At 59.7% G+C, this 115,343-nt stretch carries 98 protein-coding genes, 1 tRNA gene and 3 pseudogenes (2 of these 102 cut by a window edge); 54 read left to right on the plus strand and 48 right to left on the minus strand.

The genetic code is table 11. The features are described 5' to 3' along the window. Positions 1-902, plus strand: the 3' portion of a protein-coding gene (gene dgcA / locus C1M53_RS28370; RefSeq protein WP_129415414.1) for an N-acetyl-D-Glu racemase DgcA. 79 nt of this gene lie to the left of the window's left edge; only the last 902 of its 981 coding nucleotides appear in the window; the start codon falls outside the window, past its left edge; the stop codon is at positions 900-902. On the opposite strand, the gene C1M53_RS28375 is transcribed toward dgcA, so the two are convergent. Both C1M53_RS28375 and C1M53_RS28380 read right to left on the minus strand, forming a co-directional pair. Continuing rightward, on the minus strand, positions 873-2,087 hold the full coding sequence (locus C1M53_RS28375) for an MFS transporter (RefSeq protein ID WP_129415415.1): 1,215 nt from the start codon (positions 2,085-2,087) through the stop codon (positions 873-875). The two genes, dgcA and C1M53_RS28375, sit on opposite strands and share 30 nt — an antisense overlap. A 147-nt stretch (positions 2,088-2,234) precedes the next feature. Beyond that, complete coding sequence (locus C1M53_RS28380) at positions 2,235-3,071, minus strand: UDP-2,3-diacylglucosamine diphosphatase (RefSeq protein WP_129415416.1); 837 nt, start codon at positions 3,069-3,071, stop codon at positions 2,235-2,237. 113 nt (positions 3,072-3,184) lie between these two features. Between C1M53_RS28380 and C1M53_RS28385 the strand changes: the two genes are divergently transcribed. From C1M53_RS28385 to C1M53_RS28395, 3 genes are all read left to right on the plus strand, one after another. Further along, positions 3,185-3,964 (plus strand): SDR family oxidoreductase, encoded by a 780-nt coding sequence (locus tag C1M53_RS28385; RefSeq protein ID WP_129415417.1) that lies wholly within the window; start codon positions 3,185-3,187, stop codon positions 3,962-3,964. A 158-nt stretch (positions 3,965-4,122) separates the two neighbouring features. Beyond that, complete coding sequence (locus C1M53_RS28390; protein WP_129415418.1) at positions 4,123-6,453, plus strand: NADP-dependent malic enzyme; 2,331 nt, start codon at positions 4,123-4,125, stop codon at positions 6,451-6,453. Positions 6,454-6,653: 200 nt separating this feature from the next. After that, positions 6,654-7,628, plus strand: coding sequence for a DUF2865 domain-containing protein (locus tag C1M53_RS28395; protein ID WP_245488337.1), 975 nt, complete (start codon positions 6,654-6,656; stop codon positions 7,626-7,628). Here C1M53_RS28395 and gltX read toward each other — a convergent pair. From gltX to C1M53_RS28420, 5 genes and pseudogenes are all read right to left on the minus strand, one after another. After that, positions 7,546-8,919: a glutamate--tRNA ligase gene (gltX, locus tag C1M53_RS28400; RefSeq protein ID WP_129415420.1), complete on the minus strand. Its 1,374-nt coding sequence runs from the start codon at positions 8,917-8,919 to the stop codon at positions 7,546-7,548. The two genes, C1M53_RS28395 and gltX, sit on opposite strands and share 83 nt — an antisense overlap. 148 nt (positions 8,920-9,067) lie before the next feature. Continuing rightward, positions 9,068-10,869: pseudogene (locus C1M53_RS28405) on the minus strand (ABC transporter ATP-binding protein). 365 nt (positions 10,870-11,234) lie between these two features. Beyond that, a complete protein-coding gene (locus C1M53_RS28410) occupies positions 11,235-11,639 on the minus strand; it encodes a GNAT family N-acetyltransferase (RefSeq protein WP_129415421.1) in 405 nt (134 codons plus the stop codon). A 2-nt stretch (positions 11,640-11,641) separates the two neighbouring features. Then, positions 11,642-13,318: an NAD+ synthase gene (locus tag C1M53_RS28415; protein WP_129415422.1), complete on the minus strand. Its 1,677-nt coding sequence runs from the start codon at positions 13,316-13,318 to the stop codon at positions 11,642-11,644. A 127-nt stretch (positions 13,319-13,445) separates the two neighbouring features. After that, on the minus strand, positions 13,446-14,159 hold the full coding sequence (locus C1M53_RS28420; protein ID WP_129415423.1) for a DNA-3-methyladenine glycosylase I: 714 nt from the start codon (positions 14,157-14,159) through the stop codon (positions 13,446-13,448). A 98-nt stretch (positions 14,160-14,257) separates the two neighbouring features. Between C1M53_RS28420 and C1M53_RS28425 the strand changes: the two genes are divergently transcribed. Continuing rightward, positions 14,258-14,836, plus strand: a complete 579-nt coding sequence (locus C1M53_RS28425) for a DUF1003 domain-containing protein (RefSeq protein WP_129415424.1) — start codon at positions 14,258-14,260, stop codon at positions 14,834-14,836. Then, on the plus strand, positions 14,833-15,453 hold the full coding sequence (locus C1M53_RS28430; protein WP_129415425.1) for a DedA family protein: 621 nt from the start codon (positions 14,833-14,835) through the stop codon (positions 15,451-15,453). The genes C1M53_RS28425 and C1M53_RS28430 overlap by 4 nt, the downstream gene beginning before the upstream one ends. On the opposite strand, the gene C1M53_RS28435 is transcribed toward C1M53_RS28430, so the two are convergent. Next, the gene (locus C1M53_RS28435) at positions 15,435-15,794 is read right to left on the minus strand and encodes a diacylglycerol kinase (protein WP_129415426.1); all 360 of its coding nucleotides are present in this window, start codon (positions 15,792-15,794) and stop codon (positions 15,435-15,437) included. The genes C1M53_RS28430 and C1M53_RS28435 overlap by 19 nt on opposite strands. Positions 15,795-16,157: 363 nt before the next feature. On the opposite strand from C1M53_RS28435, the gene C1M53_RS28440 reads away from it, so the two are divergent. The 3 genes from C1M53_RS28440 (at position 16,158) to C1M53_RS28450 (ending at position 18,492) form a co-directional block, all read left to right on the plus strand. Beyond that, entirely contained in the window at positions 16,158-17,228 is a 1,071-nt protein-coding gene (locus C1M53_RS28440; RefSeq protein WP_129415427.1) for a GGDEF domain-containing protein, read from the plus strand. Between the two features lie 150 nt (positions 17,229-17,378). Beyond that, entirely contained in the window at positions 17,379-17,759 is a 381-nt protein-coding gene (locus C1M53_RS28445) for an MbcA/ParS/Xre antitoxin family protein (protein ID WP_129415428.1), read from the plus strand. Next, complete coding sequence (locus C1M53_RS28450) at positions 17,719-18,492, plus strand: RES family NAD+ phosphorylase (protein WP_129415429.1); 774 nt, start codon at positions 17,719-17,721, stop codon at positions 18,490-18,492. Before C1M53_RS28445 ends, C1M53_RS28450 begins: the two co-directional genes overlap by 41 nt. Here C1M53_RS28450 and C1M53_RS28455 read toward each other — a convergent pair. Beyond that, a complete protein-coding gene (locus C1M53_RS28455) occupies positions 18,466-19,449 on the minus strand; it encodes a LysR substrate-binding domain-containing protein (protein ID WP_129415430.1) in 984 nt (327 codons plus the stop codon). The two genes, C1M53_RS28450 and C1M53_RS28455, sit on opposite strands and share 27 nt — an antisense overlap. A gap of 26 nt (positions 19,450-19,475) precedes the next feature. On the opposite strand from C1M53_RS28455, the gene C1M53_RS28460 reads away from it, so the two are divergent. Continuing rightward, positions 19,476-19,769: a hypothetical protein gene (locus C1M53_RS28460; protein WP_129415431.1), complete on the plus strand. Its 294-nt coding sequence runs from the start codon at positions 19,476-19,478 to the stop codon at positions 19,767-19,769. Positions 19,770-19,822: 53 nt separating this feature from the next. On the opposite strand, the gene C1M53_RS28465 is transcribed toward C1M53_RS28460, so the two are convergent. After that, a complete protein-coding gene (locus tag C1M53_RS28465; protein WP_129415432.1) occupies positions 19,823-21,196 on the minus strand; it encodes a 3-deoxy-7-phosphoheptulonate synthase class II in 1,374 nt (457 codons plus the stop codon). A gap of 432 nt (positions 21,197-21,628) precedes the next feature. Between C1M53_RS28465 and C1M53_RS28470 the strand changes: the two genes are divergently transcribed. The 14 genes and pseudogenes from C1M53_RS28470 (at position 21,629) to C1M53_RS28535 (ending at position 36,668) form a co-directional block, all read left to right on the plus strand. After that, complete coding sequence (locus C1M53_RS28470; RefSeq protein ID WP_165358266.1) at positions 21,629-23,539, plus strand: ABC transporter ATP-binding protein/permease; 1,911 nt, start codon at positions 21,629-21,631, stop codon at positions 23,537-23,539. 266 nt (positions 23,540-23,805) lie between these two features. Beyond that, a pseudogene (locus C1M53_RS28475) lies at positions 23,806-24,670 on the plus strand (esterase). Between the two features lie 91 nt (positions 24,671-24,761). Beyond that, positions 24,762-25,460, plus strand: coding sequence for a ribose-5-phosphate isomerase RpiA (gene rpiA, locus C1M53_RS28480; RefSeq protein WP_129415434.1), 699 nt, complete (start codon positions 24,762-24,764; stop codon positions 25,458-25,460). Positions 25,461-25,480: 20 nt separating this feature from the next. Continuing rightward, positions 25,481-26,092 carry a DUF2059 domain-containing protein gene (locus C1M53_RS28485; RefSeq protein ID WP_129415435.1) on the plus strand — a complete coding sequence of 204 codons (612 nt, stop codon included), beginning with the start codon at positions 25,481-25,483 and terminating at the stop codon, positions 26,090-26,092. Positions 26,093-26,203: 111 nt separating this feature from the next. After that, positions 26,204-27,595: a glutathione-disulfide reductase gene (gene gor, locus C1M53_RS28490; RefSeq protein ID WP_129415436.1), complete on the plus strand. Its 1,392-nt coding sequence runs from the start codon at positions 26,204-26,206 to the stop codon at positions 27,593-27,595. Between the two features lie 176 nt (positions 27,596-27,771). After that, positions 27,772-28,905: a transporter substrate-binding protein gene (locus C1M53_RS28495; RefSeq protein WP_129415437.1), complete on the plus strand. Its 1,134-nt coding sequence runs from the start codon at positions 27,772-27,774 to the stop codon at positions 28,903-28,905. Beyond that, positions 28,902-29,507, plus strand: a complete 606-nt coding sequence (locus C1M53_RS28500; RefSeq protein ID WP_129415438.1) for an ANTAR domain-containing protein — start codon at positions 28,902-28,904, stop codon at positions 29,505-29,507. The genes C1M53_RS28495 and C1M53_RS28500 overlap by 4 nt, the downstream gene beginning before the upstream one ends. Continuing rightward, complete coding sequence (locus tag C1M53_RS28505) at positions 29,485-30,393, plus strand: ABC transporter permease (protein ID WP_129415439.1); 909 nt, start codon at positions 29,485-29,487, stop codon at positions 30,391-30,393. Before C1M53_RS28500 ends, C1M53_RS28505 begins: the two co-directional genes overlap by 23 nt. Next, positions 30,390-31,310 carry an ABC transporter permease gene (locus tag C1M53_RS28510; protein ID WP_129415440.1) on the plus strand — a complete coding sequence of 307 codons (921 nt, stop codon included), beginning with the start codon at positions 30,390-30,392 and terminating at the stop codon, positions 31,308-31,310. Before C1M53_RS28505 ends, C1M53_RS28510 begins: the two co-directional genes overlap by 4 nt. 35 nt (positions 31,311-31,345) lie before the next feature. Continuing rightward, entirely contained in the window at positions 31,346-32,989 is a 1,644-nt protein-coding gene (locus C1M53_RS28515; protein ID WP_129415441.1) for an ABC transporter substrate-binding protein, read from the plus strand. Next, complete coding sequence (locus tag C1M53_RS28520) at positions 32,979-33,923, plus strand: acetamidase/formamidase family protein (RefSeq protein ID WP_129415442.1); 945 nt, start codon at positions 32,979-32,981, stop codon at positions 33,921-33,923. Before C1M53_RS28515 ends, C1M53_RS28520 begins: the two co-directional genes overlap by 11 nt. A 14-nt stretch (positions 33,924-33,937) precedes the next feature. Then, positions 33,938-35,725 (plus strand): ABC transporter ATP-binding protein, encoded by a 1,788-nt coding sequence (locus tag C1M53_RS28525; protein WP_129416402.1) that lies wholly within the window; start codon positions 33,938-33,940, stop codon positions 35,723-35,725. Between the two features lie 75 nt (positions 35,726-35,800). Further along, positions 35,801-36,481 (plus strand): phosphoglycolate phosphatase, encoded by a 681-nt coding sequence (locus tag C1M53_RS28530; protein WP_129415443.1) that lies wholly within the window; start codon positions 35,801-35,803, stop codon positions 36,479-36,481. A 112-nt stretch (positions 36,482-36,593) separates the two neighbouring features. Then, a tRNA-Val gene (locus C1M53_RS28535) sits at positions 36,594-36,668 on the plus strand. A 111-nt stretch (positions 36,669-36,779) separates the two neighbouring features. Here C1M53_RS28535 and C1M53_RS28540 read toward each other — a convergent pair. Next, a complete protein-coding gene (locus tag C1M53_RS28540) occupies positions 36,780-37,181 on the minus strand; it encodes a hypothetical protein (RefSeq protein ID WP_207213048.1) in 402 nt (133 codons plus the stop codon). 108 nt (positions 37,182-37,289) lie between these two features. After that, complete coding sequence (locus tag C1M53_RS28545; protein WP_129415444.1) at positions 37,290-38,960, minus strand: hypothetical protein; 1,671 nt, start codon at positions 38,958-38,960, stop codon at positions 37,290-37,292. Positions 38,961-39,553: 593 nt separating this feature from the next. Here C1M53_RS28545 and C1M53_RS28550 point away from each other — a divergent pair. Both C1M53_RS28550 and C1M53_RS28600 read left to right on the plus strand, forming a co-directional pair. Then, positions 39,554-41,464 carry an acyltransferase family protein gene (locus C1M53_RS28550; RefSeq protein ID WP_129415445.1) on the plus strand — a complete coding sequence of 637 codons (1,911 nt, stop codon included), beginning with the start codon at positions 39,554-39,556 and terminating at the stop codon, positions 41,462-41,464. Positions 41,465-54,098: 12,634 nt separating this feature from the next. Next, positions 54,099-55,262 (plus strand): glycosyltransferase, encoded by a 1,164-nt coding sequence (locus C1M53_RS28600; protein ID WP_165358268.1) that lies wholly within the window; start codon positions 54,099-54,101, stop codon positions 55,260-55,262. Positions 55,263-55,329: 67 nt separating this feature from the next. Here the strand turns inward: C1M53_RS28600 and C1M53_RS28605 are convergent, their stop codons facing one another. The 3 genes from C1M53_RS28605 to C1M53_RS28615 all read right to left on the minus strand — a co-directional run bounded on the left by C1M53_RS28605 (position 55,330) and on the right by C1M53_RS28615 (position 58,577). Next, positions 55,330-55,602, minus strand: coding sequence for a hypothetical protein (locus C1M53_RS28605; protein ID WP_129415456.1), 273 nt, complete (start codon positions 55,600-55,602; stop codon positions 55,330-55,332). Positions 55,603-55,714: 112 nt separating this feature from the next. Further along, positions 55,715-57,610, minus strand: a complete 1,896-nt coding sequence (locus tag C1M53_RS28610; protein ID WP_129415457.1) for a murein L,D-transpeptidase — start codon at positions 57,608-57,610, stop codon at positions 55,715-55,717. A 220-nt stretch (positions 57,611-57,830) separates the two neighbouring features. Then, a complete protein-coding gene (locus tag C1M53_RS28615) occupies positions 57,831-58,577 on the minus strand; it encodes a 3-oxoacyl-ACP reductase family protein (protein WP_129415458.1) in 747 nt (248 codons plus the stop codon). 101 nt (positions 58,578-58,678) lie between these two features. Between C1M53_RS28615 and C1M53_RS28620 the strand changes: the two genes are divergently transcribed. Further along, entirely contained in the window at positions 58,679-59,311 is a 633-nt protein-coding gene (locus C1M53_RS28620; RefSeq protein WP_129415459.1) for a TetR/AcrR family transcriptional regulator, read from the plus strand. A gap of 68 nt (positions 59,312-59,379) precedes the next feature. After that, positions 59,380-59,775 (plus strand): rhodanese-like domain-containing protein, encoded by a 396-nt coding sequence (locus C1M53_RS28625; protein WP_129415460.1) that lies wholly within the window; start codon positions 59,380-59,382, stop codon positions 59,773-59,775. Positions 59,776-59,790: 15 nt separating this feature from the next. Here C1M53_RS28625 and C1M53_RS28630 read toward each other — a convergent pair whose 3' ends face one another. Continuing rightward, complete coding sequence (locus tag C1M53_RS28630; protein ID WP_129415461.1) at positions 59,791-60,702, minus strand: alpha/beta fold hydrolase; 912 nt, start codon at positions 60,700-60,702, stop codon at positions 59,791-59,793. Positions 60,703-60,750: 48 nt separating this feature from the next. Here C1M53_RS28630 and C1M53_RS28635 point away from each other — a divergent pair, with 48 nt between their 5' ends. Continuing rightward, a complete protein-coding gene (locus tag C1M53_RS28635; protein ID WP_129415462.1) occupies positions 60,751-61,203 on the plus strand; it encodes a MarR family transcriptional regulator in 453 nt (150 codons plus the stop codon). A 45-nt stretch (positions 61,204-61,248) separates the two neighbouring features. Here C1M53_RS28635 and C1M53_RS28640 read toward each other — a convergent pair whose 3' ends face one another. The 3 genes from C1M53_RS28640 to C1M53_RS28650 form a co-directional block, all read right to left on the minus strand. After that, the gene (locus tag C1M53_RS28640; protein ID WP_129415463.1) at positions 61,249-61,860 is read right to left on the minus strand and encodes a pyridoxamine 5'-phosphate oxidase family protein; all 612 of its coding nucleotides are present in this window, start codon (positions 61,858-61,860) and stop codon (positions 61,249-61,251) included. Between the two features lie 62 nt (positions 61,861-61,922). Continuing rightward, entirely contained in the window at positions 61,923-62,276 is a 354-nt protein-coding gene (locus C1M53_RS28645) for a DUF971 domain-containing protein (protein ID WP_129415464.1), read from the minus strand. A gap of 91 nt (positions 62,277-62,367) precedes the next feature. Continuing rightward, positions 62,368-62,853, minus strand: a complete 486-nt coding sequence (locus tag C1M53_RS28650) for an Lrp/AsnC family transcriptional regulator (RefSeq protein WP_207213049.1) — start codon at positions 62,851-62,853, stop codon at positions 62,368-62,370. A gap of 105 nt (positions 62,854-62,958) precedes the next feature. Between C1M53_RS28650 and rhtA the strand changes: the two genes are divergently transcribed. The 11 genes from rhtA (at position 62,959) to C1M53_RS28705 (ending at position 72,205) form a co-directional block, all read left to right on the plus strand. Further along, on the plus strand, positions 62,959-63,861 hold the full coding sequence (gene rhtA, locus C1M53_RS28655; protein ID WP_129415465.1) for a threonine/homoserine exporter RhtA: 903 nt from the start codon (positions 62,959-62,961) through the stop codon (positions 63,859-63,861). A 263-nt stretch (positions 63,862-64,124) separates the two neighbouring features. After that, a complete protein-coding gene (moaA, locus tag C1M53_RS28660; RefSeq protein ID WP_245488339.1) occupies positions 64,125-65,132 on the plus strand; it encodes a GTP 3',8-cyclase MoaA in 1,008 nt (335 codons plus the stop codon). 240 nt (positions 65,133-65,372) lie between these two features. Beyond that, positions 65,373-66,293 carry a DMT family transporter gene (locus C1M53_RS28665; protein ID WP_129415466.1) on the plus strand — a complete coding sequence of 307 codons (921 nt, stop codon included), beginning with the start codon at positions 65,373-65,375 and terminating at the stop codon, positions 66,291-66,293. 36 nt (positions 66,294-66,329) lie between these two features. After that, positions 66,330-66,962, plus strand: a complete 633-nt coding sequence (gene mobA, locus C1M53_RS28670; protein ID WP_129415467.1) for a molybdenum cofactor guanylyltransferase MobA — start codon at positions 66,330-66,332, stop codon at positions 66,960-66,962. Continuing rightward, positions 66,959-67,468, plus strand: coding sequence for a molybdopterin-guanine dinucleotide biosynthesis protein B (gene mobB, locus C1M53_RS28675; protein WP_129415468.1), 510 nt, complete (start codon positions 66,959-66,961; stop codon positions 67,466-67,468). The genes mobA and mobB overlap by 4 nt, the downstream gene beginning before the upstream one ends. Before the next feature lie 201 nt (positions 67,469-67,669). Further along, positions 67,670-68,455: an ABC transporter substrate-binding protein gene (locus C1M53_RS28680; RefSeq protein WP_129415469.1), complete on the plus strand. Its 786-nt coding sequence runs from the start codon at positions 67,670-67,672 to the stop codon at positions 68,453-68,455. Positions 68,456-68,562: 107 nt separating this feature from the next. Further along, positions 68,563-69,276: an ABC transporter permease gene (locus tag C1M53_RS28685; protein WP_129415470.1), complete on the plus strand. Its 714-nt coding sequence runs from the start codon at positions 68,563-68,565 to the stop codon at positions 69,274-69,276. Then, positions 69,273-70,097 carry an ABC transporter permease gene (locus C1M53_RS28690; protein WP_129415471.1) on the plus strand — a complete coding sequence of 275 codons (825 nt, stop codon included), beginning with the start codon at positions 69,273-69,275 and terminating at the stop codon, positions 70,095-70,097. Before C1M53_RS28685 ends, C1M53_RS28690 begins: the two co-directional genes overlap by 4 nt. Positions 70,098-70,192: 95 nt before the next feature. Continuing rightward, entirely contained in the window at positions 70,193-71,062 is an 870-nt protein-coding gene (locus C1M53_RS28695; protein WP_129415472.1) for an NAD(P)-dependent oxidoreductase, read from the plus strand. Between the two features lies 1 nt (position 71,063). Next, positions 71,064-71,495, plus strand: a complete 432-nt coding sequence (locus tag C1M53_RS28700; RefSeq protein ID WP_129415473.1) for a cell envelope integrity protein TolA — start codon at positions 71,064-71,066, stop codon at positions 71,493-71,495. A gap of 5 nt (positions 71,496-71,500) precedes the next feature. Further along, positions 71,501-72,205 (plus strand): DNA alkylation repair protein, encoded by a 705-nt coding sequence (locus tag C1M53_RS28705; RefSeq protein WP_129415474.1) that lies wholly within the window; start codon positions 71,501-71,503, stop codon positions 72,203-72,205. Positions 72,206-72,220: 15 nt separating this feature from the next. Here the strand turns inward: C1M53_RS28705 and C1M53_RS28710 are convergent, their stop codons facing one another. From C1M53_RS28710 to C1M53_RS28725, 4 genes are all read right to left on the minus strand, one after another. Then, the gene (locus C1M53_RS28710) at positions 72,221-72,712 is read right to left on the minus strand and encodes an Lrp/AsnC family transcriptional regulator (protein WP_054313024.1); all 492 of its coding nucleotides are present in this window, start codon (positions 72,710-72,712) and stop codon (positions 72,221-72,223) included. A 108-nt stretch (positions 72,713-72,820) separates the two neighbouring features. Then, entirely contained in the window at positions 72,821-73,438 is a 618-nt protein-coding gene (locus tag C1M53_RS28715; protein ID WP_129415475.1) for a uracil-DNA glycosylase family protein, read from the minus strand. A 5-nt stretch (positions 73,439-73,443) separates the two neighbouring features. Continuing rightward, positions 73,444-74,055: a glutathione S-transferase gene (locus tag C1M53_RS28720; protein ID WP_129415476.1), complete on the minus strand. Its 612-nt coding sequence runs from the start codon at positions 74,053-74,055 to the stop codon at positions 73,444-73,446. Positions 74,056-74,097: 42 nt separating this feature from the next. Beyond that, entirely contained in the window at positions 74,098-74,718 is a 621-nt protein-coding gene (locus C1M53_RS28725; RefSeq protein WP_129415477.1) for a thermonuclease family protein, read from the minus strand. 73 nt (positions 74,719-74,791) lie between these two features. Between C1M53_RS28725 and C1M53_RS28730 the strand changes: the two are divergent. Further along, positions 74,792-76,314: pseudogene (locus C1M53_RS28730) on the plus strand (HAMP domain-containing sensor histidine kinase). Between the two features lie 6 nt (positions 76,315-76,320). Here C1M53_RS28730 and C1M53_RS28735 read toward each other — a convergent pair. Continuing rightward, positions 76,321-77,316, minus strand: a complete 996-nt coding sequence (locus C1M53_RS28735; RefSeq protein ID WP_129415478.1) for a nicotinate-nucleotide--dimethylbenzimidazole phosphoribosyltransferase — start codon at positions 77,314-77,316, stop codon at positions 76,321-76,323. A 203-nt stretch (positions 77,317-77,519) separates the two neighbouring features. Between C1M53_RS28735 and C1M53_RS28740 the strand changes: the two genes are divergently transcribed. The 5 genes from C1M53_RS28740 (at position 77,520) to C1M53_RS28760 (ending at position 81,830) form a co-directional block, all read left to right on the plus strand. Beyond that, the gene (locus C1M53_RS28740; protein ID WP_129415479.1) at positions 77,520-77,753 is read left to right on the plus strand and encodes a DUF1289 domain-containing protein; all 234 of its coding nucleotides are present in this window, start codon (positions 77,520-77,522) and stop codon (positions 77,751-77,753) included. A gap of 5 nt (positions 77,754-77,758) precedes the next feature. Beyond that, the gene (locus C1M53_RS28745) at positions 77,759-78,463 is read left to right on the plus strand and encodes a TIGR02281 family clan AA aspartic protease (RefSeq protein WP_129415480.1); all 705 of its coding nucleotides are present in this window, start codon (positions 77,759-77,761) and stop codon (positions 78,461-78,463) included. A 104-nt stretch (positions 78,464-78,567) separates the two neighbouring features. Then, positions 78,568-79,587 (plus strand): tRNA dihydrouridine(20/20a) synthase DusA, encoded by a 1,020-nt coding sequence (gene dusA / locus C1M53_RS28750; RefSeq protein ID WP_348630061.1) that lies wholly within the window; start codon positions 78,568-78,570, stop codon positions 79,585-79,587. Positions 79,588-79,769: 182 nt separating this feature from the next. After that, the gene (locus C1M53_RS28755; RefSeq protein WP_129415481.1) at positions 79,770-80,324 is read left to right on the plus strand and encodes a heme NO-binding domain-containing protein; all 555 of its coding nucleotides are present in this window, start codon (positions 79,770-79,772) and stop codon (positions 80,322-80,324) included. Between the two features lie 165 nt (positions 80,325-80,489). Beyond that, positions 80,490-81,830, plus strand: a complete 1,341-nt coding sequence (locus C1M53_RS28760; protein ID WP_165358270.1) for an EAL domain-containing protein — start codon at positions 80,490-80,492, stop codon at positions 81,828-81,830. A gap of 58 nt (positions 81,831-81,888) precedes the next feature. Here the strand turns inward: C1M53_RS28760 and msuE are convergent, their stop codons facing one another. From msuE to C1M53_RS28810, 10 genes are all read right to left on the minus strand, one after another. Next, entirely contained in the window at positions 81,889-82,449 is a 561-nt protein-coding gene (gene msuE / locus C1M53_RS28765) for an FMN reductase (protein WP_129415483.1), read from the minus strand. A gap of 27 nt (positions 82,450-82,476) precedes the next feature. Continuing rightward, on the minus strand, positions 82,477-83,628 hold the full coding sequence (ssuD, locus tag C1M53_RS28770; protein ID WP_129415484.1) for an FMNH2-dependent alkanesulfonate monooxygenase: 1,152 nt from the start codon (positions 83,626-83,628) through the stop codon (positions 82,477-82,479). Between the two features lie 34 nt (positions 83,629-83,662). Further along, on the minus strand, positions 83,663-84,523 hold the full coding sequence (locus C1M53_RS28775) for an ABC transporter permease subunit (protein WP_129415485.1): 861 nt from the start codon (positions 84,521-84,523) through the stop codon (positions 83,663-83,665). Further along, a complete protein-coding gene (locus C1M53_RS28780) occupies positions 84,520-85,308 on the minus strand; it encodes an ABC transporter ATP-binding protein (RefSeq protein ID WP_129415486.1) in 789 nt (262 codons plus the stop codon). The genes C1M53_RS28775 and C1M53_RS28780 overlap by 4 nt, the downstream gene beginning before the upstream one ends. A gap of 55 nt (positions 85,309-85,363) precedes the next feature. Further along, a complete protein-coding gene (locus C1M53_RS28785; RefSeq protein WP_129415487.1) occupies positions 85,364-86,374 on the minus strand; it encodes an ABC transporter substrate-binding protein in 1,011 nt (336 codons plus the stop codon). 223 nt (positions 86,375-86,597) lie between these two features. After that, positions 86,598-87,350 carry an SDR family NAD(P)-dependent oxidoreductase gene (locus C1M53_RS28790; RefSeq protein ID WP_129416406.1) on the minus strand — a complete coding sequence of 251 codons (753 nt, stop codon included), beginning with the start codon at positions 87,348-87,350 and terminating at the stop codon, positions 86,598-86,600. A gap of 41 nt (positions 87,351-87,391) precedes the next feature. Next, a complete protein-coding gene (locus C1M53_RS28795) occupies positions 87,392-88,165 on the minus strand; it encodes an SDR family oxidoreductase (protein ID WP_129415488.1) in 774 nt (257 codons plus the stop codon). Positions 88,166-88,211: 46 nt separating this feature from the next. After that, positions 88,212-89,042, minus strand: coding sequence for a carbohydrate ABC transporter permease (locus C1M53_RS28800; protein WP_129415489.1), 831 nt, complete (start codon positions 89,040-89,042; stop codon positions 88,212-88,214). Next, a complete protein-coding gene (locus C1M53_RS28805; protein WP_129415490.1) occupies positions 89,039-89,926 on the minus strand; it encodes a sugar ABC transporter permease in 888 nt (295 codons plus the stop codon). Before C1M53_RS28805 ends, C1M53_RS28800 begins: the two co-directional genes overlap by 4 nt. Before the next feature lie 26 nt (positions 89,927-89,952). Next, positions 89,953-91,221: a sugar ABC transporter substrate-binding protein gene (locus tag C1M53_RS28810; protein ID WP_129415491.1), complete on the minus strand. Its 1,269-nt coding sequence runs from the start codon at positions 91,219-91,221 to the stop codon at positions 89,953-89,955. Positions 91,222-91,527: 306 nt separating this feature from the next. On the opposite strand from C1M53_RS28810, the gene C1M53_RS28815 reads away from it, so the two are divergent. After that, positions 91,528-92,481: a helix-turn-helix domain-containing protein gene (locus C1M53_RS28815; RefSeq protein ID WP_165358272.1), complete on the plus strand. Its 954-nt coding sequence runs from the start codon at positions 91,528-91,530 to the stop codon at positions 92,479-92,481. Between the two features lie 54 nt (positions 92,482-92,535). Here the strand turns inward: C1M53_RS28815 and ugpC are convergent, their stop codons facing one another. The 3 genes from ugpC to C1M53_RS28830 form a co-directional block, all read right to left on the minus strand. Beyond that, positions 92,536-93,618 (minus strand): sn-glycerol-3-phosphate ABC transporter ATP-binding protein UgpC, encoded by a 1,083-nt coding sequence (gene ugpC / locus C1M53_RS28820; RefSeq protein WP_129415493.1) that lies wholly within the window; start codon positions 93,616-93,618, stop codon positions 92,536-92,538. 113 nt (positions 93,619-93,731) lie between these two features. Continuing rightward, positions 93,732-95,051: an alpha-glucosidase/alpha-galactosidase gene (locus C1M53_RS28825; RefSeq protein WP_129415494.1), complete on the minus strand. Its 1,320-nt coding sequence runs from the start codon at positions 95,049-95,051 to the stop codon at positions 93,732-93,734. A 155-nt stretch (positions 95,052-95,206) separates the two neighbouring features. Continuing rightward, positions 95,207-96,226, minus strand: coding sequence for a hypothetical protein (locus C1M53_RS28830; protein ID WP_165358273.1), 1,020 nt, complete (start codon positions 96,224-96,226; stop codon positions 95,207-95,209). A gap of 594 nt (positions 96,227-96,820) precedes the next feature. On the opposite strand from C1M53_RS28830, the gene C1M53_RS28840 reads away from it, so the two are divergent. Together C1M53_RS28840 and C1M53_RS28845 are read left to right on the plus strand one after the other, a co-directional pair. After that, positions 96,821-97,588 (plus strand): copper homeostasis protein CutC, encoded by a 768-nt coding sequence (locus tag C1M53_RS28840; protein WP_129415497.1) that lies wholly within the window; start codon positions 96,821-96,823, stop codon positions 97,586-97,588. Further along, positions 97,585-98,073: a GNAT family N-acetyltransferase gene (locus C1M53_RS28845; protein WP_129415498.1), complete on the plus strand. Its 489-nt coding sequence runs from the start codon at positions 97,585-97,587 to the stop codon at positions 98,071-98,073. The genes C1M53_RS28840 and C1M53_RS28845 overlap by 4 nt, the downstream gene beginning before the upstream one ends. A gap of 175 nt (positions 98,074-98,248) precedes the next feature. Here the strand turns inward: C1M53_RS28845 and C1M53_RS28855 are convergent, their stop codons facing one another. The 6 genes from C1M53_RS28855 to C1M53_RS28880 all read right to left on the minus strand — a co-directional run bounded on the left by C1M53_RS28855 (position 98,249) and on the right by C1M53_RS28880 (position 105,023). Beyond that, a complete protein-coding gene (locus tag C1M53_RS28855; RefSeq protein ID WP_129415500.1) occupies positions 98,249-99,625 on the minus strand; it encodes an OFA family MFS transporter in 1,377 nt (458 codons plus the stop codon). 126 nt (positions 99,626-99,751) lie between these two features. Further along, the gene (locus C1M53_RS28860) at positions 99,752-100,174 is read right to left on the minus strand and encodes a GNAT family N-acetyltransferase (RefSeq protein ID WP_129415501.1); all 423 of its coding nucleotides are present in this window, start codon (positions 100,172-100,174) and stop codon (positions 99,752-99,754) included. A gap of 137 nt (positions 100,175-100,311) precedes the next feature. Next, positions 100,312-100,962 carry a class I SAM-dependent methyltransferase gene (locus C1M53_RS28865; RefSeq protein ID WP_129415502.1) on the minus strand — a complete coding sequence of 217 codons (651 nt, stop codon included), beginning with the start codon at positions 100,960-100,962 and terminating at the stop codon, positions 100,312-100,314. 179 nt (positions 100,963-101,141) lie between these two features. Continuing rightward, complete coding sequence (locus tag C1M53_RS28870; protein ID WP_129415503.1) at positions 101,142-101,951, minus strand: xanthine dehydrogenase family protein subunit M; 810 nt, start codon at positions 101,949-101,951, stop codon at positions 101,142-101,144. Between the two features lie 104 nt (positions 101,952-102,055). After that, positions 102,056-104,398 (minus strand): xanthine dehydrogenase family protein molybdopterin-binding subunit, encoded by a 2,343-nt coding sequence (locus tag C1M53_RS28875; protein ID WP_129415504.1) that lies wholly within the window; start codon positions 104,396-104,398, stop codon positions 102,056-102,058. A gap of 124 nt (positions 104,399-104,522) precedes the next feature. Beyond that, positions 104,523-105,023 (minus strand): (2Fe-2S)-binding protein, encoded by a 501-nt coding sequence (locus tag C1M53_RS28880; protein ID WP_129415505.1) that lies wholly within the window; start codon positions 105,021-105,023, stop codon positions 104,523-104,525. A 212-nt stretch (positions 105,024-105,235) separates the two neighbouring features. On the opposite strand from C1M53_RS28880, the gene C1M53_RS28885 reads away from it, so the two are divergent. Then, positions 105,236-106,450, plus strand: coding sequence for an FIST signal transduction protein (locus C1M53_RS28885; protein WP_129415506.1), 1,215 nt, complete (start codon positions 105,236-105,238; stop codon positions 106,448-106,450). A 5-nt stretch (positions 106,451-106,455) separates the two neighbouring features. Further along, entirely contained in the window at positions 106,456-107,790 is a 1,335-nt protein-coding gene (locus tag C1M53_RS28890; protein ID WP_129415507.1) for a hybrid sensor histidine kinase/response regulator, read from the plus strand. A 59-nt stretch (positions 107,791-107,849) separates the two neighbouring features. Here C1M53_RS28890 and C1M53_RS28895 read toward each other — a convergent pair whose 3' ends face one another. After that, positions 107,850-108,533, minus strand: coding sequence for a response regulator transcription factor (locus C1M53_RS28895; RefSeq protein WP_129416407.1), 684 nt, complete (start codon positions 108,531-108,533; stop codon positions 107,850-107,852). A gap of 225 nt (positions 108,534-108,758) precedes the next feature. Between C1M53_RS28895 and C1M53_RS28900 the strand changes: the two genes are divergently transcribed. From C1M53_RS28900 to C1M53_RS28910, 3 genes are read left to right on the plus strand one after another with little or no spacing between them, the layout of a single operon-like run. After that, positions 108,759-109,460 (plus strand): fumarylacetoacetate hydrolase family protein, encoded by a 702-nt coding sequence (locus tag C1M53_RS28900; RefSeq protein ID WP_129415508.1) that lies wholly within the window; start codon positions 108,759-108,761, stop codon positions 109,458-109,460. Further along, complete coding sequence (maiA, locus tag C1M53_RS28905) at positions 109,457-110,110, plus strand: maleylacetoacetate isomerase (protein WP_129415509.1); 654 nt, start codon at positions 109,457-109,459, stop codon at positions 110,108-110,110. Before C1M53_RS28900 ends, maiA begins: the two co-directional genes overlap by 4 nt. A gap of 43 nt (positions 110,111-110,153) precedes the next feature. After that, on the plus strand, positions 110,154-111,194 hold the full coding sequence (locus C1M53_RS28910; RefSeq protein WP_129415510.1) for a zinc-dependent alcohol dehydrogenase family protein: 1,041 nt from the start codon (positions 110,154-110,156) through the stop codon (positions 111,192-111,194). Positions 111,195-111,212: 18 nt separating this feature from the next. Here the strand turns inward: C1M53_RS28910 and phaZ are convergent, their stop codons facing one another. From phaZ to C1M53_RS28930, 4 genes are all read right to left on the minus strand, one after another. After that, positions 111,213-112,043: a poly(3-hydroxyalkanoate) depolymerase gene (phaZ, locus tag C1M53_RS28915; RefSeq protein ID WP_245488340.1), complete on the minus strand. Its 831-nt coding sequence runs from the start codon at positions 112,041-112,043 to the stop codon at positions 111,213-111,215. Positions 112,044-112,083: 40 nt separating this feature from the next. Beyond that, complete coding sequence (locus C1M53_RS28920; protein ID WP_129415511.1) at positions 112,084-113,835, minus strand: alpha/beta fold hydrolase; 1,752 nt, start codon at positions 113,833-113,835, stop codon at positions 112,084-112,086. Positions 113,836-113,838: 3 nt separating this feature from the next. After that, positions 113,839-114,324 (minus strand): MaoC family dehydratase, encoded by a 486-nt coding sequence (locus tag C1M53_RS28925; protein WP_129415512.1) that lies wholly within the window; start codon positions 114,322-114,324, stop codon positions 113,839-113,841. Positions 114,325-114,391: 67 nt separating this feature from the next. After that, positions 114,392-115,343, minus strand: partial view of a long-chain-fatty-acid--CoA ligase gene (locus C1M53_RS28930; protein WP_129415513.1) — the 3' portion only. It continues 746 nt past the right edge of the window; only the last 952 of its 1,698 coding nucleotides appear in the window; its start codon lies off the right edge, out of view; the stop codon is at positions 114,392-114,394.

The raw sequence follows: 115,343 nt of genomic DNA on the forward strand, positions 1-115,343 counted from the left end.
AAGCCGAGGTCATTACCTGCACCATCCGCGACGGCAATCACACCGGACGCGGCGAATGCGTACCCTATAGGCGTTATGGCGAAACCAACGAAGGCGTCATGGCAGCGATCGAAGCGATGCGCGCCGCGCTGGAGTCCGGCCTGGACCGCACCCGGTTACAAACCGCGATGTCAGCCGGAGCGGCCCGCAATGCGGTCGACTGTGCCTTGTGGGATCTCGAAGCCAAGATCACAGGGACGACGGTTGCCCGGATGCTTCGAATCTCCCCCGTAGCACTCGAAACCGCATACACCCTGTCGCTTGCAGAGCCCGAGGCGATGGCTGCGCAAGCCCGCGCCAACGCGGCTCGGCCGCTGCTCAAGGTCAAGCTCGGCGGTGAGAATGATGCCACGCGTATTCGTGCCGTTCGAGACGCAGCCCCCGGGAGCAGGCTGATCCTGGATGCCAATGAAGGCTGGACCGATGACAATGTCGCGGAGAACATCGCTGCCGCGGCGGCTCTTGGTGTCGCGCTGATCGAACAGCCTTTGCCCGCCGGTCGTGACGGCAAGCTGAGGCACATTTCCCGTCCAATTCCGATCTGTGCCGACGAGAGCGTGCATGCTGCCGAGGACATCGAGGCGCTGGTCGGCCTCTATGACGCCGTGAACATCAAGCTCGACAAGGCCGGCGGCCTGACCGAGGCGATCAAGCTGCGCGACCGTGCCCGGGAGGCTGGTCTTGGTGTCATGGTCGGCTGCATGGTGGGCACGTCGCTTGCCATGGCGCCGGCGATACTCCTGGCGCAAGGCGCCGACTATGTCGACCTCGACGGCCCCCTGTTGCTGTCACGCGATCGGGAACCTGGCCTTGCCTATCAAGGGTCGCTGGTTTCACCGCCTGATGGTGCGTTGTGGGGCTGAGCGCGCCGCCAGCAGGATGAGCGCGAGGCCCAGCGCCGCCACCGGCACCATGGCATAGAACCCATCAACCCCGAAGCTCTGGTAAAGCGGGCCGGAAGCCAGCGTGACAGCGGCCATGGCGAAGCCGTTGGCAAAAAAAGCAATCCCCTGAGCAGCGCCGGTGCGTTCCTCAGCAACTGTTTCGCCGATCATCTTCTGCAGGCCGATCAACACCAGCGCGGTCGAAATGGCGTGCAGCGCCTGCAGGCCGAAGAAGCCAGCCACGCCGAGACCGAGAGGCCAGATCAGCGGAAATGCGATCCATCGCACGATGGCGCCGCCGGCGGCCAACATCATCACGCGAACGACCGGAACGTGGCTGAACAGCCGGTTGAAGGCCATGAACATGCCGACTTCGCAAACCACGCCGAAGGCCCACAGAAAACCCACGACGGAATCGCTTATTCCCAACGATTTCCAGTAGATGGAAGAAAATCCGTAGAGAAAGCCATGGCTGCCGACAAGGACACCGGCGCCGGTGGCAAAATAAAGGAAGTAGCGATTGCGCAAGCTGGGCACCGCCTGCTGAAGGTCGGTCGCAGAGAGCGGCGAGGCGCGTCTCGGCCTTCCCATGCGGGGAGCCATCAAGCCGATGGCGACGATCGCCAGGAACGACACGAACAACATGATCGGCACCGCGCCTGCCCCGGTCGAGGTCAGGATGAAACCGCCAACGAGATTGGCACAGAGATAGGAAATCGATCCCCAGATTCGCATGCGCGGATAATTGGCGCCGAAGCGGCGCACGCCCGATAGCGCCAGCGAATCGGCAATCGGCGAGTGCGGTGTCCAGACAACGGCCAGAACCAGTGAAACCGCCAGCACGGTAAGATAGCCCGGCGGCAGGAAGTAACCTGCAGAAACGATCACCGAGGCGACAGCGAGCGCCAGATAGACGTGTACACGGTCATTCGCCTTGTCGGCCAGGGAGGTGAACAGTGGGGTCGTCGCCACACGCAGGAACATGGGTGCGGACAGAATGACGGCAATCTTTTCCGGGCTGAAACCGTGTGCCTCCAGCCAGAGCGGGAAATAAGGCAGGTAGATGCCGCTCGGCACCAGAACGGTGAAGAAAACCAGCGCCATGCGCAGTTCATAGTTGCGCGGCTTGATCTGCTGTTCAGGCGAAAGCGGTGGCAGGGACATCAAAAAAGGCAATCGGCAACTGCTGCCGGCAAAATGGCCGGTCAACAGCCCTGCTCTATCATGCCTGCCAGTCGCCAGAAACTGGTTGGCCTAATCGATTTATGTCAAATATTACAGGGCACGGAGACTTGCGGGCCTCGGCAATCGTCAAGCCGCTTCCGCCGCCCGGACCTTGGTCGGCAAGACATCAAATGTCACCGGCACCAGTACCGGTTCCGCCGATGGCGCTTCGGGCATGACATGCGCCCAATGCAGGATCTCGAAACGGCCATCGAAATGCTCGACCACGGCCGTGCAGCTTTCCACCCAGTCGCCGGTGTTGATGTACTGGACGCTGTCGACGGTTTCGATTGCTGCGTGGTGGATGTGCCCGCAGATCACACCATCGACCTCCGACCGTCGCGCTTCTTCGGTAAGCACATTCTGAAAGGAGCCGATGAAGTTCACGGCTTTCTTCACCTTGACCTTGGCCCAGGACGAGAACGACCAATACGGCATGCCGAAGACCTTGCGGAAGCGGCTGACACCGCGATTGATCAGCATGGCCGCGTCATAGGCATAGTCACCGAAATAAGCGAGCCAGCGCGCATTGTGCACGACCGTATCGAACTGGTCGCCATGGATGACCAGCATGCGGCGGCCATCGGCCGTTTCATGGATGGCGCGGTCGGCCACCACGATGCCGCCAAAATGCACGCCCTGGAACTGGCGGGCGAACTCGTCGTGATTGCCGGCGATATAGGTGATTGAACTGCCTTTGCGTGCCTTGCGCAGCAGTTTCTGTACCACGTCGTTGTGGGCCTGGGGCCAATGCCAGCTGCGACGCAGCCGCCACCCGTCCACGATGTCGCCGACAAGGAAGATCGTATCGGCATCGTGATGACGCAGGAAGTCGATCAGAAACTCGGCCTTGGCCGCCTTCGATCCCAGATGCACATCCGAGATGAAGATGGAGCGGAACATGCGTGGTTTGGCGCTGGACATCGCGATCTCACCTTTCGCGCTGGCTATGCCTCGATTCATGCAACAACCGTATGACGGTTGCGATTAGGCCAGTCCTTTCGCTAGCCTTGCGCAACCAATCGGAGGTTTCGGACATGGATCTCGGCATTCGCGGCAAGAAGGCGATCGTTTGCGCATCGAGCAAGGGACTGGGGCGCGGGTGCGCGATGGCGCTGGCCGAAGCCGGGTGCGATCTCGTGGTCAATGGCCGCGATCCCGTGCTCCTGGCGAAAACCGCGGCGGAAATCCGCGAACGGTTCGGCGTTCGCGTCGTCGAAGTGGTCGGCGATGTGTCGAAACCCGAGATCCAGAAGGCCTTGATCGCTGCCTGTCCGGATCCGGACATCCTGGTCAACAACAATGGCGGGCCACCCTATCGCGACTTCCGCGAACTGGATCGCGAAAAGATCCTGGAAGGCGTCACCAACAACATGGTCACGCCAATCGAGCTGGTGAAGGCCGTCATTGACGGCATGGCGGCCCGCGGCTTCGGGCGCATCGTCAACATCACTTCGCTCTCGGTCTATGTCCCGATTCCCGGTCTCGATCTGTCTTCCGGCGCAAGGGCTGGACTGACGTCCTTTCTTGCCGGCGTTGCCCGCACGGTCATCGACCGCAATGTCACCATCAACAACATGCTGCCCGGCAAGCTGGATACCGACCGCCTGCGCGGGCCACACGAACCTGGCTCGATCGAGACGGCGGACGCCGCCAAGGAGCGCAGGGCGCGTCTTGCCGCCGACATCCCTGCCAAGCGACTGGGAACGCCGGACGAGTTCGGCCAGATTTGCGCTTTCCTGTGCTCGGTCCATGCGGGATATCTGACCGGGCAGAACATTCCGGTCGATGGCGGGCTTTACGTCAGCGCCTTCTAGCCAGGGAAAGTTGCGGGCCTGCTCGCAATTTCTGCCGACAATGCTTTGATATACTTTTGTTTTTCGTCGGCTTGAAAAACGCGGAGATGCGTTACATCGCGTCTCGAAAAAACATCGGCACATGCTAAAAGGGGTGACGCAACAGGAGGCTGGGAAGCATGGCAGGCGACAAGAGCAAGACGGCACGTTCGGATCTGGATGAGGCCGCGCTCTTCTTCCACAAACATCCCATCCCCGGAAAGCTTGAGATCCAGGCGACCAAGCCGCTTGGCAACCAGCGCGACCTTGCGCTCGCCTATTCTCCGGGTGTCGCTGCGCCATGCCTTGCCATCAAGGATGATCCGGCGACTGCCGCCGACTACACGGCGCGTGCCAATCTGGTCGCCGTGATCTCGAACGGCTCGGCCGTGCTCGGCCTTGGCAATATCGGCCCACTGGCCTCCAAGCCGGTCATGGAGGGCAAAGCGGTCCTATTCAAGAAATTCGCCGGCATCGACGTCTTCGACATCGAAATCGAGGCACCTGAGATCAACCGCATGGTCGAGACGGTCGCGGCACTGGAGCCGACCTTCGGTGGCATCAATCTGGAGGATATCAAGGCACCCGAATGCTTCGAAGTCGAGGAGCAGTTGAAGGCCCGCATGGGCATTCCGGTATTCCACGATGATCAGCACGGCACCGCCATTATCGTCGCAGCTGCCGTGCTTAACGGGCTGGAGCTGGCCGGGAAGAAGATCGAGGACGTCAAGATCGTGACGTCGGGAGCCGGCGCGGCGGCGCTTGCCTGCCTCAACCTGCTCGTTTCGCTCGGTGCCAGCATCGAGAATATCTGGGTCACCGACCGTTTTGGCGTTGCCTACAAAGGCCGCGCCGAGGAGATGGATCGCTGGAAGGATCCGTACGTCAAGGACACCGAAGCGCGGACGCTGGCCGATGTCATTCCGGGTGCCGATGTTTTCCTCGGCCTGTCTGCCGCCGGTGTGCTCAAGCCCGAACTGCTTCAGGGAATGGCCGAGAAACCGCTGATCCTGGCACTGGCCAATCCAACGCCCGAAATCATGCCGGAAGTCGCGCGGGCTGCCCGCCCAGACGCCATGATCTGTACCGGACGCTCGGATTTCCCGAACCAGGTCAACAACGTCATCTGTTTTCCCTACATCTTCCGCGGCGCGCTGGATTGCGGCGCAAGCGCCATCAATGAAGAAATGAAGATGGCTGCGGTGCGCGCGATCGCAGCACTTGCACGCGAGGAGCCTTCGGACGTCGCAGCGCGCGCCTATTCCGGCGAAACGCCGATCTTTGGGCCGGATTTCCTGATCCCATCACCATTCGATCCGCGTCTCATCCTGCGCATCGCGCCAGCGGTGGCAAAGGCAGCCTGCGATACTGGCGTCGCCACACGTCCGATCGCGGATATGGCCGTGTATCTCGACAAGCTGAACCGCTTCGTCTTCCGCTCCGGCCTTGTCATGAAGCCGGTGTTTTCGACCGCCCGAAGCTCAAGCGCCAAGCGTGTCATCTATGCCGATGGCGAGGACGAGCGGGTGCTGCGGGCAGCCCAGGTGGTACTCGAGGAAGGTATCGCCGAGCCGATCCTGATCGGCCGTCCGCATGTGATCGAGGTTCGTCTCAAACGCTATGGCCTGCGCATCAAGCCCGGCGTCGACTTCGGTCTGATCAATCCCGAGGAAGACCCGCGCTACCGCCATTATGTCGACCTCCTGATCGAGCTGGGCGGCCGACGCGGCGTCACCCCGGAGGCTGCCCGCACCATGGTGCGCACCGACAATACGGTGATTGCTGCCCTTGCGGTGAAACGCGGTGATGCGGATGCCATGATCTGCGGTCTCGAAGGTCGTTTCGCACGTCATCTGCGCAACGTCACGTTGATCATCGGACCACGCCCAGGCATCACCGATCATGACCTTTCAACGCTTTCGATGCTGATTTCGCAGCGCGGCGTCCTGTTCCTCACCGACACCTATGTCTCGATCGATCCAAGCGCCGAAGAGATTGCCGAGATGACCATCCTGGCCGCCGAGGAAATCCGCCGCTTCGGCATCGAGCCGAAGGCGGCACTGCTCTCGCTGTCGGATTTCGGCTCGCGCGATGCGCCAAGCGCTCTGAAGATGCGCAAGGCTGCCGAAATCCTGGCGCGTATCGCGCCGGAACTGGAATGCGACGGTGAAATGCATGCGGATTCGGCTTTGTCCGAGCACCTGCGTCAGCGCGTCTATCCACACTCGCGGCTGAAGGGCGAAGCCAACCTGCTGGTATTTCCCAGCCTCGATGCCGCCAACATCACATTGACGGCACTTCGGACAATGCTGGATGCGCTGCATGTCGGCCCGATCCTGCTCGGCACCGATATGCCGGCACACATCCTGACGCCTTCGGTGACCTCGCGCGGCGTCGTCAACATGACCGCATTGGCCGTCGTCGAGGCATCACACAAGGCACAGGCGGCGCTTCATGCGCCGCGTGGCTGACCGGCTCAAGAGAAGCTTAACCGGCCCGCCTTATTTTCATTGCCCGACACAGGCGGGCAATGCGGGTGATGACCGGGGCGAATCGAAGACAGGCGCTTGCATGGACGCTGCTTTGCGTCATCGCGCTGGTCTTTTGTTCCCAGACAAGCGCCGAGGCGGCCTCTCGTGTCTGCCGTCAGCTGCGAGCGGAGCTCGCTTCCGTGCAAAAAGGCGGAGGTGCCGGCCAGCAGCGCCGTTATGACGGTGCCATCGCCCGCCAGAACAATGAACTGGCCAAGGCACGCGCCCAGGCGCGCGACGCCGGCTGCGGTTTTTCGTTGTTCGGAGGCAGTGTCAGCCAATGCGCGGCGCTCAACACGGCTATCGACCGGATGAACGCCAATCTCGACAAGCTGCAGCGCAAGCGTGCGCAAATGGGAAATGGCTCACCGCGTCGCGATCGAAGCCGCCTGCTGGCGGCGCTTGAAAGCAACGACTGCGACGGCAAGGCGGTGGAACAAAAGCGCGTTCAGGCAGACGAACCGGACGGTGGGCAGGAAGCCGAACCAGAAGAGGCAGCGCTCGGTGCAGCCTTCGTCCCGTCGCCATCCGGCCAATTCCGCACCATGTGTGTGCGCACCTGCGATGGCTACTTCTTCCCGATGTCGAATGCCGCCACTGTCAGCGACTTCCAGCGCGACCAGAACCGTTGCAACGCGGGCTGCCCCGGCACGGAAATGCAGGTTTTCTATTCGCGTGGCATGACAGGCGACCCCGCGGCGATGACGTCGTCACGAACCGGACGCCCCTATTCTGAACTTCCGTCGGCTTTTCTCTACAAGCGTCCCGATCAACCGCTGCCGCAAGGTTGCGGCTGCAACGCAGCGCAGAATTTCAAGATCATCGCCGGCAACCCGCCGATCGCGCAGCCCGAAGCCAATGCCGGTTCCGGCAGCCGCTTCCTGCCGACACCGACAGACAAGCCAGATCCCGCCGATGATCCCGAGACGCTCGCCAATGCGGCGGGAGGGTTCGACACCGCGATCATGAAACAGATGGTGAAGAAACCCGACGTCTCTCCGGTTTCGGTTTTGCCACCGGAACAGCGCAAGATCAGGGTCGTCGGGCCAACGTTCCTTCCCGACCCAGAAGCGGCAATAGATCTGCAAGCTCCGGCCCTGAAACAAGTCCGGTAAGCGCCAGTCTGAGCGGCAGGAACAACGCCTTGCCCTTGCGTCCGCTTGCATCCTTGACCCGAGCGGTCCAGTCCTTCCACACCGTTGCCGTCCAGGGCTCTTCCGGCAAGAGATCGAACGCTTCGCGCACGAACTGCAGCTCTTCGGGTTCGAATTCAGGTTTGTCGAGCGGACCGTCCTGAACGATACGCCACCAGGAAACCGCATCACTCAAACGGTCGAGATTGCCGCGCACGATGTTCCAGAACTGTTCAGCCTGATCGCCGGATACGCCAAGCACCGCAAGGCGGTCACGCGCGTCTGCGAAGGAAAGCGTATGCATCAGACCACGGTTCAGCACGACCAACTCTTCCGGGTCGAACTTGGCGGCGGATTTGGATGTCGCGGCAGGGTCGAAATGGGCTGCCAGTTCGCTCATGTTCTGCATCGGCTGGACATTTTCCGAGGTGCCGATCAGGACGGCGAGGGAAGCGACCGCCATCGGCTCGATACCGTCTGAACGCAGCCCTTCGATCGAGAGCGAGCCGGTGCGTTTCGAAAGCCCCTCACCCGTTGTCGTGGTCAAGAGATTGTGGTGGCCAAATACCGGCACCTCAGCTCCCAATGCCTTGAACAAGGCAATCTGCACACCGGTATTGGTGACATGATCATCGCCACGGATGACATGGCTGACGCCCATCTCGATGTCGTCGACCACTGACGGCAGCGTGTAGAGATAAGTACCATCCTCGCGCACCAGAACCGGATCCGACACGGAGGCCAGATCGACGGTCTCCTCGCCACGAACGAGGTCGTTCCAATGGATATCCGTGCGCTCCGGCTCCTGTGGATCCCCCTTGAAGTTCGGCAACAGGAAACGCCAGTGCGGACGACGACCGTCGGCCTCGAGATCGGCGAGCTGCTTGGGGGTCAAGGTCAGTGCCTCCCGTCCATAGACGGGCGGCAAGCCACGTGTACGCCGGATCTTGCGCCGCAGGTCCAGTTCCTCGGGCGTTTCAAAGCAGGGATAAAGCACCCCGGCCTGCTTCAGTCGCTCAACAGCGGCATCATAGATGTGCACGCGCCGCGACTGATAGTCTGTGGCATCCGGGAAGATGCCCAGCCAATGCAGATCATAGAGGATGGAATCGGCGTATTCCTGTTTCGAGCGCACCGTATCGGTATCGTCAAAACGCTGAATGAAGCGGCCCTTGTGCTTTTGCGCAAACAGCCAGTTGAAAAGCGCGGTGCGCGCGTTGCCGATATGGATGCGGCCGGTGGGAGATGGGGCAAAACGGACGGTAACTGTCATGAACGGGGCGTAGCGGATGAGTTGGACCTTGGCAAGGCGGGCCTTAAAACCTCGATCCGTCGGAAATATGGTCAATTCCGATCAAGCAAAAAAAGCAACGGACCGCCTCTTTCGAAGCGGCCCGCTTTATTTGCAAAGGACTGCCGGATCAGACCAGGCCCTTGGTCAATTCAAGCGCCTGTCGCTCGAACAGCCGGCGGTAGATGCCACCGCTCAGCCGGATAAGCTCTTCATGCGAGCCTTCTTCGACGATCTTGCCCCGATCAAAGACCAGCAGGCGGTCCAGTGCCCTCACGGTGGAGAGCCGATGTGCGATGACCAGCGTGGTGCGCCCGACCATCAGCCTTTCCATTGCCTGCTGGATCAGGACCTCCGATTCCGAATCGAGACTTGAGGTCGCCTCGTCGAGGATCAGGATCGGTGCATCCGCCAGGAATGCACGGGCGATCGCCACACGCTGACGCTCACCACCTGAAAGCTTCACACCGCGTTCGCCGACCAGCGTGCCGTAGCCCTTCGGCAGCCGGGTGATGAAGTCATGCGCACTGGCAAGGCGTGCCGCTTCCTCAATCTCCGCCTGGGTGGCTTCGGGCCTGGCATAGGCGATGTTTTCAGCAAGCGAGCGATGGAACAGGATCGGTTCCTGCTGAACGATAGCGATCTGCTGGCGCAGCGACGATTGCGTGACCTGCGAGATGTCTTCGCCATCAATAACGATGCGGCCGCCGCTGATGTCGTAGAGCCTCTGGATCAGCTTGACGAAGGTCGTCTTGCCCGACCCCGAATGGCCGACGAGGCCAACACGCTCACCTGGCTCGATCGCCACCGAGAAGTCGCGGTAAAGCGGCTCGCGATGGTTGCCATAGTGGAAGGTGACGTGGTCGAACACGATGCCGCCGTCAGAGATATGGGCCGGCTCGGCTCCCGGCGCATCCTCTATACCGAGCGGCTGCGCCTGAAAGTCGACCAGTTCCTCCATGTCGTTGATCGAGCGCTGAAGGTTGCGAATATGCATGCCGATGTCGCGCAGATATCCCTGCAGCACGAAGAAGGATGTCAGCACAAAGGCGACATCGCCGGCGGTTGCCTGCCCTCGCAGCCACAACAACAGAACGACACCAATCACCGCAGCGCGCAGGATCAGCAACATCACGCCCTGCGTGGTGCCGTTGACCGTGCCCCGGTTCCAGGTGCGCCCCGTCCGGTGATGCCACTTGGTGACCACCTCGGCCAGCCGCTGCTCTTCGCGTGTCTCCGCGCCGAAGCCTTTCACAACCGCATTGCAGCTGACCGCATCCGCAAGCGAGCCGCCAAGCCGCGTGTCCCATGAATTGGCGAGCCTTGCAGCGGGTGCGACATAGGCGAGCGACAGGATTGCCGTGACGGCGATGAAAACAAGCGAGCCGATCGCAACGACAAGACCCATCATTGGCCAGTACCAGCCGAGCAGCACAGTCGAGCCTACAAGCATGACGACGGAGGGAAACAACGCGACAAGGATCGTGTCGTTCAACAGGTCGAGCGCCCACATGCCGCGGGTGACTTTGCGGACTGTTGAGCCGGCAAACGAATTGGGTGCCAGTCGGTCGAGAAGCGCTGGACGCGATGGAAAGCATCGGCGCAGATATCCGACATCATCTTCAGCGTCAGCTCCACGATGCCGTAGAAACCGAAATTGCGGAAAATAACCGAGGACAATGCCAGTCCGATCAATGCCGCGAATGCAGTGACGGCGGCATTCCATGCCTCGTCACTTGATGCGGCACCCGATGCCACGGCGTCGACGAGACGGCCGGAATAGAGCGGTGTGAGCACATCGGCCATCGTCGAAAGCAAAATCATCAGCATGATGAACAGCACCCTGAACGGCTGGCGCCGCCAGTGCGCCAGGGTGAAGCCAAGAACGCTGCCGAATGCGCCAGCGCGCAAATCGATCTTGAAACGAGTCATGATGTTTGCAGGCACAATCGTGCCTGATCCCAAAAAAAGCGAAGAAAACACCGCGTTGAGGGCCCGTGGCCGTCGTGTATGCGGATGCGAAAATGGATCTGACCGACCCGAAAGGGTGGCGGTCGAGGCATTCCAAAGCCTATTCTGCGATGGCATGTTCCCGCAGGAACAGCCTCGAAGACCTAGGCCTCGTTACCTCGTATCGATTTTTCAAATGCCATCATTCGTATCCTCCCGGTCAGGGAATCGCGGATGGAGACTTATAGGAGAGGCGTTTTACCGCGCCAACCCCGCGGCTGTCACAAAACTGCCTTGGCACAACCGGTGAGGCTATGCTGCAACACTCGCATCACGGGCGGCAGCAATCAGCGGCGCCTGAAATGCATCGTCTTGCCATCGCTGGCAACCTCGAAACCGAAACCGGTATAGAGCGAATGCGCGTCCGCGGTACGCAGGCTCCAGCCTCCCACGGCGGCAAGATCCGGATGGTCGAGCAGCGCCTGGATCAGCTTCTTGCCAATGCCGGCACCGCGGCGATCCGGCCATACGATGACATCGCACAGATAGGCGAAACAGGCATAGTCGGTGATCACGCGGGCAAATCCCACCTGCTCGCCGTCCATGAAAGCCGCAACACAGAGTGAGTTGTCGAAGGCGCGGCGGTGGATGTCGTCGCTGCGCTGCGCGCCCCAGTAGCTCTGCTTGATCGCCTCGGATGTCGCAGCGAAATCGATACGCCCAGGGTCGAAGGAAATCTCGACTTCCGCCACGATCAAGCCCGATCGCGAAAACGATTGGTGATCGGATAGCGGCGATCGCGGCCAAAGTTCTTCTTGGTGATCTTCACGCCTGGAGCGGCCTGACGACGCTTGTATTCGGCAATGTAGAGAAGGTGCTCGATGCGCTCGACGGTAGCGCGATCGTGACCGCGCTTGACGATATCATCGACCCCCATCTCATTCTCGACAAGGCACTCCAGGATGTCATCGAGAACCGGATAGGGCGGCAGCGAATCCTGGTCGGTCTGGTTCGGGCGCAGTTCAGCCGACGGTGCCTTGTCGATGATGTTCTTCGGAATGACCTCCCCTGAAGGGCCCAACGCGCCCGGCGGCACATGCGTGTTACGCCAGCGCGAGAGCGCGTAGACCTGCATCTTGTAGAGGTCCTTGATCGGGTTGAAGCCACCGTTCATGTCACCGTAAAGCGTGGCATAGCCAACCGACATTTCCGACTTGTTGCCGGTGGTGACGACCATCGAGCCGAACTTGTTGGAGATCGCCATCAGTATGGTGCCGCGGGCACGGCTCTGCAGGTTCTCTTCGGTGATACCTTCCTTCGTGCCCTCGAAGAGTTGCGTCAACGCATGCGAGAATCCTTCGACCGGCTCGAAGATCGGCACGATGTCATAGCGGCAGCCAAGCGCACGCGCACAGTCCTCGGCGTCCTTCAGGGAATCCTTGGAAGTGTAGCGGTAGGGCATCATCACCGCACGCAGCCTTTCCTCGCCCAAAGCATCGACGGCAAGGGCGGCGCAGATCGCCGAATCAATGCCGCCGGAAAGGCCCAGAACCACATTCTTGAAGCCGTTCTTGTTGACGTAGTCGCGCAGCCCCAGCATGCAGGCGCGATAGTCGGCCTCTTCCTTTTCGGGAATTTTCGACATCGGCCCTTCGGCACACACCCAGCCGTCGGCGGTACGCTTCCATTCAGTAACGGCAAGTGTCTCTTCGAACTGGCTCATCTGGAAGGCGAGCGTCTTGTCCGCGTTGAAGGCAAAGCTCGCGCCATCGAAGACGAGCTCATCCTGCCCGCCGACCTGGTTGGCGAACAGAAGCGGAAGACCACTCTCGATGATCTGTCGCAACGCCACCTGGTGGCGCACGTCGAGCTTGCCGCGATAGTAAGGCGAGCCGTTCGGTACAAGGAGCAGCTCCGCTCCGCTCTCGGCCAGCGTTTCGCATACGCCGAGGTCATTCCAGATCTCCTCACAGATCGGGATGCCGATCCTAATTCCACGGAAGTTGGTTGGACCGGAAATCGACCCCTCCGAGAAAACACGCTTCTCGTCAAACTCGCCATAGTTAGGCAGGTCAACCTTGTCGCGGGTAGAGAGAATCTTGCCGCCGTCGAGTACGGCCACTGAATTGTGCTTGCCCTTCTCGCCCTGCCGCGGAAATCCGATGATGATGCCAGGGCCACCATCTGCGGTGTCGCGCGCCAAGCCTTCAATGGCCTTCAGACAGGCTTCGAGAAAGGCCGGTTTCAGCACCAGATCCTCCGGCGGGTAGCCGGAAATGAAGAGCTCCGTGAACAGGACAAGGTCTGCGCCCTGGCGGGCAGCATCCGCCCTCGCCTCGCGCGCCTTGGCGAGATTGCCGGCGATGTCACCGACGGTCGGATTCAACTGGGCAACGGCAATGCGAAGCGTGTCGGGAGCGGTCTTGGTCATGAAAAGGGTTTAGCGTGGCAACCTTGCGCCTGCAACGGACAAGGCTGGAGACTGCTTGTACCAATGCTCAATGTGAGCATAATTCCATTTCACCATGTTCCTGTGCGGACGCTGCCGGCTTCGCATGTCATTCACCGGTGTATTCGCGAATGGTCTCCGGAGCGTGGTTCTCGCCGATCGACATCGACAGGATGCGCGAAATGTGTTTGCGCGGCAGGCTGGTTTCAGTCGCCCAGACGTTGATCTGCGCCTGGATCTTGTCGAGATCGCGTTTGGAGGTGGGGCTTTCGGCGATATCAAGGCCGGCATCGCGCAGTGCCGCCGACATATCCCTCGAGATGATGAAACTATCCCACTCCAGCCAGCGCAACAGATATTGGCCGGTGTTGCCACCGAGCCGGCTGCCGTGCCTGGCGAAATAGGCGGTCAACCCGACCTGGTCATCCGCCGGCCAGGCCGCCAGGAATTTGCCGAAAGAACCGTTTTCCCCGGAAACTCGCTCGACGAAGGCAGCGTTGTCCCGCACAGAGCGGATTTTCTGTGGATTGCGCACGATACGTTTGTCGGAAGCGAGCTCGTGCCAGAAATCATCGGGCTGGAAGAGCAGCCGTTTCGGTTCGAAGCCGAGAAAGGCTTCCTCGAAACCCGGCCATTTCTGCTCGATGACGCTCCAGACGAAGCCGGCAGCAAAAACGCGCTCGGCCATCGTCGAAAGCACACGATCGTCAGGCACCTTTGCAAGTGCGGCATTGTCGGGCGCCGCCCCCAGCAGCGACACGAGAACCGCATCGCCACCCTTGCGCTTTGCGGCGCGGGCGCGAATCTGCTGAAAATCGAGCATGTCTCGCCCTTCCCGGGTTGCGGCTTGGGCCGCGATGAAATGTTCGCGCTATCTTCTATAGATCGCCGGTCCGCGCAAGCACCGGCAAGGAGGAGCAGATGCAACACAGAACCATGGCGGAACTGGCCAGCCGCTGGTTGTCGCGCAACGCCGATGCCCTGACCGACAGCGAACGTCGCGTGCTGCAGAGCGCAATCGATCGCAAGGCGGTGTCCTTCCACTCCGGGGATTCCGACCAACAGGGCGCCACGACCGGCGCACGCGTTGCCGATGCGGTGGCCAGGATCGGCGGCTCATGGGGCTTCATCATCTCCTTCATGGTGTTTCTGGTCGCCTGGACATTGCTCAACAGCGTCGTTCTGGTCAGCGGAGCGTTTGATCCCTACCCCTACATCTTCCTCAACCTGGTGCTGTCGATGCTGGCTGCCATCCAGGCGCCGGTCATCATGATGTCGCAGAACCGGCAAGCCGAACGCGATCGTACCGCTGCCGCGCACGACTATGAGGTTAACCTCAAGGCCGAAATCGAAATCATGGCGTTGCACGAAAAGCTGGACGAGTTACGGCACAGCCAGATCATGGCAATGCGCGAAGACATCAAGCACCTCGCCGATCACATGCTGCAACTCGAACAAAGGCTGGCGGCGCGTGCCCGCCCGACGCGTTCGCGCAAATGACGGAAACCCTTCATCGATTCATCGAACAGTATGGATTGCTGGCCGTTTTCCTGGGTTGCATGGCGGAGGGCGAAACCGTTGCCATGCTCGGGGGCTTCTTTGCCCATCAGCACGTCTTCGCAGTCTGGCAGATGCTGCTGGCCGTCTTTGCCGGCGCGTTTGCCGGTGACGCAGCCTTCTTCGCGCTTGGGAGAAGTTTCGCCCAGACTAGACTTGTGCAGCGTGTCAGCCGCAAGCCCGGTTTCGATCGCGCCCGTCAGCTCGTCACCGACCACCCGAACATCTACGTGCTGTCAAACCGTTATGTCTACGGCATGCGCATCCTGGGTGGTGTGGTTGCCGGTCTTTCCGGAATCACGACGGCGCGGTTCCTTGTCTTGAACGCCATTTCAGCCGCGGTCTGGGCGACGCTGTTCTGCGGTTTCGGCTATCTCTTCGGTGTTGGCGCGGAACAAATCGTCGGCCGCGCCCTGCTCCACCACGAACGCCTGCTGGTCGCGTTCGCGATCGGCGTCATCGTCATGACGGCTGCAATCACTGTTGCCCGCCACCTGCTTCGTCGTGAAAAAGCCCGTGAAAACCGGACCGGCCAAGCAAATCAGATCGGCGCGCCGTAAAGGCGCTCGACAATGGCGAACAGCCAGATGCCCGCAGCAAGGACAATGGAGATCAGCACGGCAAGAGAGCCGCAGTCCTTGGCGAGCTGGATATCGATGTTGAATTCGCGGCTGATGGCATCACAGGTCGCCTCGATACCGGTGTTCAGGACCTCCACCATGATGAGGACGAGAACCGCACCGATCAACAGCGCATAGCCGCTCCAGCTTGTCGCGACGAACCAGCCGAGCGGAATGGCCAGCACAAGCAGCATCAATTCCTGCTGGAAGGCCGCTTCGCTTTGCGCGAGCCGGCGGAATGCGCGAACGGAGTTGTGGAAGGCGTCGATCAGCCGCTTCATGAAATCTGTCCCTTTCCGACGATCGGCCTGTTCGATTGCGCCTTACGATGGAGTGGCGTGCTTATCCGATATCCTCCGTTCATCCGCAACCAAGATTGCCGAATCCGGTTCTTCTACGCCCCGAATGAAAGCCGACAAAAATATCTTTGCCTGCTCTTGCACAACAAGCACAGCCTCAAGTAGAAAAATGCGCCGGAAAATCGGCAGGTTAAGAAAACTTTAGCGCTAGCACATCTAAGGTCTTGCGAGCGAAAGTCGTTGGCGGAACGTCTTTCGTGTGGATTCGACTTCGAAATGAGTTCTGCAACCGGCAGCTTAGAGACCTTTGTCTCGCGTCGGTTCCGATGGGGGAATTGGGTCCAAATGCAGCCGGCAGCCGTCACGCCTGAGCGGAGTTCCGATATTGCGACCACTGTCGTGGCGACGATGCGGCAACTCGGCGTCATTGCGATGCCTCGCAATTACGAGATTTTCTATGAAGCGCTGGCTGGAACAAATCCGGAGCTCAGCCTCGCCGTGCTCGACCTCAGCAAGCGGCCAACACAGGATGATCTGGACCGGATCGGGCGCAGGTTCTTCGCTCAAAACCACAAGCACGGCATCGTCGACCATGTGCGTGATGTTCTGGCACGTGAACTGGAAGATATTGCCTCGCTACTGCGCAACGAGCGCAGCCATATCGAGAAATATGGCAAGATACTCGACGAGACTTCCGATGGACTTGCCAACCGCAGCGTGATTTCCAAGGAACTGCTGGAAAAGATCGTCGGCGCGGTTTCGACGGCAACCGCCTCGACCATCGATCACGGCAAGCAGGTTGCGAGCACGTTGGGCGACAAGACGGCCGAGCTTGAAAGCGTCAAGTCGAAGCTTGAGGAATACAAGCGCCTTGCCGACACCGATCCCTTGACCCAGGTTTGGAACCGCCGTGCTTTCGATGCCGAGATCGCGCGTATCTACAACAGCAACAAGGGCATCCTGTTCAATGCACTGATCCTGGCCGACATCGACCGCTTCAAGGAAATCAACGACCGCTACGGCCACCCGGTGGGCGACAAGATCCTCAAGGACATCGCCGACGTGTTCCAGACCAGTGTCTCCACCGGCATGTTCGTTGCCCGAACAGGAGGTGAGGAATTCGCCCTCATCATCGAAGGCGCCAGCGAGGAAGCAACTTTCGACATTGCCGAACGCATCCGCATCCTGATCGAGCAGACACCCTTCGTCAGCAGTCAGAGTGGCGCCAGCTACGGTACGGTGACGATCTCGATGGGCATCTGCATGGCTTCAGAGGCCATCGGACCTGAAGATCTCTATTCCAAGGCCGACCGTGCTCTTTACCGCTCCAAGGTCGAGGGCCGCAATCGCGTCACGCGCCATTCAGTCATGGGCGGACGTGCAAGCAAGAACTGGCTGATCTACAAGAAAGACTAGATTTCTGGTTGGTGGCGGAACTGCGTTGCGTAGCCACAGCAAAACGTCACCATTTTTGTTCTTGTTTTGTTCTTGTTTTGTTCTGTTTTTCATCAAAAACCTTTCATGATGAACTTTTCTGCCTTATATTTGCAGCAGAAAGGAAGAATCATGTCTACCAGGACTGCAGCAGCCCCCCGCGCGGAAGAAAGCGCCGTCATCACCAAGGCAACGCTACGGGCCGCGGAACGGCTGGACGTTACCGCGCGAGCCTTGTCCATGATCATCGGCGTTTCCGAGGCGACGGTTTCGCGCATGCGCAAGAGCGAGTTCCTGCTCGACAGAGGTTCAAAGCCATTCGAACTGGCAGTCCTGTTCATACGCCTGTTTCGATCGCTCGACGCCATCACCGGCGGTGACGAGACCGTGGCGCGCGCATGGCTGCGCAACGCCAACACGGCGCTGGATGGCAAGCCGCTGGAGAAAATCCTGACCGTTACCGGACTCGTCGATGTCATTGGCTATCTGGACGCCCGCCGCGCTCTCGTCTGAGGCAATCGGCCTCGACGGGACGTGCTGGCGCATGGTGGAGGCGCAACACCATGTCTCCACGCTGAAACTCGTCGATACGCTGGATGAACAGACGCTGCTGGAACAACTGATAGAAGACACCAAGCCGCATATTCCGCTCGAATGCCGGCATCTGCACTATCTGCTCGCCACCCCGTTCCGCTACGGCTCCGTCTATCCTTACGGCTCGCGGTTCCGTCGCGCCGGACGGACGCTCGGCGTCTACTATGCGGCTGCAACCATCGCCACCGCAGTCGCGGAAATGTCGTTCTACCGGCTGCTGTTCTTTGCGGAGTCACCCGACACGCCATGGCCACGGGACGCCGCCGAGTACACTGCGTTTTCAGCCGCATACCGCACCGACAGGGCGCTTGATCTCACCAGGCCGCCACTGGACAGCAACAAAGGCGCATGGACGCACCCAACCGACTACGTGGCCACTCAAGCTCTTGCGGATACCGCGCGCGAAACAGGTCTGAAAGCCATCCGCTATCAGTCCGTACGGGATCCGGACGGCAAGAATCTCGCTTTGTTGACCTGTACGATCTTCAACAACCCGCAACCGATGGAATGGCAGACTTGGCGTGTGCGCCTCAGTGCGTCCGGCGTGCAGGCTTTGTGTGAATTTCCGCCGCGCCGCATCGGTTTCGAGCGTACCGCCTTTGCCGGCGATCCGCGGCTTGCAGCATTAAACTGGGATCGTGGCAAAGGCTGAGCGCGTCGCCTCTGCTTCGGCGATGACCCATTCGCGGAAAAGCCTGATCTTTCGCGACTGCCGGCGCGACTTTGGATAGACCAGACTGTAGCTGCGGTCGTCACGCCCGATATGCTGGAAGGGCCGTATCAGCCGGCCGCTGCTCAATTCGTCGGCGAAAAAAATCGGCATCACCATGGCGACACCCTGCCCCCGCAAGGTCAATCCGACGTCAATGCTCTGAACGCCGATCACCAGATCCATGCGGCTGTCGTCGCTGCCGTTCTCGACACCGGCGCCGGTGAGCCAATGCGCCCACCAGCTAAGCGCTCCAAACCTGCGAACTTTCAGAAGATCAGCGGGTTGCGTGATGGCATGCCGCTCGCGATAGTCAGCCGTGCAGACCGGCGCATACTCCATCGGAAACAGCGAGAAGACCTCATGTTCCGGCAGCACGCTGTCGCTGCCCCGGATCATCACATCGATGTCTTCCCTGGCAAAATCCATGCTGTCATTCGACGTATGCAACTTGATCCGGACCTCCGGATTTGCAGCCTGGAAAGACGACAGACGCGGTACGAGCCAGGTCGAGGCGACTGTCGGCAATGTCGATATGATCAGATGCAGATCAGGCTTCCTCGCCACTTCGACAAAGGCGGAGCCCAGCAAATCCAACGCCTCGGTGACCTTTGGCGACAGCTTCCGGCCTGCCGCCGTCAAGGTCACCTGCCTTGGCTCACGCACAAAAAGCGGAACGCCAATGCGGTCTTCCAACAGCTTTATCTGATAGCTGACTGCCGCCTGCGTCATGCCGAGCTCCTCAGCGGCGCGCGTGAAGCTTTGATATCTTGCGGCGGCCTCAAAGGCCCGAATGGCGGCAATAGGCGGCAGCTTCATGCGCATACATAAGCATTCTTTATGGCAGATAGCGATATTTCGCTTTGTCAGGCTGACCGTTACCCACCATCTTGCTCTCACACGAATTGCCGAATCCTGAGGCGAAGATGAAAGCGCTGTTGAGAAGACTTACCGCTGTGCTGGGCCTTTCTCGCTTCCGTGTCGTTGGCGTGCGCCGCTTCGACAACTCCGGTTCGTTCGACGGAATGAATGACGCTCAGCTGCGCGACATCGGACTGTGGCGCACCGACGAGCATAGCTATCTGCGACTGCGTGAGCCCGCGGCCCTCGAGATCCTGTTTCCAGGTACAGGTGGAACTCCGGTTGGCGAGGACGGCAATACCCGTTCCGGCCCAACGAAACCGCGCCCGGGGATCAAAACGCGAACATTGACGGATTGATCGCAACAAAAAGGCGCCGAAACCGGCGCCTTTTTCTTCCAAAACAGTCTGGTTTACTCGGCGGCCTGCGTATGCGGCTGGCGGACGTGGCTCTTCTTGAGCAATTCCGATACGAGGAAAGCCAATTCGATCGACTGGTCGGCATTGAGGCGCGGATCGCAATGGGTGTGATAGCGATCCTGCAGATCCTCCGCCGTGATGGCCCGGGCGCCGCCGGTGCATTCGGTGACGTTCTTGCCCGTCATCTCGATGTGGATGCCGCCCGCGTGCGTGCCTTCCGCCTGATGGACTTCGAAGAAGGTCTGCACCTCTTTCAAAATGCGTTCGAACGGCCGCGTCTTGTAGCCGGCGGCGGTCACGGTGTTGCCGTGCATCGGGTCGCACGACCACACCACGCTGCGGCCGGCATTCTTCACCGCGCGCACCAGCTTCGGAAGATGGTCGGCAGCCTTGTCGGCACCGAAGCGCGCGATCAGCGTAAGCCGGCCAGGCTCGTTTTCGGGGTTCAGCAGGTCGATCAACTCCAGGAGACCATCCGGCGTCAGCGACGGACCGCATTTCAGGCCGAGCGGATTCTTGATGCCGCGGCAATATTCAATATGCGCATGATCCGGCTGACGGGTACGATCGCCGATCCAGATCATATGCCCCGAGGTGGCGTACCAGTCGCCTGAGGTGGAGTCGACGCGGGTCAGCGCCTCCTCGTAACCGAGCAGCAGCGCCTCATGGCTGGTGTAGAAATCCGTCTCGCGCAGCGCGAAATTGGTTTCGGAAGTAATGCCCACCGCCCGCATGAAATCCATGGTTTCGGTGATACGGTTGGCGAGCGCCTCGTATTTCTCAGCTTGCGGACTGTCGGCGACGAAACCGAGCATCCAGCGATGAACGTTTTCCAGGCTGGCGTAGCCACCCTGGGCGAAGGCACGCAGAAGGTTGAGCGTCGCCGCCGATTGGCGATAAGCCATTTCCTGGCGGGCAGGATCAGGCACGCGCGACTTTTCGTCGAATTCAATGCCGTTGATGATGTCGCCGCGATAGCTCGGCAGCGTGATCTCACCCTTGGTTTCATTGTCAGACGAACGCGGCTTGGCGAATTGACCGGCGACACGGCCGATCTTCACCACGGGTTGCGATCCTGCAAAGGTAAGCACAACCGCCATCTGCAGGAACACGCGGAAGAAGTCGCGGATGTTGTCCGCGCCATGTTCCGCAAAGCTCTCGGCGCAGTCACCACCCTGCAGCAGGAAAGCCTCGCCATTGGCTACGGCCGCCAGCTGCTTCTTCAGCTTGCGGGCTTCACCGGCGAAAACCAGTGGCGGGAAGCTGGCAAGACGCGCCTCGGTCTCCTTCAGCGCTAGAAGGTCCGGATAGGCAGGGACCTGCTGGATTGGCTTCGCTCTCCAGGAATTCGGGGACCACTTCGTCATTTGTCGCACCCAACGCGCTTTTCGCGGCTCGGCACTATCGCCCAAGCCCTACGCTCCCCAACAGGGAGATGCGGCTCCATACAGGAAGCCGGTTTCCTATTCTAGCCCGGATTTGGCAGGGACGCGAACGACTTATGCGTGCCTCTGGAGGCCTACGCCGTTTGTGCTGAAGACGCAAAACTTGCTGGCCCGACAAGACCTTACCCTTGCGTCACTGTGGCGGATCAGCCACGCGGGTGAAGCCAGTCACAGACCGTTGCTAACCATTTAGTGAGAATGTTAACGGAAAATGATCAATTGGTGTTACTCTGTGTAACAAAACTAGAGAGGTTTGGGCGGGAAGTGATTCGGGTCGATAGACCGAGCCATTCAATGCTGGAACGGCGGCGCCACGATACGGCTACACCGCCAACCCGGACGCCGGTTTCTTCGATGCGCGGTTTCTGGGGCCTTATGCGGGCATACTGGTTCTCGGACCGGTGGCGAGAAGCGTGGGCACTGGCTGCCATCATCGCTCTGCTGACGGCACTTTCCAGCAAGACCGGCGTCTGGTTCGCGATTGCCTCCGGCGAGTTGGTCAACTCCATCGCCTTTTTCCACGATGCTGCAAACACAACACCCCTCACCTCGCTGCTGAGCAATGCCGGCTGGCTCGTTCTGCTTGTCATCATCAAGGATGTCGGCATCACCGGCACCCGCACATTGGTTTCGGCAACACTGCATCGCAAATGGCGCGGCTGGCTCAACGGCCGCTTCAATGATGCGCTGCTGGATTCCAACCACACGCATTTCCATGCCCAGAACGGGGGCAACGGCACCGCGCCCGACAACATCGACCAGCGCGTCCAGGAATCGATCAAGGACATGACCGGCGGCGCCATCGGGCTCGCCATGGGCGTGCTGGCGGTAGCCACCTCACTGTTCTTTGTCGGACAAAAGCTGATTGCAGACTCCACCGAAGTCGCGGGATTGGAATTCCTCGGCGACTATGGCAGCGCCGTGCTGGCGCTGGCGGCGGTCGCAGCCTACGTCCCGATCAATACCTGGATCGCCATGAAGCTCGGCGGCATGCTCGAACGGCTGTCCGTCAGGATGCAACAAGCCGAGGGCAGCTATCGCGGTGAATTGACGACTTTGTTGCGTCGCTCCTTCCATGTCGCAGCCGCGCGGGGCGAGGAAGTTCAGAAGGCCATGCACGGTCGCCTCTATGAAGATATAGACAAGACATGGGGCCGCCTGAACCGGGTCAATGCCGGCTATTCATCCTTCGAACTGGTCTACAATTTCATTGGCGCTCGTATCGTCGCCTACGGGCCAGGTCTCATCCCGTTCATCCACAACAAGATCGACCTCAAGGGCTACATAACCGGTGCCGAGCTGGTCAATTCACTGATCAGCCAGTGTTCGTGGTTCATCCACGTGATGCCGGCGATCGCAGCGCTCAGAGCCAACAGCCGTCGCGTCATCGAACTGGCCGACGCCATCGAAAACGTCCAGCAACCGGCCGACTTCTATCGCCAGTCAGGTCATTCGGACTTCCGCTACACCTATCAAAATCCGGTATTCGGCCTGACCATTCAGCATCTCGAATTGATGCAGAAAGGCGCCGATTCAACTCCGTTCGTGACAACCGAACGGCTTCGCTTCCGGCGCGGTGAATGGACTTTCCTCAAAGGTGAATCCGGTAGCGGCAAAACCTCTCTGATCAAGGCTATCAATGGGTTGTGGCCTTATGGGCGCGGCACGGTCGTCTTCCCGGAAGGCGTGAAAACATTCTACGCAGCGCAGGAAGTGAAACTGCCGCCAGTATCGCTGAAGGAGCTGGTCTGCCTGCCGGATTCACCCGATGATCATTCCGATACCAAAGCGGCGGCCGCGCTGCATCGTGCCGGCCTCGGAGAATTCATCGAATATCTGTCCGAAGCGACACGCGACAATCATAGCTGGGACCAGGTCCTTTCCGGGGGCCAGAAGCAGAAGTTGATCGTTGCGCGAATTCTCCTGCAGCAACCGGGGCTCCTTTTCCTGGATGAGGCGACTGCAGCACTCGATCCCCAGGGCAAGGTGGCGTTCCATCAGGTGATCAAGGACAATTGCCCCGATGTCATCGTCATCAGCGTGATGCACGAGGCGATCCCGCCACGTTCGGCAAGTGGCGAGGAGTTCTACAACAGCGTGCTCAGTATCGCCGATGGTGTCGCCACGAAGAAACCGTTGGTGCCGACATTGCCGCGCGAGATCACCACCATCCTGGCCAATCCACCTGCACGGCCGAGCGCCAAGGCACCGCGGCTGGAGGATGGCTGGGCACGCATCACACGCATGCGGCTCAGGCAAAAGTAACGGATTCGTCGCTCTCATTCGCCTGGAGCCCCCCGCCACATGCCGCTCGATGAGTTGGCGTCGGCGCAATCTGGTCGTGCCATCCAATGCGATGTGCGAAGACAACTCGCCCATCTCCACCTTGACTTTGACGTTTACGTCAATGGTAGGCTTCGGTCTGATCATGGGAGGCAGGATTGATGACATCTCCCCAAGCGCAGTCCATCCCACCCGGCCCCCTTCAACGGGACAAGGAACCAATCGGCCGGGAAGTGCGTCGACGCGATATCCGCTTTGACGCCGACGATGGCTTTCCTCTTACCGGCACGCTGTTCGAAGGCGACGGACAGCAGCCGCTCGTGTTGATCTCTTCGGCGACCGCAGTGCCACGCGGCTTCTATGCGGCCTTTGCGACCGCGGCCGTGAAGGCCGGCGCGCGCGGCGCGCTCATTTATGATTATCGCGGCACTGGCGATTCAATAACTCCCAGAGCCTGGTCGAAACGCATCGGCATGGCAGACTGGGGACTGCTTGACATGCCGGCGGCAACCAGGGCGCTCAATGCGATTGCCCCGGAACATCCCATGGTCGGCGTGGGCCAATCCTATGGCGGCCAGGCGCTGGGTTTGAGTGGCATTTCGAACCGCTTCACCCGCTACGGCATGATCGCCGTCATGTCAGGCTATCACCGCGGTCTAGACGACAAATGGGCAGGACCACGCATGTTCCTGCTTGGCGTGCCGCTCTCCTATCTCTTCCGTAGCATGCCGAAATGGATGCGCCTCGGCGAACCAATCCCGGCAACGGTTTTCCGCGACTGGGCTCGATGGTGCTCGATGCCTGATTATTTCTTCGACGATCCCGATCTCAAGGAGACATCGCGTTTCGCCGACGTGCACACGCCTATCCTGTCGCTGCGCATGACCGACGATCGGAGGGGGAACGGAACGCGCCGTGGTCTCGCTGATGAAGCACTACAATCGAGCTTCGGTCGAAAGACGCTGGATTTCGCCGAAAGACGCTGGTGGTCCGATCGGTCATCTCGGCTTTTTCCGATCACGCTTCGCAGTCACTTTATGGCCGCCATTTCTGGCCTGGCTGCTCGACGGTGAGGCCTTCACCGCCGGCAACCTGCCGCCGCAAGTGGCGTAGAAACCGGCCAGCTCATCCGCATACCCTTTGACCGTGCGGACAAAAATGCTAGGAGCCCCGCAACGAAGGCGCGGGGAAGCGAATTCCGACCATGGATGCCAGGCAACTAAAGATCGAATCCGCTCGGGCAGCCCTCGCCCATGTCACGGATGGCATGAGGCTCGGCATCGGCACCGGCTCGACGGCAGAGGAATTCGTTCGGCTGCTGGCTGAAAAGGTCGGCACCGGTCTTTCGGTCATCGGCGTGCCGACTTCGGAACGCACGGCTGCATTGTGCACGGAACTCGGCGTGCCACTGACGACCCTCGAAGAGACGCCTGAACTCGACCTCACCATTGATGGCGCCGACGAAATCGATCCGGAGCTCACACTGGTCAAGGGTGGCGGGGGTGCCCTGCTCCGCGAAAAGATCGTGGCCGCGGCTTCGCAACGCATGATCGTCATTGCCGACCGCTCCAAGCTCGTGGACACGCTCGGTCGTTTTCCATTGCCCATCGAGGTCAACCGCTTCGGCCTGCGCGCGACCGAGATCGCCGTTGCCTCGGCTGCGCGCGAACTCGGCCTTTCCGGGCCGATCACATTGAGGATGACGGCGGGCCAGCCTTTTGTTACAGACGGCGGTCATTTCATCCTCGATGCATCTTTTGGCCGCATTCCGAATACAAGAGCGCTATCGAATGCCCTCCATGCCATCCCCGGTGTGGTCGAGCACGGTCTTTTCATCGGGCTGGCGTCCGCGGCAGTCGTTGCAGGTGCCAATGGCATCGAAACTGTCCACGCACCCCGATAAACCAGGGAGTCTTTTCGATCATGATGTTGAATAACCGCGTCCGTCGCCTTTCCGTGATGCTGGCAACTGCCGCAGTCGTGGCCTTCGCTGCTCCCGTTTCCGCCCAGGAAATCTCCGAATCGCACCTCAAGGCGGCCCGCGCGGCGGTCTCGGCAATCCACGCGACAGACGCATTCGACAACATCCTGCCGCAGGCGGCTGCAGCGCTCGAAGCCCAGCTGATCCAGAAGAACCCCGACCTGCAGGAGCTGATCAGCCAGACGATCAACGCCAAGGCGCTTGCGCTGGCGTCGCGCCGCTCCGATCTGGAGAAGGAAGCAGCGACCGCTTATGCCAAGGTGTTCTCCGAACAGGACCTCAACAACATCGCGACATTCTACCAGTCCGAGACCGGCAAGAAGCTGCTCGACAGCGGCCCGATCGTGACCCGCGAACTCGTGAAAGCCGCTGAAATCTGGCAGAATGGGGTCGCTCGGGACCTCGCCCAGCAGGTCGGCGAAGCACTGCAGTCCGCCGCAGGCGCGAAGGTTCCTGCCCCGACCGAAGGCGCCGCTCCGGCTGAGGGCGCTGCGCCCGCCGACGGCGCAGCTCCAGCCGAGGGTGCCGCACCTGCAGATGGCAGCGCCAACTGACCACCGCATCTCGGTGTTACTGGATCAAAAGCCCGGCCATGGCCGGGCTTTTCTTTTGACGATTCGACGCCTACCTCTCACCTGCGTTGCACAAAGGAACAGGATTTCGTCATGAGCGCTTACGACTACGACCTTTTCGTTATCGGCGGCGGCTCAGGTGGCGTGCGGGCAGCACGCGTGTCGGCAGCACTCGGCAAGAGGGTCGGCGTCGCCGAGGAATATCGCTTCGGCGGCACCTGTGTGATCCGCGGCTGCGTGCCGAAGAAGCTCTTCGTCTATGCGTCGCAATTTCCAGAGCATTTCGAGGATGCTGCCGGGTATGGCTGGACCGTGCCGCAGGCAAGTTTCGACTGGCAGACGTTGATTGCCAACAAGGACCGCGAGATCGCGCGGCTGGAGGGGCTTTATGCCAAGGGCGTGCAGGGTGCCGGCGGAGAGACCTTTCAGAGCCGCGCCGTTCTCATCGACCGTCACACCATCCGCCTGGCGGCGGAAGACAGGACCGTCACCGCCGACCAGATCCTGATCGCCACGGGTGGCCGCCCCGCTGCGCATCCGGCCTTGCCAGGCCATGAACACTGCATCACCTCCAACGAGGCGTTTCATCTGGCCGAACTGCCGAAGGCGATCGCCATCGAGGGTGGCGGCTACATCGCCGTCGAATTCGCCAATATCTTCCACGGACTCGGCGTGGAAACGACGCTCATCTACCGCGGCACCGAAATCCTCAGCCGCTTCGACATGGATCTGCGCCGCGCCTTGCATGAAACCATGGAGAAGAAAGGTATCCGCATCCTCTGCCGCACGGTCTCGGAAGAAGTGACGCGCCGCCCGAACGGAAGACTCGACGTGAGAGTGACGGGAGGTGACATCCTGACGGTTGATCAGATGATGCTTGCCATCGGCCGCCAGCCCAACACGGAAAAGCTCGGCCTCGAAGCCGCAGGTGTGGAGCTGTCAGCGGCAGGCGCCGTCATTGTCGACCAGTATTCCCGCACAAATGTCGACAACATCTGGGCGGTGGGCGATGTCACCAACCGTGTACAGCTGACGCCGGTCGCCATCCATGAGGCCATGTGTTTCGTGGAGACGGCATTCAAGAACAACCCGACCTCCCCGGATCACGACACCATTGCCACTGCAGTGTTCTCGCAGCCGGAAATCGGTACCGTCGGCCTTTCGGAGGATGATGCTGCCAAGCGTTTCGCGGAGCTTGAGGTTTATCGCGCCGCCTTCCGGCCGATGCGCCACACGCTTTCCGGACGCGACGAGAAGATGCTGATGAAACTCGTGGTCGATGCGGCGAGCCGCAAGGTGGTTGGCGCGCATATACTCGGACCCGATGCCGGCGAGATGGCTCAGCTTCTGGGCATCCCGATCAAGGCGGGCCTCACCAAGGATGATTTCGACCGCACCATGGCCGTGCATCCGACAGCCGCGGAAGAGCTGGTCACCATGTACAAACCAACCTACCGCGTCAAAAACGGCGAACGGATCGATTAGTGCCCGCCATCGAACCCGACGAGGCAGAAAAACCAGGCTCCTGCTCTTGACTGCCGAGCAGCACCGGATAGTTTAAGGACAAAATACCGGCCTCGTGAGCCGGACGGCAAGCGTGCCTCGTATGCCTCGCCCGACGGCGATGGCTGCGGGGCATTTTGTTTTGGGGGACATTGCTGGTGAAGCGCCGCATCGAGATCGGCATCCTGTATTCCCGATCCGGGAACTACCGCCTTGTCTCGGAGTCCTGTCATCGCGGTGCCATGCAGGCTATCGCAGCAGTCAACGCCGATCCCTTTTCCCCGATCGAATTCGTCCCCGTCGAGCGCGACCCGCAAGGCAATGCCGACCGCTATGCGACACTGGCCGAGGACATTCTGCGCAACTCAAGCGCCCGCCACATCATCGGCGGCGTCACGTCCTGGAGTCGCAAGGAGATCATTCCGGCGCTCGAGAAAGCTGGCGGGATGCTCTGGTATGCCTGCCCGTATGAGGGGTTCGAGGCCAACGAGCACGTCGTCTACATGCATGCATGCCCCAACCAGCATCTGGTACCGCTGCTTGGACACGTCGTCCCCATTTACGGTGCCAATGGCTTCCTGACCGGCTCCAACTACATCTGGGGCTGGGAAACCAATCGCGTCGCCCGCGACCTGATTGCCGATGCCGGTGGCCGCGTGCTTGGCGAACGCTATCTGCCGCTTGGGGAAACCGACGTCTCACGGGTGATCGACGAGATCCGCGCGACCCGTCCGAACTTCATCCTGAACAACCTGATCGGCCCCTCTTCCTACGCTTTCTTCAAGGCCTATGCGGAGCTGGCCCAGCAGGACGATCACTTCACGCCACCGCACTGCCCGATCGTCTCCTGCAATCTGACCGAATGCGAGCTGCCGGCCATCGGCGCCGCCGGCGACGGTCACCTTTCTGCCGGACCGTATTTCCACGACACTTCCGTCAAGGAAGTCTGGCTGGTTGGCCAAGCTGAAAAGGATGAGCCGCGCCCTTCATCTTTCCAGGCTTCCGCCTTCGCTTCCGTGAAAATTCTCGCTTCCATTCTCGCTGCCGAGAGCGACGCCAGCCCGAGCGAACTGTCCGCTGCCTTTGCAAGCAACAGCTTCAACACACCGTTCGGAACGATCCGCATCGATCCGCAGACACAGCACGCGACACTGCCCGTCGAGATCGGCCGTATCGCAGGTGACGGTTTTGAAAAAGTTAGCGTTACCAAGGCGGTAGATCCTGATCCTTACCTGTCGCGCTATGACCGCACCAAGGTATTCGGCCGTCGCAAGCTGAAGGTGGTGTCATGAAGCGCGCCGCCCGCATCCCCATCCTCGGCGGCGCGAAGGCTTTCGTGCTGCATCGTCAGCATGCCAACCTCACGGCCATTATGCGCCAGCTTTCGGCAATCGGCCTTTCAGTGACAGGCTGCTGGCCGGAACTACCGCCTGAGGCACTTGGTGCGGACTTCGTCTTCTTCGACGTGGACCTCGGCTTCGACGAGCAGTTTCCCTGGCCGCCAGGCGAAGCGCCGATGCCGATCATCGCACTGATCGGTTCGGAAGCACCTGGCCGGATCGAATGGGCGCTGTCGCACAATGCCGACGCCCAGCTCCTGAAACCGGTCGGCAACTCCGGCGTCTATTCCGCGCTGTTGATCGCCCGCCAGAGCTTCGCCGCACGTCGGCAGCTGGCCGACGAGATCGCAACGCTGCAGGCGCGCGTTGCCGAACGCCAGACCATCGTGCGCGCGGTGGCGGCCCTGTCCAGCCAGGGCATCGATGACGAGCGCGCCTATGCACAGCTGCGCTCGCTGGCCATGAGCTGGCAGGTGAACCTCGAAGAAGCTGCCCGCCGGGTTGTCGCCATGACCAAAAAGGAGGGCGACATTGACCAATCCCATCGTGCCTGACGCCCCAATCGCTGGGCGCCTGCCGGCACGACGCCGGCCAGGCGTGTTCGGCCGCCTGCTGAAACGCCCCCTCGCCGTCATCGGGCTCGCCATCATCGCCTTGACTGTTCTCGGCGCAATCTTTGCGCCCTGGCTCACGGCTTATGATCCCAACGAACAGCTGTTTGACGGATTGACGCTTGAGGGCGCGCCGCTGCCGCCCAATGCCGCCTTCTGGCTCGGGACGGATCTGCTCGGGCGTGATCTTTTGACCCGGATCCTGTACGGCGCGCGTACCTCGCTCATCATCGGTGTCGTCGCCAATGGTGCGGCCCTGCTCATCGGCACACTGGTTGGCGTCACTGCCGGCTATTTCCGTGGCTGGATCGGTGGCGCGCTGATGCGGTTCACCGACCTGATGATGGCCTTTCCGGCATTGCTGCTGGCCATCTGCCTGGCAGCTGTCTTCCAGCCAAGCCTGTGGATCGTCGCCATGGTCATCGCGCTGGTGAACTGGGTGCAGACTGCTCGCGTCGTATTCACGGAGACCAGTTCACTGGCCGAGCGCGAGTTCATCGACGCCGAGCGCACCATCGGCGCGAGCACGCCTCGCATTCTGTTTCGCCATATTCTGCCGCATCTTCTCCCCACCATCATCGTATGGGGGACACTCGGCATTTCGACCACTGTGTTGCTGGAAGCCACCCTTTCCTATCTGGGCATCGGCGTGCAGCCTCCGACGGCCTCCTGGGGCAACATTATCTTCGAGAACCAGACCTATTTCCAGGCAGCACCCTGGCTGGTCTTTTTCCCTGGTTCGGCCATCCTTGCCCTGGCGCTTGCCTTCAATCTGGTCGGCGATGCGCTGCGCGACATTCTCGACCCGACGCAGAGAGGCCGAGCATGATCGCCTATCTTACACGCCGCCTGATCCAGGCAGCGCTGATCCTTCTCGGCGTGTCTATCATCACCTTCGCCCTGCTCTACCTGTTGCCGGCTGATCCGGTGCGCCAGATTGCCGGCCGCAGCGCGACGCCGCAGACAGTCGAAAGCATTCGCCAGCAACTCGGTCTCGATCAACCCTTTGTCGTGCAGTACTGGCGTTATCTCACCAATCTGCTCTCGGGTGACCTTGGCCGCTCCTACATCCAGCGATCCGAAGTCACCGAGCTGATCGTCTCGCGCCTGCCAGCAAGCCTCATCCTGATGGTGGGGGCGATCCTGTGCGAGCTGGCGATCGGGCTGACCATGGGATTGATCGCAGCCGCAAAACGCGGCAGTGCCACCGACCAGACCCTGATGGTCGGCTCCTTCATCGGTGTCTCGGCGCCGCAATTCGTTGTCGGCTTGCTGCTGCTCTATGTCTTTGCCGTTCAGCTCGGCTGGTTCCCGATCGGCGGCTACGGCACATGGCGACATGCGGTCCTGCCCTCGCTGACGCTCGGCATCCTCGGCGCTGGCTGGTATTCACGCATGATGCGCTCATCGATGATCGACGTGCTGCGCCAGGACTATATCCGTACCGCCCGTGCGAAGGGGCTCGCGCGCCGCGCCCTCCTGTTTCGCCATGCCCTGCCCAACGCCATCCTGCCGGTCATTGCCATGATCGGCATCGATATCGGCCTGTTCATGAGCGGCATCGTGGTGGTGGAAAGCGTGTTCGGGTGGCCCGGCATCGGCCAGCTCGCCTGGCAGGCGATCCAGCGTGTCGACATCCCGATCATCATGGGTGTGACGCTGGTGTCAGCCTGCGCCATCGTGCTCGGCAACCTGCTCGCCGACATCGTCGCCCCGTTCATCGATCCGCGCATCAAGCTGCGCTGACCAAGGCAACCACAACAAAGGGAAGGGAACAGAACATGAAGAAACTTCTGGCTTCAACCGTAGCGGCATCGGCGCTGGCGCTGATGCTTGGCCTTGCCCCTGCATCGGCTGAAGAAAAGCTCGATCCGAATGCAAAGCAAGGCGGCGCCATCACCATCACCTACAAGGATGACGTCGCAACACTCGATCCGGCAATCGGTTATGACTGGCAGAACTGGTCGATGATCAAGAGTCTGTTCGACGGGTTGATGGATTATGAACCCGGCACCACCAACTTGCGGCCTGAGCTCGCCGAAAGCTACGAGATCTCTCCGGACGGCACGACGTTCACGTTCAAGCTGCGCAAGGGCGTGAAATTCCACAATGGCCGCGAGATGACGGCCGATGACGTCAAATACTCGCTCGACCGCGTCACCAATCCGAAGACCCAGAGCCCCGGCGCCGGCTTCTTCGCCTCGATCAAAGGATACGAGGATGTCGCCGGTGGCAAGGCACAGAGCCTTGCCGGTGTGACCGTTGTCGATCCTGCGACCGTCAAGATCGAACTGTCGCGGCCCGACGCCACCTTCCTGCACGTGATGGCGATCAATTTCAGCCACGTCGTGCCGAAAGAAGAGGTCGAGAAATACGGCGCCGATTTCGGCAAGCACCCGGTTGGCACCGGTGCCTACAAGCTCGCCGAATGGACGCTCGGCCAGCGTCTGGTGTTCGAGCGCAATGCCGACTACTGGCACAAGGGTCTGCCCTATCTCGACAAGATCACCTTCGAGATCGGCCAGGAGCCGATCGTCGCGCTGCTGCGCCTGCAGAAAGGCGAAGTCGATGTGCCGGGTGACGGCATTCCACCGGCCAAATTCCAGGAAGTGATGGCCGATCCGGCACAAAAGGCGCGTGTCGTCGAGGGTGGCCAGCTCCAGACCGGCTATGTCACCATGAACACCACCATGGCGCCGTTCGACAATGTAAAGGTTCGCCAGGCCGTCAACATGGCCATCAACAAGGAACGCATCGTCAAGATCATCAACAATCGTGCGGTACCGGCCAACCAGCCGCTGCCGCCGTCGATGCCCGGCTACGACAAGAATTTTGCCGGCTATAAATATGATGTCGAGAAAGCAAAGGCGCTGCTTGGCGAGTCCGGTCATCCGGACGGTTTCGAAACGCAGCTCTTCGTCATGAATACGGACCCCAACCCGCGCATTGCCCAGGCGATCCAGCAGGACCTGGCTGCTATCGGCATAAAGGCCTCGATCCAGTCGCTGGCGCAGGCGAATGTAATCGCCGCCGGCGGTGACAAGGCAGGCGCACCGATGATCTGGTCCGGCGGCATGGCCTGGATCGCGGATTTTCCGGATCCGTCCAACTTCTACGGCCCGATCCTCGGCTGCGGTGGAGCGGTTCAGGGTGGCTGGAACTGGGCCTGGTACTGCAACAAGGACCTCGACGCCAAGGCCGCGAAAGCAGACTCCATCGTTGATCCGGCCAAGGCCGATGAACGCTACAAGCTGTGGGGCGAAATCTACGCCAAGGTCATGGAAGACGCGCCCTGGGCACCAGTCTTCAACGAGCAGCGCTTCACCATGCGTTCCCCGCGCATGGCAGGCGACGACAAGCTCTACGTCGACCCCGTCCATATCCCGATCAACTACGACTATGTGTATGTGAACGATGTGCAATAACTGCAACTACACGATCCACGGGCGCCATCATCATTTCGGCTGGGACAATTCTTTCGTCCCGGCCGAACGGGTGAAACCCGGCTCGACCATCGAGTTCAACTGCCTGGATTCGTCTGGCGGCCAATTGCAGCCCGACAGCACGGTCGCGGACATCACCAAGCTGGATTTTGGCAAGATCAACCCCGTCACAGGACCGATCTATGTCGAAGGGGCCGAGCCGGGCGACGCGCTCAAGATCACCATCGAGCAGTTCAAACCATCCGGCTTCGGCTGGACGGCCAACATTCCGGGCTTCGGCCTGCTCGCCGACGACTTCAAGGAGCCGGCGCTGGCCATCTGGAAATACGACGCCAGCTCGCTGGAACCGGCGCTGTTCGGCAAGCATGGCCGCGTGCCGCTAAAACCCTTCGCCGGGACCATCGGCAATGCACCGGCAGAAAAAGGGTTGCATTCGGTGGTGCCGCCGCGTCGCGTCGGCGGCAATCTCGACATCCGCGATCTTGCTGCCGGCACCACACTCTATCTTCCGGTGGAAGTGGCGGGCGCGCTGTTCTCGGTGGGAGACACGCATGCCGCGCAGGGCGATGGCGAAGTCTGCGGTACCGCGATCGAGAGCCCGATGGATGTCGTGCTCACACTCGACCTGGTCAAGGATGCGCGGCTGAAGACACCACGCTTCACCACGCCAGGGCCTGTGGCGCGCCATCTCGACGCCAAGGGCTATGAAGTGACGACCGGCATCGGACCCGATCTGATGACAGGCGCCAGGGAAGCCGTTGCCCAGATGGTCGATCTGCTCGCATCCCGCTATCAGATCGATCCAGTCGACGCCTACATGCTGGTTTCAGTCTGTGGCGATCTCAGGATCAGCGAGATCGTCGACATGCCGAACTGGGTGGTGTCGTTCTACTTCCCACGCTGCGTGTTCGAATGATCGCAACAAGCGGCATGAAATCAGGCGCGGTGGCCGCCGCGCCTGAAACAGGAACAAGACCGGTGCTCAAGGTTTCCGGCCTCACGGTTTCCGTGCGCGGCGATGAAGGCGAACGGGAGGTCGTGTCCGGTCTCTCCTTCACGCTCGCTCGCGGCGAAACGCTGTGCATTGCTGGCGAATCCGGTTCAGGCAAGTCGATGACCTCGCTCGCCGTCATGGGCCTGTTGCCGCAGCCGCAAGCGCGTGTTTCGGCCGGTTCGATCGAGCTCGGTGAACTCGATCTCACCACCCTGGGCGAGAAGCGCATGCAGACCATTCGCGGCAATCGCGTCGCGATGATTTTCCAGGAGCCGATGACATCGCTCAATCCCGTGCTGTCGATCGGACGTCAGCTCGTCGAAGCGATCGAAGCCCACACCAGCCTGAGCGGCAACGCCGCGCGCGCGCGCGCCATCGAAGCACTGAAGGCGGTCCGTATTCCGGAAGCAGAGAGCCGCCTGAAACAATTTCCGCACGAGCTTTCCGGCGGCATGCGCCAGCGTGTCATGATCGCCATGGCGCTGGCCTTGAAGCCAGACGTGCTGATCGCAGACGAACCGACCACGGCTCTCGATGTCACCGTGCAGGGCGAAGTACTGGAACTGCTGCGTGACCTCCAGCGTGAGCAAGGCACCGCCGTCATCCTGATTACCCATGACATGGGTGTCGTTGCCGAAATGGCGGATCGGGTAATCATCATGCGCAATGGCCGCATGGTCGAACAGGGAACCATCGTCGATATCTTCGAACGCCCTCAGGTCGACTACACGCGCGAATTGCTCGCCGCCGTGCCCAGGATGGGCGCCGGACGCGCTGCAGCGCTGGACAAACCCGAGAAACCGGCAAAACCAGCCGTCGTCGCCGAAGTTCGTGATCTCCATGTGCGGTTCGACCTGCATGGCGGTTTCTTCGGCCGGGTCACACGGCGCGTTCACGCCGTCGAAGGGGTCAATTTTTCGATCGCGCCGAACGAAACGCTGTCGCTGGTCGGTGAATCCGGCTGCGGCAAATCCACCACCGCGAAAGCACTGGCTGGCCTGTTGCCATACAGCGGCAACATTACCGTTGGCGGACGTAATCTTGCCGGCTTGTCGCGCGACGAACGCAAGGCGGTACGCCGCGACATCCAGATGATCTTCCAGGATCCGTATGCCTCGCTCGACCCACGCATGCGTGTCGGCGACCTGGTCGCGGAACCACTGCTCATCCATGGCATCGGCACCCAGAAGGAGCGGATCGACCGCGTTGCGGCCCTGTTCGAGCGCGTCGGGCTGACCGCCGACCAGATGGAACGTTATCCGCACGAATTCTCGGGCGGCCAGCGGCAGCGCATCTGCATCGCGCGCGCGTTGGCGCTGCGGCCCAAGCTGATCATCGCCGACGAGAGCGTTTCGGCGCTCGACGTCTCGGTCCAGGCGCGCGTCCTGAAGCTTCTCAAGGATCTGCAGAGCGAGTTTGGGGTCGCCTACCTTTTCATTTCGCACGACATGGCTGTCGTCGAGAACATCTCCGACAAAGTGGCGGTGATGTATCTCGGCCAGATCGTGGAGATGGGTACACGAGACCAGATTTTCGCCAATCCGCGCCATCCTTACACGAAGCGGCTGATCGAAGCGGTCCCGGTGCCGGATCCCGCCCGTCGGCGGACGCGTTTCGCCAGATTGGACAGCGAGATCGCAAGCCCGGTCCGTCGGGTCGGCGACCCTCCGTCGAAACTTTCGCTCCAGGACGTCGGTGACGGCCATTTCGTTGCGACGCACTAGATAGCGATCACACGGCTTGTATCGGAGCAAGCGAGCAGTTATCGCCTGCTGCGACCCGCAATCACGGACTGGATCATGACGCGCCCCATTATCGTATTCGACCTTGACGGAACGCTCGTCGACACCGCGCCGGACCTGCTCGACAGCCTCAACCACAGCCTGGTCGACGGTGCCCTGGAGAGCGTCGACTACATCGGTTTCAAGCGCTTCGTCGGCCAGGGCGGGCGCGTCATGATCGAACGGGCCTATGCGGCGCAGCGCAAGGCTCTGACGACCGAAGAACTGGACCGCCTGCTCGGTCTGTTCATGACCCACTACACGAAGAACATTCCCGGAAAGTCACTGCCCTATCCAGGCGTCGTCGATGCAATCGACCGGCTGCAAGAAGCAGGCTATGTGCTTGCCGTCTGCACCAACAAATATGAAGCGAACTCAAAGGCCCTGATCGAAGCGCTCGGTTTGGACAAGCACTTCGCCGCGATTGCCGGCCAGGATACGTTCGCGTTCCGCAAGCCAGATCCGCGCCACCTGCTCGAAACCATCGCTCTGGCGGGTGGAGATCCGGAGCGCGCAGTCATGGTCGGCGATTCACAGACCGATATCGACACGGCCAAGGCGGCCGGCATTCCGGTGGTGGCGGTGGATTTTGGTTACACTGACCGCCATGTCAGCGAATTCGAGCCTTCCGTGGTCATCTCGCACTTCGACGAACTGACCCCTGCCCTTGTCGAAAAACTGATCGTGGCGGCACGCTGAAAAATCTTTTGCCGTATCCGCACTTTCCCACCATGGAAGCGTGGAACGGACTGTTGACTTCCAGCTATCACCCACCTTATATCGCGGCGCGCTTGGCCTTCGGGCACGGAGCGGGCGATTAGCTCAGCGGGAGAGCACACCCTTCACACGGGTGGGGTCGTAGGTTCAATCCCTACATCGCCCACCATTCTCTGCACCTTTTCGTATCCTTTGCAGCTTTGGGTGCCGGTATATGGCATAAATCTGGCACAGCCAGCGGGCTTGGGCAGACTAGCCCATTCCTGTGCCAAGTTGCGGATCAGGGTATCGAGCGAAAGCCGGCCGGCGAGCCACTTGTCGATGGCCCGCTGGCCGAGCAGATAGCAGGCCAGACGATCCTGCATGTCCGCGTCGAACTTCTCGCGTCCAGTGAGCCCGAGTTGCTGCCGCATCGTGGGAGCGTCGTGCGGATGATCTGGTACCGGCCAACTGCCGACGACTTCAGCTTGTTCTTCCTGTTGGCGAGCATCTTGGACTGCAGCGCTTCGATCTGGTCGAGCGTCATGCTGATGAGATCCACGTCACCGCAGGTGTATGCGCCGTAGCCAAGCGCCTCGTTGTAGCCCCTGCCCTTGTCGGTGCCTTCAGACTTTCCCATGAGGTCGAGCATCGGGCGGTAGACGGCATAAGCGTCCACGGCCCGCACACTATTGCGTTCCATAGTTGGATTCCTTTCTGTGGAGAGACTTGTTCTGTCAGAAATAATGAACCCGCCGGACGATCCAACGCAGGCGGGTTCACCAATCGGCTAATATGCTGGTGTAGATAGTCAGACCGAAGTGATCGTTACCCCGGCCGCACCATTGAGTGCGCCATTTTGACTGAAGTCATGGGATATGGCGCGGTACACCCGGCCCTTTGCAGCGGCGCCAGTTGGAAAGTCATAGCTGGAGGAACAATTCCCGTTGAAGCGGTCGGGGCCAACATCGATTGTGATGTTTGCGGAAAGCGATCCCAGTGTGAAACCCTTTCTGCTTGGACCGGCTGTCAGGATGTACTCGTTGCCTTTGCCCGCCACGATACTCTCGCCGAAAATGTTCACGCCCAAAGTACCGTTGAAAACATTCCCCGTGATGTTCAGAAAACCAGATGCCTGGATGCCAACTGCGCCGTCACCAAAGACACATGAGGTGATCGTTCCGGTACAGTTCTCGATGTAAAGCCAGCCGTTTGTGGGGGCGAACCCGACAGATCCAACGTGGTCGTTGTTGTCCAGGGCCAGGCCATCGATGTTTCGTAAATCCCATCCGTTCTGCCCACCCAAGTTAATGGGGTTCATGATGCTGTCTTTGATGCTCTGGCGGGTTCTACGCCGTGCACCTCGAAACTCGACAGCTTTGGTCGTCAAATCGTAGAACACGCAATCGCCGATGTGCGAGTTGGAGCCGCCCCAACTGAGATCCCCAGCGAGGGTTCTTGAAGACAAGCTCGCTGCAGCACCATCCAGGACGTATGTGCCGATACCGCCTGTCCCAGTGCCAAGGGATACAATGCTGCGACCTATGAGGCTGCCGGTTGTGGTATCCCAAATGCGGAGGTCGGTTCCAATCTCACCAGAAAGCATCGCTGTAACAGTGAGGGTGTTCCCGGAGATTGATCCCGTAAACACAGCGAGGCGATTGTCATCCTCGATCCTGATGCCGCGCTCCGCACCTGTAAACACGCACTCCTTCGGATTGAAGAACTCATCATAGGCGATCGAAATGCAGGAGCGCGGCGTATACAGATATTGCGAGCCTCTGATGCCGAAAGTGCCGAATTTGCAGCGTTCCGGGTATGAGCCTGGCGATCCGATCAGCGACAGGATGTTGCCGGTAAATCCGGACGTGGCGTAGCAAATATCGATATCGATCTGGCGGAATCCCCGAGATCCATTTCCGTACGCCTCGATCCCAAAACCGGACGATGTGCCGGTTATAAGAATTGTCGTTGCTGCTCTCGCATAGATAGTTTTGCCACCACACCCCTGCCCCCGCCAGGTGAGATTGATGTCTTGAGTGATGCGGATCGCGCCGGCTGTAATGTTGAAGATGCCACGTCCAAAATGCAGTGTGCCCGACGTGTAGGCAGTGATGATTTTGTTCGTTAGACCGTCGTTCAGCGTGTCTCCATTACTGCGGAGAAACTCGATTGCGTTGAGGATGGCAGTCGTACTGTTGGCAGCCCCACCTGCAAGGGCCGCGGCATCCGTCTTATGCCCAATGGCACCAAACATTTCGACGGAGATGGGCTGCCCGATTGACAACTCGTACCACGTCGTTCCGCCGCCGCTGAGGGTGATCGAGAACTTGCCCGCGTGTGTCGGCTGCGCTGAGACCTTCTTGTACTGCGCTCCACCGCCGTCGCCTGCCGAGAAATAGCCGGCTGTAACCATGAAATTCGGCGCGACAGCCGGACTGTAGGCTTTCGCCTCATCTAGGGTGGCGAAGATATCAGGCATGATCTTTCCTTTCGAATAACCAACTCCTGAAGCGCCAGGCTGGCGAGCCAAGGTTGATGCCAACGAATGATGATCTAGCCACAGAGCAAGACAATCGATTGAGGCTTGCCCGTTCACAGGCTTTGATCGCGGTACACAACATCCCCAGAGAGCTGAGTTGAACGATGCCGGTGGCTGTCGGGGGTAGTTTCGCTGGCTTCTACCGGGCAAACCTGGATCAGTTATCAGTTGCGTCGGGTTGAACGGCGATGCGCTTGTTATTCCTTTCGGGATTACCCCATTTGGGGGAAGAAAGGCGCACACCGACGATGTAGGCGCGGGTTGGCCGTCACGGAATCGTCGAACATTTGAGACAATCAATGCCTGGCCCGCGGAAGGGATCCAACGCGATGACCAGTGCGGACAAAGTAAAGAAGGCAGTCATTGATGCCGTGATTTTCACGGTTTGGGGAATCATGGCTTACTACGCCACGGTAGAAGCGGCCAAGTATCTGGTTGGATAGTCGACGCAACCCAGAATCCAATAAAATATTTGCTAAGTTTCCTGACTAGGTGCGATTGCGCGAAACTCGCCTTGCGAGTATGCGAGCGCAATGGAAAAACGTACTGATATTGAAGGGCTGCGAGCCATTGCAGTATCGTCTGTCTTATTGTTTCACTACGACAGATCTTGGCTCCCCGGCGGGTTCGTCGGGGTCGATGTTTTTTTCGTTATTTCCGGATACCTGATCACAAAGCGACTCGAAGAGAGTATAGCCCGGAATAATGGTCGGCTCCTTCCCGTCTTGTTCGATTTCTATGGCAGGCGCATTCGCCGTATCTACCCAGCATTGCTTGCTGTGCTAGCAACAACACTCGCAGTCGGTTGGTTTTTCCTCATTCCAGACGACTACGCGCTGACTGGCGAGAGCGCAGCCTATGCAGCAGTTGGCGCTGGGAACCTCTTTTACTATTGGAATACGGGATACTTCGACAGGAGCGCTGAACTCCAATTGCTCCTCCATACGTGGAGCTTAGGCGCTGAGGAGCAATTTTATTTGGTGTGGCCATTCTTGCTTTTCACGCTTCTCACCGGAGTGAAAAGTAGGGGGTGGGTAGCAGTTGCTATTTCTGCGCTGATCGTGGTCGGCTTGCTCTACAGTGCTCGCACAGTGACCGTGGCGCCCAAGTCGGCATTCTATCTTCCGTTCGCGCGAGCTTGGGAACTCGGTGCTGGTGCGCTAATCGCGTTCCTGCCGACAATTTCGAACAGATGGCTCTCTGAAGTCTTCGGCCTGGCCGGGGCAGTGCTGATCGGGATATCGCTCTATTTGCTACACGGGACAGAAACGTCACTCGGTTTCTGGATGGTACCCGTAGTGCTGGGTTCCGTCTTAATCATAGCGCCGAAGACGAAAACTCGAGTCGCCGAAGCACTATCCAGGCGCCCATTTGTTGCTGTCGGGCAGATCTCCTACAGCCTCTATCTCTGGCACTGGCCGATCATCACCTTCTATCGGATAGCCAACATGGAACAGCAACCATCAGGCTTGGCCGTGTTGGTGCTACTTTTTCTCACGTTCGTCGTATCGATTGCCAGCTACCGTTATATTGAGCAGCCGTTCCGCAAACTACCGATAGGACGCGCCCTAGCCACAATTCCTGTTGCAGCGGCGGTGGTCGCTGCCGGTCTCGTGATTGATAGTCAATCTGGCGTGCCTTGGCGCTTATCGCCAGAAGCGACCGCCATGATCGCAAGCGCAAAAGATTACAGCGGCTCACGGCCGAAGTGCCACAGAGACGATGACCGAAACCCTCCCCCGGAGCAAAGCTGCGTGTTCGGATCGCCCAACGTACTGCCGGCCATTGCCGTTTGGAGCGATAGTCACGGCGTTGAATTGGCAGATGCGCTTGGACAATTGGGAGAGGCCAAAAACCGCAGCATACTCAGCTTAACTTATAGTTCCTGTCCTCCCGCGCTTGGTTATGTTTCCCCAGACCAAAAGAAGTGTCGCGAGTTCAATCAGAGTGCGGTTCAATTCCTGGTGCAAAATGCCAACATCAAGACGGTAGTGCTAACTGCATTCTACGAATATTACCTATCCACTCCTGACCGAGCCACCTTCCGAACCGGGCTTGAAGACAGCATTTCACGGCTACAGGCCAGCGGAAAAAAAATCGTTGTGGTGGCCTCAAATCCAACGCCCGGCTACTCCCTGCCCCATGCGGCATCCAGATTGGCAATGGTAAAGCCCAATGCCGTCATCAACCTTTCCGTGTCAGATCATCGGAAAACATCTGGTGAGGCTCGTGCGATGCTCGACTCGATTGCTGCGCGGTACAAAAACGTATCCATCATCGACCCTGCGGACATGCTGTGTGGAGGCAGTATCTGTCAAATGATCAGAGACAAGAGGCCGATCTTGTTTGACGATAATCACTTGACACTTAGTGGTGCGAAGCTGGTCGCAGGGATGATTGATTTGGACAAAGTCGATGCGAGCCAGAATCAATCGGGGCGATAGCGGATCATTCTAAGCGCCATAGCCAGACCCGCCAGGCGATCGCCGTGGCAATGGCCGGGGCCCGGCGTTGGAATGCAGTGCGCCGCAGCTGCGCAGTTGGCTCGGCCAACCTATTGCACTTACACTCCTTCCAGCACTTGGGTTGGTGGAACCGTCAGTCAGGTAACAAGAAACTGCTACCAGTTCTGGTTACAATCACGCACGGCAGTTGGAGGTGTCGTGATCGCAAGCCGACCAGTGAACCGAAGAACCGCCGTTTGATGCGACTGGGGGACAACGAGTTAGGTAATAGTAGACAGGCCGACCAGCGACCTCAGACACCAATGCACCCTTTGCACGCCTTGATGCCTCCAAAACGTCGCGATCTATGCGCATCTCGATATGGCTGCATCGCTTTGAGCCATAGGTAGCCCAAGCTCTGTCGACTGATATCCCCTAAGATAGCTCGTTTCTCGCCACCCGCTGAATATGATGCACCGCATAGAGGCACAACGCCGTCAAAATGGACGATCATGTGCTTAAGAGGCAGAGAACACTTCGGGTAAAGGTCTTCGCGTTGCTGTGGCGAATGAAACACATTTGCGACGAGAGGAATTTCGGGCAACTGCATCAAGCGCTGAATCATCACAGTGTCAGCAAACTGTCGCCAAAACGAAACTTCGCGATTTATTGAAGGGGTATCGTCGGCGGGACCAACCATCAAACGTATGTTGATCTTTGAAGGTGATCCGAGTTCTTGCCGTAGTTCTTTTAACCGGCTCAGATTTGACACGAGACGATCAAAGCTACCGCGAACCCTGAGACGTTCATAGCCTTGTTTTCCTCCCACGTCGACTGACACTTCAATCAAATTCAACGGTGCTGATAGTAGCGCGCGAGGGATTTCCTCCGATCGCCATTGCCCATTGCTCACTATCGAAACCCAAGGGCTCGCTCGTGCCAGTTGGCTCGCAAAATCAGCAAATTGGGGATGAAGGGTCGGCTCCCCCCCTCCAATGCGCACGCGTTTTATCTTGAACTGTTGAATGTCATCGCGCACGCGGTTGAAGGTTTCTATCGTCATAGTGCCGCGAGGCCGACTATCAGCTTCGACATTGCAGTAGACGCACCGCAAATTGCATGAGTTGAGAAATTCGACGGAAAGAATCGGCGGGGTGTCTGCGTCGCGCAGCCAAAATGGCACCGCGGTGCGCGCCAAGTTTGTTGCAGGTACCCCCTCACGGAGCGCAGCCAACACTATCGTCGTATAAGGTCGCAGCCTTGAAACAATGCGTTTGAAGCGACTACTGTTGTCATAGGTCGCAACCATACCGTCACTCCGTAATGGGCTTGGAGAGCCGCATTCACGCTATCCAAAGTAAGTCGTGCGCCGCATGTCCGCAAGCGCTCCGTCACCCAAAGAGAATAGAGTTGGAAGGCCACATAGATCGCAGGCAGTGCGAACACCATCGCGACACTGGCTATCGCAGTTGCGATGACGTTATTCACGATCTGATCTGGTCATGTCGCTCACCGGATGCCCCTATTTCCAGCGGCCGCGCCAACCTGATTGTAGTTGGCGACTTGCTCAGCGAATGGTCGATCCTTGGAGATGATCCCGTGCCGGGTATACGCATTCGGCTTCAACCGAGCCCGGCCGTCGCATTCACTCGCGGGAGCCTGCGTCTGACATGCGGCCACCGAGAGCAGCAACACAGGCCAGAGTCGTCCATCGCAGAACTGCGGCATCGGCTTTTGCTCCTTTCGCTGGGAATGATCACGGAACGATTGAGCATAGCCGAGCGCTCATGAGCCTTTGCTTTGCCCCCAACGCCAGTTGACGCGCCAGCGGCGCAGTGTGCTCACTTCTGGGCGTCAACCGGACGCTTCGAGGCCCCCGGTGCGGCGTGTTTCAGTCGACGGCCCCTACGGTTGGCAACCTAAGCCAGCTTAGATTGAGCGCAAAAGTCTTGTTAGACGCCGCCAAACGAACTACAGGCCCCTCAGCTAACGAATTCTGGGGATAGTAGTGACGCAAAAAATCGTTCGAAAGGGAGGGTTCAAAAGCCATCACGATCACGGCCAATTAGAGCCGGACTTGCTGAAGCTGAAAGATGACCTGACGTTCGCCGTAGTCGTTCCATGCTACAATGAAGCTGGCAAGATTGCGGCAACGCTCGAAACGATCCCACCATATATCGACACGGTCTACGTCGTTGACGACCAGAGCAAAGACGACACACTTAGCGTGATCGAGCAGGTTGCACGGAACGACTCCCGCGTGAACATCATCCGACACGAGGTCAATCGTGGCGTCGGCGCGGCGATTAGTACCGGATACATCCAGTGCGCGAAAGACGGTATCGATATTGCCGTTGTGATGGCCGGTGACGGCCAGATGGACCCCGACGACCTACCGGCCCTCCTCATCCCCGTAATCAAGGATCAGGCTGACTACGTCAAAGGGAATCGCTTCTTCCACCACACAGGTACGGCCGAGATGCCGCGCCATCGCCTTTTCGGGAACCTTGCACTTTCTGTTATGACCAAAATCGTGTCGGGTTACTGGCACGTCTCTGATACCCAGTGTGGGTACACGGCCATCAATCGAGAGGCCTTAGAGGCGGTCGACTGGACTGCAGTGTATCCACGTTACGGTTGTCCGAACGACATCTTGACAAGGCTCAACGTCGCGGACATGCGAGTGGCAGAAGTCCCCGTCAAAGCACGCTACGGCGAGAACTGGTCTTCGGGGATGAAAGTTGGCCGGATCCTGGGCCCGATGTTGCGGCTTCTGTCGCGCCTGTTCTTCTATCGAATGTACTACAAGTACGTTTTTTTGAACGGCCACCCGATTATCATCTATTATGCAGCTGCTGCAGCCTTTGGCGCCTTTGGCGGCGGCCTCTTCATCTATATGCTTATCAAGCTGCTCGCCACGAGTGTAATCCCCAAAGCAGCCTTGATCATGTTCGGGTTCTCTTTCGTGGTGATGATCCAGCTTTTGCTAGCTGCGTTCAGTCTCGACTACCAGGCCAACCAGTCCATTTCAGTCATCGTTCGAGATCCCCGTGGCCGTAGATAAATGCCCAATCTGTGGCGGTTCCGGCTCTCTCCAGATGTCGGTCTCCACTCCATATCTCGACAAACAGCAGCGCTACGACGTGTTGCAATGCAGCGTCTGTCGTCATCGCTGGTGCGCCGGGGACACCAGCGATGCGCTACTCACTGAGATCTATTCAAAGAGCTTCCATCAGACGACGCAACAACTCGCTGAAAACCAATCCAGAAATAGCTCGTCACCAATCATCCTCAATTCCAAGGCGCGCGCGGAGTGGCTTTGCCAGCAAGGTCATTCCGGAACCTTGTTAGATGTCGGCGCCGGCAACGGATACTTCGTCCGGGAGGCAAATGAGGTAGGCTTCAAAGCGGAGGGCCTAGATATCGCCGAGGAAGCGGCTGTTCGAGCGGCTTCCCTTGGAGTGACAGTTCGTATCGGCAACTTTCTCGCGGACGACGTAAAAGTCGGAAAATACGATGTCATCACAATGTGGGATGTCCTTTGCGGATTTCCCGATGTGAACGCCGCAATTGCCAAGGTAGCGCGACATCTTGAGCCAGGCGGAGCGCTCGTGTTGACGATCGCCGATGGTCAGTCCAGCACCTCCAAACTAGCCGGACGCTATTGGCCGCTTCTCATCCCACCGGTGAATCTGCACTATTTCTCCGAGGCCAGTACCAAGCGTTTGCTTGAGTCTTACGGAATGGAGATCTTAAGCTATAAGGCTCAAGGGAAATGGCTGAGTGTGCGTTTCCTATGGCAAAAGCTGCTGCGGACGCTCCGCATAACTCCGCTTGAGACCGTAGTCTCCGGCTTCATATCGCCTCACTGGAAGGTCAAACTTAACTTGGGCGATATCGTTACGGTCGTCGCCCGCCTGAGGCCGACATCAGGATAACAGCCATGCGCTTTGCCATCACTGGCGTCACCATTTCGGGAAACATGGGTGGCGCGGCAATGCTTGCCGCCGCTACCGATACTCTGAATGAGTTCGCCCCAGGCTCCCAACTGTCTCTGCTGTCCATTACGCCGGACAAGGACCGCGAACTTCCGCTGGCCAAAGAAATCGAAATCGTTAACACGCGTCCGAAAGCGCTGTTGCTGGTGTATCTGCCCCTGAGCATCTTGCTTTGGCCATTCGCGAAGTTCGGCTTCGTGAGGCGATTGCTCTCCTGCATTCCCTATTTTCAAAGCTTGATTTCTGCCGATGCAGTGGTGGATTTGTGTGGCATCGCCTTCGTTGACAAGCGAGGGTCGCCATTGTTGGCGTACAACGCTGCCTGTTGTTTGCCGGCAATTGTAGTCGGCACGCCGGTCGCAAAGCTCGCTCAGGCTCTCGGCCCGTTCGAAACGCAGCCCAATCGGATGGTCGCCAAATTCGTCCTGAAGCTATGCAAAGTGGTGGTGGCCCGCGGCGAAAAATCGCTGAAATTCCTGCACGATCTTGGCATTCAAGAGGCGATCAGCCTGCCGGATACCAGCTTCGCCATGGAGGTGAATGAAAACCACCGCAAGATGGCGCGGGAGATGGTCCCGGAGTTGGCCGGCAATCAACTGCTTGTCGTATCGCCTAGTGAAGTAGTGAAACGACTGTCGGCCGCTCAAGGGATCGACCTGGAGACTGAGCTAACGACCTTCCTGCTGGCTCGAATATCTCAGGGCTGGAAGGTGCTGATCGTTCCGCACAGCTTCGGGGTAGGCAAGAACAACGATCTCGACCTTTGCCGATCGATCATCAAGAAGCTTCCTGCAGACAGTTCCGCTCTGGTAAACCCTCCCCAGGATCCTCGAACTCTACGAGCCTTGATTGGAAAAGCCGATGCGTTCGTTGGATGCCGCTTCCACTCGGTAGTAGCTGCGTTGTCCCAAGGTGTGCCATCACTAGTGATCGGCTGGAGCCACAAATACCAGGAAATGATGGCGATGCTTCAGCCTGGTGAGTGGTTTATCGACGCCAGTCGAGTTTCCGCGTCTGATCTTGAAGTGCTATTCCGGAGGTTTGACGAAGCCCGACCGCAACTCGTGGCGGCAATAGCGGAGCAGCTTCCAACGATCAGCATTCGCGCGAAGAAGAATTTTGCTCTGGCGGTTGAGGTTGGCAAGCTGTGAAAAGGCTACATCCTCTCGAACAAGTCGTTGCTAAGAGACAGTGCATGGGTTGCAGCCTCTGCACGCTAATTCAACCGTCGTCCCAAAATGAAGCCGCGCCTTTGGTCACGATGCGGTTCGATGAGAAGCAAGACTTGTTTGTTCCACGGGTCGAGAACTGGAAGGAAGGCGATCCAGAAGGCGAATACGCTTGTCCCGGCGAAAAAATGGACATGGTTTCACTAGCTGAGCAACGATTCGGTCGTCTGCCGACCGACCCCATCCTGGGCGAGGTGGTTGCGCTCAGAGCGGCCTATTCTTCGGATGAGGTTGAGCGGCAACGATCGGCCTCAGGTGGCGTAGTGCCGGCTATTCTCGACCACCTGCTTTCTACACGGGCCATTGACGCAGCGTACTCTCTTCGGTCGGACACTACGCCCGACGCGACACAAGGGACGGTGGTCCGGCAATCGAGCGATCTGATTTCCCTGCACGGCTCGGTCTATCATCCCGCTCGGCTAGGTACATCGCTAGACGCACTGCTGAAGAGTGATGCGCGCTTCGCGTTTGTCGGGCTGCCATGTGAGATCGCAGGACTCGAGATGCTTAAATCCAAGCACCAAGTCCTCCGTGAACGCCATATCGTTTCAATCGGACTGTTCTGCGGCGGAATCAATACCTTCAAGGGTATCGACTACTACCTTGAGAAATTCGGGTTCCAGCTGAAAGACGTCGAGAAGATCGACTATCGCTATGGAAGCTGGCCTGGCCGGATCAGAGCCAAGCTCAAAGATGGCTCCGAGCGCGAGGTTGCACGTATCACGGGAAACTCCCGCTGGAACATTCTACGTTATGTCATCGCTTTCCAGGGGTATTGGATGCTGCCCCGGTGCCGCATCTGCCCGGATCAAATTTCCGATTTTGCCGATATCGCTGTTGGCGACCCCCACCTGCCCCGCTTCAGGGCGAAGGGAGGCAAGGGCTTCTCGGCAGTAATAACGCGAACCAAACGCGGCGAAGAGTTAGTGGCTCAGGCTGTCGCCGCCGGCCGGATGTGTGAGGAACTGATCTCACGAGACGAGGTCATACATTCACAAGGCTATACGCTCGACAATCGACGCCACGCCAAGGTGTATGCGAAGGTCGGGAAGTTCTTCGGTTTCCAACCGCCAGAAATGACCACCTATCCCGATCTTGAGGCAACCGAGGCTTCGCGCCACTATCGATATGCGATTGTCGACATGGCTAAGTTGCGGTTGCCGAAGAACCGGTTTGTTCGAGCGTTCTATCTGCCTTGGCAGGTATTCGAATATCTCTTCATCACCTTTGCCCCGTCGCTGATTGGAAAGCGCTTAGCAAAGCTCTTGCGCAATGATACCGGCTGATGACCTTCTCGCTGTCCTACTATCACAAGCTGATCGTCAATCTCCGGAGTGCCGGAAGAACGTTCTCGACTGTGGTTGCGGCCACTGAGAAGTCGGGGGCTGAAGTCGGTCGGCTTTGCATTTTGCGCCATGACGTGGATCGCATTCCGCGACGATCATTGGCGATGTCAAAGATCGAAAACCAACTCGGTGTTAAAGCCACCTACTATTTCCGTTGTTCGAAAGATGGCCGATTTCCCACGGACTATGTCGAGCAGATAGCGGCGCTTGGGCATGAAGTCGGTTATCACTTCGAGACCCTTTCCCAATTTCAGGGAAACTCCACAAAAGCAGTTGAAGCGTTCGAACGGAACTTGGCCCATTTCCGATCCATCGCTCCTTGCAAAAGCGTAAGCATGCACGGGGCACCACTGACACGGCACAATAATCAGGATCTGGCTAAGTTCGTGAACTTCGCAGGTCTTGGGTTGATAGACGCTGTATACGATCTGGCGAGCCTCTATCCGCTATACTTTACCGACACCGGAGGCGCTTGGAACGTCTCTGGGCACAGAAACCGTCGCGACATCGTCGGTGAACTAGCTAGGTCTGTGCCCGACTTCCTCAGGGCTTCGGAACTTGCCGCATACAGCACGGACTTCCCTCGCCCGCTGTACTTCAACACTCATCCGGAACGATGGCCTCAGTCCGGCGCGGGAAGCATCCAAGTCGGCGTAACAGACACTCTTACGAACATCGCCAAACTGGTCGTCAGGTCCGTAATGTGAGTGGGATGGGCAAATCCATCGACGATTCGCATCGATCCGTGGTGTCCCGTGCGCTGGAGTGGCTGACCCCTGTTTGGATTGTTGCGTCCATTGTTGCCATTGCGTGGCAGGTTTCGAAGCATTGGGGCGAGATCATCTCGCAACCGCTGCGCCTGGACCTCTTGTCTATTTCGCTGATCGCGACACTCGGTGCGAAGTTCTTTTCCGCTTTGCAGGTTAGACGATCCCTCCGGCAATCCGGTGCCGAGGTTCCGGAAAAGGCCTCTTTCTATGCATACAGCATGGCCGATTTGGCCAAGTACCTGCCGGGAGGCATTTGGGGATTTGTGGGCAGAATTGCCCTCTATCGAAAGCTCCGCCTCGATCGAGCCTGCATAACACGATCGCTCATCATCGAGCAGGTTTGGCTGATAGGCGGATCAATCGCGATTGGTTGCCTCCTGTTGGCGGTTACAGACGTGGCATGGCAGTTCCGCGCCGCTGCCATCGCCCCCGCGATTGCATGGATTGTCGCCCTGGTCGTCACTCGTCGCTTCGCTACTGCTGCAACAGGCTCGTCAGTGAAGCTGATCGAATTACTGTTCCTGCAGGCGGGGCTTTGGGGACTGGCGGCCGTTGGCTTCGGAGTGCTTCTTCCATATGATGTGCTCAAATCGGGAGCTGCATTCTCCCTCGCTTTTGCCGCCGGCCTGATGGTGCCTTTTGCTCCAAGCGGTATTGGTGTACGCGAACTTGTGGTTGGAACTTTGCTGACCCCCAGCATACCGTTAGGGGATGTCGTACGAGCACTTATTCTGAGCCGGGCAGTGTGGATCGTCGCAGACTTACTGTTCGCGCTAGTTGTGCTGCTGTCTTGCCAGAAATCATGGGCGGAACAGGTTGAGGTGACAACGCCGCGATGATGGCTGTTCTCTATGTCGTCCAGTTTCTCTTGGTTTGTCTTGCACTCGCAGCATCGGCTCGACAATTCAGCAGATGCGTTGGAGTGCGATCCGCACCTTGGGCCATGTTTAGCATCGCCCTGACACCACATATCCTTGCACTGCTCACTCTAGCACTTGCAGCCGCATGGCCTGGTGCACCGCGAATAGCGTTCCTGTTGGTGCCTGCAGCTCTCGGAACTATTATCCTCGTCATCGTCCGTTCTGGCTTAGATGACCTCCATAGCGCAGCGGTCTCGATGGCACGCAACACGAAACCTTTCCCGCTTCTATTATCCATCGCAGCCGCATGCGTGTCGTTGCTTCTTATCGTCTCAATTTTCAACGCAATCAAAGCGCCGATCATTGGGCACGACGCCTTGATCTATTTGAATGAAGCAAAAGCATTTGCAGAGAACAGAGATCTGAAAGGAATTCCTGGGTTCGAGGAAGGTATTGGAGAGGTCGTAAAAGCGCATCCCCATCAATTTCTGTGGCAAGCCTTCATATCTCAGGCCCTGATGGCAACCGATGGTTCCCTTGGCTACCCGAACGACGTCGTAGCACGTGGCGCGATTCTGATCACGCTTCCGTTGATGGTTATAGCAGTTACCGCACTTGCCTGCTCGGTAACATCGGGGTGGCCAGCCCTTCTAGCAATACCACTAGTCTTGCTCACCCAGCAGATCAGATACATTCCCGCCGCCGGCAGTATCGACGCATTTCGGATCATCCCATTTATCGGGGTGATGTGTCTCGCACTGGGGGTAGTCGGGCGGAAAGAACGCCTGACCCCCGCCTTTTTCGTGAGTTTGGTAGTGCTATCCACCCTCACCTCAGTCTCTCACACGATAAACGTCGTCTTCCTAGCACTCTTGTTTGCCAGTCTTGTTCCCCTCGCACCGTTCACTCGAATTACCTGGCCCAACATCGTTCTTGTGGAAATTGCTGCAGTGATCTCCGCGCTTCCCAGCTTGGCATATTTCGCGGAAAATTGGTTCAGATACGGCAGCCCGTTTGGGCTCGGCTTCGACTACTATTTCTACCGCAATTCGCCGCTCTGGGCCGTATTCTCCGAACAAGATGCCTGGACAATCCATCGAAACCCAATCCAGGCACTCGTGGCCTTCGCAACTCTGCAAGGTCAGATCCTCACCTACGTCGCCATTTCGGCAGCGGCCATAATACTTGCGTTTTGCAGGAAGCATGCACCCGAACTGGCGCTGATTGCCGGCGTATTCCTATTACTTGTTTTCATCCCGCTTATCTCATTGGGAGAAGAAGTAACTCTGCAAGGAGCACTGCTCAGCAATCCGCGGTATGGCCTGTTGGTGTTTTCTTTGGCGCCCGCCCTGCTGACTGGAACTATCGGGATATTGCTGCACAAGTTCGCCGAAGCATTCCCTGAGGCTACGCCAATTCAAAAAGCGGGCTCCTTCGGCATTGCGGTTGTCATTTCACTATATGCCGCCAAAGTCGTTTTGTACTGGGCATTAAACACGCCGGAAAGCGCGATGGCCTACCTGAACGAAAGCGAACTCAAAGTTGCGTCTATTTCCGATCAGCTACCTGCCGGTGCCAACTGGCTCACTGACCGATACTCCGTCGCATACTACTCGGATCGCATCCCTATTAAGATCACTAGCAAATTGGGGGAACCATTTATCCGTGCAAAATCAACGGAGGAAATAGACCGTCTCCTTGAAGATATGAAGATCGAAATGGTTGCGCTCTACACGCCAGAATGGTGGGACGGTACACCGCTCTACCAAAACCTGACACATCGTGACGGTGTAGAAATCATCCAGACCAAATACTGGCGGATTTTCATCATTCGAAAGAAACAAAAAGGCTGACGCGAAAACGCTCAGAGCAACATAGGCTCGCCCCCTCAAAACGCGTTTCGTCTTGCTACGAGGACAGGGCCACTTGACTAACTTGCAGCGCTGATCCCAGTGGCGCCCGATTCGCTCCTTCGCGGGAAACTCCACACGGTCCACATTCCCCAGTACAAAAGGCCCAAAGAGGATAAATCGCCGGCCTTCATATGGTGAAGCAGAATCATGCAAAGCACAGAACCCAGACCGAGAGCAACCTGTGCTCGTCGAAGGTTTCGAAACTGCGCTGCATAATAAGCTGACCCCACCATCATAAACATGAACAGAAGGGTGGCAATCACACCTACCTCGGCCCAAATCTCGAGCGCCACATTGTGAGGATAAAGCAGTTTCGGGTTTCTCAGCGCGACGGCACCAAGGCCCGACGCGCGCGGATCCCCATTTTCGGTGCTCAATCTGGCTGCGTCCTTTGAATCCGCTTCCTGCCCCCCGTCTAAAGCGTCAGATGCTGCAGCAATTCGCGACTCGACAGCTTGGGAACCTATTCCGCCCATGAGTTCCGACCAATAGATCGTGTGAGCTGGGTTCAGTACGCCAAAGATAAAGATCCCCGCCGCGATGGCGAATGTCGGCAGAATCCTAATTTTCGCGGTACGCCGAATATTGAAAATGATCGCCCAAACGCAGGCAGCAATGAGAATCGTTGCGGTAAACACAACGTCAGCTCGCTGATTGACTACAAAAATGCACGTGAAGAAGAAGGCGCAAATCACCGCAATAAGGGAATTTCGGCGCCAATCGTCGGTTACAAATCCGAGGGGCGCCAAAGCCGCAACAGCGTAGATTATCCCGTGCCCCACCACTGAATAACCGCGGTTGCGGTCAGCGAGATAACTCCATGCCAAATCGAGATCGTCGGTAAAAATGTATTTGCTGTCCGAAATCAGACGCGCCGCGGCAATCGCACCAATAACGACAAATCCGACAAGAGCCCCACGACTATAATTCAAGGTCAGGTTTCGACTGAACAGCGCAGCCGCGAAAACAACAGCAAGCGCCGGAATTGCGTTCACCAGGATGACAACCAACTTTGCGCGATAGTACGTTACCGGTGCAGAAATCCAGTTATGAATGTTCGTTGCATATTCCCATTGGGGAGGGCTCGCTGCTAGTATAATAAACACCAGCAAAAGCACCGCGCATGCAGAAAACAATGTCGCACGCTTCGTCGGGCGTGCCCAACGCTTCATTTCACAAAGCGCCAAAACCAGCGTTATGAGCAAGCAAACTATGGCAATGTAGCGTCCTGAGGTACCGCCAACGCGGCCAAGAAATGGAGCCAAGACAGTCGCACTCGAAGCGACGCCAACGACAAACTGAAGCAACGTGCTTCTCCCTAGTTGAATCCCCTCATGCCCCCAAATGCAACCCCGTGCCGCAAAAACATCACATAAGACACGCGCGGCTGCATTGTTCAGAGCCGTGCCATTGTCGTTGTGACTTTTGTGTTCCTCTCAAAGCAAAAACAGAAGCAACGCCAGCTGGATTTATCAAAAAAACTATTGGCGTAGGGAAAGCACCTTATTTGCGATATCGCATCGCCATCTTGCTAGATGGCCCCAAGCGAGCGCATAACAGCACTATGTGTCGAGAACAAGCAACTAGTACCTCACAACGAACAGTGCTCGGCCAGATCCAACAAATGCCTTGTGATTGAAATCGACCACGGTCGACCGTCGCACTGAAGACGAACGGTCGCTTTTTTGCGACGGCTTGGTGTACTATGGCTGTCGCCGCTTGCCATCTACGACTAGCAGGACACTAGCGTCGAGTGCAGCGACCGCATTGCTCAATCCCACCTGAGAATCAGGCATCCGATCCAGTCGGTTGAGGGTCGCCCACCGAAACTCATTGTTGGAGGTGGCCGCTTCAATCTGCTTGGTCTCCACAGCTGTGAGTTTGGTGGACAGCACTATCGTTGCCGTAGCCGCTTCCGAGGCCGAAGACTCCGCGCTCGATACCACAGCCTTGGCCGCCACGATCCGGCTCGTCAGGTCGAACTCTATGCGATCGATCGAGCCGCCCGCCGGCTGGAATTTGGAAGACGCGGTCCCCCTCAAGGTCGTCTATGCGCGCCAAATCTAGCGAAGTGTGGGGGCGCCAGGCTGTGCGAGAGAATTTCGCAGGTAATCTTTCTTTTCGTATCGCTGGACGTCCAAAGCTAGCGGGTAAGTGAATCCGACATGGTTCATTGCTTCCCGCAATAGCCATCAACGATCGTGTCGCCTAGCCGGATTCTGGGAAGAGACGAAGTCGATAACTCTACCTCCCGAAGAAATGTGTGAAGAAGCGCGTATGGTCAGTAGGGGTGAGAACCCTTCCCTACGATGTGTTAGGCACGCCTCTTCCGAACTTATCACGTCCTTGACCCTTCCAGTTGCAGTGCCCGTGGTGAGAGCAAACTGGATTTGTGCTAGGCTAGCCCTTTGATGCCACCAGCTCGCTCTGAGTTGCAAGCTACACGCCTTGTCAATCTTTACTACTCAAGGCATTGGATGCTGGCAGAGCCTTGTGGCTGCGCATGGAGAGAGTTTCGTTGCTCAATATTCACATCTATCCGAGTTCGATGACTCATGAGAGCCGCCTGTTTCGAGAGACTGCAGTCATCGAACAGATGAACGGCTTTAGTGAAATCGAAATTGTTGGCGTTCGAGCTACCGGGCTTCCAAATCAGGAACAAATTAGCCCAACGCGGCGAATTGTCCGACTTGGACCGCAAAAATGGGACGGTCAAGCGAAAGCGATTAGCTATGCACTGTGGATGCTCAATGCCATCTGGTATTGTTGTTTCGTCCGTAGGCCGCAGTTCATAAACTGCCACAGCCTGACAACTTTACCCATTGGCGTGCTGGCAAAGCTTTTTGCCGGATCGACGGTTATTTACGACGCTCACGAGCTGGAAACCGAAACCAACGGTCTCCAAGGCTTCCGCCAGGCACTTAGCCGATGGCTAGAACGCGCACTTATCCGCTTCTGCGACCACAGCATTTTCGTCAGTAAGTCGATCCAAGAATGGTACGTGAACGCATACGGTCTAACCGATACAAGCGTCATCTATAACGTGCCGGCCGTCGCTTCCGCCATTGGCAAGGGAACGGCTCTGCGTGACCAACTCGATATCCCCGCAGAAACAAAGATCTTCCTTTACTTGGGAGCGCTTGCTCCAGGCCGCGGAATCCTGTCAATCTTGGAAGCATTTAAGCGGATGCCTGAATTTTCCGTAGTCTTCATGGGAACCGGCTCGCTAGAAAATCAGATTAAGGATGCAGCGAAATCGCTTCCCAATGTTCACTACGTATCTCCGGTGCTTCCGGCAGATGTCGTCGAAACTGCATCGTCTGCCGATTTCGGTATTTCCATGATTGAACCGACTTCATTGAGCTATAAGTTCGCGATGCCTAACAAGCTGTTCGAGTATCTCGCCGCAGGCTTGCCTGTCCTGGCATCGCCGATCCCCGAACAAGAAGCTCTTGTTAGGGAGCACGGCGTTGGGGTCGTTACCGCCGGGCTATCGGCAGATGACATCTATGTCGCTGCTCAAGATATCGCCACCCAAGGCGACATACTTAGGGGCGGAATTTCGTCCGCTCTGGCTGCCTATAGCTGGAAAAATCAGTCGATGGATATCCAGCTGATCTATAATCGCTTCAACGTTCGGTCATTTCCTGGATACATGAGGCAGGGATTGGGGCCGAAGTAGTTTCTTCGTCAGATTTCCTTGATCCCGACGCTGTAGTGCAGCCTTGCCAAAGCGCCTGCTCTGAAATTTATGCTGTCGCATCCCAGTTGGTAATAGCATGTCGTTCGACCGAGAAGTACGAAGACGACGAAGGCAAAGAAAGCCACGGAACGGCAACGCGACGGTCTGCAAGGAAGCGCAAAGCCGAAGGCAGATCGTTTTGTTGGAATCGAAGATCGACGGTATCCACGGCATGGCCGACCGGATCAGTAAGAGCCAGGTCGCCGTTGATCTTACGCGCAGGTGCATCAAGCGGTCGATCATTGCCCAAGATAAAACCGGGGTCTACATCGCCCACCATTCCGCATTCTCGGATAGCGACCTCTCAGAACATCCCTGGATTTCGGTCCCTCTTCTCACGGCAATTCGAAGCGTGACCGAACAAGCGGCAATCCAGCCTTGGACCGCTGCTTCTAGCTAACCGGCCCCCGCACTGCAGCAACCGCCTCCAGGGCCTGACGCAGGCGGTCATCGCGGCCGTAGACATCGTCGAAAAACTCGACCTTTCCAGACATGTCCGGCCAGGCGGTGAAATAGGCGACATAAACTGGAATCTTGCGGCTCACCTTTTCGGATGAATGTCCCTTGGCCAGCTTGCCGGCGACATAATCGACCGAGGTTCCCAGGACAGCGGCAGCCATGCCGCGAGGGTCCTGCAGGCGCACGCAGCCATGGCTCAGAGCCCGGTTGTCGCGCTGAAAGAATGCCTTCTGCGGTGTGTCGTGCATGTAGATGGCATGTTTGTTAGGGAACAGTATCTTCAATTCGCCCAGCGAATTGGCCTCGCTTGGCTGCTGACGGACATTGAACGGTATCTTTGACCCATATGCACCCCAGTCGACCGAGGATGACGGGATACGCTTGCCGCGCGAATCCGAGACCTCATATCCTGCACGGTCGAGATAACCGGGATCGCGCCGCAGCCGCGGCAGCATCTCATTGACCAGAATCGACTGCGGCACCCCCCAGTAAGGATTGTAGTCGACCTGCTCGATCTCGTCGTAGAAGAAACTGGTCTGGTTGGCGACCTTGCCGATGACGGTCCGCGTCTTCAGCTTCTCCTGGCCGCCCTCGATATAGCTGGCGCTGAAGGCGGGCTGGTTGATGAAGACGCGCGGGTCTCCGAGTTCGGACGGATGCCAGCGCAGTTCCTCGAGCGCATATTGCACCTTGGCGACGCGATCCGCCTTCGAGGTGCCGGCAAGAGCCGCAACGGTGCGCGGTCCAATGACGCCGTCATCCTTCTGTCCGGCTTTCTTCTGCGCCGCCTTGATCACCGGCACCAGTTCCTGAACGTAGGTCTCGCTGGTAACGAGCCGTGCTAGCACCTCGCCATAATCGCCACCCATCTCATCATCGAGATCACGCGCGATCAGCGACAGCAGCTTGGGCAATTCCGGGCTTGTTTCGCCAGGTTTCAATTTCAGTTTGGAATCGACGACGATCTCGTTTTCCTCGCTTGCCTTGAGCGCTTCCAGTTCAACGCGCAGCGCCTGATATTCCGCATTCTGCGGATGGCGCGACTCCAGATAGGTGCCGACCTCCTGCGTGCGGGCAAGCGTCTTGAGTGCGCCCTCCCGATCGAGGGGCTTTGCCGGGAAATCGTAATAGCCGGAGATGCGGTTCGGATCGATGCGGCCATCCTGGGCGTCGTCGATGTAGCGCAGCACGCGTGCCGACAGGGCCATCTCGAAGCGGATCATCTCCTTCGCACGCGCCGCGGGGTCGGTAGAGGCGGAGACCGGCACATCGACCAGATAGTCCTGCGGCGCCAGACCATAGGTCGCGGCATCACCCAGTACACGCATCGCCTGCCTGGCCCGTTCGTTGGGCTCGGTGTTGGTCACCCAGATGAAATCGGGATTGGCGGCATAGTAGGCAGTCAGTGCCTTGGCGTTCGCCGCTTCTGCGCGCAAATCATAGTCAGCCAGCCCGCCGAGCGCCTCATGGAAGGCATCTCCGGCCTTTGCCGGTTCAAAAGCAGCGTTCTGCGGAGCTGCCGACAAAGCCGAGAAATCAACCTTCACCAGCGGGTCGGCTTTATAGGTGTTGTAGGTCGGCCCCGTGATCTTGGCGATGGCAGCCGCCTTGCGCGCACTGGGGGGCGGGGGAAATTCACCACGTCGCTGAGCAGGACGCCTGTAAGGATCGCCATACTCACCGTCTCGCATCGATGGCGGTCCGCGGCGCACGTCGCCGCCAAAGAGCATATCAAACAGGCCCTCGGCATTGGCATGAGGAGATCCCAGCAGCATCGCAGCCAGTGCTGCAAGCGGCAGCAATGCGGATCTCTTCACAAACAACTTCATGGATCACCCTCTCCGACCCGTCATCGGGCTCCAAATTCCGCCGCAGAGGCTCTGATCTTCCGCATGGCGTTGCATGACAGGATCATAGCGTTTCACGCGCATTTGTTTAAGCCTTCGTTAAACAAGCCAGCGTCGGCTGATCACTTCCACGAACGCAGTGTGGCGGCACGGAAACGGTCCGCACCGCCACACTGGCGAAAATCGACGGGAACCGGCGGCGTCAGGTGTTGGCGCCGCCGTCGATGGTGAACGCGGAACCAGTAACGAATCGGCTCTCCGGTCCGGCAAGCCAGGCGACGAGGCTGGCGATTTCTGACGCATCACCGAAACGTGGCGTCGCCATCTTCTGGCGCTGGTGTTCAGCATGCGGCCCGTCGGCTGGATTCATGTCCGTGTTGGTCGAGCCTGGATTGACTATGTTGGCGGTGATGCCGCGCGCACCCAAGTCGCGCGCCAAAGCCTTGGTCAAGCCAACCAGGCCAGCCTTGCTGGCGGAATAGGCAGCCAGCCCCTGATCAGTAATGCGGTCGGCGAGGTTGCTCGAGATCGAGATGATCGAACCACCCTCTCCCATCAGAGCGGCTGCTGCCTTCGATGCCACGAACGGCGCCCGAAGATTGACCTCGATCGACTCGTCGAAGTCGGCAAGCGACAGACTGTCCACCGGCTCCGCACGCCATATGCCGGCGCTGTTGACCAGAATGTCCAGCCGCCCCAACACTTCGGCCGCCTCCTTCACGGATCGCTCGACGGCATCGGCATCGCGATTGTCGGCCTTGATCGCAACAGCCCTGCGACCGCTGGCCTTGATTTCCGCCACGACCGACTCAGCCTTTTCGGAACCATTCACATAGGTGATTGCAACATCTGCACCCTCGGCAGCCAGACGACGGGCAATGGCGGCACCAATGCCTCGGCTACCGCCCGTCACCAGAGCCGCCTTGCCCTGCAATTTGATGGAAGTCATCGATGTTTCCTTTCTGTATCGATCGATACAGAAATATCTGACAAGGTTGCGGAAGGTCGTCAAGTCATTTATGTATTGATCGATACAGAAATGGAAATGCCATGGCGGATCGTGGACGTCCACGCAGCTTTGACCGTACCGAAGCCCTCGAAAGGGCGATGCAGGTTTTCTGGAAAAGAGGCTATGAAGGCTCCTCGCTGAACGATCTTACGGCGGCAATGGGGATAGGTTGTCCCAGCCTCTATGCAGCCTTTGGCAGCAAGGAAGGCCTGTTCCTCGAAGTCATTGCCCACTACGGCAAGGTTGTCGGCAAGGAGATCTGGGACGCAATCGAGATCGCTCCGACGGCATATGCAGCGATGCGGGATTTTCTTGATGCTACGGTTGAAGCTTATTCCAGGACAGATTCCCCACAAGGCTGCCTGATCGCACTGGCCGCATTGCACCAGGATTCAAGCTCGGGCGCCATCTGCAGCGAGTTGCGCCGCCGGCGCGCGGAAAATATCGACGCGTTGCGCCGCCGGTTCCGGCGTAGCGTGGAAGAGGCCGACCTGCCCACCGGTTTCGACTGCGATGCGGCCGCCCTGTTCTACGCCACGGCCCAGCACGGCATGTCGATCATCGCGCGCGACGGCGCTTCGCGGGAGGCATTGGCCGCGGTCGCAGACGGCGCCATGGCCGCCTTCCAACCGCTGGTGGACAAGGCCAACGCCAAAGCGCCGCATGGCTCGTGACAAAGCCGTTATGGTGTGATGGAAATCCGGCAAGGATGCCATTGCATCGAGGTCTTGCGGAGGACAGCGTGAAAAGAGGGTTTCGCCAGATGCTGGACGAGGCCAATGCCGAGATCGAGGCGGTTTCGCCTGATGAGGCGGCGGCGTTGCTGGAGGACGACGGCACGATCTTCGTCGACCTGCGCGATCCCCGCGAGGTCGAGCAGAGCGGACGCATACCTGGTGCCAAGCACTGCCCTCGCGGCATGCTGGAATTCTGGATCGATCCGGACAGCCCGTATCACAAGGCCTATTTCGCTTCGGGAAAGAGCTTTGTCTTCTTCTGCGCCGGCGGCTGGCGCTCTGCGCTTGCCACCAAGACCGCGCAGGATATGGGCCTGACCCCAGTCAAACATATCCTCGGCGGCTTCACGGCCTGGAAGGATGCAGGGCTGCCGATCGAAACGCCCGAAGGCAAGAAGTAGACGAGCGCAGCTTCCTCAGTGCACCAGTTCTGGCCGGGTGCGTTCCGCGGCGAAGGCGACCGCTTTCTCGACGATACCAGGATCTGCCAGGATGCGGCGGTGACCGAGGCCATTTGCCCAATGCAGGCGAACATGGTCGCCGGCACTTGCGTAGAGGTCGGCATGTCGCGCTGACACTTCCTTGTCGTCAGGTGCATGGATGACGAGGGTCGGAACCGGAACATCGGCAAGTTGGCGACCACCCTGGAATTCCTTGAGCGGGCGTCCGGAAAGCTGCTCCACCCGCCCCGCCATCGCAGTCTGTGAACGCGGACCGACATTGAGCAGACGGCTGAACTCGGCGAAGAGATCCGGTATCGAACTTGGAGCCGCGATTAGCACCAGCTTCTCCGTGTTGACCGGCAGATATCCTTTCACCGACCCGACTGCGGCGTTGGTCGCAACGGCGCCACCGAAGGAGTGGCCGACGGTGGCAACGAAAGGGCCAAACCAATCACCGGCAAGCCGCGCCGCCTCGACAGCGTTGACCATATTGAGGCGGCGTCCGGACGAAGCACCATGACCAGGCAGATCGAGCGACACCACTCTATAGCCGTCTTCGAGAAACCCCTGGATCAGCGAGCGCATGTATTCCGTGCGCGAGCGCCAGCCATGAATAGCGAGAATCGTACCGCGCGATCCCCTGCCTGGGTCCGGACGGAATTCGTGCACGACCACGCATCCCGCCTTTGTCTTCAACCGATGATGACGCGCTCCGGCCATGAAATCGGCGGCACGGTCGATGGCACGGCGCTCACCATCACTCGCCTTGTTGACATTGGGCGTGCGACAGAACACTTCGAACGCGGCGCGGCCTGCCAAGCCAGGGGCGATGCGCTCGCCGAAACCAAACAGGCCGCGGATGACCTTCAAACCAAATGATGCCATAGTGGCGATCCAACAGAATAGTTCAACCATGAACATGTTAGTTCAAGAATGAACAAAAAACAAGACTTGCCTTGGGACAATCCGCGATTCCGCAACTGGATCGCGCTCGTGCGCGCCGAAAAGGCCGTGGTGGCGGCGCTGAGCAAGGCGCTGCAGCCTCTCGACCTGAAGATCGCGCAGTTGGACATGCTGATGAATCTCTATCGGCATCCCGGCATGTCGCAGCATGATCTCGCCCGCAGGCTGCTGGTGGGGCGATCCAACATCACGATGCTGTTGCCGCAACTAGAGACCCGTGGCTTGGTCACGCGCGAGAATGATGCCAAGGACAAGCGTGTGATGCGCCTCACCCTCACCGAAAGCGGTGAAGGCCTGCTGATGGAGGCGTTGCGGGTCTACACGACGCTGATCGAACGCGTGATGGCGCAGTCGACGCCGGCCGAATGCGATCGCATGGGTGCGATGATGCTCCGCATCACCGAAGCCATGAAGATCGAATAGCGTCCGCCGTTATTGCGGCTGGACTTGACGGTCTTTGCCCGACCTTCACCACATCGACTTCTTCGCCCGTTCGGGCCAATCCTTGTCGTAGGCGGTACCGTCGATGCTTTTGCGGCTCGTGATCTCCAGCATCTGCCCGGGCGTCGGCAGGCTCTTGGGATCGACATGCTTGTCCGCGTTCCACAGGTCGGAGCGATGGATGGCGCGGGCGCACTGGAAATAGACCGTCTCGACCGCCATGACCGTGACCGAGCGCGCCGGCTTTCCCTCCATGGTGAAGGAAGCACACAATTCGGCGTCCGTGGAAATGACGGCTGTACCGTTAACCCGCAAGGTTGTTCCCGAGCCTGGTACAAGGAAAAGCAGCGCGACGCGCGGATCCCGGATGATGTTTCGCAACGAATCGGCGCGGTTGTTGCCGCGGCGATCGGGCATCATCAGCGTCTTCGAATCATGAAGGCGTACAAAGCCCGCCAGATCACCGCGCGGTGAGCAATCCAGTCCCTCCGGCCCTGATGTGGCGAGAGCCACGAAAGGCGATGCTTCGATGAAGGCAGCGTATTCAGGAATGACGTGATCGAGCTCCTTGACCAGCGAGGCTTCGCCGGGGAGCCCATAAAGTGCCTCCAACTGCTCAACGGTCTCTATGATCGACATCGTCCTTGCTCCGTGAACCCTGCGGCTATAGCGCCCGCATGACAGTTTGACGACAGGTTCGGCTAGCGGTCCCTGTTCAATCCCTTCGTCGCCAGTTCATCGAGATATCCCTGCCAGCGGCTTTCTTTTTCGTGGCCGAGTGTGTGCAGGTAGGTCCAGGTGAAAATACCGGTGTCGTGGAAGTCGTCAAACGTGATGCGGACCGCATAGTTGCCCACCGGTTCGATCTTGAGGATGGCGACCTCGCGCTTGCCGGGTACTGTTACGCGTTGCTCAGGCGCATGGCCCTGCACTTCTGCCGAGGGTGAAAGTACACGCAACAATTCCGCCGGCAGTTCGAATGGCCGATGATCGGGAAATGTCACAGTCAGCAATTTCCGGTCCTTGGAGACCCGAAGTTCCTTCGGAGCAGTCATGGGTGTCCCTCTTGGATTGGCATCCGACTACGCCTGTTCGGCGGCGTTGGGAAGACCACACTTCGGGCGCCCCTTGGCCCAGTGTCCTGAATCAGGAGATTTCCTTGCCGATGGGAATGAAGCCCGACTTTTTCGTGCTGCGGATCACCACGAGCGTTACGAAAGTCCGTACCCGCTCGTCGCTGGCGAACAGGCGGTGTACCAGGTTGTCGTAGCTTTCCATGTCGCGCGCCACGATCTTCACCGCAAAGTCGTATTCTCCGGTGATCTGCCAGCCTTCGATCACCTGTGGCTCGGCCTCGAGCTTGCGCAGCAGTTCATGGATGGTGCGCGAACCTTCCCGCTCGAGTGTCACCAGAACGATCATCGCAAGCGGCCATCCCAGTGTGCGGGGTGCAACGACCGCCACTTCACGCTGGATTGCACCACTCTCACGCAGGTGCCGAATACGTCGATAGCACGCAGGAGCTGAGAGGCCGACACGCTCGGCCAGTACCGGGACGGGAACCCGCGCGTCGATCTGCAACTGCTCGAGAATCCGTCTGTCGGCTTGATCAAGCACGATGCTTTGCGTCATCGACAATCTCATCAGTGATAATTTTTATCACAAAATAGCAAAACTCGATCACCTTTGGCGAGAGACAAGGCTAGTTTCCCGTCCGGAAAATGTGCGGGGACCGCGATGACAACAGCAATCAGACAGGCTGAAACTCCAACAACGCTCCTCGTGCCCGTTGGGGCGCTGATCGTGGCCATGCTGTCCTTCACCTCGGGAGCATCCCTCGCCAAGCAGCTCTTTCCCATCGTCGGAGCCGAGGGAACGACAGCGCTGCGTCTCTCGATCGGAGCGCTCATCCTGCTTGCAGTCCTGCGGCCCTGGCGCATCCGGTTCTCGGCGACCTCATGGCGATCCATCGTTTTCTATGGCCTGGCGATGGGCGGCATGAACCTGCTGTTCTACATGTCGATCCAGACGCTTCCTCTGGGCATCGCCATCGCGCTGGAGTTCACAGGTCCGCTCAGCGTGGCCATCATGTCATCGCGCAGGAAGATCGACCTGCTTTGGGTGGCGTTTGCCGCCGGAGGGCTGCTTTTGCTGCTGCCGTTGGGAAATGGCGTTGCCAATGTCGATCCGACAGGCGCCCTGCTGGCACTGGGCGCCGGCGGATGCTGGGCACTCTACATCGTTGCCGGCAAGCGAGCAGGACAGGAGCACGGCACGCTCGCCACCTCGCTTGGAATGGCCGTGGCAGCAATTGCGGTTGCGCCGATCGGCTTTGCGCACGCAGGCATGACCCTGTTCCAACCCGATGTACTGCTGATCGGGACGGTGGTGGCCGTCCTCTCCAGCGCATTTCCCTATACGTTGGAGATGTTCGCGCTACGCCATCTGCCGGCACAGACATACGGCACGCTGACCAGTGGCGAGCCGGCGGCAGGAGCCATGGTGGGCCTGCTGCTGCTGGGGGAAGCATTGCCGCTGCTGCAATGGTGTGCGATCGCCATGATCGTTGCCGCCTCGGTCGGCGCGACAATGACGGCGATGCGCAATCAGTCGCCGCCTGAACCGCTCAATCTCGGCTGAACAACGATTGGATGTCCCAGGCGCGACATCGCCGTGGTTGCGCCTGACGGATGGGAAATGATACCAAATGGCACCCTGTGCCGGGCTTGAAAGATTGTCATCAAGGCCCGACATTCATGAAACGGCTTCCGATTGCAGTGACGGCAGACTAGAGCAATTCCAGGAAAAGTGTGTAACGGTTTTCCGTCCGGAATTGTGAAAAGCAAAGACCAGAGTGTTACCGCGTTTCCGTGAAAAAACGGAAACGCTCCAAAGGCGACTGAATGCAATTTGCCAATCCCATGATCGATCCTTTTGGTCGCACGATCAGCTATTTGCGCGTGTCTGTTACAGACCGCTGTGATTTCCGCTGCGTCTATTGCATGGCCGAGGACATGGCTTTCCTGCCGAAAAAAGACCTTCTGACGCTGGAGGAACTTGACCGGCTCTGCACGGTCTTCATCGAAAAGGGCGTTCGCAAGCTGCGATTGACCGGTGGCGAACCGCTGGTTCGCAAGAACATCATGCATCTGGTGCGCGAGTTGTCGCGTCACCTCAAGAGCGGCGCCCTGGAAGAGCTGACGTTGACGACCAACGGTTCGCAGCTCGCGCGCTTCGCCGATGAGCTCGCAGATTGCGGCGTACGCCGGATCAATGTTTCACTGGATACACTCGATGCCGACAAGTTCCACGCGATCACCCGTTGGGGCCATCTCGGCAAGGTGATGGCCGGCATTGATGCCGCTCAGGCAGCTGGCATCAAGGTGAAACTCAATGCCGTGGCACTGAAGGGATTCAACGACCGCGAAATTCCCGACATGCTGCGCTGGGCCAACGGCCGTGGCATGGACCTGACGCTGATCGAGACCATGCCGATGGGGGAAATCGACGGCGACCGCACAGACCAGTACATGCCTCTGTCGCTGATGCGCGCCGAACTGGAGCGCAGCTTCACGCTGAAGGACATTCCCTACAAAACCGGTGGCCCTGCCCGCTATGTCGAAGTCGCAGAGACCGGCGGCAGGCTCGGCTTCATCACACCGATGACGCATAATTTCTGCGAAAGCTGCAATCGTGTGCGCCTGACCTGCACCGGTACGCTCTATATGTGCCTGGGCCAGGAGGATGCCGCCGATCTGCGTACGCCGCTGCGTGCTTCCGAAGGCAATGAGCTGGTTTCGAAGGCTATCGATGAAGCAATCGGTCGCAAACCGGAAGGACACGACTTCGTCATCGACCGCCACACCAATCGTCCGTCGGTGTCGCGTCACATGAGCGTTACCGGCGGCTAGGAAGCGGCCGGCCGGTTGATCAGCGCGGCTGATCCACCCCCTCGCAAAGGGCCGGTTGCCGTCGTTGCTGGCCCATCGCTTTGCCATTGCTGAAGGGCTCACCAGTGATAGAGGTTCGAACCTGGAGCGTTTCCGCTTTTCACGGAAAAGCGGAAACGCTCTAACTCTTTGTTTTGAAGCAACTCCGGACGGACCTGCTACGCATTTTTCCTGGAATTGCTCTGGCCGACAGGATCAGCCTTGCCCCTTTCGCCCAATCTTCGCGGCGCCGTCTACATGATCGTGGCGATGATCGGCTTTGCGTTCAACGACGCCATCACCAAACATTCTTCCGCTTCCATGAACATGGCGCAAGTGATGTTGGTACGCGGCATCTTCGCCTCGACCTTGATCGCCTTGCTTGCCTGGCGACAAGGAGCACTGGCATCGCCGCGCCTTGCCTTTCACCCACTGGTGGCGTTGAGGGCGCTTGCTGAATCGGGCGGCACGCTTAGTTTCCTGCTCGCGCTTGCGCATCTGCCGCTCGCCAATGTTTCGGCCGTCATGCAGGCATTGCCACTGGCGGTCACCATGGGTGCAGCGCTGTTCTTCGGTGAAGGGGTCGGCTGGCGCCGCTGGCTCGCCATCGTCATGGGATTTTTCGGCGTGATGATTGTCGTGCGACCGGGCTTCGAGGGTTTCAGCCCCTATTCGCTGCTGGCTTTGGCAAGTGTCGTCTGCTGCACGGTCAGGGATCTCGTCACCAAGAAGATTCCAGCGGAGATCCCTACTCTGCTCGTCTCGACCACCACGGCTATGATCATCACGATCCTCGGTGCATTGCTGCTCGCCCCGATGGGCGGATGGACGACGATATCCGGCCCCGATCTGACCTTGCTTGCCATCGCCGCCGTGCTCGTCCTGATCGGCTACCAGTTCGTCATTCTGTCGATGCGCACCGGCGACGTCTCCTTCGTTGCCCCCTATCGCTACACCGCGCTTCTGTGGTCGATGCTGCTCGGATTGACCGTCTTCAGCGACATTCCCGATTTCGCGATGTTGCTGGGTTCAGCCGTCGTCGTCGCATCGGGCCTCTACACCTTCTACCGCGAGCGTGTCGTCGGAAAGCCGCGCAATGCCATCGAAAGCACTGGACCCACAATGGAGCCGGACGGCATATAGCGAACCACAGGCCGCTGCAGGAAGGCGAAGCATGCCATGAGCGTCGAAGTTGCCGGGGTTATTCTGGCCGGGGGACTGTCGAGCCGTATGGGCGGCGGCGACAAGGGCCTGCTGTCGCTGGGTGGCCGATCCATTCTTGACCGGGTGATGGCCCGCTTCCTGCCGCAAGTCGGACCGCTTGCACTCAACGCCAACGGTGACCTCACTCGCTTTTCAGCCTTGCAGCATTCGATCCTGGCCGACACGGTCACGGGCTTTCCGGGCCCCCTCGCCGGCATCCTTACTGGGCTGGAGTGGGCTGGCACCAAAACGAAGGCTGCGATGATCGCCACTGCGGCCGCCGACACGCCGTTCTTTCCCTCGGACATGGTTGCCAGGCTGGTGGCCGCGATCGATGGGCATCATGAAGTCATCGCCGTGGCACGTTCTTCCGGCCGCCTGCATCCGACTTTCGCGCTCTGGCCGGTCGGGCTGAGCGAACCGCTGCGTCACTTCCTCGTCGAAGAAGGCAACCGTCGCGTCCTGTCGTTCATCGAGCGCCATCGCTTCCTGGAGGTTGACTTTCCCTTGCAACCGCTGCGCTCAGGCACACTCGACCCGTTCTTCAACATCAACACGCCCGCTGACCTTGTCGAAGCCGAGCGAATCCTCAAAGAGCTTCCCGCATGAGCAATCGCGTCTTCGGCATCACCGGCTGGAAGAATTCCGGCAAGACGACGCTGACCGAAAAACTGGTGGCTGAGCTGGTGCGGCGAGGACGGCGTGTCTCCACTGTGAAACATGCCCATCACGACTTCGACATCGACAAGGAAGGCGCCGACTCCTTCCGTCACCGCCAGGCTGGGGCCAGCGAAGTCGCCATCGTCTCAGGCCGTCGCTGGGCACTGATGCACGAATTGCGCGGCGAAGAAGAGCCAAAACTTGCTGACATTCTCGAAAGACTGGCGCCGGCTGACATCGTCATTGTCGAAGGCTACAAGCGCGAGAATCATTTCAAGATCGAGGCCCGGCGCACCAATGCAAAGGATCATACACCACTTGCGCCGTCCGACCCCAGCATCGTTGCCGTCGCGGCAGACCACCCGCAGGCGAATGAGACGCTGCCTGTCTTCGACCTCGACGATATCGCTTCGATAGCCGACTTCATCGAACGGCGAGTCGGCCTTGACGGCTGACGCAGCCTGCCGAAAGGCAGACGCTTCCCCAACGATATGTGCAAAACCCACGTATTTTTGCCGACGCTCAAAGACATTATCGGCGGTTTTGCAGTTGCTTTCACTTGGCAAAAAGTTCCAGTATTTGGACCAGCGGGCGGTCAACAGCCCCGCCCGAACGAGCCGCCTGGACAGCGGCCGGGACCAACAGAGAGGATCATCATGCGTATTGCAATGCGTATCGCGCTCGCCACGTCAGCGATCATGCTGGCGTTGGGCGCCGCCCAGGCCCAGGAGAAGGTCGTCAAGATCGGCACCGAAGGCGCCTACCCGCCCTTCAACAACTTGACCGCAGACGGCAAGCTCGTCGGTTTTGACATCGATATCGCCCAGGCGCTCTGCGACGAAATGAAGGTCAAGTGCGAATTCGTCGCTCAGGACTGGGACGGCATCATCCCTGCCCTGCAGGCCGGCAAGTTCGACGCCATCGTGGCGTCCATGTCGATCACCGAAGAGCGCAAGCAGAAGGTCGACTTCACCAACAAGTATTACAACACGCCGTCGGCCATCGCCGTGCCGAAGGACAGCACGCTGAAAGGTGTGAAGAAGGAGGACCTTGCCGGCAAGACCATCGGCACGCAGTCTTCGACCACCCACTTCAACTATGCGTCGAAGACCTTCACGGACTCGACCGTAAAGCCTTATCCGACCGCTCAGGAATACCAGCTCGACCTGGCCAACGGCCGTCTCGACGCAGTCGAGGACGATATCGTCGTTCTCAGCCAGTGGCTCGAAACCCAGGACGGCGCCTGCTGCAAGCTGCTCGGCCAGCCTGAGCCGCAGCCGGTCGAAATCTTCGGTGAAGGTGCCGGCATTGCCATCCGCAAGGGCGACACCGAGCTCAAGGACAAGCTCAACGCCGCCATCAAGGCCATCCGCGCCAACGGCAAATACAAGGAAATCAACGAGAAATACTTCAAGTTCGACGTCTACGGCGCCGATTCCTGATCGATTGATTCAAAGCAGAAAGGCGGGGACACCCGCCTTTCTTGTCCTGGCCGGCCATGTCATGAGGGGACGACACGGCGGGTTCAAAAAGGGGAACAGGCGGGCGTATGGAAAGCGTTTGGACGCTTCTGAGTTGGGGACCGGACGGCTGGTCGGATAACATCTTCAATGGCGTTTTGGTCACGATCGCACTTGCGGTTGCCACCTTGCCTGTCGGACTTGCGATCGGTTTTCTGATTGCATTGGCCAAGCAGTCGAAGGAACCTTCACTCAGGCTTGCCGGCAACCTCTACACCACCATCTTCCGTGGTCTGCCGGAACTGTTGACGCTGTTTCTCGTGTTTTTCGGGGCGCAGATCGCCTTGCAGAAACTCGTGCAGCTTTTCAATCCGACCGCGACCGTCGAGGTCAATGCCTTTGTATCCGGCATGATCGCGCTCGGCGTCGTCTTTTCATCCTATGCCAGCGAGGTCTTCCTGTCGGCGTTTCGTGCAATTCCGCATGGCCAGTATGAAGGCGGCTACGCAGTCGGCCTCACGAAGAACCAGACCATGAGGCTCGTTGTCCTGCCGCAGCTGGTCCGCATCGCCCTGCCCGGCCTCGCCAATCTATGGCTGATCCTGCTCAAGGACACCGCACTCGTTTCCGCAGTCGGCCTCAACGATATTTTGCGCGAGACCGGCGTTGCTGCTCGCGTTACCAAGCACGCGTTCCTGTTCTTCGGTTATGCTGCGCTGATCTATCTGGTGCTGGCCATCATCTCCTCTTTCGGCATCAACGCCATCGAACGCGCGGTCGGGCGACGGGAGGCATCGCGATGAGCGTCGCTGACATCGCCACGGTCGAGAAGCCACCAGAGCCGCCGCGCGGTTGGACAAAGGCACGCATAACTGGCCACGTGCTGCTTGCACTCTGGACGCTTCTGGGTCTTGGACTGGTCTGGTTCCTTGCCACATCCTGGAACCCTGAACTTATCCAGAAATATGCTCCGGGATACTGGTCGGGCATTCTCGTCACCTTGAAGCTGGTGGCAATTTCGTGTGCGGTCGGCGCCCTGCTGTCGATCCCGATCGCCTATATGCGCATGTCGAAGAACACCATCCTCTCCGCCATCGCCTATGCCTATGTCTATTTCTTCCGCGGCACACCACTGCTTGCCCAGACTTTTCTGATCTATTACGGCCTCGGCTCTTTCCGGCCGCAACTCGAAATGGTGGGCCTGTGGGGTTTCTTCCGCGAAGCCTTCAACTGTGCGGTCTTCGCTTTCGCCCTCAACACGGCAGCCTATCAGGCCGAAATCCTGCGCGGCGCCATCGAAAGCGTCCCAAGAGGACAATGGGAAGGAGCGGCATCGCTCGGTCTGCACAAACTACAGACATTGCGCCGGATCATCCTGCCGCAGGCATTGATCGTCGCACTTCGGCCCTATGGCAACGAAGTGATCCTGATGATCAAGGGCTCGGCCATCGTTGCCATCATCACGGTCTACGACCTGATGGGCATCACACGCCTGACCTACTCCCGCACGTTCGACTTCCAGGCCTACATCTGGGCGGCAATCTTCTACCTCATCATGGTCGAAGTGCTACGCCACGCCATCGAATGGATAGAACAACGCATAACCCGTCACCTGCGTCGCTGATCGACACCCGACACGCCGTGGACCAAACTGGAAATTGCCCAAATCCGCTTTGATCGGCTAAGACTGCCACACAGTGATCAAAAGGGACTTCTGGCATGGCAGTGGTGGCATATCTTGGCCTCGGCGTGATGGGTTATCCGATGGCCGGGCATCTCAAGAACAAAGGCGGTCACGACGTGACCGTCTATAATCGCACCCCCGCCAAGGCCGAGAAATGGGTTGCCGAGCATGGCGGGGCCATGGCGCTCACGCCAAAGCAGGCCGCTGAAGGCAAGGATTTCGTCTTTTCCTGCGTCGGCAACGACGACGATCTGCGCTCTGTCACCATCGGCCCGGACGGTGCATTCCACGGCATGAAGAAGGGCTCGACCTTCATCGACAACACCACGGCCTCCGCCGAGGTCGCGCGCGAATTGGCCGCGGAAGCCGAAAAACTCGGTTTCTTCTTCCTCGACGCGCCGGTCTCAGGTGGGCAGGCCGGGGCCGAGAACGGCGTGCTCACCGTCATGGTGGGCGGTGCCGATGATGTCTTCGAAACGGCCAAGCCGGTCATTTCAGCCTTTGCGCGCATGGTCGGCCTGATGGGACCGATCGGCGCCGGCCAGCTCACCAAGATGATCAACCAGATATGCATCGCCGGCCTTGTCCAGGGCCTCGCCGAAGCCATTCATTTCAGCAAGAAATCAGGGCTGGACGTCGAAAAGGTGGTGGATGTCATCTCCAAGGGGGCGGCAGGTTCATGGCAGATGGAAAACCGCCACAAGACGATGAATGCCGGCAAGTATGATTTCGGCTTCGCAGTCGACTGGATGCGCAAGGACCTCGGTATCTGCCTGGCGGAAGCCGACCGCAACGGTGCAAAGCTGCCGGTGACAGCCCTGGTCGACCAATTCTACAAGGACGTGCAGGCAATGGGCGGCAGCCGCTGGGATACCTCCTCTCTGCTCGCACGCCTGGAGAAATAACATGATGCGTTGCGCGCCGTTGCTTTTGACGGCGCTGCTCATCGCCCCCTGTCAGGCCAATGCCGAGCCGAACAAGGTCGTGGTCGACTACTTACGTAGTCAAATTGCGCGATGCTGGCATCCTTCAAGCGGCACGGCGGGCGTCGGCGCGATCATCATAAGATTTGAGCTCGACCGTCGGGGACGGATCTCAGGAACTCCGGTGCTGGCCGGCCACAAGGCCGACGTGCGTATCGAACTCGATGACAGGGGCGAGGTTGTCAGCCCTCCCAGGATCATCGCAACACAACAGCACAAAAGACACGCGGCGGTTGCTCGGAGCGCGATATCGGCCATCCGGAAATGCTCACCCTTTCCCGGATTGACGAAACTGGCTCCATACGAAAATTGGCGGGAAATCGCTCTTACCTTTGAGCCGCGAGGGCTGCGCTGAAGAGCATGACCAATTCCCTTTCCCCCACCTCAACCGCCGCGGAAATCCTTGCCTATCTGCACACCCTCACCTCCGAGGCAAACCGCGAGGGCATGCGGCGGTTCGGCATCAAGGTCGAGCGCGCGCTCGGCATTCCGCATGGTCCTCAGCGCGAGATCGCCCGGAAGATCAAGCGCAATCACGAGCGCGCTTTCGAGCTCTGGGAGAGTGGCATCGTCGAGGCGCAGTTCATCGCGTCGGCTACGGTTGATCCAAAGCGCTTTTCTGCAAACGACGCAAGGACTTGGGCGTCCACTTTCGATTCCTGGGACATCGTCGACGGTGTCACTGATCTTTTCGTCGACACCGAACATTGGCAGATGCTCATCGCCGAGTTCGCTGAAGACGAGCGCGAATTCGTCCGTCGCGCGGCTTTTGCCATGATCGCCTGGGCCTCCGTCCACCGCAAGAAGGAGCCGGATGCCACGTTCGAGAATTTACTTCCGTTGATTGAAAGGCACTCCGGGGACAGCCGCAACTTCGTCAAGAAAGCGGTCAACTGGGCTCTCCGCCAGATCGGCAAGCGTTCGATGCCGCTGCATGCCCCCACCCTTGCCCTGGCGGAAAAGCTGGCGGCCTCCTCCGACAAGACCGAACGCTGGATCGGCAGGGATGCCGTGCGTGAGTTGACGAATCCGAAGATACTGGAAAGACTGGCGAAGCGCGGCTGATGGCGGCCTGAGCGATCAAGCCGCGCTTTGTCCGGCTTCGCGATCGAGCGTCATGTAGTCCAGCGGCATTTCGGTGGTGAACTTGATCTGCTCCATCGCAAAGACCGACGAGACGTCACGGATTTCGATCTTGGCAATCAGACGTTTGTAGAAGGCGTCATAGGCAGCAATATCGGGCACCACGACACGCAGCAGATAGTCGACATCACCGCTCATGCGGTAGAACTCGACCACCTCCGGAAATTCCTGGATCACCTCCGAGAAGCGGCGCAGCCATTCATGGCTGTGCGAATTGGTGCGGATCGAGACAAACACTGTCACGCGTGCGTTGATCTTCTCGGGGTCAAGCAGCGCAACGCGGCGCTTGATGACGCCCTCTTCCTCCAGCTTCTGGATACGACGCCAGCACGGAGTGGTCGACAGTCCGACTTTCTTGGCAACGTCAGCGACCGCAAGCGTCGCGTCCTCCTGCAAAAGGCGGAGGATTTTTCTATCTAGGCGATCCATCTTGGGCTCCCGAGGAAAATATTTCCCCATATTCCTTCGAAATTCTGTCACAGACAAGAAAGGAATTCTGCCTGATCGCCACGAAACGAGTGATAATTTGCGCAGAAATCAGCCGATGCGAGAGCGGATTTCCGATTTCAGGAAAGGCAGCAACTCCATTTCGAACCAGGGATTCTTCTTCAGCCAGCCGGTATTGCGCCAGGACGGATGCGGCAAAGGCAGCACTTTCAGGCCGGCTGCCGTGTTCCAGATGGCGCGCCAATCATACACCGTCTCTGTCAACGAACCACGCCGCGTCGTGCCCATGTGCCAGCTCTGCGCATAGATGCCGATGGTCAGGACCAGTTCGATCTGCGGCATCGCCGCCATGAGCTGCCCGCGCCACGCAGGCGCACATTCCCTGCGTGGCGGCAGATCCGCGCCCTTGGCGTCCTGGCCGGGAAAACAGAATCCCATCGGCACGATGGCGAATCTTTCGGTGTCGTAGAATTCCTGCGATGACACCCCCAGCCAGTCGCGCAACCGATCGCCGGACGCGTCGGTGAACGGCACGCCGGAAAGATGCACCTTGGTTCCCGGCGCCTGGCCGGCCAGGAGGATGCGGGCGGTCGAGGAGGGCCGCAACACCGGTCGCGGCTCGTGCGGCAACTGCCTGCCGCTCGGCGTCTCGACGCAGATGCGGCAGGCCCGCACCCGTGCGACCAGCTGTTCCAATTCGACATCCATGCGGTTCAGGCGCTGGCGCTTGGCCGCCCGGAAACAGCCTTGTACCAGCGCAGCACATGCACACAGTCGTCGGGCAGCTGGATACGAGCAGGTTTCATGAAATCCACCGCGACAAGACCGGTGATGTCGGCCACGGAATAGCTGTCGCCCGCAATGAATTCGCGGCCGGCCAGTTCCTTGTCGAGCAAGCGCAGGAACTCCACGGCCTTCGGCTTGTTGGCCTCACCCCATTCCGGCACCTGCGGCACCTCCCATTCCTTCATGGCGGGGTGGATATGGCGAAAGGCCTGCGCCACAGGCGTAAACAGGTTGAATTCCATACGCCGCTGCCACATCTCTACCTTGGCACGGCCGAGTGCGCCCGTTCCGAACAGCACCGGCTCGGGATGCAGTTCCTCGAAATAGCGGCAGATGGCGATGGTCTCGGTGAGCACGGTGCCGTCATCCAGTTCCAGTACAGGCAGGCGCTGCAGCGGATTGCGGCGGGTGACCGCTTCTTCCCTGTGACCAAGAGCGCCCATGTCGACGGGCTCCAGCGGCACGTTCAACCCTTTTTCCGCCAGGAAAATGCGAACCCGGCGCGGGTTGGGTGCCCGGCCGCCGTCGTAAAGCTTCATGATATGCTCCCGATTTGATCTGTATCCACCATAAGACCGCAATCAACGGAAGCGAAACAGTTCTCGCAGGGTATCGCCGACACTCGCCAAAGCTCCGTGCCTCGGTTCCACGATGCCGTCATGGGAGCGGCGCCAATCCCTTGGTTCTTCGAAACTGCCCGCCCAGATGCCAGCGCGCGCAACGCGGGCTGCAGCTTCCTCCATAACAAAATCGCCAAAGGCAACTGCCCAGCCGGCCCTGACCTGCTCGGCATTGAGATCCACATTTCCCGCCTTGCAGTCGCCAAGAAGCCGGTCATACCGATCCCGCTGCCATCCGCTGCAGGATACCGCGCGGCCGCCGATCAGCTTCACCAGCGCCTGTCTCGACAGCCTCCCGCAGGGATAATCCACCCCTTCCTTTCGGCACAGTTGAGAGTATTCCGGGGCGTCGATGCCGCGCAGGCGAATGCGCTCCTTGCCCAGTGTGATCGTATCGCCGTCATTAACAATCGCCGTGCCATTTTCCTGGCGTGTCGAGACACGATCGAACCGGGCCACGATCAGGGCCATCAATCCCAGGAAAAGAATGGCCAGCGCATAGTCGAAGAACCTGCGCCACGGGCTGCGCGGACGCGGCGGATAAGGCCGCCGCCCGGGCCTTTGCGACCATGAACGGCTCATATGGCAAACAAGTTCTTAATCATTCCGCCTTAGCGTTCGGATTGGAGCCGCTGCCCGCAATAACTGAAGTTTCATGCCACTGCTAAGCTCGAACACGGCGGACAAGAACATTGTGGACCGCAGCAAGCCGCATCGCAACAGCGATGTCGCGCGTGCTGTGAAGCGTACGCGTGACCGCCTTTCGCAGCAGGCCGGAAATCCGGATTTCGACCGCGAACTGCTGAAACTGCACGCGCGCGCGATCGTGAACAGCGCCGCGGCCGTGCCGTTGCTGGTGCTGACCATCGCCGTCGCCGGCCTTGCAGCCGGAATGAATACGGACACGCTCGTCTGGGCACTTTTCACGATGGGATGCTATGCGGGGCTTGCCATCATCGCGCGTCGCGTCGACCGCACGGAGGCCGCAGCCGTCAAGCCGGATCCGATCCGCAACACCTTCCTGGCGGCCCATGGTCTCAGCGGTCTTGGCTGGGCCTATTTCGCGTCGCTCGGCTGCGGTGCCTGCACGATCGACCAATTTCCAGTGATCAAGGCCGTCATCCTTCTGATGGCGATGGCAGCCACGGCGATCATGGCGTCGTCTCTGCGCGGGGCGTTGCTGGCCACCTTCGCCATCCCGGTCGCAACTTATGCCTATGTCGGCTCCCAGGGATGGGTGCCGGCGGAACCGATCATGGTCGCGCTGCTCGTCGCGGCGCTCCCTTTCTTCGCCTATGTGGCACATCACCTCAATCGTTCGTCGGTGATGCTGCTGTCCTTCCGCACCGAGAAGGATTCGCTCATTGCCGAGCTCGAAACCGCCAAGGCTATGTCCGACGAAGCACGGCGCAGGGCCGAAGAAGCCAATCTCGCCAAATCGCGGTTCCTTGCCTCGATGAGCCATGAATTGCGCACGCCGCTCAATGCCATCCTGGGCTTTTCGGAAGTTATGGCCAATGAAGTGCTCGGTCCCATGGGCAACGATACCTACAAGGCCTACGCGTCAGACGTTCATGATTCCGGCCGTCACCTGCTCGACCTGATCAACGAAATCCTCGACCTGTCGCGTATCGAGGCAGGCCGTTACCAGCTCAACGAGGAGCCGGTGACACTGCTGGCGATCGTCGAGGATTGTTGCCACATGATGGAATTGCGGGCGCGCAACAAGGATATTCGCATCGTCGAGGAGTTCGAACATCGGCTGCCACGCCTGTTCGCTGACGAACGGGCTGTGCGCCAGATCGCTCTCAATCTCCTGTCCAATGCGGTGAAGTTCACTCCGACCGGCGGTGAGGTGCGTGTACGCGTCGGCTGGCTGCGGGTGGCGGCCAGTACATCTCCATCAAGGACAACGGCCCCGGTATCCCGGCGGACGAGATCCCGGTCGTGCTATCGGCCTTTGGGCAAGGCTCGATCGCCATCAAGAGCGCGGAACAGGGCACGGGGCTTGGCTTGCCGATCGTGCAGGGCCTGATGGCGATGCATGGCGGCGAATTCGAACTCCATTCGAAACTGCGCGAAGGCACCGAGGCGATCGCCATCTTCCCGCCGACCCGGGTGATGGAGCAACTGCCGGCTTTGCCGACCAAGGTTGCCGCCGGAAGCCGCCGCCGCTGAACCGGATCAACGAACCGCGGCGGCCATGCCGGAACTGGTCAAGGCCGCCGCCCTGGCGATGCCCGCCGCCAATGCACCGCCAAATCCTTCGCCATGGCTGATACCAAGCTCGAACAGCGGTTTGAGTCCCAGATATGCGGCAGCTCTGGCGTGCCCCGGCTCAGCAGAGAGCCCGGCAAGCAGGCAATGGTCGAGGGCTGACGGATTGGCGGCATGAAGCACCGCAGCGGCGGCCATTGCGGCAAAGCCGTCGAGAATGACGGGAACATTCTGCATGCGGGCGGCCAGGATCGCTCCTGCAATGGCTGCGAACTCACGCCCGCCGACGCGCCGCAATGCTTCCAGCGGGTCCTTCAGGTTAGCGCCATGGAAGGCGAGCGCAGCATCCACTGCGGCCGCCTTGCGCTTACGCATGGCCTCGTCGGCGCCGGACCCCGCGCCGACCCAGTCCATTCCCTTTCCACCCAGAACGGCCGCCAGAAGTGCGGCGGCAACGGTGGAATTGCCGACACCGATATCGCCCAGACACAGAAGATCGGTTCCGCCTGCCGTCGCTTCCATGCCGAAGGCCATCGTGGCGGCACAGCCGCGCTCGTCGAGCGCTGCCTCCTCGGTGATATCGCCGGTCGAAATATGCAAAGCGAGATCGAAGACCTTGAGGCCGAGATCATAGGCGATGCAGGCCTGGTTTACTGCCGCACCGCCGGCTGCACAGAGCTCAACCGCGTTCGCGGTGGCAGCGACGGCACGCGGCGAAATGCCTTGCCTGGTCACGCCATGGTTGCCGGCGAAGACGGCGACCAACGGACGATTGATCGCCGGCGGCGCCTTGCCGCTTGCGGCCGCAAGCCAAGCTGCGATGTCTTCGATGCGCCCCAGAGAACTCTCCGGCTTGTCGGCCTTGGCAAACAACGCTCGCACCCTGTCGCCGGCCGCGCCATCCAGCGGAGGCAGGTTGGCGATCAGGTTGCGGAAATCGTCGAAAGGCAGCGCGCTGGTCATGGCAGGTTCCTGTTCGAGGCCGGCAATAGCCGCCCTGCCCACTTCGCACAACCACATGGTCACGAAAACGGCGCCGTCTGGATCCCGAAATTCGCGCGGCGGGCGACAAGGTCGCCAGATGACGACCTGAAGTGGCGCAACGCCAAGACCTTGCATTGCCACATTCGTTGCACCATGTGGGAGCGTGCCCCTAGGATATTCCCATGACGGCCATCGAATCGCCCTGCATCCTGGTCTGCTCGATCGACATGAAGACCGGATATTGCTTCGGTTGCGGACGCACGCGCGACGAAATCTCGGCCTGGCTGACCATGACCCCGGAAACCCGCCGTACCGTCATGTCCGAGTTGCCGGCAAGGCTTGCGACCGTCGAGCGCAAACCGCGCCGCGAAACGCGCCGGACGCGGATGGCACGTGAACGTGGTGAGGTGCTTTAGCCCCGATGAATCGCCCGCTTGTCCTCATCCTGGTGATCATCGCTGCAGCGGTTGCGTTGCTTGCCTACAACGATTCCGCAGGCAGCACATTCGGCGTCGAGAACTACAGTTTCGGCAACCTGGTGTGGCTGGGCATCGTCGGGGCAGTGATCGCTGCCGGCCTACTACGCTCCGGCCAACCGCTCGGCAGCATGGCCCGCAATCTGGGCACCTGGGCCGTGATCGTTCTGGCGCTGATCGCCGGCTACCAATACCGCTATGAGTTGCAGGATGTGGCCAGCCGCGTAACCGCTGGCCTCATTCCTGGCAGCCCGCTGGCGCTCGGCATGGAAGATGGCCGCGCAACGGTGACGCTCGACAAGGGCAACAACGGCCATTTCCAGGCGCGCATCCTCGTCAACACCAAGCCGGTCAACGCCGTCGTCGATACCGGTGCGACGACCACGGTGCTCACGGCCGAAGACGCGCGCGCTGCCGGCATCGATCCGAGCGGCCTGAACTACACGGTGCGCGTCTCGACAGCCAATGGTAACACCAACGCTGCGGCGGTCCGCACCAACGAACTGGCACTCGGCGGCATCGTGCGTCGCGATATGCCAGTTCTCGTCGCCGCCCCGGGCGCACTTGGCCAAAGCCTGCTCGGCATGAATTTCATCAGCTCGCTGTCGGGCTTCGATGTGCGCGGCGATCGCATGATCCTGCGCGATTGAAGCGCGACGCAATGCAGATGGCCCGGTGGTTACATGCAAGGCGTTTGTCTGCTACATAGCGCGCCCATCTCGACAGGACCGAAGGACCAGATATCAGCGTGACGCTGCAAACCATTGTAACGAAGGAAAAGAACTCGCTCTACCAAGAGCGTTTGTTCTCCATCGCCCCTATGATGGACTGGACCGATCGCCACTGCCGCTTCTTTCACCGCCAGCTGACGCAGCACGCGCTGCTCTACACGGAAATGGTCGTGGCGGACGCTGTCATCCATGGCCAACGCGAGCGATTATTGGGTTTTGACGCTGCCGAACACCCTGTCGCGCTGCAGCTTGGCGGATCGAACCCGCAAAAGCTCACCGAGGCAGCGCGCATCGGCGAAGGTTTCGGCTATGACGAGATCAACCTCAATGTCGGCTGCCCCTCGGACCGTGTTCAATCCGGTACGTTCGGCGCCTGCCTTATGAAAACCCCAGCACTCGTTGCCGACTGTGTCACGGCGATGAAGGCAGCGGTAAGGATACCTGTCACCGTCAAATGCCGCATCGGCGTCGACGATCAGGACCCGGAGCCAGCCCTCGACATCCTGGCCGATGGTGTCTTTGCCGCTGGTGCCGACGCCTTGTGGGTGCATGCCCGCAAGGCCTGGCTGCAAGGCTTGAGCCCGAAGGAGAACCGCGACATCCCGCCGCTCGACTATCAGCGGGTCTACAGGTTGAAGGCCCGGCTTCCGGAACGTTTCATCGGCATCAATGGCGGCATTCCTTCGGTGGCGGATGCCGTCGGCCATCTCGACCAGGTCGACGGTGCCATGCTCGGCCGGGCCGCCTATCATACGCCGGGCATCCTTGCTGCCGTCGACGCCGCGCTGTCGGGCAGGCAGCCGGGACCATTCGATTTCGCCGCGCTGATCGACACCATGGCCGGCTATACGGCGCGTCATATCGAGCAGGGCGGCCGTCTCGGCCATGTCACGCGTCACATGGTCGGTCTGTTCCACGGCCTACCCGGTGCACGCCGCTGGCGCCAGATCCTCTCAACCGATGCCACACGCCCAGGTGCGGGGCCGGAGGTGTTGCATGCGGCATTCGCCGCGATCGATTTCAACGCCGAAGTCGCCGCCTGAGACAGAGCCCGCTCTGTAAATCGCCGCTGAACCTAACAGCGGCTTGTATTCATCTCGCCCGGCTCCAGTAGCCAATAGGTGTGAACACAAAGCTTTTTTCATTTTTAGCTATGACATTAGTTGTAGGTTATATTCTAAAATTTATGCTCGCATTGGTACCGCTTTAAATTCCGGGAGCCGACATGAAGGGCATGGTGTTCACCGAACTGCTGGGCTTCGTGGAACAAACCTACGGAGAGGATGCGGTGGATGACCTCATCGAGGGTTCCGATCTGCCGAGTGGCGGCGCCTATACGGCCGTGGGGACATATGACCACAAGGAAATGCAATCCCTGGTCACCACGCTGGCTGCGCAAAGCAACACACCACCGAACGAATTGCTCAGTCTGTTCGGCCAGCACCTAATCCAGCGTTTCAAGGCATCATTCCCTGATTTCTTCAGGACAGCGCCCACGCTGTTCGATTTTCTCGAAAGCATCGACAATCACATCCATGTCGAGGTGCGAAAACTCTATCCCGACGCGGAGCTGCCCGAATTCCGGGCCGAGCGCCTCGGAAGTGCAACAATGCACCTCGACTACCACAGCAAACGTCCCTTCGAGGCCCTCGCCTCGGGTCTCATTCTCGGCGCAGCCCAGCTCTATGGCGAACCCGTGCGGGTAGAAAGCAGCGCGCTCGAAAACGATGGCGAGAAGTTCGTCCGGTTCTCGATCCGGAAGACAGGCGCGACAGCCTAGATGTTGCCGCAAACCGAAACTTCCGGCGATCGCGTTGCGCGTCTTGAGCGCCGCCTGCAGCGGGAACGACGCGCCCGCGAAGAGGCAGAATGGCTGCTCGAGGCGAAATCGCTGGAGCTTTACAACGCCAACAGCCATCTGACAGCGCTGGCAAACGACCTCGAGATGCGCGTGCTCGATCGCACCCACGAATTGGAGGTCTCTCGTCAGCAGGCCCTGTTTCTCGCCGAACGCGATCCTTTGACTGCGCTTGCCAACCGGGTCAGTTTCGCGCGTGATCTCGATGCAGCCATCCACACGGCCCAGGTTCATGGCGGATCGGTGCAGCTTCTGTTTGCCGATCTCGATCGATTCAAGGAAATCAACGACAACTACGGCCACGCCGTCGGCGATGCGGTTCTGCTCGAGGTGGCAACCCGACTGCGGACGATCTGCAGGGGAACGGAGGTGCCCGGGCGGCTGGGTGGCGACGAGTTCGGCATCATCTGCATCACGCCGCTTCAAAGCGAGCGGGTTCGCCAGATCGCGACCGAGATCATGGAAGCGATGAGCAAGCCAATCGATTGTGGTCGTCTGCAACTGATCGTCAGCTGTTCCGTGGGCTTTGCAAGCTTTCCTCGTGACGCTTCGGATTCTCCAACCCTGCAACGTTTTGCCGATGTCGCCCTTTATCACTCCAAGTCGTCCGGACGCTCGACGTGGACGGAGTTTGACGACACCATGGCTGCCGAGCTTCATAGCCGCCAAGGCCTTGAAGTAGAGCTGCGCGCTGCGGTGGCGGCGGGAGAAATCGAGCCCTGGTACCAACCCATCATCTGCGCCGGGAGCAACAGGATCGTCGGTGTCGAAGCGCTTGCACGCTGGCAACACCCAGAGCGCGGGCTCATTCTTCCCGGGCTGTTCATCCCACTGGCCGAAGAAAGTTCACTGATCGTCGAACTCGGTCGCGCAATGATCGATCGCTGCTGTCAGGAGATGCACCAGCTGATCCGCGACGGACATCTCGACTATGTCTCGATCAATCTGTCCCCACGCCACCTGCGCTCCCCCTCCGTGGTCGAGCAGGTCGCCAGGATCCTGGCGCGTCACGACTTCCCGCCTTCCGCCTTGCAGCTGGAAATCACGGAAAGCCTTCTGCTCTTCGATTTCGAGCAAGCAGAACAGCGTCTCTCGCAATTCCGCACGCGCGGCGTCCGAATTGCCCTCGACGATTTTGGAGCGGGCTATTCAAGCCTTTCATACATCAGGCGGCTGCCGCTCGACGTCATCAAGATCGATCGCTCATTTGCCCGCGACATCAGCGATGATCGGCAGTCCGAGGCCGTGGTAAGGGCAATCGTTCAGCTCGCACAGGCGCTCGAACTTCAGATCGTGGCGGAAGGCATCGAGACTGAGAGTCAGGCGGAGCGAATGACCAGCTGCGGCTGTTCCATCCAGCAAGGCTATCTGTTCGGACGACCAATGCCGTTGAATGACCTGATGCGACATCTGAAGGCCAAAGGTTGATGACAAGCGGCCGCCGCAACCAGGCGTGATCGAAGAGGCTGCGGCGGCAAACGGAATTCTACTCCGCCGCTACGGCAAGCGGTGCACGGCTGCCGAGCACGGTCTCCGCCTCACCGATCGCCTGTGCGACACGCCTTAACAGCGCTTCCGAGACAGGCACACCATTGTCGAAGTCGCGGTCAGTCGCATAGACGGCCGTCGGCAGCGCAAACGCTTCGAAGAAACCGAACAGCGGCCGCAACTGATGCTCGACGATCAGCGCATGGCGATCGCCACCGCCGGTCGCGGTCAAGAGCACCGGCTTGCCGCGCAATGCCGATGGATCAAGCAGGTCGAAGAAGTGCTTGAACAGACCGGTGTAGCTGCCCTTGTAGGTCGGCGACCCGATGACAAGGACATCTGCTTCCGTGATCGCTTGCAGGACCGCCTGCGCCGGCTCGTCCAGTGCTGTCGCTCTCCGGGCGCTGACAAGCGATGGGCCGAGGTCCTCGATGTCCCAGCTTCTTGCGGGCAAACCGTTGCGGCGGCCGATCTCCTGGACGATGTGGTCGACGAATGCCAGGGTTTTGGACGGCCGGGTGATGTTGCCGGAAAAGCCGACAATGCGCGCGCGGGTCATGGGTAGTCTCCTTTATTCCAATACGTATCAGGATGCCGAGGCGGCAACGCTTGGGCGCACACCGCGGCCGAATTCGACATCCCAGCCGCGCAATGCCGGCGCGGCCGCGCCATGCAGGTCGAGCTTCGGGAAGAGCAGTTCGGCAACATTGTAGGCCTCTTCCAGGTGCGGATAGGCAGAGGCGATGATGGTCTCGATGCCGATCGCCTGATATTCGCGAATACGGGCAACGACGTTGTCTGGGCTGCCGACCAACGCCGTCCCCGCCCCGCCCCGCACCAGTCCGAGCCCGGCCCATAGATTAGGGCCAACGACAAGCTTGTCGCGACGGCCCTGGTGCAGCGCCGACATGCGTTTCTGGCCGACCGATTCCGAAACGTTGACGAAGTTGTTCTGCGCCTCGGCAATCACCTCGTCGGTGACATGGCTGATCAGCCGGTCCGCCGCGGCCCAGGCCTCCTCCTCGGTTTCGCGCACGATGAGATGGATGCGCAAGCCGAAGCGGATGCTGCGCCCTTCCCGTGCCGCTGCCGCGCGCACGCGCTCCAGCTTCTCGGCCAGTTGGTCGACCGGCTCACCCCAGCTGAGATAAACATCGACATGCTTGGCGGCGATGGCAATGCCGGCATCCGATGAGCCGCCGAACCAGAGCGGTGGGTACGGCTTCTGCACTGGAGGGAAGGAAAGGTCGGAGCCTTTCGCCGAAAGATACTGGCCCTCGAAATTCACCTCTTCACCGGAGAGGATATCGCGCCAGATCGTCAGGAATTCGTCGGTCTGGGCGTAACGCTCGGCGTGGCTGAGCTTGTTGCCGTCGCCAGCGAGATCGGCCGGGTCGGCACCGGTGACGACATTGAGCAGGACACGTCCGTTGGAGATACGATCGAGCGTGGCGGCATGGCGCGCAAACAGCGCCGGCGTACCACTGCCCGGCCGCAGCGCCACCAGGAAACGCAACTGTTCGGTCTGCGGGATCAATGCAGCCGCCGTGATCCAGGCATCTTCGCAGCGCGTGCCGGTCGGCAGGAGAACGCCCTTGAAACCGAGCCGGTCCGCAGCCTGGGCAATCTCCCGCAGATAACCAAAAGTTGCCGGCCGATGGCGCTCATCGGTACCGAGATAGGGCCCGTCGCCATGGGTCGGCAGATACCAGTAGACGTCGAGGGGCGCGTTGGACATGGGATGTTCCTTCTGCGGTCTTTGTATCGATGGTTCAGATCTTGCCCTTCCAGGGCACCAGCCGGCGCTCCAGCCAGCGCATGCCGCTGGCAAAGAGGAAGGCCAGCACTGCGATGAGGATGAGGCCGACGAAGACGACATCGGTGGACAGGAAGTTGGCCGCCGACATGATCATGTAGCCAAGGCCGGAACGGGCAGCGATGAGCTCGGCTGCAACCAGACAGGAGAGGCCGGCGGCGACCGCGATGCGCAGGCCGGTCAGTATCTCCGGCAATGCCGAAGGCAGGATGATGTTGGTGAAGAGCTGCAATCGTGTGGCGCCGAGCGATAGCGCCGCATTGATGCGCTCGACCGGTACCGATCGCACGCCTGCCTGGGCCGAGAAGCAGATCGGCGCGAAGGTCGACAGCGACAGCAGGACGATCTTGGAGGATTCGCCGATGCCCAGCCAGATGATCAGCAGTGGCAGATAGGCGAGCGGCGGCAACCCCCAATACAGTCCGATCGGCACCGATAGCGTGCCCCGAACCCAGGGGTTAAGTCCCATCAGAAGGCCGATCGGCACCCCCAAAACGACACCGATGCCGAGCGCCGCGAGAATCCTTCCAAGGCTAGACAATGTGTGTTGCAGAAGCGTGCCGTCGGCATAGCCGTCAATCGCCACGGCATGGAACTGCGTCAACACCTCCGCAGGCGACGGCAGGAACAGCGGCGAAGCCCAACCGAGCTGGGTGGCGGCAAACCACAAGGACAGCAACGCCAACAGGGTTATCGTGCTGATCAGAAGCGTTCCGGACGAAGCACTCCTGCCTGTCCGGGTCGCGGGCTGGCGACGCTGCTTCGGCGCCGGCTGGACGTGCGTGAAGACTGCGCGAGGATCTGCGGCAAGCGTCATTGCAAGGTTCCTTTGCCTGCTGGCCGATGGATGAGCGCACGGATCTCCTCGCGCAGCTCGATAAAACGCGGATCGGAAAGGATCGGGCCGATGTCGCCCGTCTCGGCGAATTCGCGCACGAAGCCAGCCTCGAAGCGCGCGACGATGCGGCCAGGCCGTGGCGACATCACCACCACGGTGGTTCCCAGTGTCAGCGCTTCCTCGATGGAGTGGGTGATGAACAGGATCTGCTTGCCGGTGCGAGCCCAGACAGAAGCCAGCAACTGTTGCATCGTCTCTCTGGTCAGGCTGTCGAGCGCGCCGAACGGCTCGTCCATCAGCAGGATCTTCGGGTCCGTTGCCAGGGCACGCGCCAGGCCGACACGCTGGCGCATGCCGCCCGACAATTCGTATGGCGGCTTGTCGGCGAAATCGGCAAGGCCGACCAGATCGAGCAGTTCGCGGGCACGCTGGCGCCGCGCGCTCTTCGAGACGCCGGCGAATTTCAACCCCAGCGCGACGTTGTCCACGACGCTTGCCCAGGGCAGCAGCGTATCCTTCTGGAAGACGACGCCACGATCGCCACCGGGACGATCGATCTCCTCACCGTCCAGCGTGATCGAACCAGCGGTCAAGGGCAGGAACCCGGCAATGGCATTGAGCAAGGTCGACTTGCCGCAACCCGATGCACCAACCGCAACGACGATGGAATCGGGCGCGATATCCAGCGATACATGGTCGAGTGCATGCACAGCGCTGCCGTCAGAGGCTGGAAAGGTGACGCTGGCGTCGCGGATCTGAAGCATGGTGAACCCTCGAGAGCAGGCGCGAACCGTGTCCGGCTTGCGCCTGCTCAAATCGTCAATTGGAGACCTTGGCTGCAGCCGCGTATTGCGGATCGACGAAGGCGCCGTAGTTGTCCTTCACTGCGGTGATCTTGCGCTGTTCCTTCAGGAAGCCAGCGGTATCCTTGAGTATCTTGGCGACACCGCTGTTTTCGCCACCACCAAGCCATTTGTCGGAGAGCTGCTCGGCGAGCGGCGGTACCACCGTCGTCTTGATGCGCTCGGCATGGTCGGCCGGTGTGCCGCCCTGCAGGCCGGCGATCAGCTTGATGTTTTCCGAATCCGGACCCCAGGCCGCCTTGTCGTTGGCGAAGGATGTGAAATAGCCGTCCACCTGCTGTACATACTGCGTCAGGAAATCGGGATGTTCCTTGGCGAATTCACCGGTCGCGACCAGCGCGCTGAAGGTCGGGGCGCCGCGGTCGGCCACTTCGCCGGCGGTCAGCAGCACCTTGCCGTTTTTCTTCAGCTCGGAGAGCGCCGGATCCCAGACGAAGGCGCCGTCGATATCGCCACGCTTCCAGGCAGCGACGATCTCGGGCTGTGGGATGGCGATGACCTGGGCATCCTTCTCGGAAATACCTTCCTGCTTCAGCACGGCAAGCAGCTGATAGTGATCAGTGGAAACCGGTGCCGCAGCCAGTTTCTTGCCCTTCAAATCTTTTGGAGAGGCAATCTCGGGCCGAACCACCAGTGCCTCGCCGTCGCGTGAGACTGAGGAGATATAGAAGCCTTTGACATCCAGCCCCTTGGAGACCGCGGCAGCATACGGGCTGGAGCCGACATCACCGATCTGCACGGCGCCCGAGGCAATGGCAGCGAAGATGTCGGCGCCGGAGTTGAAGCGCCGGAACTCGATATTCCAGCCCGTCTTCCTGGCGATCTCGCCATTGGCAATGCCAACAAAATAAGGGGTCGAGCCGGTCTGATAGGCAATGACCACCTTCTTGTCGTCCGCGGAGAAAGCCAGCGAGACGGAAGCGCCGAGCGAAAGACCCGCGAGGGCGGCGGTGAAGAGTTTGCGCATGCGTTTACCCCTTTCCATGATCGAGGTTGCCCCTCGAAACATCAGCGCACGTCGCTGATCGGGTTAAACGCTACTGAATTTGTAGAATTAGTTCAGAAAGCTTTTTGCGAATGTCACCGCACATGTGAACGATCTGTCTAACGACACGCTGAAATGCCGAACCCGGGGTTCGATCCGGCAGATTTTACCCCCGAGACCGGCAAAAATGTTCCGAAGCGACTCCTCAGTAAGTGGTGCGGCCGCCGGAGAGATCAAAGGTGGCACCTGTGGTGAAGGAGTTCTCGTCTGAGAGCATGAAGGCGACCATGGCCGCGGCTTCCTCGACCTCGACAAAACGACCGCGCGGCACCTTTCCCAGCATGTAGGTCACCTGTGCTTCCGTAAGCTGCTCAAGGATACGCGTGCGTGCCGGCGAAGGCGTCAGTGCGTTGACGGCGATGTCATGGCCAGCGAGTTCCTTGCCGAGTGATTTGGTCAACGCCAGAACGCCCGCCTTGGCCGCCGAATAAGCGGCAGCGTTCGGATTGCCTTCCTTGCCCGCTACCGAAGCAACATTGACGATGCGGCCATAATTGCGCTCGATCATGCTGGGCACCAATCGCCGGCAGCAGTAGAAGACGCCGTTGAGGTCGATGTCGACGATCTGCCGCCAGGCATCCGGATTGTAGTCGACCAGCGGTACGGCCGGCCCGGCAATGCCGGCATTGTTGACCAGAAGATCGACAACGCCGAAAGCCCGCTCCGTCTCGGCCGCCGCTTCCTCGACGGCCTCGATCCTGGCCTGATCGCACCAGATTGCCTTCACCGCACCCAACGCGGACAGGTCTTCAATGACGGCCTCCATCGCAGCCTTGTCCAAATCCCAGATGGCTACCTTGGCGCCCGAGGACAAAAGGCGGCGCGCCACGGCAAGGCCGATGCCTTGTGCGCCTCCGGTGACCACGGCAACACGACTGGAAAGATCGACGGCATTGATACGGCGGTTCATGGGATGGTCCTTTGGGAAAATGGAGAAGCTCAGGCGTCGGGCTTGATGCGAAAATCCTTGCCTTCCGGCAGGGTCTGGCCGCCATCGACAACCACCGTCGTGCCGGTGATGTAGGCGGCATCGTCGGAAGCGAGAAACAGCGCTGCGTTGGCGATGTCGCGTGGCGTGCCCAGCCGGCCGAGCGGGATCGCTTCCTGCATGGTGCGGATGAATGCCTCCGACCGATGCTGCTTCACCCCTTCGGTCAGGATGTTGCCTGGCTCAAGTCCATTGACGGTGATGCCGTAGCCGGCGAACTCCAGGGCCGCCGACTTGATGAAGCCATTGATGCCGGCCTTGCTCGCCGAATAATGGCCATGGCCAGGGCTGGTGACGCGTGGCCCGGTGATCGACGACGTGAAGATCATGCGGCCGTATCCCTTCTCGCGCATGACCGGCAGCGCCGCCCTGGCGGCCAGGAATGTGCCCTTGAGGTTGACACCCAGCACGGCGTCCCACTCCTCCGGTGAGGTGTTCTCGATCAGTGTCCACGGATAGATGCCGGCGTTCTGCACCAGGATGTCGAGCGTGCCGTAGGCTGCGACGGCAATGCCGACGGCCTTGCGGGTGTCCGTAAAAGAGGAAACGTCGATCTGCGTGAACTGCCCGCCTAGCCGTTCGGCCGTCGCCTCGCCCGCTTCCACTTCCCGGTCGGCGATGACGACCTTCGCCCCTTCCTCCACGAACCTCTCGGCGATAGCCGCACCGATGCCGCGCGCGGCGCCGATCACCAGCGCGACGCGGTTTTCCAGCCTCAATGTCATCGAAGCAATTCCTCTTTTGAGTTGTGTGCAGTGGTGGGGCAGCTTGCTATTTGAAGCCCGACATCGAGATGCCTTCGATGAACTGCTTCTGGGCAATCAGGAAAGCGACAATGATCGGCGCCACGGAAATCAGCACGGCCGCCATCATCAATGTCCATTTGCCGGCATATTGCTGCTGCAGGAGCGCAAGCCCTACCGGCAAGGTGGTGGTTTGCATGTCGCTCGGCAGATAGATCAGCGCCGTGAACAGGTCGTTCCACGAAAACATGAAGGCGAAGATGGCAAAGGCGGCGAGCGCAGGCTTGGCCAGCGGCAGGTAGATGCGCCAGTAGATGGTGAGCAGGCTTGCCCCGTCGATACGCGCTGCTTCAGCCAGTTCGATCGGTATGGTTTTGAAATATTGCCTGAGCAGGAAGGTGCCGAAGGCACCGCCGAGGAAACTCGGCAGGTACATCGGCACCTGAGTGCCATAGAGGCCAAGCCATTTGAACAGGATGAACTGCGGGATGGTGGTGATCTGCTGCGGCACCATCAGCGTGATCAAGAGCAGGAAGAACAGCGCGTCGCGGCCACGGAAACGAGTCACTGCAAAGATGAAGGCGCCCATCGAACAGGTCAGCAACTGTCCGAACGTTGCGATCATGGCGATCTTGAAGGAGTTCCACAGCATGATGTGGAACGGCATGATGGTCCAGATGTCGCGGTAGTTGGCGAACGTGAAGATCGGTGGGATCAGCGAGCGCGAATACTGATCGGCCGGCAGTTTCAGCGATGTCGAGACCATCCAGATGAATGGCGCGACCATGACGATGCCACCGGTGAGCAGCAGCGCCACGGCAACGACATTGCCACGGATTTCATCGGCGCGGCGGCTCATGCTTCTGCTCCGAACTTCTTCTGGATGCGGATGTAGAACAGGGTGAACAGCGCGATGATGGCGGTCAGCACAACAGCCTGAGCCGCGGCATCACCCATGCGGAAAAAGCGAAAGCCGGTGCGGTAGACCGAGAAGACCAGTGTCGGGAAGGTCGAATTGCCGTTGGACAGGCGCGTCAGCATGTAGATGTAGTCGAAAGCCTGGAAGGCGTGGATGGTGGAGAGCACGCCCTGGAAGAACAGGCTGGGCACCATGGCCGGCAGCGTCACGTAGATGAGGCGTTGCCAGGTAGTGGCTCCGTCGACGCGTGCAGCTTCATACAATTCGCGCGGGATCGCCTGCAGTCCGGCCAGGAACACGATCATGCCCTCGCCTATGGCGCCCCAAACATTCACGATGACGACGGAATAGAGAATGACCTTCGGTCCGAGCCAGTTGACCGGATTACCCCCCAGGGCCGTGATGAAGGAGTTCAGCACGCCCTGGTCCTGTGCGAAGATCCAGCTCCACAGCAAACCGACCGCCGTCGGCGATGATACCACCGGCAGGAAGAACAACGCGCGCAGCAGCGAGATGCCGCGGATGTGGCGGTTCATGAGGCAGGCCACGGCAAAGCCGATGGCGAGGGTCAGCGGTACATAGATCAGCGAGAACAGCGTAGTGTTGATCAGCGCCGTGCCGAACATGCGGTCATTGGGAAGGCTGCTGTAGTTGCTCGTGCCCGCCCATTTGATCGGGGTCAGCATATCCCAGTCGAAAAAGCTCAGCGCCAGCGTGGCGAGCACGGAGCCGAACACGCCGATGGTGAGGCCGAGCAATGTCGGCGCGAGCAGCAGGAGCAAACTTGCGCGCTCGCCCCTGAGTGGCTTTAAGGTACTGGACAAGGCAATCCCCGGAAAGGCCGATCGGTCTAACGATTGTTGGCGAGGACTTCGTCGCCCGCGGCAACCGCTTCATTGATCGCGTCGGCGATCGGAACTTCCCCGCTCCAGGCACGGTGCAATGCATCACCCACCGCGGAAGCCCACTCTTCGTAACCCTTGAACACCGGCTTCAGATGCGCGTAGGCAAGCGCATCGACGAACAGCTTGTGGTCGATCGGCGCATTCTTCTGAACAAGATAGGCAGGGCTTGACGTGATCGCCTCCTGGATCGGGATTGCAAAGCCCAGTTGCGCCAATTCCTCCTGGGCATGCGGGCCGATGGCAAATTTCAGCAGCTCCCAGGCCTCCTTGGGATGTTGCGTTGTCGAGGAAATGGTGAAACCGGCACTGTTGATGCTGGTGGCGCGTCCAGCCGGCCCTTTCGGCATCGGAGCCACACCCCATTTGAAGGCAGCGGGTACATAATCGGGTACCGACCAATGGCCGCTGACGCCCATGGCGGTAACGCCTGCCTGGAAACCGTCGAGGCCGAATTGCCGGAGTTGCTCGCTCGTCGGGATCGACTTGTCGTCGAGGACCATGCCGGCAATGAAATTCCACGCCTTCATGGCTTCCGGGCTGCCGATCAGCGTCTTGCCGTTCTTCACATCGACGATCTCGGCACCATAGGACCACAGCACGCTGCTCCAGAACACCTCCATGTCGATCAGTTCGGCGAACAGGCCCCATTGGTCGATGGTGCCGTCACCATTTTTGTCCCTGGTCAGTTTCTTGGCAGCGACGCGCAGGTCGTCCCATGTCCAGGTGTCGGAGGGATAGGCAACACCGGCGGCGTCGAACATGTCCTTGTTGTAGAAAAGCGCGATGGTCTGGATATCACGCGGCAGCCCATAATAGCCGTCGGGCGTCCTGTAGGCTTCGAGCGAGATCGGGAAGACGCCTTTCAGAAGGTCCGGTTCCGCATCGACGAAAGGCTGAAGGTTGAGCAACGCACCACGCGCCTGCCAGTCGGGATAGTTGGAAGCGTCCATCGCAAAGACGTCGGGAGCGGTGCCGCCGGCGACCAGAACGCGCAGCTTCTCCCAGTAGGAATCCCAGTCGTTGACCTCGACCTTCAGCTTGATGCCAGGATGCGTCTTTTCGAAATCGGCGGACAGTTTTTGCCACACGGCGATGTCGACCGGCCCACCGAACAGCGTCATCGTCAATTCGGTCTCTGCCAGTGCTGTCGAGCACCAGAGGACGCTGCCCGCCAATGCAACACCACGCGAAACACGCCCCAGCCAATCCGCCATCTTCGTTCCTCCCTTGCCCGGCCGAACGCCCGGTCGCTTCTTGTTCACCCCTTGTGGCGGATCAGATCGCCCGCCTTGCGCAACTGCGCTGCGCCAACCCCTCCCGGCCACCAGAGTTGCAGGATTTTGAGTTGGAACGGCAGTTTTGTTGATAGCCAGATTATTGCAGAAAGCGGATAAAACTACCTATTTGAGGCCAATAAATTCCCGAATCCCAGCCTTCATCTGGACGATTGCAGTCAGCTTGGCTAGCTTTGAGCCCTATCGCACAACCGCTCACTGATGCGTCGAACAAGGCTCGCCGCAATGGATGTCTCGTCACCGCCACCCGAACTTGCGTCGTCCAAGCGCCTGAGCGCGCCACGGCGTGGAAAGCTGTCCGCCGCAGTTGAGGATGACAGCGATTTCCTGCCGAGGGATAGCTTCTTCGCCGATCTGCAGGTGGCGGAAGCAATGCCACTGGCGCACTGGCACGACCATGTCGAATTCAACTTCATGGTATCTGGCTCGATGACCTACCTGTTCAACGGCAACCGCATCGTCCTGCAGCCGGAGATGCCTTATTGTTTCTGGGCAGGCGTGCCCCATCAGGTGGTCAAGGTGACGGAACCGGCGCGGCTGATCTGCGCCTACGTGCCCTTCGCGGCGTTCCTCGCACTCACCCTGCCCGACGCGTTCAAGACATCGGTCCTCAACGGCCGCATGATGACCTTGGCCGAACCCGACCCGATGGACAACCTGCTGTTCCAGCGCTGGGCTCGGGAGTGGACGCCGACACCCAGCGAGGCCCTGGCTCAGATTCTGCGTGAAGAGATGCGGCTACGCGTCCGACGGCTTGCATTGCGCAGTGTCGCCGCTGAAATCGACGATCGCTCCGGCCTGAAGGTCGACGAGATCCGAGGGCTTGCTACCGCCAAGACCAAGGCCGATGACCGGCTGATCGATCGCGTGCAGAAAATGACGAACTTCATCAACAAGGAGTTCGCGAACGACATCCAGCTGGCGGACATCGCCAGAGTATGCGGCCTGCATCCAACCAACGCCATGGCAGCTTTCAAAAGTGTGCTCGGCGTCACCATCGCCCACTACATTCGCCGTCAGCGCCTCAGCCATGCCATGATGATGCTGGCCGACACCGATCGCTCGATCATCGAGATCGCTTTTGCCTGTGGTTATGGCTCATTGAGCCGGCTCTACCATGCATTCCAGAGTCAGCTGGAAATGACACCGCGGGACTATCGCAAGCAGTTCAGATCATAGCCAATTGTCATTATAATATTGAAATCAACATACTATAGTAAAAACCTCGACAAATTATCGAGGTTGAGCACCCAGACAATCGCCCGTCTCGGCATCGAACAAATGCAAACATTCCGTTCGTGGGGTGAGATACACCGCGTCCCCTCTTGTCCAGCGTGGCCGCTCCGTGGTCTGAACCGTTAGCTGCCGTCCCTCTACATCGACCAACAAGGTCGTGAAGGCACCATTCATCTCGACGGTGGCGACACGGCCAGGAATGGGTCCGGTTTCAGTCAGCGCGACGTGTTCGGGGCGAAACCCGCACGACACCGCCCTGCCTGCCTCGCCACGTTTGCCGGCGGGCAAGCGCAACCGACAATCGGCGTTGACACGAACATGCAGTCCGCCGTCGGCTACCTCGAGGTGCCCGTCGACGAAATTCATTGCCGGCGAGCCGATGAAGCCGGCGACATGGAGGTTGATCGGGTGATCGTAGAGTTCGAGCGGTGTACCGATCTGCTCGACGCGACCGTCGCGCATGACGACAATACGGTCGGCCATGGTCATGGCCTCGACCTGGTCGTGCGTGACATAGATCGCAGTGGTACCCAGCCGCTGCTGCAGCGCACGGATTTCGCCGCGCATGACGACGCGCAGCTTGGCATCGAGATTGGACAGCGGTTCGTCGAACAGGAACACCTGCGGATTGCGTACAATGGCACGGCCCATGGCAACACGCTGGCGCTGGCCACCGGACAGTTGCTTCGGGAAACGCTCGAGATAGTCGGCGAGACCCAGAATCTGGGCTGCCTCGCGCACGCGGCGGTCGATCTCGGCCGACTTCTCGCCGCGCAATTTCAGCGAGAAGCCCATGTTCTGGTGCACCGTCATATGCGGATAAAGCGCATAGTTCTGGAATACCATCGCGATGTCGCGTTCCTTGGGCGAGATATCGTTGACGACCCGCCCGCCGATGCTGACCGTGCCTTCCGTGATTTCCTCAAGCCCGGCGATCATGCGCAGCAGCGTGGACTTGCCGCAGCCGGACGGGCCGACGAGAACCAGGAACTCGCCATCGCGTACGTCGATGTTGACGTCATGCGTGACACGCAGATGGCCATATTGCTTGTTGATGTTCCTGAGTTCGACGCCGGCCATGAAAACCGCTCCTAGAGCAACCCCAGCAAAAACATACAGAGATTTTTGCGTCCGGAATTGCGTGAAAACAGACAGTTAGAACATTTCCGCGCTTTCGCAAAAGCGCAAACACCCTATTGATAGCTGGGCAGAAGGTTGCCGTGGGCGACGATCAGGTCGTCGACAAGCGAAACGATCTCGTCCAGCGAAAGCTGCGCGGCGGTGTGCGGATCGAGCATGGCAGCTTGATAGATGGCCTCACGCCTGGAGGTCAACGCTGCCTCTACCGTCATTTCCTGCACATTGACATTGGTGCGCATGATGCCGGCGAGCTGTGGTGGCAGCTTGCCCATGCGCACCGGCTGGATGCCGTTGCGATCGACATGGCAAGGCACCTCGACGCCACAGCCTTCGACCAGATTGTCGATCAGGCGGTCGTTGCGGACATTGCCGTAGATCAGTGACGGCTTGCCGGTCACCATCGAATGGATGATGGCCGCTGCGTATTCGTTGCTCTTGCAGACCTCCAGCGGCTTGTCCGGATCGGCCAGTTCCTCACGCAGACGGTTCCAGTCGGCGATCTGCTCTTCACACCACACCGGATACTGGTCGAGAATGACCTTGTAGCGTTCGATGATGTCTTCGCGGCCCGGCTTGATGAACCAGGAATTGTATTCGGAGAAATGGGTACTGGATTCGGTCACGAAGTGCCCGAAGCGGCGCAGGACCGCGAAACGGACGGAATCATCCTGCGGGAAGCTTCCCTCCGCCGCCATCCGCCGAAGCCTCGGATAGAGATCTTCACGCGAGCCGTCGGCAAGGCGCTTCTCGAACTTCAGGAAGAAGGAAACGTGGTTCAGGCCGGCGCAGGTGTAGTCGATATCGGCGATATCTTCGCCGAGGCAGCGGGCGAGATGGCCGGACGTCTCCTGGACGCTGTGGCACAAGCCGACATAGCGGATATCGGATGCAGCACGGGTCGTTGCCCAGGTGTTCATGGCCATCGGGTTGACGTAGTTCATCATCATCGCATTCGGGCAGAGCTCGCGCATGTCCCTGGCGATGTCCAGGATCACCGGAATGGTGCGCAGTGCGCGGAAGATGCCGCCGATGCCCAGCGTGTCGCCAATGGTTTGACGCAGGCCATATCTCTTCGGCACCTCGAAGTCGGTGACGGTGGCCGGACGATAACCGCCCACCTGCATCATCAGGATGACGAAATCGGCATCCTTCAACGCCTTGCGACGATCCAGTGTCGCCTCGACCTTCAGTCTGGTCAGGCCAAGCGTTTCGCCGATGCGGCGCGCCACCGTCTCGGAGGTCGAAAGTCGTTCCGGATCGATGTCGAACAGACTGATTTCCGAATCCTGCAATTCGACATTGCTCAAGACGTCGCTGAGAATGTTCTGGGCGAAGACGGTGGAGCCCGCGCCTACGAGGCAAATCTTGGCCATGAAGAGTTCCTTTTGGTCCGTGAAGTCGATGCCCGGACGGGCGTTCCAAAAGGGAAAATCTACTGTTCAGGCGCAAATTTCTTGCCGGCGAGCCCCTGAAAATTCCCGAAAGACAGTGACCGCCGGGCAGACCAACGGACCGCCCGGCTCAGGCGTCAATGGAATTCGTGGCTCCCCTCGAATTCAGCGGAAAGCCGAATGCCGAATGTGTGCTTGTTGTCGTCGCCATGCTTGTCGAAGGCATAACCTGCGGCGATCTGCCAACTCTCATTGCTGAGGCCCAGATCCTGGCCGAACTTGTAGGCGACAGTCGCATCGAACAGATGTTCGACCAGGTCCGGCTCGTCGGTGATCTGCTCGCGTTGCTGGGTATAGGCGATCGAATAGGTCATCGCCTCGCGCTGCAGTGCTGCCGACACGGTCAGGAACAGGGCATCGTCGGGACCGCCGCCGAAGTTATCGAACCAGGCGGCTTCCGTGAACAGTTTCAGCGTCAGCTCGCTGCCCAGGGCCACATTGCCGTTCAGTCCCCCAAGCAGCCCGGTTTCGTTGCCGAAACTGTGCTCGCCGCCCTTCTGATAGCGTGCCCCCAGGCGATATCCGAATGTGCCCTCGTCATAACAGCCTGCAGCGCCAGCCCCGAGGCATCCGGCGAAATCAAGTGCTACCGAGGAAATACCGTCGCTGTTGCCCGCGCCGCCATCTTCCAGGGTGTGGCGGCCACGATTGGTGAACAGCGATTCCGACAGGGAGCTGCGATCCACCCCGAAGGCTGCAACCTCGATTTCGTTGTGGAAGCTGCCCGTCTCAAAGCCATAGGCGACCGAAGCGCCCACGCGTTCCTTCAGCTCATAGTTACCTGCGAGGTCAGTGCCGTGGATACCGGGCGTGATGTCCCAGGCCTTGCCGAAAGCCGGATGGAACTTGCCGACGCGCAGTCCAATCCCACCGATATGGAACTGTGCATTGAGTTCCGAGACATAGGTACCGACGTGGTGAAAATACTGATTCACGCCCAGTTCCTCGTCCTTCACCTCCTCAGTGATGAGATGGCCGAAAAACGCAACGCCTTCGACCGGACGATAAGAAGCGGTGAATTCGACCGTCGGCGCGGCGACGAAATAGTCGTCGTCGGCATGGTGTGGAAACCGGTTCCAGTTCCCAACCGTTTCCATGTAGGCATAGTAGTCGATGCAAGGTGCGCTGCATTCGCCAGCCGACGCCCGCTCGATACCGGTGAAAGCTGTTGTAGCCAGAGCAATTCCAGCAAAAGTGCGCAGCGATTTTGCGTTCGGAAGTGCGTAAAAACGAAGAATTGGAGCGTTTCCGCGTTTCCGCGAAAAGCGCAAACGCTCCAATATAGCGGGCGCAAAAAGCCAGTATCGGTTCATGAGATGCTCCGTCCTTCCCCTCTGAAAGAGCTTCGGACGGTTTTATTTGCCGGCTCCCATGCCGCTCTCCGTCCGGTGCAAAAGCTGCGCCGGACAGCCGAGATCGTCTTGTCGAAGTTCGAGCGATCACTCCTGGAAACAAGCGATTTGGGTAACTTTGGCTCAGGCGGCCGCCTGTCCCGGCGCGCTGGCCGTGCGATTTGCCAGCTCTGCCTGCTTCCGCCTTGCAGCACGCGATGCTAAAGCAATTCCAGCAAAAAAAGCGTAGCGGTTTTGCGTGCGGAATTGTGCAATAACAAAGAGTTAGAGCGGTTCCGCGGTTCCGCAAGGCGGAAACGCTCTAATCATCGCCAGCCTCTAACCGAATTGGAACGACCCTTGGCCAGCCCCGATGTGACGAAGAAACTCCCCGTGATCGAAATCTGCGTCGAAGGCATCGATGGCCTGCTTGCCGCCGAGCGTGCCGGCGCCGACCGCGTCGAGCTCTGCGCCAGCCTTGTCGAGGGCGGCATCACCCCGAGCCTCGGCACCGTTCGCCTGGCGCTGGAACTGGCCAGGATTCCGTTCCATGTCATCGTGCGTCCACGCGGCGGCGACTTCCTCTATAGCGAGACGGAATATCGCTCCATGCTGGCCGATGTCGCTGCGCTTCGCGAACTCGGCGTCGCCGGTGTCGTGGTCGGCTGCCTGACTGCCGATGGTAAAATCGACGAAGAGCGCATGACTGGCCTCGTTGATGTTGCCGGCCCACTCGCGGTCACCTGTCACCGCGCCTTCGACATGACACGCGACCCGGCCGAGGCGCTCGAAGCGTTGATCCGCTGCAAGGTCGGACGTGTGCTCACCTCTGGCCAGCGCGACACTGCCGTTGAAGGCGCAGATCTTTTGGCGGCGCTCGTCAAACAGGCCGCCGGCCGCATCATCATCATGGGTTGCGGCGCACTCGATCCTCAGAACATCGGCGCAGTAAGGGCAAAGACCGGACTGACCGAAATGCATTTCGCTTCGCTCAGGGACGAGGCCAGCGGCATGCTATACCGCAACCCGCATGTCGGCATGGGCGGTGACGACCTCGACCGTGAATACCGCAACACCCTGACCGACGAGGTGCTTGTCGCGACGACCATCAAGGCTGCGCGCACGTGACGAACACCATCGAAGCCGTCCAAGCCGCAGACGAAGCGGCCGTGCTCGCACTCAACAACGAGAACGCCGCCGAACTGTCCTGGCTGGAACCGGAAGAGCTTTCTGCACTGGTCGGCACGTCATTTTCGGCAAGCCGTATCGGTGATCTTGAGGCTTTCCTGCTGACTTTCGACCAGACAGCAACCTACAGCAGCCCGAATTTTCTTTGGTTCAGGGAGCGCTATCCACGTTTTGTATATGTCGACCGCATCGTGGTTGCAGCCGACGCTCGCGGACGCGGTCATGCGCGACGGCTCTATGAAGACCTGTTCGCGCGCGCGGAGGCGGCCGGGCATGAGGTCGTCACATGCGAAGTGAACCTGGACCCACCCAACCCGACCTCGGATGCCTTCCATGCCGCCCTCGGTTTCCGGCAAGTCGGCGAGGCGGTCATCCACGGCGGCAAGAAGGCCGTCCGCTACTATGCAAAGCAATTGAAGGCTTAGGTTCGCAAAGGACGCGGTTCGATCGAACCGCGTCCTTTCAAACATTACTGGAACAGCGGCAAGGCGCTGGCCAGTGTCATCAGGAAACCCCACGCCAGCGGGATGCCGACCAGCAGCCAGGCGAGCAGCAGCTTGACTGAACTGCCTTGTGTTACGTTGGCCATATTGTCCTCCCTCAGGCTGGCTGTTCGACTCTCATGTGAAAGCGCTCGTTCACCGGCCGCATCATAAGATTGAGCACAAACCCGACAACCAGCAGACCGGCCATGATGTACATCGTGACCGTATAGGCGTCTGCCTTCGCCACACCGCTGTCGATCTGATACTGCCGAATGTAGTTGACCAGCACAGGTCCGAGCACGCCAGCGACCGACCACGCGGTCAGCAGGCGTCCATGGATCGCGCCGACATAACGCACGCCGAACACGTCGCGCAGATAGGCGGGTATGGTGGCGAAACCACCGCCATACATCGACAGGATGACGCCGTAGAACAGCACAAAGAAGAAGATACTGCCTGTCTGGCCGGTCCACGGCACCGCAGCGTAGAGAATGACGCCAAGCAGGAAGAAGATGGCGTAAGTGGTTTTACGGCCAATGAAATCGCTTGTCGATGCCCAGAAGAAACGGCCCAGCATGTTGAAGATCGACAGCAGGCCGACGAAGCCTGCGGCAGCAGCCGGCGAAATACGCCCCGGGAACATTTCCTGGCTCATCGCCGATGCCTGACCAAGCACCCCGATGCCTGCGGTCACGTTGAGGCAGAGCACACCCCACAGCAGCCAGAATTGCGGCGTCTTCAACGCATCATCCAGATGAACGTTGGCGCTCGTCACCATTGCGCTCTGTTTCACCGGCGGCGTCCAGCCGGCCGGCCGCCAGCCATCCGGGGGCACGCGCACCAGCGTGGCGCCGATCATCATGAAGATGAAATAGACGACGCCCAGCACCAGGAAGGTTTCGGCAACGCCCACGTGACTGTCGGTCGAAAACAGCTTCATCAAGTAGACCGAGAGCGGCGAAGCGATGAAGGCGCCGCCGCCGAACCCCATGATTGCCATGCCGGTCGCCATACCGGGCCGGTCCGGGAACCAGGTGATCAAAGTCTTGACGGGGGAGATGTAGCCGAGGCCCAGACCGATACCGCCGATGACGCCGTAACCCAGATAGATGATCCAGAGTTGGTGCAGATAAACACCCAGCGCAGAGACGAGAAAGCCACCCCCGAAACAGCAGGCGGCCAAAGCCATCGCCTTGCGTGGACCGACCCGGTCCAGCCAGCCGCCGCCAAAGGCAGCCGCGATGCCGAGAAAGGCGATCGCGATCGAGAAAATCCAACCGAGACTGGTCAGCTTCCAGTCGTCAGGCGCGGATTCCGTGATGCCGATCAGCTTCGACATGGGCAGGTTGAACACGCTGAAGGCGTAGGCCTGCCCGATACACAGATGGATGCAAAGTGCTGCCGGCGGCACCAGCCATCGGTTGAAACCGGGTTCGGCGACTGTGTGCGTTCGGTCGAGCCAACTGCCCGGCGCTTCTGTCCTAGCCTGCATCTTACTCCTCCCTCGTCTCGTGCGGGGAGGATAGAACTGCGGCGGAAGCAAGCAACGGCGAATGGCCTCTCCACTACCAATGTCTAATTTCGATCCCGCTAATATGAGAATCCGAAATCCCGGGGGCTAGCGCAAATCCTTGACCAGGAATACTTCCGCGACAGGCTGCAAATGCCCAAACGACACGCTTCCGGCGTCGCGAAAACCATTTCTGCGGTGCCAGGCCTGCGGCTCGGCCTCGTCGGCTTGCGAGGATGTCATCAGGAGCGTTGCGCCCGCGTCCCGCATCGCGGCCTCCCAATGCCGGAACAACGCTGTGCCGATACCGGAACGCCGACGATCGGGAAGCACCATGATCAGATCCATGAAAGGGATCGTTCCCCAGAACCAGCTGAAGCGCAGCAAACCGGCGGGTTCACCCTCCAGCTCCGCGATGATGTATTCGCCGAGCGACAGGCAGCGCCTTATCCATTGTTCGGGCGCATGGCGATCGTGCGCCAACAGCCAGTCGAGATGGCAGTTTTCCGCGTGAATGGTTCTTGCATGCATGCTCACATTCCAGTCGCCGGAAGCCTAGCTCGAGTTCAAAACCGATCAGGCAGGCCGGCTGGATCCAACCGGCCGCAATCCGTCAGCAAAAGGGGCATTGCCGAATGCTTCGTCACTGCACAACGGAATATAGGTTCTTATCGTCCAATACTTGCCTTGCGCGCAACGATATAGGGTCGCTTGTCGTCGCCCTTGGCAGCATGGTTCTCAACGGCGAGAATCTCGAAACCGGCGAGTGCAATGCAAAGGCTGAGCTCCTTCGTGCTGAAGGTGCCGGCATAAGGCGCCTTGCCGATCATGCGAAGCGCCGGCAAAAGCGCCAGGCGGATCAGCGGGTTCATGTCACCGAGACAAGGCGTCTTGGAAACGAACAGTCCGTTTGCAGCGAGCAGGTCGTGAATGCCGCGCAGCGTACCCGGCAGGTCGCGTACGAGATGGAGATAGTTGAAACCGAGAACCGCGTTGAAGAGCCCGACGTCGGTGTGCAGGGCTTCAACGGTTGCCGTGCGGAATTCGAGCCCCGGGATCGGCGCAGCCGCATGTTTTTCCGCGGCGATCGCGATCATGGCTGGAGAAAAATCGGTCGCCAGGTAACCCCTCACCGCATCTGCCAGCCGCAATGCGGTCGTTCCCGTGCCGCAGCCAAGTTCGAGCACATGATCGTCGGAGTTGAGCTGCGACCGCGTTCGATCGAGCGTTCGTTGATATCCGTCCTCGTCTGCGATCGCGGATTTGGCGTAGTTCCGCGAACTTCGGTCCCAGAAACGGGCGTCGCTCGCAACGCTCATTCAGAGTGCTCCCCATGCAGCTATCGGATTTCGTGCATAGAAGGCACGCATTACCTGAGCATTGCGTCAGCAATGATACTTCACGAAACAACGAGACCCCGCAGAATGTCTAAGCGAACGCTGCCGACAGGCCGAGAAAAAGGAGCCGCAAGGCTCCTTTCTCTTGAATGCGCTCGCCGTCAGCCGTTGGCGGCGGCGACCGCACGCTTTGCCATGACGCTGATCAGGTTTGCCCGGTAGTCGGCCGACGCATGCATATCCGTCATCAGGTTGTCCGCCGATATCCTGGCACCCGCGACCGCCGATGGATCAAACGACCCGGCCAATGCGGCCTCGATCGTCTTCGCGCGGAAGACGCCATTGTCGCCGGCTCCGGTGACGGCGACGCGCACGTCATCCTTGCCGGTCGCCTTGCCCTTGGTCACGAACACACCAACAATGGCATAGCGCGAGGCAGGGTTGCGGAACTTCTGGTATGCCGCCTTGGCGGGCGCGGTGAAGGTCACCGCCGTAACGATTTCGCCGTCCTTCAGGATCGTCTCGAACAGCCCCTTGAAGAACTTTTCGGCGGCTATCTCGCGCTTGTTGGTGACGATCGTTGCCCCCAATGCCACCATGGCGGCCGGATAGTCGGCGGCCGGATCATTGTTGGCGATCGAGCCGCCGATCGTGCCGCGGTGACGCACTGCCGGATCGCCGATCATCGAAGCCAGTTCGGCCAATGCCGGACAAGCCTTCTGCAGCTTGGCATCGGTGGAAACCTCGTAATGCGTTGTGGCCGCGCCGATGGTGACGGTCTTGCCGCTGACCTTGATGCCCTTCAGCGCGGCTATTCTGGACACGTCCACAAGATCCGACGGCGCCGCAAGGCGTGTTTTCATGGCCGGGATCAACGTCATGCCACCCGAAAGCAGCTTGGCATCATCGGTTTTCAGCAGTTTCACCGCATCGGCGACGGAATTGGCGCGATGGTAGTTGACGGAGTACATGGTTTCTTTCTCCCTTCGGGAGAGAGTGAGTAGCGAATAGTGAGTAGGGAATTCTTTCCCACACCGCCGCTCTGCTCACCACTCCCTATTCGCTATTCACTTCCTCAGTGTTTCTGCGCCGCCGCCCACACCCTTGAAGGCGAGGCCGGCATGGTGAAATCGGCGATGCCCAAGGCATCGGTAAGGGCATTTATGACCGCGGGAGGCGAGCCTATGGCACCTGCCTCGCCGCAGCCCTTGATGCCGAGAGGATTGCCGGGGCACGGCGTGTTCGAGGTCGAAACCTTGAAGGACGGCAGGTCGCCGGCACGCGGCATGGTGTAATCCATGTAGCTTGCCGTCAGCAGCTGGCCGCTGGCATCGTAGAAAGCGCCTTCCAGCAAAGCCTGGCCCACGCCTTGCGCAATGCCGCCATGCACCTGCCCCTCGACGATCATCGGATTGATGATGTTGCCGAAATCGTCAGCCGCCACGAACTGGATGATCTCGGTCAGGCCGGTTTCCGGATCGACCTCGAGCTCGCAGATGTAGCAACCTGCCGGGAAGGTGAAATTGGTCGGATCGTAGAAGGCCGTCTCCTTGAGGCCGGCCTCCATGCCACCCGGCAGATTGTGCGCGGTGTAGGCGGCGAGCGCCATCTGGAACCACGGCACGTTCTTGTCGGTTCCGGCCACTTTCAGCGCGCCGTTCTCGATGACGATGTCACCTTCGTCGGCTTCCATAAGATGCGCCGCGATCTTCTTGGCCTTGGCCTCGACCTTGTCGAGAGCCTTGACGATGGCACTCATGCCGACAGCTCCCGAACGCGAGCCATAGGTGCCCATGCCCATCTGCACCTTGTCCGTGTCGCCGTGGACGATGCTGATGGAGTCGATCGGCAGGCCGAAGCGTCCGGCGACCAGCTGTGCGAAGGTGGTCTCATGGCCCTGGCCGTGACTGTGCGAACCGGTCAGCACCTCAATGGTACCAACCGCATTGACGCGCACTTCAGCCGATTCCCACAAGCCGACGCCGGCGCCCAGGGAGCCGACCGCCGCCGACGGCGCGATGCCGCAGGCTTCGATGTAACAGCTCATGCCGATGCCACGCAGCTTGCCAGCCTTCCTGGCCTTGTCGCGCCGCTTGGTGAAACCGGCATAGTCGGCGGCTTTCATGGCGGCTTCGAGCGAAGCGCCATAGTCGCCGGCGTCGTAACACATGATCACCGGTGTCTGATGCGGGAACTGGGTAATGAAATTGATACGTCTCAGTTCCGCGGGAGACACGCCGAGTTCTCGCGCAGCCGTTTCGATCGTGCGCTCGAGCAGATAGGTCGCTTCCGGTCGTCCGGCCCCGCGATAGGCGTCAACGGGCGCGGTGTTGGTATAAACGGTGCGCACATTGGCGTGGATGGCAGGGATGTTGTACTGGCCCGACAACAGCGTGGCGTAGAGATAGGTCGGCACCGAAGACGAAAAGAGCGACATGTAGGCGCCGAGATTGGCGACGGTATCGACCTTCAGGCCGGTGATGCGGTTGTTCTTGTCGAAGGCCATCTCCACCGTCGAGTGATGGTCGCGGCCATGCGCGTCGGTCAGGAAGCTCTCGGTACGGTCGGCGACCCATTTCACCGGCACGCCCGCCTTCTTGGAAGCCCACAGGCAGACGACTTCTTCCGGATAGATGAAGATCTTGGAGCCGAAACCGCCACCGACATCGGGGGCGATCACACGCAGTTTGTTTTCCGGCGCAACGTTGTAGAAGGCGCTCATCACCAAGCGTGCGACATGCGGGTTCTGTGATGTCGTCCAGCAGGTGTAATGATCCTCCCCCTTGTCGTAATGCCCGAGCGCCGCGCGCGGCTCCATGGCGTTGGGAACCAGGCGGTTGTTGACGATCTTCATGCGGGTGACATGATGCGCCGCCTTGATGGCAGCATCCGTCGCCTTGGCGTCGCCGATCTCCCAGTCGAAGATCAGGTTGTTCTCGGCTTCGGGATGCAGCTGTGGCGCACCCTTCTCCAGCGCCCTCACCGCATCGACGACGGCTTTCAGTTCCTTGTAAGTGACCTCGACAGCCTCTGCAGCATCGCGCGCCTCGCCCTTGGTGTCGGCGATCACAATCGCTACCGCATCACCAACATAACGAACGCGGTCGAAGGCGAGTGGCGACCAGGCCCCCATCTTCATCGGCGAACCATCCTTTGAGTGGATCATCCAGCCACAGATGAGATTGCCGATACCGTCCGCCTTCAATTCCTTGCCGGTCAGGACGGCGACGACGCCAGGCATGGCCTGCGCCTGTTTGACATCGATCTTCTTGATCTGCGCATGCGCATGTGGGCTGCGCACGAAGACCGCATGTTTCATGCCGGGAACCACCATGTCGTCGACATAACGGCCGGCGCCGGTGATGAAGCGCTTGTCTTCCTTGCGAGTGACGCGAGCGCCAATTCCTTCCATACCCATCAAAATTCTCCTCCGGAACCTTGAAGTGAATTCGTTCTGGCCGGTTCAGCCGCGCTTTGCGACCAGTCCCTGATCGATTTGCAGCAATGGGCAGACGCCGGCCGGTTGTTCGCCTTGGTGCTGCTCAGGCAGCCTTCTTCGCCTTTGGCTTCGATGCCTTCGACATCGCTTGAGAAGCAGCCAGTATCGCCTTGACGATGTTATGGTATCCGGTGCAGCGGCAGATGTTGCCTTCAAGCTCTGCGCGCACCGTTGCCTCGTCGAGTCCCTCGGGATGACGCGCAATCATGTCCGTCGCAGTCATGATCATGCCCGGGGTGCAAAAGCCGCACTGCAGGCCATGATGTTCCTTGAAGGCTGCCTGCACGGGATGCAGGTCCGCACCGTTGGCGATGCCTTCGATGGTCACGACTGTCGAACCGGATGCCTGGGCGGCCAGCATCGAGCAGGATTTCACCGCCTTGCCATCGACATGGACGACACAAGCGCCGCACTGCGAGGTATCACAACCGACATGCGTGCCGGTCAGTCCTTGATGTTCGCGTAGAAAATGAACCAGAAGCGTGCGGTCCTCGACGGTGGCGCGCACCTGTCTGCCGTTCACGGTCAACGAAATGTCCGACATGAAGCCTCCCTGGGTGTTCAACCTCGGTAGACTGCCGGTTTCCTCCGGACGGACCGGCAGACCGCTATTCTTGTGTTCTGGAATCGCTTGGAAATTCGCTCCCAACATCTCCGTTTTGCGAGAATGCAATCCGGCCAATACGCCGTATATTGTACTTTCGGTCACGGGCTCAGGACAGCCCCCATTGCCATTCGGGGAGGCCTATTGCAACAATGCGGGCGGCGTTGAGGAGCGCCGACAAAATTGGGGAGGAGAAGCTGGTCGCTTCGCGGACGCGCTATGCGTGCGGCCTGTCGGCGCTCACTTCAAGCGAGCCCGATGCGGAACATTTTGCGGCCGAAATCGCTCGGGAAGCCGATGCGATCGGTGCCGGCTACATGTTGCTGTTTTTCTCGCAAAGCCTGATCGATGCGCAGACGCTCGCGGATGCGCTGAAACGACATGTCCCTGCCCTGGCCTACGCCGCCTGCTCCACCGCCGGCGAGATCACGCCGGATGGGTTGGAAGAAGGCCATATGCTGGCGATGCTGCTGCCTTCGGCCACCTTCACCGTTGCCAGCGCCATGGTGCAGGACCTGTCGTCATCGGCGATGGACGGCATCACCGGCGAGGTGGAGGTGCTGCGACGCACGCTGCGCGCCACCAGCAAATATGCGCGTGCCGGCAATGTCTTCGCGCTCTGTTTCATCGACGGCCTGTCCTACGCGGAAGAAGCCGTCACGTCGGCGATCCACTGGGGCCTGGACGACATCCCGTTGCTCGGCGGGTCGGCCGGCGACGATCTCAAATTCGAGACCACCACGCTGATCAGCAATGGCCTTGTCGCTTCCGACTGCGCCATTGTCGTGCTCATCGCCACGACCATCCCGTTCCACGTCTTCAAAACCGACAATTTCGTACCGACTGACGAAAAACTGGTGGTGACGGCGTCCGATCCCGATCACCGCATCGTGCGCGAATTCAACGCCGATGTCGCAGCCACCGAATATGCCGCCGCCGTCGGTGTCGTGCAGCAGACGCTGACGCCATTCTCCTTCGCCTCGCACCCGGTCGTGGTGAAGGTGGGTGGCGAGTACTACTGCCGTTCCATCCAGAAGATGAATTCGGATGGCTCGCTGTCCTTCTTCTGCGCCATCGACGACGGTGTGGTCCTGTCCGTCGCCCAGCCCCTGGGAATGGTCGAGACCACCAAGGCCACGCTCAAGGATGTCGAGGCCAAGCTGGGTCCCATCGACATGATCCTCGGCTTCGATTGCGTCCTGCGCCGGCTGGATGCCCGCAACCGCCAGGTATTCCGCGACATTTCCGAACTCTATCGCGCGAACAAGGTGATCGGCTTCGGCACCTATGGCGAACAATACCGCTCCATGCACCTCAACCAGACATTCACCGGCATCGCCTTCGGGCACCCACAGGCCGCAGAGTAAGCCCGATGCCGCTCAACGACATCCGGGACATAGAACGACTGAAGAAGATCAACGCGGCACTGGTCAGCCGCGTCGAACGTTCGATGGATCAGCAAGGCAACGCGTTCTCATTGTTCCAGACCGCGATTTCGCTGGAAAATCGTGTGCGCATGCGCACGGAGGAACTGCACTCCACCTTGCGCCGGCTGGAACAGTCGAACATGGCGCTTTCGGTCGCCAAGGAAAGCGCCGAACACGCCAATCTTTCCAAGACCCGGTTCCTGGCAGCCGCCAGCCATGACGTGCTGCAACCGTTGAACGCCGCCCATCTGTCGGTATCGGCGTTGGCCGAACTGCAGACGTCAGAGGAAGGCCGCAAGCTGGTTCGTCAGGTCGAGCGTTCACTGCAGACCATGGAAGACCTGCTGCATACATTGCTCGACATCTCCAAGCTGGATGCCGGCGTGGTCGAACCCGAGACGACCGACGTCAATCTGGAGACGCTGTTTTCAGCCTTGCGCTCGGACTTCCAGCCTATTGCCGAAACCAAGGGGCTTTCACTGCGGTTCCGCCCGGCGGCAATCGCGGTCCGGTCCGACCGCACGCTTCTGCGCCGCATCTTGCAGAACATCCTTTCCAACGCGCTCCGCTATACACGGCAGGGCGGCGTGCTTGTCGGCACACGCCAGCGCGGAAACATCATACGCATCGATGTTGCGGACACTGGCTGCGGCATTCCCGAGGATCAACGCGAAGCGGTATTCGAGGAATTTCATCGCGGCACACGAATGCCGGATGCCGAACTGGCCAGTGGTGGCCTTGGACTCGGACTGGCCATCGTCAGGCGCATGGCTGGCGCACTCGGCCATCCCGTAACCTTTTCCTCCACCGTCGGGCGCGGCACGATCTTTCACATCGATGTGCCCGTTTCCGCGCACTCGGTCCCGGAACCGGGGACAGTCGAGATCGAGCGGCAGCCAGGGTATGGCCTCTTCGGCACCAAGGTCCTGCTCGTGGAGAACGATGCAGACGTGCTGGCTGCCATGACCTCGTTGCTGGAGCGCTGGCAATGCACGGTACGCGCGGCGACGTCGACCGACGAGGCACTGGACGCACTGGGCGATACAGACTGGGTGCCCGACATCATCATCGCTGACCAGCACCTTGAGGGCGGCGACCTCGGCACCATGACGGTGTCGCAGGTGCGCGATTATCTCGGCCGTGCCGTTCCCGCCCTGCTCGTCACGGCCGATCCCTCGGAAAGCGTCGTGAATGCCGCCCGTGCCGCTGGCATCGAATTCATGCGCAAACCGTTGAAACCGGCACAACTTCGAGCGCTGCTGGCGCATCTGCTGGCGTAGGAGGGCAGCCAGGGAAATAGGGCAACAAAGATGATGCTTTGCCCTGCTGCCTTACTCCGCTAGAACCCCTGCTGATCCCGGAACAATTCAGCGTTGTCGAGTTTCGACACCTCGATCACCGCCTGCGTGCGGCTGTACACGTTGAGCTTGCGCAGGATTTCCGAGACATGCGCCTTCACCGTCGTCTCGCCAACCTGCAGTTCATAGGCGATCTGCTTGTTCAGCATGCCCTGGCGCAGCATCTGCAGCACCCGCAACTGCTGCGGGGTCAGGCGTGACAGCCGCTGCACCATGTCAGCGCGATCGCTGCTTTCCGTGTCAGGCTGTTCGGCCGTGTAGGTGTCAGGCACATAGATCGCGCCTTCCATAACGGAGCGGATGGCTGCCGCGAGATCGTCCTTGCGCACCGATTTTGGAATGAAGCCCGCAGCTCCATAGGACAGGGCCTCGGAAATGATCTTGGGATCCTCATAGCCGGAGACGATCACGACCGGCAGGTGGGGATAGCGCGTACGCAATTGCAGCAGCCCTTCGAAACCATGGACGTCGGGCATGGAAAGGTCGAGCAGCGCGAGGTCGAATGGCCGCGCGTCGGTCAGCAATTCGACCGCCTCACCGATCGAACGGGCCTCGACGGTGTCAACCTCGGGATAGGCCATGCGCACGGCACTGTGCAGCGCCTCCCGAAACAGCGGGTGATCGTCGATAATCAGAAATCTTGCGACTTCGCTCGCTGCACTCATGGCCGCACTTGCCCCGATCTCGGTCGTCATGAGGCAACATACGCCTGCACCGACAATCCGTTCATTAGCCAATAGTACATTGGCAAGGCGATCGTGCCAGTCTGCCACGAACAATCAACTGTTGATCGCAGGAGGCATCCGGTTTGCGGAATGTGATGCCTTGCCCCTCGATCCAAAACAACCGAATGTGCGCGCGATCGAGATGCCGGGATCGGCAGGGAAAGGATGAGACATGAGCCATTTGCCTTGGCGACACCACCAACACCGTCTGTCGCCATCGCCGGCTCATCCGCGCGGTTCCCGGTGCGGCGTATCTTCTGCGTAGGTCGCAACTATGCCGCCCATGCGCGCGAGCTTGGCAATGACGAGCGCGATCCACCCTTCTTCTTCACCAAACCCGCCGATGCCGTGGTCGATTCCGGACAGACGATTCCCTATCCCGCCCTGACGAAGAACCTGCATCACGAGATCGAGCTGGTGGCCGCCATCGGCAAGGGTGGTTTCCGGATCCCCGTTGCTGAGGCCCTGGATCATGTCTGGGGCTATGGCGTCGGCATCGACCTGACACGCCGGGACCTGCAGGACGAAGCGAAGAAGGCCGCGAGGCCATGGGATTGGGCCAAAGCTTTCGACCTCTCGGCACCCTGCGGGCCACTGGTGCCGTCCGCGCAATCCGGTCATCCCCAGAAGGGCCGGATCTGGCTTTCGGTGAACGGCGCGGTCAAGCAGGAAGGCGATCTCGAGGAGCTCATCTGGCCAATCGCCGACATAGTGGCCATCTGCAGCGAGGCGATGGAGCTTGCCCCCGGCGATCTCATTTTCACCGGCACGCCGGCCGGCGTCGGTCCGCTCGTCGCCGGCGACCGGATCAGCGGTGGGGTCGACGGCATCGGCTCGATCGAACTCGCCATAGGGCAACCTCGATGAGTGAAATCGTCCTGCACAACTACTACCGCTCGTCGACTTCCTACCGCGTCCGCATCGCGCTCGATATGAAGGGCATCGCCTATACCTATGTGCCGCACCACCTGCGTCACGGCGAGCATCTCGAGCCCGCCTATCTCTCGGTCAACCCGCAGGGGCTGGTTCCGGCGCTGATCTGGGATGACGGCACCTTGCTCACCCAGTCGCTCGCCATCATCGAGTTTCTGGACGAGACCAGACCGGAGCCGGCACTGCTTCCCAAGGATGTCGCCGGCCGCGCCCGCGTGCGCATGCTCTCCCAGATGATCGCCTGCGATATCCATCCGGTGAACAATCTGCGCGTGTTGACCAGCCTCCGCACGGTGTTCGGCGCTGGCGACGAGGACGTCGTCAACTGGTTCCGTCACTGGGTCAACGAAGGCTTCCAACCTCTTGAGAAGATGTTGTCTTCGTCACCACAAACGGGAACGTTCTGCCACGAAGAGACGCCGGGGCTGGCCGACATATGCCTGGTCGCTCAGGTCGCCAACAACGCGCGTTTCGGCGTCGACATGTCTCCTTATCCCGTCATCTCGCGCATCAATGCCGCCTGCATGGAGCTGCCCGCTTTCCAGAAGGCAGCACCGCAGAACCAGCCCGACGCGGAGAGCTAGCCCCTGCATTGCCCAAGAAAAAGACTTTGAACGGAGACTACCGATGAAGGCCGTCGTGTTCGAAAAATTCGGGGAAACACCGGTGATCCGCACTGTGCCGGATCCTGTTCCCTCGCCCGACGGCGTGGTGATCAAGGTCGCCGCGACCGGGCTGTGCCGAAGCGACTGGCACGGCTGGATGGGGCACGATCCAGATATCCGCCTGCCGCATGTGCCAGGGCATGAACTTGCCGGCATCGTCGTGGCCGCGGGCCGCCAGGTGCACAACTGGAAAGCCGGCGCGCGTGTGACCGTGCCGTTCGTGGCAGCCTGCGGCCATTGCTTCGAGTGCGCCTCCGGCAATCACCAGGTCTGTGAGCACCAGTTCCAGCCCGGTTTTTCGGCATGGGGTTCCTATGCCGAATATGTCGCGATCGATCACGCCGACACCAATCTGGTTGCCATTCCCGAAGAAATGGACTTCGCCACGGCTGCCAGCCTCGGTTGCCGGTTCGTGACGTCCTTTCGTGCCGTGGTCGACCAGGGCCGTGTCACGCCCGGCGAATGGGTGGCCGTGCATGGCTGCGGTGGAGTTGGCCTGTCGGCGATCATGATCGCCAATGCCATGGGCGCAAACGTCGTGGCGATCGACCTCACCAGCGAGAAGCTCGAGCTGGCAAGGAAACTGGGAGCCGTCGCCACGATCAACGCATCGGAAACGTCCAATGTGGTGAAGGCGGTGAAGCAGATCACCAATGGTGGGGCCCATATGTCGATGGATGCACTCGGCCATCCGACGACATCCTACAACTCGATCTCCAATTTGCGCCGCCGTGGCCGGCATGTGCAAGTTGGCTTGATGCTTGGCGATCACGCCAAGGCGGCGGTTCCGATGGCCAAGATCATCGCCCACGAACTCGAAATCCGCGGCAGCCACGGCATGCAGGCATTCCGCTACGGTGCGATGATGGAAATGATCAAGACCGGCAAGCTGCGGCCCGACCTGTTGATCGGCAGGACCTACAGCCTAGACGAGGCCCCGGCAGCGCTGATGGCGATGGGCAATTTCGAGGGCACGGGCATCGGCGTGGTGACGCAGTTCTGATACCGCCGATCGCGTTGGTCATTCCCGCAGGAAAGCCTCGATCATCTCGGCCGACTGCTTCGGCTTGGTCACCAGGAACAAATGGCCATCGTCAAGCAGTTCCAGCCGCGACCGGGCGATCATGGTGTTGAGCATCCTGGCGTTGATCACCGGCACCAGCGGATCGTCGGTACCGGCCATGATCAAGGTCGGCTGACGCAGCATCCATAGCCAGGGCAAGCTGGTCCAGCCGCTCATCGCGAAGAGCTGCAGGAAATAACCGTATTGCGAAGCGCCCTTCATGGCGGATGCATGGCGGTTGATCAGTGTCGGATCCTTGCGGAAGTCGCCGCCATAAATCTCCGCTGCGATCGAACGCATGTAGCCGGGATCGGTATAGCGGCGCGGGCTCGCCATCTTCGAAAGCACGGCGGGAGTGCCCGGCACCATGGTGATCCCGGGTGCGGTGGCTGCCAGGATCAGTTTGCGGCATACCGAAGGGTACTGGAAGGCGAATTGCTGGGCGAGCCCACCGCCCCACGACACGCCGGAAATGTCCAGCCTGTCATGGCCGAGGATTTCGCCGAGGCGTTTTCCGAGCCGCGCCAGCGTCGAAGGCCGATAGGGAAAGATGGGGTTGGGCGAGCCACCAACGCCCGGCACGTCGAAAATGATGCCGGTCGTATCCTCCAATGCTGCCATGAAGGGGGCGGCCAGCTCCAGATTGGCGCCGATGCCGTTGAACATCATCAACGGCGGACGATTGGAACTGCCATGACGAATCCCGACCCGCAGCAGCTGTCCGTCGACATCGAACATCTTGATGTCCATCGCGCCGTCCGCCTTGGCCTTGCCTGCAGCCATCGCCATTCAGTCCATCCCCGTTCGTTTCAGTATTTCTTGCGATGGGTCACGGTTCGAACACGTAGGTACCCGGAGCCGACCCCACCGGTTTGTGCCGGGTACTGCCCGGTGCCTTCGGTGCCGCAACCTCTTCGCCTGAACGCTCCTTGAGATAGGCGGCCCAGTCGAGCCACCAGCTTCCCTCATGCTTTTCAGCCTTCGCAGTCCAGGCGTCGGCATCCTTCTCCTTGGTCTTGCCCTTCACATACCAGGCCTTTGGATTTCCGGGCGGGTTGAGCAGGCTCTGCAGATGGCCGGAGTTGGAGAGGATAAAGGTGGTGTTGTCGCCATAGAGACGTGCGGTCTGGTAGACCGCCTTCCATGGCGTGATGTGGTCGGTGGTACCGCCGATGACATAGGTGTCGTGTTTCACCTTGCCCATGTCGATCGGCACGCCGTGGATCGACATCTTGCCCGGGTTCATGAACGGATTGGTGAAAATGAGGTCCAGGAAGTCGCCGTGCAGCCGGGCCGGCAGGCGGGTGGTGTCGGCGTTCCAGTAGAGCACGTCGAAGGCCGGCGGCGCGTTGCCGAGCAGATAATTGTTGACCCAGTAGTTCCAGATCAGGTCGTTCGGCCGCATCCAGGCAAACATCTTCGCCATTTCGTGGCCGTCGAGGATGCCCCTCGCCTTCGACATCTGCTTGGCAGCCATGATCGTCTCTGGCGTCACCAGGGCCGCGAAATCCGAATCCGTGTCGGCCTGGGTGTTGAGCACACAGACCGCCAGGATGACGGCGTTGATCTTCTGCTTCTGCTGCGCGGCAAGCCAGGCGACATAGGTCGACAGCGTGATGCCACCCGAGCAGGAGCCCATAATGTTGACGGTGTCGGAGCCGGTGATCTCGCGCGCGGCATCGCATGCCTCGTCGAGCGCAGCGATATAGGTGTCGAGCCCCCAGTCGCGCTGTTCCGGCGTCGGGTTGCGCCAGGAGACGCAATAGGGCTGGATGCCGTGGCTGAGCAGGAACTTGATCATGCTCTTGTCCGGCGAAAGATCGACCGAATAGTACTTGTTGATCTGCGGTGGAACGACCAGCAACGGCCGCTGATAGACCTTTTCGGTCGTTGCCGTGTAGTGAACGAGCTCCAGCACCTCGTTCCTGAAAACGACGGTGCCTGGACTGTTGGCGAGGTTCTCGCCGACCTTGAACTTGGAAGCGTCGACTGATGACGGCAGGCCGCCATTGCGTGTCATGTCGTCGAGGAAATTCTTCAGCCCGCTCACAGCACTCTTACCGCCGGTATCCACCAGCGTCTTGATGGCGGTCGGGTTCAAAGCAGGGTTGTTGGAAGGTGCCATCGTGTCGACGAAGATGGAGGTGATCAGCCGCGCGCGCGCTGCATCCTTCTCGGGCAGGTCGGTCTTGGCGACCAGCTCGGTCACCGACTTGCTCCAGGCGACATAGGACTGCATCACTGCCTTGTGCAGGCTGCTCGATTTCCAGGCCGGATCGGCGAAGCGACGGTCCTTGGGGTCGGCGGCAATCTCGGACTGGCCGGTGACGATCTTGCCGAACTCGCTGGCGAAGGCGAGCCATTGTTCGGCCAGGGCCTGCGGGTGGCTGGCCAGCGCTTTCAGTACGGAGCCGGTTGCGGCGGCGATATCCTGCGTGCGAAGGCCGACAAGAGGATTGAGCGCCAGCGTGTTTTCAGCCGCCTCATCGGCGATCTGCTCGGAAAGCGGGCGCGTGTCCCTCGCCCTCTCCTCACCGTGCTTTTCGCCGTCCTTGCTGTCCTTCGCCGGCGCCTTCGCCATGAACTATCCTCCCGTTTTTCTCCGCCGCTCGTAGAACATGGCCAGCGTTTCGGCCATCAGCGCCGGTTTCTCCTCGCCCTCGATCTCGATCGTGTTGGCGAACTTCATCAGATACTGACCAGGGGCCTTATCCTCCACCGAGATCAACGAAGCACGTAGCCTGACCCGCGTACCCACCCTGACCGGCGCCAGAAAGCGCACCTTATCCAGGCCATAGTTGAAGACGGCCTGGGTGTTCTCAGGCACGACATTCATCTGCTGGCTGAGACCGCCGATAAGCGACAGGCTGAGATAGCCATGGGCGATCGTGGTGCGGAACGGACTCTCCTTCTTCGCCCGCTCGGGACTGGTATGGATCCACTGCCGGTCTTCGGTGCACTCGGCAAATTGATCAATGCGCGTCTGATCGACCTCTACCCAGTCGGAAAAACCGAGCTCCTGCCCGGTCATGCCCCGGAGCTGTTCGTAGGTCGGAGGTGTCTTGCTCATTCCCTCATTCCTGATTGTTTCAGCTGCCCCGTCCGACCATGAACGCGCAGCCCTGTCAATTCAGGACTCATCGTGGCGCTGCCATCTCCCTGATCACCTCGTCGCGCAACTCGCGGCGCAGTATCTTGCCGACATTGGTTCGCGGCAGATCGTTCCTGAACTCGATATATTTCGGCTTCTTGTAGCCGGTGAGATGTTTGACGCAGAATTCCGCCAGCACTTCCTTGCTGAGTGTCGGATCCTTCCGCACGACGAACATCATCACCGCTTCGCCGGAATTCTTGTCCGGCACGCCGACAACGGCAGCCTCCAGAACGCCTGGATGCAGAACAGCAACCGCCTCGACCTCGTTCGGATAGACGTTGAAGCCGGAAACCAGGATCATGTCCTTCTTACGGTCGACGATCTTCACGTAGCCGTTCTCATCCATGATGCCGATGTCGCCGGATTTGAAGAAACCGTCCGGCGTCATCACCTTCTCGGTCTCGTCAGGCCGGTTCCAATAGCCGGCCATGACCTGCGGCCCACGAATGGCGATCTCACCGGGCTGGCCGTGTGGCACATCATTGCCGTCGTCGTCGAGCAGCCTGATTTCGACATTCGGCAAAGGCAGGCCGATCGTGCCGGTGTAGGCATCGTTGTCAGTTGGATTGCAGGCGATGCCGGAGGAGGTTTCAGACAGTCCGTAACCCTCGACGATCGGGCAGCCGGTAACCTCCAGCCACTTCCTGGCCACCGCCTCCTGCACGGCCATGCCGCCGCCATTGGCGATGCGGAACTGCGAAAAATCCAGCTTGGCGAATTCCGGATTGTTGGCGAGCGCATTGAACAGTGTGTTGACGCCCGGCATCACATGAAACCTGTACTTCGCGACTTCCTTTATCATCGCCGGAATGTCGCGCGGATTGGGGATCAGCACGTTTACGCCGCCGGTGCGCATGGCGAGCAGGCCGCAGGTGATGAAAGCGTAGACATGATAGAGCGGCAGCGCGGTTATGAAAGTGAGCTGTCCGCTGATC

Origin of the sequence: Mesorhizobium sp. Pch-S (assembly GCF_004136315.1) — a bacterium.
In the GTDB taxonomy this organism is placed as follows: Bacteria; Pseudomonadota; Alphaproteobacteria; order Rhizobiales; family Rhizobiaceae; genus Mesorhizobium.

What these genes read in the sequence shown, in the direction of transcription:
- C1M53_RS28875 (WP_129415504.1), bottom strand. Translation starts at nt 104,398, where the DNA reads ATGGGTATGGAAGGAATTGGCGCTCGCGTCACTCGCAAGGAAGACAAG.
- C1M53_RS28895 (WP_129416407.1), bottom strand. Translation starts at nt 108,533, where the DNA reads ATGAGTGCAGCGAGCGAAGTCGCAAGATTTCTGATTATCGACGATCAC.
- C1M53_RS28855 (WP_129415500.1), bottom strand. Translation starts at nt 99,625, where the DNA reads ATGCAGGCTAGGACAGAAGCGCCGGGCAGTTGGCTCGACCGAACGCAC.
- mobA (WP_129415467.1), top strand. Translation starts at nt 66,330, where the DNA reads ATGAGCGTCGAAGTTGCCGGGGTTATTCTGGCCGGGGGACTGTCGAGC.
- rpiA (WP_129415434.1), top strand. Translation starts at nt 24,762, where the DNA reads ATGGATGCCAGGCAACTAAAGATCGAATCCGCTCGGGCAGCCCTCGCC.
- ssuD (WP_129415484.1), bottom strand. Translation starts at nt 83,628, where the DNA reads ATGTCCAACGCGCCCCTCGACGTCTACTGGTATCTGCCGACCCATGGC.
- mobB (WP_129415468.1), top strand. Translation starts at nt 66,959, where the DNA reads ATGAGCAATCGCGTCTTCGGCATCACCGGCTGGAAGAATTCCGGCAAG.
- C1M53_RS28485 (WP_129415435.1), top strand. Translation starts at nt 25,481, where the DNA reads ATGATGTTGAATAACCGCGTCCGTCGCCTTTCCGTGATGCTGGCAACT.
- C1M53_RS28715 (WP_129415475.1), bottom strand. Translation starts at nt 73,438, where the DNA reads ATGGATGTCGAATTGGAACAGCTGGTCGCACGGGTGCGGGCCTGCCGC.
- gor (WP_129415436.1), top strand. Translation starts at nt 26,204, where the DNA reads ATGAGCGCTTACGACTACGACCTTTTCGTTATCGGCGGCGGCTCAGGT.
- msuE (WP_129415483.1), bottom strand. Translation starts at nt 82,449, where the DNA reads ATGACCCGCGCGCGCATTGTCGGCTTTTCCGGCAACATCACCCGGCCG.
- C1M53_RS28825 (WP_129415494.1), bottom strand. Translation starts at nt 95,051, where the DNA reads ATGGCCAAGATTTGCCTCGTAGGCGCGGGCTCCACCGTCTTCGCCCAG.
- C1M53_RS28435 (WP_129415426.1), bottom strand. Translation starts at nt 15,794, where the DNA reads ATGAAGCGGCTGATCGACGCCTTCCACAACTCCGTTCGCGCATTCCGC.
- C1M53_RS28890 (WP_129415507.1), top strand. Translation starts at nt 106,456, where the DNA reads ATGCCGCTCAACGACATCCGGGACATAGAACGACTGAAGAAGATCAAC.
- C1M53_RS28760 (WP_165358270.1), top strand. Translation starts at nt 80,490, where the DNA reads ATGCGCGTGCTCGATCGCACCCACGAATTGGAGGTCTCTCGTCAGCAG.
- C1M53_RS28755 (WP_129415481.1), top strand. Translation starts at nt 79,770, where the DNA reads ATGAAGGGCATGGTGTTCACCGAACTGCTGGGCTTCGTGGAACAAACC.
- C1M53_RS28870 (WP_129415503.1), bottom strand. Translation starts at nt 101,951, where the DNA reads ATGTACTCCGTCAACTACCATCGCGCCAATTCCGTCGCCGATGCGGTG.
- C1M53_RS28690 (WP_129415471.1), top strand. Translation starts at nt 69,273, where the DNA reads ATGAGCGTCGCTGACATCGCCACGGTCGAGAAGCCACCAGAGCCGCCG.
- C1M53_RS28380 (WP_129415416.1), bottom strand. Translation starts at nt 3,071, where the DNA reads ATGTCCAGCGCCAAACCACGCATGTTCCGCTCCATCTTCATCTCGGAT.
- C1M53_RS28415 (WP_129415422.1), bottom strand. Translation starts at nt 13,318, where the DNA reads ATGACCAAGACCGCTCCCGACACGCTTCGCATTGCCGTTGCCCAGTTG.
- C1M53_RS28610 (WP_129415457.1), bottom strand. Translation starts at nt 57,610, where the DNA reads ATGAAGTTGTTTGTGAAGAGATCCGCATTGCTGCCGCTTGCAGCACTG.
- C1M53_RS28720 (WP_129415476.1), bottom strand. Translation starts at nt 74,055, where the DNA reads ATGAAGCTTTACGACGGCGGCCGGGCACCCAACCCGCGCCGGGTTCGC.
- C1M53_RS28815 (WP_165358272.1), top strand. Translation starts at nt 91,528, where the DNA reads ATGGATGTCTCGTCACCGCCACCCGAACTTGCGTCGTCCAAGCGCCTG.
- C1M53_RS28390 (WP_129415418.1), top strand. Translation starts at nt 4,123, where the DNA reads ATGGCAGGCGACAAGAGCAAGACGGCACGTTCGGATCTGGATGAGGCC.
- C1M53_RS28780 (WP_129415486.1), bottom strand. Translation starts at nt 85,308, where the DNA reads ATGCTTCAGATCCGCGACGCCAGCGTCACCTTTCCAGCCTCTGACGGC.
- C1M53_RS28500 (WP_129415438.1), top strand. Translation starts at nt 28,902, where the DNA reads ATGAAGCGCGCCGCCCGCATCCCCATCCTCGGCGGCGCGAAGGCTTTC.
- C1M53_RS28810 (WP_129415491.1), bottom strand. Translation starts at nt 91,221, where the DNA reads ATGGCGGATTGGCTGGGGCGTGTTTCGCGTGGTGTTGCATTGGCGGGC.
- C1M53_RS28920 (WP_129415511.1), bottom strand. Translation starts at nt 113,835, where the DNA reads ATGGCGAAGGCGCCGGCGAAGGACAGCAAGGACGGCGAAAAGCACGGT.
- C1M53_RS28425 (WP_129415424.1), top strand. Translation starts at nt 14,258, where the DNA reads ATGCAACACAGAACCATGGCGGAACTGGCCAGCCGCTGGTTGTCGCGC.
- C1M53_RS28710 (WP_054313024.1), bottom strand. Translation starts at nt 72,712, where the DNA reads ATGGATCGCCTAGATAGAAAAATCCTCCGCCTTTTGCAGGAGGACGCG.
- C1M53_RS28640 (WP_129415463.1), bottom strand. Translation starts at nt 61,860, where the DNA reads ATGTCGATCATAGAGACCGTTGAGCAGTTGGAGGCACTTTATGGGCTC.
- C1M53_RS28385 (WP_129415417.1), top strand. Translation starts at nt 3,185, where the DNA reads ATGGATCTCGGCATTCGCGGCAAGAAGGCGATCGTTTGCGCATCGAGC.
- C1M53_RS28630 (WP_129415461.1), bottom strand. Translation starts at nt 60,702, where the DNA reads ATGGCATCATTTGGTTTGAAGGTCATCCGCGGCCTGTTTGGTTTCGGC.
- C1M53_RS28865 (WP_129415502.1), bottom strand. Translation starts at nt 100,962, where the DNA reads ATGAGCGTTGCGAGCGACGCCCGTTTCTGGGACCGAAGTTCGCGGAAC.
- ugpC (WP_129415493.1), bottom strand. Translation starts at nt 93,618, where the DNA reads ATGGCCGGCGTCGAACTCAGGAACATCAACAAGCAATATGGCCATCTG.
- C1M53_RS28540 (WP_207213048.1), bottom strand. Translation starts at nt 37,181, where the DNA reads ATGGAACGCAATAGTGTGCGGGCCGTGGACGCTTATGCCGTCTACCGC.
- maiA (WP_129415509.1), top strand. Translation starts at nt 109,457, where the DNA reads ATGAGTGAAATCGTCCTGCACAACTACTACCGCTCGTCGACTTCCTAC.
- C1M53_RS28795 (WP_129415488.1), bottom strand. Translation starts at nt 88,165, where the DNA reads ATGACATTGAGGCTGGAAAACCGCGTCGCGCTGGTGATCGGCGCCGCG.
- C1M53_RS28695 (WP_129415472.1), top strand. Translation starts at nt 70,193, where the DNA reads ATGGCAGTGGTGGCATATCTTGGCCTCGGCGTGATGGGTTATCCGATG.
- phaZ (WP_245488340.1), bottom strand. Translation starts at nt 112,043, where the DNA reads ATGGCGATGGCTGCAGGCAAGGCCAAGGCGGACGGCGCGATGGACATC.
- C1M53_RS28740 (WP_129415479.1), top strand. Translation starts at nt 77,520, where the DNA reads ATGACGGCCATCGAATCGCCCTGCATCCTGGTCTGCTCGATCGACATG.
- C1M53_RS28880 (WP_129415505.1), bottom strand. Translation starts at nt 105,023, where the DNA reads ATGTCGGACATTTCGTTGACCGTGAACGGCAGACAGGTGCGCGCCACC.
- C1M53_RS28545 (WP_129415444.1), bottom strand. Translation starts at nt 38,960, where the DNA reads ATGCCTGATATCTTCGCCACCCTAGATGAGGCGAAAGCCTACAGTCCG.
- C1M53_RS28450 (WP_129415429.1), top strand. Translation starts at nt 17,719, where the DNA reads ATGTCATTGGCTATCTGGACGCCCGCCGCGCTCTCGTCTGAGGCAATC.
- C1M53_RS28470 (WP_165358266.1), top strand. Translation starts at nt 21,629, where the DNA reads ATGCGCGGTTTCTGGGGCCTTATGCGGGCATACTGGTTCTCGGACCGG.
- C1M53_RS28620 (WP_129415459.1), top strand. Translation starts at nt 58,679, where the DNA reads ATGGCGGATCGTGGACGTCCACGCAGCTTTGACCGTACCGAAGCCCTC.
- C1M53_RS28900 (WP_129415508.1), top strand. Translation starts at nt 108,759, where the DNA reads ATGAGACATGAGCCATTTGCCTTGGCGACACCACCAACACCGTCTGTC.
- C1M53_RS28725 (WP_129415477.1), bottom strand. Translation starts at nt 74,718, where the DNA reads ATGAGCCGTTCATGGTCGCAAAGGCCCGGGCGGCGGCCTTATCCGCCG.
- C1M53_RS28605 (WP_129415456.1), bottom strand. Translation starts at nt 55,602, where the DNA reads ATGGTGGGCGATGTAGACCCCGGTTTTATCTTGGGCAATGATCGACCG.
- C1M53_RS28615 (WP_129415458.1), bottom strand. Translation starts at nt 58,577, where the DNA reads ATGACTTCCATCAAATTGCAGGGCAAGGCGGCTCTGGTGACGGGCGGT.
- C1M53_RS28550 (WP_129415445.1), top strand. Translation starts at nt 39,554, where the DNA reads ATGGAAAAACGTACTGATATTGAAGGGCTGCGAGCCATTGCAGTATCG.
- C1M53_RS28830 (WP_165358273.1), bottom strand. Translation starts at nt 96,226, where the DNA reads ATGGAAACGGTTGGGAACTGGAACCGGTTTCCACACCATGCCGACGAC.
- C1M53_RS28785 (WP_129415487.1), bottom strand. Translation starts at nt 86,374, where the DNA reads ATGCGCAAACTCTTCACCGCCGCCCTCGCGGGTCTTTCGCTCGGCGCT.
- C1M53_RS28430 (WP_129415425.1), top strand. Translation starts at nt 14,833, where the DNA reads ATGACGGAAACCCTTCATCGATTCATCGAACAGTATGGATTGCTGGCC.
- C1M53_RS28440 (WP_129415427.1), top strand. Translation starts at nt 16,158, where the DNA reads ATGCAGCCGGCAGCCGTCACGCCTGAGCGGAGTTCCGATATTGCGACC.
- C1M53_RS28460 (WP_129415431.1), top strand. Translation starts at nt 19,476, where the DNA reads ATGAAAGCGCTGTTGAGAAGACTTACCGCTGTGCTGGGCCTTTCTCGC.
- C1M53_RS28860 (WP_129415501.1), bottom strand. Translation starts at nt 100,174, where the DNA reads ATGCATGCAAGAACCATTCACGCGGAAAACTGCCATCTCGACTGGCTG.
- C1M53_RS28910 (WP_129415510.1), top strand. Translation starts at nt 110,154, where the DNA reads ATGAAGGCCGTCGTGTTCGAAAAATTCGGGGAAACACCGGTGATCCGC.
- C1M53_RS28680 (WP_129415469.1), top strand. Translation starts at nt 67,670, where the DNA reads ATGCGTATTGCAATGCGTATCGCGCTCGCCACGTCAGCGATCATGCTG.
- C1M53_RS28645 (WP_129415464.1), bottom strand. Translation starts at nt 62,276, where the DNA reads ATGACTGCTCCGAAGGAACTTCGGGTCTCCAAGGACCGGAAATTGCTG.
- C1M53_RS28745 (WP_129415480.1), top strand. Translation starts at nt 77,759, where the DNA reads ATGAATCGCCCGCTTGTCCTCATCCTGGTGATCATCGCTGCAGCGGTT.
- rhtA (WP_129415465.1), top strand. Translation starts at nt 62,959, where the DNA reads ATGACAACAGCAATCAGACAGGCTGAAACTCCAACAACGCTCCTCGTG.
- C1M53_RS28530 (WP_129415443.1), top strand. Translation starts at nt 35,801, where the DNA reads ATGACGCGCCCCATTATCGTATTCGACCTTGACGGAACGCTCGTCGAC.
- C1M53_RS28650 (WP_207213049.1), bottom strand. Translation starts at nt 62,853, where the DNA reads ATGACGCAAAGCATCGTGCTTGATCAAGCCGACAGACGGATTCTCGAG.
- C1M53_RS28775 (WP_129415485.1), bottom strand. Translation starts at nt 84,523, where the DNA reads ATGACGCTTGCCGCAGATCCTCGCGCAGTCTTCACGCACGTCCAGCCG.
- C1M53_RS28635 (WP_129415462.1), top strand. Translation starts at nt 60,751, where the DNA reads ATGAACAAAAAACAAGACTTGCCTTGGGACAATCCGCGATTCCGCAAC.
- C1M53_RS28420 (WP_129415423.1), bottom strand. Translation starts at nt 14,159, where the DNA reads ATGCTCGATTTTCAGCAGATTCGCGCCCGCGCCGCAAAGCGCAAGGGT.
- C1M53_RS28375 (WP_129415415.1), bottom strand. Translation starts at nt 2,087, where the DNA reads ATGTCCCTGCCACCGCTTTCGCCTGAACAGCAGATCAAGCCGCGCAAC.
- C1M53_RS28885 (WP_129415506.1), top strand. Translation starts at nt 105,236, where the DNA reads ATGCGGGCGGCGTTGAGGAGCGCCGACAAAATTGGGGAGGAGAAGCTG.
- C1M53_RS28445 (WP_129415428.1), top strand. Translation starts at nt 17,379, where the DNA reads ATGTCTACCAGGACTGCAGCAGCCCCCCGCGCGGAAGAAAGCGCCGTC.
- C1M53_RS28465 (WP_129415432.1), bottom strand. Translation starts at nt 21,196, where the DNA reads ATGACGAAGTGGTCCCCGAATTCCTGGAGAGCGAAGCCAATCCAGCAG.
- C1M53_RS28705 (WP_129415474.1), top strand. Translation starts at nt 71,501, where the DNA reads ATGACCAATTCCCTTTCCCCCACCTCAACCGCCGCGGAAATCCTTGCC.
- gltX (WP_129415420.1), bottom strand. Translation starts at nt 8,919, where the DNA reads ATGACAGTTACCGTCCGTTTTGCCCCATCTCCCACCGGCCGCATCCAT.
- C1M53_RS28525 (WP_129416402.1), top strand. Translation starts at nt 33,938, where the DNA reads ATGAAATCAGGCGCGGTGGCCGCCGCGCCTGAAACAGGAACAAGACCG.
- C1M53_RS28510 (WP_129415440.1), top strand. Translation starts at nt 30,390, where the DNA reads ATGATCGCCTATCTTACACGCCGCCTGATCCAGGCAGCGCTGATCCTT.
- C1M53_RS28685 (WP_129415470.1), top strand. Translation starts at nt 68,563, where the DNA reads ATGGAAAGCGTTTGGACGCTTCTGAGTTGGGGACCGGACGGCTGGTCG.
- C1M53_RS28925 (WP_129415512.1), bottom strand. Translation starts at nt 114,324, where the DNA reads ATGAGCAAGACACCTCCGACCTACGAACAGCTCCGGGGCATGACCGGG.
- moaA (WP_245488339.1), top strand. Translation starts at nt 64,125, where the DNA reads ATGCAATTTGCCAATCCCATGATCGATCCTTTTGGTCGCACGATCAGC.
- C1M53_RS28735 (WP_129415478.1), bottom strand. Translation starts at nt 77,316, where the DNA reads ATGACCAGCGCGCTGCCTTTCGACGATTTCCGCAACCTGATCGCCAAC.
- C1M53_RS28515 (WP_129415441.1), top strand. Translation starts at nt 31,346, where the DNA reads ATGAAGAAACTTCTGGCTTCAACCGTAGCGGCATCGGCGCTGGCGCTG.
- C1M53_RS28700 (WP_129415473.1), top strand. Translation starts at nt 71,064, where the DNA reads ATGATGCGTTGCGCGCCGTTGCTTTTGACGGCGCTGCTCATCGCCCCC.
- C1M53_RS28520 (WP_129415442.1), top strand. Translation starts at nt 32,979, where the DNA reads ATGTGCAATAACTGCAACTACACGATCCACGGGCGCCATCATCATTTC.
- C1M53_RS28800 (WP_129415489.1), bottom strand. Translation starts at nt 89,042, where the DNA reads ATGAGCCGCCGCGCCGATGAAATCCGTGGCAATGTCGTTGCCGTGGCG.